The sequence below is a fragment of the Photobacterium sp. MCCC 1A19761 genome, assembly GCF_037389125.1.
Classification (GTDB): Bacteria; Pseudomonadota; Gammaproteobacteria; order Enterobacterales; family Vibrionaceae; genus Photobacterium.
In genome coordinates, this window is sequence record NZ_JAZGTF010000003.1 from 1 (window position 1) to 115,343 (window position 115,343).

A 115,343-nucleotide genomic window follows, 5' to 3' on the forward strand; every position below is an offset into this window, starting at 1 on the left:
TTGTACTCTTTCCAGTTATCTGTTCGGTAAGTGCTTTTTCCCATGAGGGTGGCCTGTCAGTAAACGTCACAAGATCAGATCACTGACTGCAAGAAAAGTTCACGCCGATTTGGTCAACAAAGCCTCGCGACGGTACAAATATCATCATATTGACCATGAAGTTCAATTGCATATAAAGCTGCATTTAAGTTCCCATGATTATGTAGATCATCTCGTTGCTGCAAAGCGACCCAAAAGGTACTTTCTTCTAGTTGTGCGTAGGCCATGAAATTCTCATTGTTAATTATGTGTGTTAGTCGAAAATATCACACACTTTGAGACTCCTGCAATTGATGATCATTGGTTTATCCGGAAAAAATATCGCAGTGAGAGTTCATACTGAAACTCAAATATGTCCTATCTCGCATGGACGAGATTCAGTACTTTGTCTCTTGATAGTTGTCGACTATGCAGGCAATTCTGATATAGGGTTTACCTAAACTCAGCTTATCCGAAGTAAAATCTTTAGATCCCAACTCCTAACACGAAATTGTCCATTTCCAAGTTACAGAGCCTACTTCCCAGTAGGCTATTTGTCAGATGTGGTCACATCGACTTAGTATATGACACAATCAAGCATGATAGCGGCATGTTAGGCCACCTATAGCACTTTCTTCGCCTGCTACGACATGGCCCCCCAAGCTAAACCACCTCACTTTGGGCATGCCCCTGTTCCTCATGAACAATTGCCTGCCCCTCAACCTCAGCTCCAACCGACACGGTTTGGCGCTCATCGATAAACAGCACCAACAGGCCTGTTGCCAGCAGACTCAGGAAGCCCGCGCAGAACATAGCGATACCGAATCCGGTTGCCATGGCGGCACGGTAGGCTGACAGTAGTCCTTCGTTACCGGAAGGCAGTTCAGAATGAACAATGGCGCGCCGGGCGAGCGCAACCGCATCCTGCAAATTCCCGGAGCTGGCCGCCTCTGCCATTAGCTGGATCGCGTAAAGGCTCATGAGGCTGCCTAACACGGCGATGCCCAGGGTCATGCCAATTTGGCGCAACGCATTCATGGTGGCTGATGCAATCCCGGCGCGCTCTGCCGGTGCCAGCCCCATGACCATCATCCCGGTTGCAGGAACAGAAAGCCCCATGCCCAGCCCCAACACAGCGAGGGCACTGCCGACCACAACATAAGGGGTATTCGCCGTAAACAGGGCCATCGCGCACAGGGAAATCCCAACCAAAGCGTAACCGCCGACCATCAGTGTTTTCAGCGAAAAGCGATGCGCCATCCGGCCGAACAGCAACGATGAAATCCCCATGACCGCAAATTGTGGCATCAGATGCCACCCGGCCATCGATGGGGTGTCCCCCTGCGCCTGCTGCAAGTACAGGGACAGGAAGAACAGGCTGGCATACGCCGAAAAGCCCAAAGCAAAGGAAGCCAGGTTGGCCACGGCCAGTGAACGATGACGAAAGAGATCGATCGGAAACAGCGGTCGCTTGACGCTTGATTCGACCCAGACAAAGGCGACAAAAGCCACCGCAGCGCCGAGAAGCGGCATCAGCACTTGCGTTGTTGATGCGCCATGCTCGCCAATTTCGATCAGGCCATAACTGAGCAGCCCAAGCCAGATCATACTCAAGACCTGTCCGGCAGGATCAAAGGCCGCCTGATCGGGATGTTGACGCTCCGCAATCCCCCAGGCGCCCAGCACAAGGGCAATCAGACCAATCGGGACGTTGACCAGAAAGATACTCGACCAACCACTGTGTTCCAGCAGTAACCCGCCGAGCAACGGACCGGAAATCAGCGCCAGCGCACTGCAGGCCGACCATCCACCAATCACCCGGGCTCGCTGACGGGGATCCGGAAAGGCGTGAGTCAGAATCGGCATGGCCCCCGGGATCAACAGCGCCCCCGCAATGCCCTGCACAGCGCGGCCCCATAACAACGTGGACAGCTCAGCCGCACTGGCGCAAATCACCGAACCAAAAACAAACAGGGCCACACTCCCCAACCATACCCGCTTATGACCATATTTATCTCCCAGCGGGCCGGCCGACAGCATCACTGCCGACAGGGCAATCGCGTAAATGTTCACAATCCACTGGAGCCCTGCCATCTCTGCATGAAGCGCGGCCTGCAACGTCGGCAGGGCAACGTTGACAATGCTGATGTCCAACGTCGCTAAAAATGTGCCGAGATAGGCCGCAATGACCAGTGCATGAAGTTGATAGCGTTGCATTTGATCTCCCCTCTCAAATGAGAATAGATATCAACAATAATCATTGACCGACCGTCGGTCAATCAATATTATTCAACTTATTGCATTCAAGGCATCACCGGATACAACAAGGCCAAAGCCCATGAGAGACAGAACGAACCGGCCGGAGCCGGAAGCCCCGAAAACCCGGCGTATCAAGCCCGCTGAAGTCCGTCTGGATGAGTTGATGTCCGCTGCTGAGCAGCTGTTTCTTGCCAAAGGGGTGGATTCAACGCCAATCAATGACATTGTGGCGCTGGCAGGGGTCGCCAAAGGCACCTTCTATCACTACTTTGCGTCCAAAAATGAGCTGCTGGCCGCGATGCGACTGCGCTATACCGCTCAGTTCCTGAGCCGGCTTGAAGCCAGCATGAGCCGCTGTGAAGCTGATGACTGGCTTGGCAAACTCGCTGCGTGGATTCAGGAATCGATTGAGGCCTATGCAGAGACATACCGCCTGCATGACATTGTGTATACCAACCATCATCACCACAACCGCAGCAACCCGGATAAGAACGCGATGCTCGATCAGCTACAGGCCATGCTTGAAGACGGGACCCGCTCAGGCGCATGGACTGTGGCGCAACCGCGAATTACCGCATTATTGATTTATGCGGGCGTTCACGGCGCAACCGACGACCTCATCGCCTCGCAGGAAGCGGACCATCAGGCCTTTATCCGTGGGGTGATTACCGATTGCTTACGCTTGGTCGGCGTTAAGGAAAATGCCGCTTAGGACAAGCTACTTAGAATTAACGGCTTAGAATATGACCGCTTCATAGCAAGCTGGGCTGATGGCTAAAGCGTGGTGTTATTTCGCTCCCCCACCCATACACCGACCGCCCAGCCGTTTTTATTCGCCGCTGTGAGGTCAGGGCCGTTGAGCAATCCCTGGCTCTCCAGCCAGCCCATCAAGGTGGACAAAAATGACTCCGCGAGCGCATCTTCCTGCAGCCATTCCATTTTCAGCCATTCCCACCAGCCAAAGGCTTGCAGTGGGAAAATTTCAGAATCGAACAGGCCATGATTGGCTTGCTTGAGCAGTGCGGTGGTGACATTCGGGTGTGACTGACGCTGCCAGCCTTGATACTCATGGCGGGCATCGACGTTCAGATCGTCTTCGCCCCATAACAGCAAAGTCGGGATCCGAATGGCACGGTAATCGGCCCCTGCGTCTGATCGAAAGTTATTCATCACAAAGGCGAAGCGCTCCGACGTCATTGCGCTTTCCCCTGCCCGGGCAGCATACTCGGCGTAAGTCGGCGCGGATTGGAAAAAGGCAATTTCCTCGTCATATTCACGCAACTTTGCGGCGATCTGCGACGGACTCAGCCCTTGTTGGGTGTATTTTTGCCGGGTGTAATAGCGCCCCTGATCTATCCAGTTGGCGGCAAATCCAACCCCGATTGCAAATCCGAACCGATCGTCGCGGGTCGCCAGCGCCGGGACCACCCAGCCCGCCTGACTAAAGCCGAGCAGCCCGATGCGCTGCGGCGCGATGCCATGGGTTTCCTGCACCCATTTCGCCACCGCCAGCACTTCCTGTTGCCGCTGGGCCATGGTCTGCGCCAGCCAGTTGCCCTCTGAGTCATCCACGCCCGGTTTCGCCCAGCTCACCACCGCGATCCCGTGTCGCCGCAGGGTTTGCCAAATGAGCGGATAATAACCATTGGCATCCGCAGGCATGGCGCCATCACCATGGACAAACAGCACCACGGCACTTGGCACCGCATCACCAAGTGGCGGTAAATACTGTCCCGACAGCTGCTTGCCGTCATGCGGTAATTGAAAAGGCGCAGCATGCGCGCTCGACAAAAACATCCCGAACCAACACAGCAGCAACATCACAGTTTTCATTTTCATTCTCCCTGATTGTTCTGACTCACTTCACAGGCCAAAAGCACTGAGCGCCCTGATAACGCGCCGCGCACTTAAAACGCAGTGCTCTTAAAACGCGGCGCTCTTAAAACGCGACGCTCTTAAAACGTATAGGTGGCTCCAACCATCATGCTGACGGTGTCCTGATCATAAAAAGCGATATTGGCATCGGTTTGCTGATACATCGCCATCGCCAGTAAGCTGACCCCTTGCCAGCCGGCAATGTCCTGATATTCATAGGTAAACACAGTACTAAAATGATCTTCATCCCGCGTTTTGCCAAACACCGGATGGACGGCGTCATATTCTGATCGGGCATACCGGCCGTCCAGCGCGAACTGATGGGGCCCCATAGAAAAGTGATAAGTCAGCTCAACCCCAAGGCGCTGATAGGCCATCGCTTTTCCTTCCGCGTTGTCGTCGCGATAGATCAATGCCGGCTCGAGATAAGAAGTGCTCCCCAACGGTAACCCCACCGCCACGCGGGCAAGATAACCGTCCCCGTCACGCACCAACGACTGACGTGGCACGTTCAGTTGCTGTCCCGACCGCTCACGATCCAGTTCCCTTTCATAGACAATCAGGTCCGCTGAGAAAATACTGACATCGTACTGCAAACGCAGCGCATTACCGGAAACGTCCGTTTCCTGCCGGGCAACATTGACAAGATAAGGATCGACCCAGGTTTTGCCGTCAACGACAGACGGCAAGAATGCCAGGGAGAGGTGACTCTCCGGAGCCAGGGTATACCGGTACCCCAGTTCCAACGCGAACACGCCCCGGACAATATCTTCATCGCTGGTCCCGGCAAACAGCTGATGATCGCCGAAGTCATAGCGCAACTGGCCGAATATTGTGGTGATCTCCTCCGTCTCTGACTTCCCTTCACTGTTTAAATCGCCGGTTTTCACTGCGTGATCGGTATTGAAATTACTCCGTACCTCGCTCTCCCCCAGCAAGAACCCGATCTCCCCGCTCAGCCCCTGAGACGCCTGTACATCGCAGACCATACCTGATGCCAGGAGTCCCATCATAATTCCGGATACCTTGTGTTTCACATTTCACCTCAAATAACACTGGTTTTAAACCCACGCGCCGATTTGATTACGTCGCCATGAGTCTTGGTGGGGTGATTATTCATCTGAGGCAAAAAGAAAAAGTGTCTCAACTTGCTGTTCTGATCCACAACACAAAGATTCCCTGCCGCTGGCCGCAGACGCTCCGCAGTCTGGGACACGTTTTTGCTTCCCGGTTGTCACATACTGCCCCCGTATTTCATGCAGGAGGCAACTGATGGCAAGTTCCGCAACAATCACAGTGCGATCGATTATCCGCGCTTACCCAACCCAAGTCGCCGTCACCTGGCTCATGGTGGCGGTTGAAAATATCCTGATGGTGCTGTTACCGCTATTGATCGGGTTTTCCATCGACGGCTTACTCAACCAGGAAACCCACGATTTTATGGTGCTGGCGACGGTGCTGCTGCTGCTGGTCGTGGTGTCTGTGGTGCGCCGCTTCTACGATACCCGTGCGTACGGGACGATGCGGGTTGACATCGGCAGGCAGGTGGCCCACAGCCACCAGCACTCTCCGATCACCCGTCGCAATGCCCGCCTGACCCTGTCCCGCGAGCTGGTCGACTTTCTGGAGCACGAATTGCCGCCACTCTTCACGGCCATCATTCAGCTGTGCGCCTCCATGGTGATCCTGGCCGGCTTTCATCCGGTGCTGGCCCTGCATGCCGGTGGGGCTGCCCTTGCCATGCTGTTGACCTATGCCTGCTTTCACAATCATTTCATCCGGTTAAACACCATGCTGAACAACCAGCTGGAGCGTCAGGTCAAGTTGCTGTCCCTGGCACCCGGCATCAGCATCCGCTCGCACCTGCAAAAACTCAGAAGGCGGGAGATCCACCTCTCTGATACCGAAGCGCTGACTTTCGGGCTGATCTTCCTGATCCTGTTTGGCTTTGTCCTCGCCAACCTGTGGCAGATCACCCACACCACCGGGCCAAGTGCCGGAGAACTGTTTACGATCGTCTCTTACTCGCTGGAGTTCGTCGAAGCGGCCATTCTCCTGCCCACCACGCTGCAAACCTTGTCCCGGCTCAGTGAGATCAGCCAGCGCTTAACCCCTCATCACATACCGGGAGTCGAATCATGAAACCAGGAAAACGCCTGCCCCTACTCTGGGCTGCCTTGCTCTTGCTTGCCGCCATTGGTGTGGTGACGTTGGTGCACCCGGACCCGATCCCTGCTGAGCCACCTCAGGCCACCCGCCAGCCGGTGACTTATATCAGCGCCACACCCACGGCGTTTCAGCCGGTGATGACGCTGATCGGCACCACCACACCGCGCTGGTTCAGCGAAGTTCGAGCGCCGCTCAGCGCCAAAGTAACCTCGATCAGCCCGCAGCTTGAGCCCGGCACGCTGGTCGCCCGTGACACGCCGCTGGTGCAACTGGAGACCACACAGCTTGAAAGCCAGCTGGCGCAGGCGACCCACCAGCTCAAAACTGCCGAGCTCGCGCTCGAGCAGGCGCGGCACGAACAAACGGTGGCGTTAAAGATGCTGGCCGGGAAACACAGTTCCGCCTACGCCCGCCGTGAGCCTCAGCTTGCCGCTGCCAACGCCGAGCTCACCCAGGCCCAGGCTGTTTACCGGGCGGCGCGCCAGCAACTTGAAGACGCGAGACTGGTCGCGCCCTTCGATGCCCTGATCCTCAGCCGCACCGTCAGCCCGGGACAGTTTGTCGAACAGGGCCAGGTCCTGTTTGAACTGGTCGCCAGCGACGCCATCGATATTCAGGTGCCGGTGTCCGAGCGCCAGTGGCAGGCTCTGTCTCAAACCTTGCCTCAAACCTTGCCTCAAACCCAGTCCCCGGCCCCGCCTGATGCTGAAGTGATGGTCCGGAACCGGCAGCAATACAGCTGGCCGGGCACTTTTCGCTACCTCGTGCCGCAGGCCGATGCCGCCTCACGCCAGCGACAGGTCGTGTTTTCTGTTTCGGATCCATACCATGCACAGCCGCGTTTGTTGCCCCGGCAACAGGTCAACGTCGACATTCGGTTAAACGAACATCCGGCCGCTTTTTTGCTCCCGTCCAGTGCGCTGACCCGGGATAACGAGGTGTGGTCAATCACCACAGACAATCAGCTGCGGCGTGAGCCAGTCACGCGATTGCAGGCAGGTTTTCAGAATCAGTTGCACGAAGAAAGCCAGGGCGTTTGGGTTGCGTTCGCGCAACGCCCGACCGAGCCCCGTCGTATCGTGGTCTACCCGCTGGACAGCATGCTCCCCGGACAAACCGTAAAGCCGGTTTTGTCAGGCAGGGCTGATTTGAAAAGCCCTGATGTAGATAGTCCTGATATAGGAAGCCCCGATGTAAAGAGTCCTGATTTGAAGAGCCGTTATTTGGAGAGCTCTGATTTGACGGAGACTGGTTTGAACAATGCTGATTTAGCGAATACGGATGTGGAGAGCCGACCATGAACGGACTGACCCGCTGGTTTATCGATCACCCCATTGCGGCTAACCTGCTGATGGTGGCAATTCTGGCCGCCGGATTACTGACCGCCGGACGGCTCAGGGTCGAGTCTTTTCCGCAGATGGCCCCGTCCAGCCTGGTGATTGAAGTGGCTTATCCGGGAGGCACCGCCCGACAGATTGATCAAAGCATTACCCAGCGCGTGGAAGAAGCCGTCAGTGGGCTGGCCGGGATCAAACAGATCACCAGCCAGTCATCGGCAGGCATGGCGACGATCCGGGTGCGCAAAACCGCAGCCACAGATTTGGATCGCCTGCTCGAAGATGTCCGCGATCGGATCAACAGTATCGAGAGCTGGCCGGCACTCGCCGAAAAACCGATCATCCGCCGCGATGCGTTCACCAACCTCGCCGCGTTCGTTGTGATCTCCGGAGATCGTCCGGACCGCGAGCTGCAACCCATCGCCCGGCAGGTTGAACTGGCATTAAAACAACACCCGGACATCGCCAACGTTTCGAACTGGGGGGCAAGAGCGCCACAACTCATCATTGAGCCGGATATCGACAAACTGCGTCACCACGGACTCAACCTGGAAAGCCTGGCCGGGATCCTTGAACAGATGTCGCTGGAAACCCGCAGCGGCGAACTCAAGCGCAGCAGCGGCCGATTGGTCCTGCGGGGAGACGGTTACGCCGATGATTTATCGCGTCTGAGCAACCTTGAAGTGCTTTCCACGGCTGCGGGCACGCTGACGCTGGGGGAACTGGCAACATTGCGCCGGGATTATGAAACCACCGGGGCAATTGTCCGCAACAACGGCGACAATGCGATCGCCCTGTTGATCAGTACCAGCCAGCAGGACAACCTACTGCAAATCAGTCAGGCCATTGAGGACACCTTAGCCCAACAGCGCCAGCGTTTGCCGGCCGATATCACTCTCTCCACTATGGCCGACATGGCGCCCTACATCGAAGATCAGCTCGACCGCCTGACCACCAACGCCTGGCAGGGGCTGTTGATTGTGCTGCTCCTGCTCGGGCTGTTTCTGGATCTCAAGCTGGCCTTCTGGGTCGCACTCGGGATCCCGGTCGCGCTGTGCGGCACCCTCGGCGCGATGAACGGGCTCGATTACAGTATCAATGACATTACCCTGTTCGGATTCATTCTGGTGCTCGGCATTCTGGTCGACGATGCGGTGGTGGTGGGCGAAAGTATCCATGCCCGGCAACACCCGCACCGCCCCCCGAAGGAAGCAGCCTGGCAAGGCGTCCACGCGGTTTCCGTCGCGACGGTATTCGGGGTACTGACAACGATCGTCGCCTTTTCGCCCATGTTGTGGCTGAACAACGATTTTGGCCGGCTGTTCGCGAGTTTTTCCGCCATCGTGATCATTGCCCTGCTGTTCTCCCTGATCGAAAGTAAGTGGATCTTACCGGCGCATCTGGCCGGGTCATCCGTACAGCTTCGCTTGCCGTCATTCGTCACCCGGACGCAACAGTCGGCACAGCAGCTGTTGGAGCGGTTCATTCAGGCGATCTACCGTCCGTTGCTGCAACGCGCCCTGCATCACAAGCTGGCGACATTGCTCAGCTTCAGCGCGGTCGTTGTGCTGGCCTACGGCCTGTGGGCCAACGGCACCATCCGCAGTGCCCTCTTTCCGGAAATCCCCGGCCGCTACATCACCGCCAAAGTCACGTTGCAACAGGGAGCGCCGATCCCGCTTCAGGAAAAGGCGCTGGCACAACTTGAACGCACGGCGCTGCAACTCAGCCAGCAACTGAAGCAAGAATTTTCACTGGCGAGCCCACCGCTCACCAACCTGCTGGCCTGGTCCGACGGCTATGGCGACATTGAGGTCACCGCAGAGCTGTCTGCCGAGGCGCTGCGCCAGTTGCCTGGTAATCAGCTCCTCCATGACTGGCGCACGTTCACCGGCCCAATCGAAGGCGCCGATTCCCTGCGCTTCTCCGCCGCAGATGCCCCGGCCGGTGGTACCCGACTGTCGGTCTCCGCACCAGACAGAGCGCTGGCACAGCAAGCCGCGGCAGCATTAGCAGCGCAACTCACCCGGCTTGCGGGCGTTGACGATGTGTATGACGATGGCAACGGCGGACAGGATCAACTGCGGATCCGGCTCAATGCGTTTGGTCGCCAGTTGGGGTTGACCCAGCAGCACATCGCCAAGCTGACCGGCGAAGCATTTGGCCAAAGAGAGCTGCACCGGATCCTGGATCACGGCCGGGAGACCAAGATCATTCTTCGTTATCCGAGCGAAAACAAACGCAGTCTGGCACAATTACGCCAGACGCCGGTGATACTGGACAACGGGCAGGCCGTCTTACTTGAGGATGTCGCGACCTTCACGGTCGAGCGCGAGCCGGAAGTGCTGTATCGGCGCAATCGGGAGCAGGTGATCAACCTGTACTGGCGGCAGGACCGAACCATCCAGTCACCGGAGCAGACCTTGCAACAACTCGACGCCGATATTCAGGCCATCGAGTCCCGCTTTCCCGGTGTTCGCATTCACGCCGCGGGTGAGTTCGAAGAAATCAGCGACATTCAGCAAGGGCTGACGTCGGCTTTCATCCTGACAATCTTGCTGATCTACATTTTACTGGCGATCCCGCTGCAATCTTACTGGCAGCCGCTGCTGATCATGGCGGTGATTCCTTTCGGTGTTGCCGGGGCAATTCTCGGACATGGCCTGATGGGGCTGCCGATCAGCCTGCTCTCCATGCTCGGCATGATGGCCATGACGGGGATCGTGGTGAATGACTCGCTGGTCCTGCTGACACAGTTCAATGCCAACGTTCGATCCGGCATGACGCTGCACGCGGCACTGTCTGAGGCATGCACCGGGCGGTTCAGGGCGATTTTCCTGACTACAATCACCACGGTCTGCGGCCTGCTGCCGTTATTGTCAGAAAGTGCAGAGCAGGCGCAGTACCTCAAACCGGCCGCCGTCTCGTTGGTGTTCGGCGAACTGCTGGCAACGGCGATCACCCTGATCCTCACGCCGGTGTTGCTGGCCTGCTTTAGCCGGTCGCAAGCGCCACAGAAAGCGCCACAGAAAGCGGCGCCATCCCCAATGGCCCGAGAGTCAACGCCGTATCCAATCGCTGAGGCTGAAGTTGCTGCACCAGAAACAGAAGCAGAAGCAAAAACACCAGAACCAACCGCTTCCCAGGCCCGAACACCAGATTCAAGTGTACGGAGTGAGCCCTCATGCTAAGCCCCCAAGTTGCGTTTATGTCCGACACCCGGCATAGTAAATCAACTCAACTAACTGTATTGCATATAATGTCGGATCAACCCAGTTCTCCATATAACCTGGTTCCGGAAGTCGCTTTACTCAGCTCACTGCCTGAGCACCTGCAACAGCGGTTTGCGCGGGCGCTGGAAATCATGCATCACGATTACAGTGAAGGGCTGACCTGGGAGGCCGTGGCCGAGCAAAGTGCGATCTCCCCCTTTCATTTCCACCGCCAGTTTTCCCAACTGTTTCACGAAACGCCGGGACAGTATCTCAGCCGGATCCGGCTGCAGGTTGCAGTATCCCTGTTGCTGGATGCCCCATCGAAAACGATCACCGACATTGCGCTCGAAGCCGGCTTTTCGTCATCACAAGCGCTGGCCAAGGCGCTGCGCCGACAGTTGGGGACCACCGCCAAAGTGGTTCGCCACCTCGCCCATGCCGGGACACCGGCCCAGACCACAGAGCTGCTGGCCCGGCTGGCCCATCCGAGCACCGAGCAAGCCATTGAATTTCAGCTCGCCGACAACCTCCCCTGCGAGCTAATCCGTTTCCCGGAGCGATATGTCAAACCCCGCCCGATCCCGGATTTTGAATGGGAGAGAATGTGCGAGAAGCTGGGCCATAAGGTGACCCGGTTGGTGTGTCTGGCCCCGGTGGCCGAGCTGGATCAGCCCTGGCATGCCATTCCCTATCATGTCGGGGAATGGGTCAGCCACGCGAGCAAGGGAAACTGCACGGTCAAAGCGGGCGACTATTTGTGCTGTGAAGTCTCGATCGCCTCGGATATCGGCTATCTCACCGCGCAGGCGGGACTGTTTGATTATGCCGAGAAACACAACCTGCCGATCGACCCCGAAGGCTATCACATTGAAATGATCCGCGAAGTCGAGCTCACCGCCACCGGCAGTGCCACGTTTGCGATGCAGATTCCGATCCTTCCAGAAGTGCCCCTTTCTCTCGAAGGTATAGAGACGAAAAAAAGCAGCTCCTGTTGAGCTGCTTTTGGCTTGGGTGATTCTGTCATGGAATGCGTGGCGCTTTAGCGCTGCCCTAGCTGTTCTGCCGTGGCCGACTGTTGCGGACTGTCGGCGGTGATCGCCTGCATGAAGGCTTTCAAAGCCTGCGCTTCCTGCTGGGTCAGATTCAGCGGCCGGATTTTTTCAGACAGCTTCGGATAGTTCGGATCGTACTTGCTCCAGCCAAACGGCGCATTACTGGCCATGCCTTCCGAGTACATGGAGATCACACCGTCCATGGTATGGACCAAGCCGTTATGGAACCACGGCCCGGTATTCATCACATCACGTAGTGACGGCGTTTTGAACTTCCCGACACTGTCACTGTTGCCATCAATGTTGAACTGGCCCAGATCTTCAAAGAACGCCTTGTAATACGTCAGACCGACATTTTCAAAGGCATGGTTGGTCAGTTCCGGTCCCATATGACAGTTCACACAGCGCCCGTTGCGGCGGTAAATATCCAGCCCCCACAATTCCTGATCGGTCAGCGCGCTGGTTTCTCCCGCCGGGGCTTGAGCCAGGAATCGGTCAAACCGGCTTTCCTGACTCACAATGGTACGCTGGAAGGTCGCCAGTGCCATGCCGAGCTGCTCGGCCGTGATCGGCCCCTGACGAAACACCGCTTCAAATGATGCCGGATACGTCGGGTGCGCATTCAACCGCTCGACCAAATGCGGCAGCGACTCGGCCATTTCCAGCGGATCCTGGATCGGCATCAGCGCTTGCTGCTCCAGATCCAGCGCACGGCCATCCCAGAACAGGACCGGCAAAAAGGCGCTGTTGACGATGGTCGGCGCATTCCGTTTGCCCCGCTGGCGATCATGACCGATAGAGACTTCACGCTGATCGGTCCATCCTTTTTGCGGATCATGGCAGCTGGCGCAAGACACATCCCCGGCCCGTGACAAAAACGTGTCGAAGAACAGTTGCCGACCCAGCTCGACTTTATCGGCCTGATACGGGTTAGCATACGGAAACTCAGGTTTGGGCATCAACCCCATGGTTTGATACTGCGCGATATCATCAACAAACGGTGCCGGCCAGTTCGCCGGGGACGTCGCATAGTCCTGACGCAGCCGGGTCATGTTCGGCTGACCATGGTTGTTGAGCGAACGCGGATCTTCGGTGGCCCGCGGCTCAAACTCCGTCGCAACCAGCAATACCCGTGCCTGCTGGCCCGGTTGTGCCGGTACCGGTGTCAAGTCGGAGACTGATGGCAATGCCAGTGTCCCGAACCCGGATGATGTCCGGACCCAGTAATCCCCAGCTTCAGGGTGATTCAGAGACGCCTGATAAAGCAGCGAATAATCACCACCGGCAACGTCTTGATGCAGCAACATCGACAGCTCTTCCGCGGTTGGCACCCGCCAGTCGGTACGGCCGCAGGTGTTGGCATCATTGAGTTGCTGTAACAATCCGTCCAGGGTACAGGTGTCCTGATCACACTGAGCAACGTCAGTATCCGCGACGAAGGTGTTGGCAGTGTGCGTCACGTCGTCAGGGTTCGGCGTCAGCCAGTAAACATATGAAAAACGGCCATCGCGCAGGAACAGGTTATCCCGCACCAGTCCGCGCATATCGTCCAGACAGCGCCACGGCGTCTGCACGTAGTTGTCCTGCTGCGCCTCCCGTGCCAGCGGCTGCCCGTGTGCATTGAGGCGGATAAAGCTCTCCGCTTCCGGCTGTGGCTCAACTTGCTGACTCGGCAGTGTCGGATCGCGGTACTCGCCGCTGACCAGCATTACCGAGGCCGGTTTGCGCTTATTCTGGGCCGCCACCGCGTGTCGGCTGGCCCCGAAACTTTGGCGATACGCCAGGTTATCGACTTGCTGCTCGCTGGCATCTTCTGCCAGCCAGTACGATTCAAAGCCAACCTGCGGGAAGAAAAACGGATCAATCGCGGCCTGGTTGCGATCCAGCGCATAGTCCTGCTCGCTCACCAGATTTTTCATTTCATAGCCAAACGGCAGCCGCCAGTCGTCCTTACCGCACCACTGTTGCGCGTTGGCATAGTCGATCAACGCCGCGGTATTACACGCGCTGTCACCCAAAAAACCACTGTCACCCAAAAAGCACTGCGCGGCTAAATTCGGCAGCGTCGCTACCCAATCCTGCCAGGCATAGGTTTCCTGCGATGGCGCTGTTGGCACTGCCCAGGTGATCCCCTGATGCGTCTCCGCGTCCGAGACGCACTGCCAGTGCGGCGCGGCTGCCGGGTCCTGCAGATCGATTTGGCTAAAGCGCGGCGGGTTCTGATCCACCCGCATCAACCAACGGATTTCCGTGACGCGATCGGCATCCACCAACTCAAGCCGAAACGCATCCGCCCCGGTGGCGGTTGAAGGCGCCTGATAGATGAGCGTATCACCCGCAAGGTTCACCTCGCCCAGCTTAGGCGGCTCAATCAACCGCAGGGATTGACCCGGCTTCAGCGCATATTGATAAGAAAACAGCGCCCCTTGTGTCACCTGCGCTTTCGGCGTTAAGGCGACCGTTTGGGTGCCTTCTGTCGTCGTCGACGTCCCACTCGTTTCACTGCCAACCGTCGGCGACGGCTGGCTCTCAGAGCCGTTACAGCCACTGAGCATCAGGGAAACGCCCAGCGCAACCGCACTGAATTTCAGATTCGAGCCATTCATTGCTGCTTCACCGAGGTTGAGATCAGACGCACCCGATACAGCGAGCTGTTCATTTCACCACTGCTTTCTGCCCATTCCGATTGGAACGCCACGGCCCAATGCTTGTTTTCCGGCTCGTATTCGTCAACGGTTTGCGTCCAGTAATAACTGTTCTCTTCGACCACGGTGTCGTTAAAAATAGAGTTCACATAGCCCGCACGGTAAGAGATCCCTTCCATGTCAAATGCAAAACTATCCATCAGAATCGATTTAAGCTCGGTTTCCGTCGGCAGACGCCAGTCATTGCGGCCACATAGAGTCGCGGCATTGATGGTGTCAACATAGCTGCGGGCCTGCTCAAACGTCATCCCCGGCAGGTCTTTGTCCACCCGCTGCCAGAGGATCTGGGTATTCGGTACTTCCGATGCAAAGTAGGTATCTGTGGTACACGCCCACGTTTGAGCCGACTGATCCACCAGCGGCTGACCGGATGCGCCGTTTTTAACGAAGCGGTTTTGCCACTTAGCATCTTCATCACCGGCAGCGTTGATTTCCGGCTTCAGGGTAGCCGTGACTTCTTCAATGCTGTTGTCAGCGTCATCGGCAATCACCGCGCCGCTCACCAGCATGGCCAGACGCGGCTCATTGGTCGATCGCGGCGGCATCCGGTCATCCGCGAAATCGCTGCTCATCCACATCACATGGGCATCGCCCACCGTCGCATTCGATCCCTGCCAATCGCCCGGTGTCGCATCGGCGTCATGGCCGTTCGCATACTGGGTGAAGGTGCCGGTCCAATACGCTTCATCATAATTGGCATCCACAAAAGGAAAATAGAAACTGTCGATCGGCGACAGTCGCTGGGCTTCATCAGTTAACTGCTGAAACAGGATGGTTTTCCACTCATTTCGGGTTGGCAGTCGCCAGTCAGATTTACCGCATAGCTGCTGCTGATTTGCCGCAGCGACCAGACTATCGGTATTGCATGTGCCGGTCAGGCCACACGACGCTTGGGCAAAATCCCGATGGTTCTGGCTGCGATCGCCCCAGTAAAAGCTGGAATCAAACGCAAACTCGCCACTGGCCTGCAATGTTTGCCAGGTCAGGCCGGTTTGCGCGTCCTGCACGCAGGACCAATCCGTTTTGGCCAGGGTCATCACCTGCTCGTCCGGGCTCAGCACCTGTCCTTCGGTATCGACCTTAAGATAACGCGGCACGAACGTCTGATCGGCTTGCTGATGCTGAGGCAACGCGTATCCGGACACCTGGTACGCCACGCCATCAACTTGATAACGGATTTCAAAATGATATTGCAGGGCGGAAGCCTGAAGGGAAACCGGATGGGTATCCGCCTGCTTGAGCGCGACCTGTGCTGCGTAGGGCTGAAACACAAACAGGCCCGTCGCCGGATCGACCGAGGACCGGCCAAAGTTGGTCTTGATCTGGCTGACTTGATCCGCGGTTTGAACGGAAACCCCCGGCGCTTCGAAAGTAAGCGTGGAGACATCAAGATGTTTGATCTGCTGGTGTGTCAGCGCAAGTGTGCGAGCTGTCTGGGCAGAAGACTCACCTTGCGTTTGACCTGGCTTTGATATTGGCGTCCCGGTGCTTTCACTGGTGGCGTGGCTATTGCAGCCGGCCAAAAATGCCGCAGTGAAAAATACTGATAACTGATTGTAATTCATTATTATATTGCATGTGATTATGAGTGGGCGCAGATATTACGATCGGGCATAATCAATTGCAAGTGAAAACAATTCGTATTAACAATACAATTTGACTAGCCGGTATATGGGTCGAGCCCCGGATGCCGCGGCCAATGCGCCACTCATGCACCACAAATGCGCCTGCCTGCCAGGACGCACATTTCACCGGACAGATGACCAAGAACCATTACACTTAATCGTACCTTGTCCGTTTAGAGGTCATTCAAACATGAGCACCCAAACTGCAACGTCGCTGAAACCGTTTTCTCTGGCTAGTGCACGCATATGCTGCGCGATGGCGATCGTCTCGGCACTCTCCGTCCCGGATTCCCTGGCCGCGCAAGACACACTCAAAATTGCCATTGCCAACGATATGCCACCCTATGTGATGGACAATGCAAGCAACGGATTAGAAGTCGACGTCGTCAAACAGGCACTGGCAGACTATGACATCCAGTTCGTCCAAGTGTCATACCGTGATTTGCAAAGCGCCGTGCAGCAACGAGGCGTTGATGCTGCGATTGGCGTGATGGCCGATGACAGCGGCGTGTTTTACTCCGACAACCTCATCACGTTCGCCAACTTTGCCATCAGTAAGAAGGCCGATCAGCTGACGATTCACACCATCGACGATCTGTAAAAACATCCGGTTCTGACCTGGCAAAACGCTTATACGGAGCTGGGCGGTGCATTCGAATCTCTGTTCTCCCCCGTTTCTGAATACCGTTCCAATTACCGTGAATTTTCCAACCAGGCCGATCAGGTTAGCCAATTCTGGAAAGAGAACGGACAGGTTGCGGTGATCGACCGAAACATCTTTGCCCACTTCACCAAAGCGCTTGGACATCCGCTGAATGAGGTGGCCTATCACACCTGTTCCCGGCCGTGACCCACTTCAGGGCCGGTTTCAAAGATGAAGCCGTAATGAAAGCCTTTAACGCGAAGCTCAGTGACATGTGCCAAAGCGGGGCGTATGCGAAGCTTCTGGAACAACATCACGTCACTTTGGCACGAACGGTATGCGATGATCAGTAATCCCCCGCCAGCACACACCGCCATCCCGGCGGGTGTGCTCCGCATTGCCCCTTTTGATGATTCAACGAACACATATTTTTCACGAAAAGCTATTTTCAATATCAATCCATTGTGCACCGTCTATTCAAATTACAGTCGTGTTCATTTGATTAACGTCTGAAGTTTCATTTTATTCCATCATTATTTTTCGAGCCGTTCGTGAGCACCATCACTTTTTATTTATTGGTTTATTTTTATTGACCTCACTGATGATTGACGCCAATCAAAAATAGACGCGATTGCTTGAAAGCAAATAATCAAAGCACTGTTCCACCGGATGACTGTCATAAAAATTTAACCATGATAACCCCTTGTTTGGTGTGGAATTATCCCTATAATCCGCTCCCGTCCCCATCATCATGAGGAAGTCCCCTCTACCCCTACACCCGGGCTGACAAAAACTATTACACATTCGAGAGTTCAGCCTTCGACAGGAGTCACACCCCATCATGACAATTAAAAATATTTTGCGCAGTATGGCTGCGGCGATTGTTATTTCACTGGCAATCTTGATGGCAAGCTCATCTTATTTTTTTTATAAAATCGAAACGGTAATGCAGGCCGCTCAATTCATTTCCGTCATTGAATCCGACATGCTGACGTTACGACGGCATGAAAAAGATTTTCTCGCGCGCAAAAACTTAACCTATAAAGATAAATTTGATGCCCGGTTTGGCGAACTAAACGAGCACCTGCAACAGTTAGACACCCATTTAGACGCAGCCGGGATTGCGTTTTCTCAACAGCAGGCGCTGCACGATACTTTTTCGGCTTACCAAACGCAGTTTCATCAGTTGGTGGCCATTCAACAAAAAATCGGGCTGCACGAGAAGGACGGGCTCTACGGCACGCTGCGAGATGCTGCCCATGCGCTGGAATCACTGATCAACCAACAAAACGATGCCCCGTTGCAGGTCCAGCTGTTGCAGCTACGCCGCGATGAAAAAGACTTTATGTTGCGTTTTGACGACAAGTATATCGACACCTTCAACCGCCGTGTCACCGAGATGGAACGCCGGCTCAACACATCCGACTTTGCCGCCATTTCAGCGCAGGCAATACCCCTGTTACACACTTACCAACAAGCCTTTCAGCAATTTGCTGAGGGCTCCCGGCAAAAAGGTCTCGACAGCACAGACGGTAAAATTGGTCAGCTGAGACACACCATCCAGCAAACCGAAACTTTGCTGGCCGAAGAAGCAGCGTTGCTCAAAACTCAGATCGCCGCGGTCCAGTCAGAGGCTAAAAACGTTCAGCTCCTGCTCGGCATGGGGATCACCCTGTTCATAGCGGTCGGCGTCCTGTTCTTCGCCGGTAAAATTTCACACCGCCTGGCACAGGTGACTCACCGGATGAATGAGATCTCCCATGGGGACGGCGATCTGCGGGCCCGGCTCGATACCCGGGGCCAGGATGAAATTGCGGAACTGAGCCAGGCCTTCAACACCTTTGTCAGTAAAATCCATCATACCGTTACCGGGGTCACCCACGCGGTCAACCAGCTGGCCGAAACCACCGGTCAAATGGCCGAGGTGATGGCACAGGCTAATGCCGACTCACTCAAAGAGCGCCAAGATATCAGCCAGATTGCGGCCGCCATGGAAGAGATGAACGTAACCGTTCAGGAAGTGATGCACAGCACCAATCAGACCAAAGATGCTGCCGAGCTGGTCCGCCAGCAAGCCCATACCGGGTGTGACGTCACGCAGCAGGGTCTGCTGGATGTTGAGCAACTGGCAGGGGAAGTCGGCAATGCCTCGGACACAATTCAGAAACTGGTCACACACAGCCATCATATCAGCGAGGTGTTGGGCGTGATCCAGGGGATCGCCGATCAAACCAATCTGCTGGCCCTCAATGCGGCAATTGAAGCCGCGCGGGCCGGTGAATCCGGCCGCGGCTTTGCAGTGGTTGCCGATGAGGTGCGGAGTCTGGCCTTCCGGACTCAGGATGCCACCCGGGAAATCCTGATCATTACCGGCGACATTCAAACCGATGCCGATGCCGCGACTCAGGCGATGGCGCACAACCTGGCCCAGGCGACCCGGACGATTGCCCAAACCCGTAAAGCTAATGATGCGCTGCTGGAGATCACCGATTCGGTGGATCATGTCGGCGAAATGAACCGCCAGATTGCGGTGGCCGCCGAGCAGCAAAGCCATACCAGCAATGAAATCAGCCAACACATGGCCGAGATCAGTACGCTGTTCGAAGAATCCGTCGCCGGGATGGCGCAGCTCTCTGCCGCCAACCAGCAGCTCGTGACCATGACCCGGGATCTCCAGACGCTGGTCGATCATTTCAGGCTCTGACGCCCTCCCCCCCCAAAAAAAAACGCAAAAAAAAACGGGCATCGTTTCGCACGATGCCCGTTTCCTGATCCGGTTTTGTTTCGGCCGGTGCTACAACGACACCTGGGCCGTCTTCACCTGTTTGCTTTCCCCCACCTGGGTCCACGACAGATACAGGTTCTCACCCGCGGCCGTCAGTGAAGGAAAGCCGGTCGAGCGGGCTGCTGGGGTCTCTGCAGCGACCACCTTATTCAGCAGCACACCTTGCGGGCTGTACTTCGCCACGTTAATTTGTGCCGTTGCCCCTTGCTGATCCATCCAGGCCACGGCAATGTCACCGGAATCCAGCGTAGTGATCGCAATCCGTCCCATGGTATTCCCTTTGCTGATCATCACCGGCGCAGCAAAAGTCGCCCCCGCATCGTTTGAAACCGCCAGTTTCACCTGCGCCACATTGCCGCTCATGGTAAACCAGGCCACAGCGACCTGCTCGTCTGCTGCGGTGATCGCCGGACCGTTGACCGGACAGCCTTCGATTCGCCAGTGATCTGCATAGACCGCGGTTGGCTGTGTCCATTGCTGATCGACATAGCGCACCACGGAAATGTCGCGGATCTCAGTTTCGGAGCGATCCCGGTAGGCCACAATCGGCCCTTTGCTGGTCATCGCCGCACTGGTCTGGCAGCAATCACACACCCGGTGATCCAGTTCCCATTCATCGACGGTGTTGCTTTGGCTGTCAAAGATCCCGGCGCGAAGCGTCATTGCACCACCGCCATGACCATGAGAATGACTGCCTTCGCCGTGTCCGCTTTTGGTATAGCGACCGTCAAGCCAGGTGACAAAAGTCTGCTGGCCAGACAGCGGCAACATGCTGACAAAACCATGTTCAGCACTGACACCGTCTTTGTGCGGCGTCATCGCCTCTCCCCACTGACGACCATGATCGCCGGAAAAAGTCACTTTGACATCGTAGTCATACTTGCCATCGGCCCGCTTTTGCAGCCAGTGCGCGGCAAGGCGATCACCGTCAGCAATCAGGGAGGGGAAGTCCGCCCAGTTCACAAACCAGTTATCCCCGGACGCAATCGTGGCCGGTTCGCGCCAGTGGCCATCCTCAAGCGTGGCGTAGCGCAAGCGGCTGATTTGCGTGTCCGCATTCTCTTCCACCCAGGACAGGTACACCTTGCCGTCACTGTTGGTAAACAGGCGAGACAAGCTGCTGTTCTCCCCAGCCGGGCTGACCAGTTGATTGACACTTGGTTGCCAGGGCTGTTCTTGTTGAGATTGGGCCTGTTGGGATTGGGAAGCACATGCGGTCAAAAATAGCAGTGGCATGCTCAAAGCGCAGATCATTCGCTTCATCGGAAGTCCTTCATCATCATGAATAAAGTAATTGGATACAAATTGAGGTGCAGCGGGCGCTGCTGGGGTCATGCGTTAAGTGGCGTTCTGTGCCGCCGCGAGCGCCTTCTCGATGTCTAGCCGGGATTGTTCACCCACCAGCATCTTCACAGGCTCGCCTTGTGGATTCACAATATAGGTGGTCGGCAAGACAACCGGTTGTGGCAGATTGGCCTTGATTTTCGACGGTTCATTCAGCACCGGAAACCGGATGTCCAGACGTTCCAGCGTTTCAATCAAATCCTGCCCGGCAAGGCTGTCAAAGTTCGCGCCAACCATCATGACTTGGCCGTCCAGCTCTGCCGACAACTGATTAAACGCCGGAATTTCCCGACGGCATGGTCCACACCACTCCGCCCAGTAGTTCACGACTTTCCATTGTCCCTGCCACGACAGTGCTTTACCGTAAGCATCCTCAAAGGCATGTACCAGCGATGTGTTTAACAGTCCACCCAGGAGTAAAGTCAGCAGCGTCATTTTTTTAATCATGTGGTTTATCCGGCAGTGAGAGTCCATGTGCAACGTCCTATGGCACGTTGTGAAACGCCATTAACATACATTATGAATGCAAGTTATTATTCCGAGACGCGCACATTTTCTTATTAACAAGATGATAACTGGCGAGTATTTGATTTGCATCAACTCTGCCCACAGATGTGAATGACTGGTTATTCTGACAACAATGATGCCCATTTACACCAACTGAACTGTTGCCGGAGACCGCACTTGCTGATTGGCGCCCAGTCAAACATCCCCATCCTGGCTAGCGCTTATCAGGTGTTGACGCGCCTGTGGGCTCACGGTCTGTTGTCTCAATGCTCTGGCATATTCCCGCATGATCCGGGCGTTATCCGCCTTGTTGGCATCCCCGCAAACTTTGCCCCGATAATAGATGTCCGGACTTGAGTAAACCGGCAATCTCAGGTCGTTATAACTCATCACCGTCCCTTCTCCTGAACAGCTATAACCGCGTGCGTAAGGCTTCAACAGATGTTGATTTTCATCCGAAGTCGTTCGGTTCAACCGAAGCGACAGATACGAAAACCAGGTCAGTTCCTGGTGCTGCGCCCAGGCTAAATGGCCCAGTTCATGTTCGATCGTATCATCATCGGCATCATGGGCAATCACAAACATGCGATCGTTCAGTTCGACCGCCGCTTCGCCGGAGAAGTCATCAAAATAGCGATCGCTTCGGCCCAGCATCACGCCGTAAAAATGGTTGGGCTGAGCGTGAAGGTGTTCCAGAGCGGGTTTCCCAACCTGACGAACCAATCCCTGATAGACATGCTCAATCATCCACATCGCTTGTTCTGAAAAATCAACGGTCTGGATCTCCCCCATCGCCCGGCGCATCGGGACACAGGAGTTGGCCAGGATCTCATTGCTTTTTTCAATGGCGTGATGAAGCCCGCCTTGCACTTCATCCATGCTCCGATCTTTGAGCACACCTTCCGACACGAAAAAATGGATCGGTGTGATAACCACAGGTTCATCCGCGCACGAAGGTAATTCCAGCCCACGCTGGTCAACCTCGATCGGATAGAGCACCGGCACAAACGTCAATGCAACACAGGTTGCGATGATGAGATAAGGGATTGCGCGTTTAAAATTCATGTATTGTCGTGACGTATCAAGGATCGCATCTTTTTCGACTCATCCTTGTCCTGTCCAGGTCCTTGTCATTCGGAGCGATAATCATAGGGAAGAGAGGCAAGTTCTGCTATAGTCCCGGCCTCCAATTTTCATGTCACGGTTCAATCATCTGTGCCGCCGCGGCGCGCCATTGAATACTCGTGCGGAAACCACAACCCAACCAGCGTCGGCAGATGAGAAACTGAGGAACGTATGATGATGACTGAAGAAGAAAGAATTGAGTTACAACAAAATAACCCCCTGCACGGTCTGAAGTTAGAAACACTACTGCAGGAGCTGGTCGATTTTTACGGTTGGGAAATTCTGGATACCGCCATGCGGTTTAACTGTTTTCATACCAATCCGTCCATTACCAGCAGTGTTAAATATTTGAAAAAAACCGAGTGGGCAAGAGAAAAACTGGAGAACTTTTACCTCTACCGGTTTAAACGTATGCCCCGTGCCTCCAGCGAAGAGTTTGAATTGCCGCCACGTGCGCGCACCTTCCCGCACGGCCTCAAGCCCAAAGAGCCCATGGAATTGACGGTGGATTCTATTTTGAAATCACAAGCCAAAGCGGCGTCTGCGCACAAAGAGCGCTCATCCCGTGGTCGCAACTTTCGCCGTTAATTGAGAGCCTCGTAACAGGTTAAATCGCAAAGAGCCAACCATCGCCACGATGGTTGGCTCTTTGTGTTTTGGGAGGCGACATACGAATTTTCGGTGAATCGCTCACGACGACGATTGCTGGCTTAACAGGAATTTACGTAGATCTCGCTCTTCACGCATGACATGCAAAATAAAGACTGTGTCGCCTTCTTGTTTATAGAAAACCCGGCACGGGCTTACCACAACTTCACGATAGCTTAAATGTTGCAATTCAGGCGGAATACGCCCTGATTCTGGAAAAAGTTCCAATCGCTCAACTTTTTCAAAAACGGATTGCACAAGTAACTTGGCAGCAACGAGATTATCGAGTGCGATGTATTCAGCAGTTTCATTTAAGTCTGATAAAGCTGGATCGGTCCAAATTACTTCAGCCATTTTGACATTTTTTCCTTGGCTTCAGAATGAGGGGTCACGTTGCCCTCTGCGATCGCTCGCTCACCACGGGCAATCCCCTCTAACATCGCGAGGCGATTTTGCATGAACTCATAGTCTTCAACATCCACTAAATATGCTGACGGTTTACCGTGCTCAGTGATAAGCACAGGTTCTTTACTGTCGTGAAGATCTGCCAAGATTTTTGTCGCTTGACGCTTTAGGGATGTAACCAGTTCAACTTTCATAACTGCGGCTCCAAAGAAAGACTCATACCAATCACAGTAAATAAGTGATCAGAAATAGCGCAGGAAAAATGCTTGAGAACAAGGCAGGATTTTTCGATAAGTAGTTATTCTACAATCAAAAATTCTAACGCAGTTATCGAGCATTTTAACAAACTAGGATGACCAATTATTTACTACGATTGGTATCATGGTGATACTATTCTATCACTTTCAGTCTAGCAAGCATCACGGCGGCTAACGAGTGAGGCGCTCCTCCCAGGCAACCAACGGCACCCAAGTTTCTGCCCAGGTGTGATGGGTACTTTCTTCCATGGCTTCTAACGCCGTGGTCATGAAGTCAATAAATACCCTGACCTTGGCCGGTAAAAATTCCCGCTTGGGATAAATGGCAAATACACCATTATCAGGTCGCGGCGGTCTGAAATATGGATACAGAGAAACCAAGGTGCCACTTTCCAAACCCTGTTTGGCAAGAAAATGTGGTAGTTGGGCAAACCCCAGCCCATCCATACACAGATACGCCATTGATTCACCGTCATCGGTGATATGCGTGCGTTCCAGCTCATAGGGCTGGTATTCCCCGTGTTCATCCGGCAAAAAGATCGGCTGGAGCTGTTGGGTCTCTTTGACCCGAAAACCAATCCAGTTGTGATTTTGAAAATCGTCGGCGCAACGCGGTGTGCCGTGCGCCGCCAGATATTGCGGCGAGGCGCAAACAAGAAAGTCCATCGGGCTAAGACGCCTTGCCACCAGACGACTGTCTTTCACGAAGCCCGTCCGCAGCGCGACATCAATGTTGCTCTCGATAATATCGACGTGTAAGTCATTGATCTCAAGTTCTAGCTTAATGGCCGGGTATTGCTGGCTAAATGCCTGCAACAGCGGACGCAGATAAAGGTGACCGTAGCAAACGGCGGAATTAATCCGCAACGTCCCGCTGGGCGTATCATTCGAATGCTTCAGCTCTTCTTCGCAACTCGTCAGGTCCTGAATCATCTTCCGCACGGTATCGGCATAGCGTTGCCCCGCCGGGGTGATACGCAACTGTCGGGTGGAGCGTTGAAACAACGTCAATCCGAGCTGCGCTTCCAGCCGACCAATGGCCTTACTGACCGTCGACGGATCCGTGTTACACATTCTTGCCGCGGCCGCGAAGCTCCCGCTATCACATGTGGCTAAAAAGATTTCCAAAGACCTGAATTTATCCATGTGCTATCTCGAATCCGTTCATCCATTCGTTTATCTATTGACTGACTATAACAGTAAAACTCATGAATAGTATTCACGACTCTTTGGGAATCCGGCCTATTTTTCCCGCGTATTCAGATGCATACACTGCAAACACCAACGACAAACAGTGTGACGGAATGAAGCGTTATGTTGAAATTCATGAGTGTAAGAAAATTATCTGACAATCATCCCCTGGCCTATTTTTTCCTGGCCTTCATCGCGATGGCCGGGCTTTCCTATATCAATTATTTACCCAGTGTCGTCAATGCTCTCGCGGGCGGCCTGGGTTTCAGTGATGCTCAGGCCGGACAGGTCGTCGCGCTCAATGGTTATGGCGGACTGCTGGGCAGTACGATCGCCATTTTCCTGGTGCGCCGGATCCACTGGCAGCCTGCCATGTATCTGTTTCTGGCCCTGCTGGCGGTGATTGATATCGGCACCCTGTGGGTGGATCACTATGGTGTGATGCTTGGCTGGCGGTTTCTGGCCGGAACGTTTGGCGGACTCTGTGTCGGGATCGGTTTTTCCGTACTGGCCCGGTTGAACAACCCGGATCGCGCCTTTGGTACCCTGCTCTTGATCCAGTTCAGTATCGGATCTTTGGTGATTTACGGACTGCCGGCGCTCGAGGCGCTGCTGAACGCCTATGCGGTCTTTGGAGTCATGGCTGGCTTTGTCGTGCTCAGCTTGGCCATGATGCCATTTCTGCCGTCTCTTCCCCGGGACGACAAGTCCGCCGAATCGTCGATGCCATTGCCCGAATGGTGTAGCAACTCGCTGCTGTTGATGCTGGCTATTACGGTCTATCAGATTGCCGCCAGTGCGGTTTGGGCGTATGTCGGACTCATTGGCCTCGGAGCCGGCATTGATGCTGACCATGTGAGTCTGTCTATCGCCGCAACCGGATTATTGGGATTGCTGGGTGCGATGTTGCCGGTTATCAGCGGCAAGCGTTTCGGCCGTTTGTATTGGGTGATTGCCGGTGGGGTGCTGTCGGTTATCTCTGCGCTATTGCTCAGCATGTCACCACTGACGCCACTGCTGTACGTGACTGCGATGGCCTTGCTGTTCTTCTCCTGGCCCGCAGTTCAATCCTATTTGTTAGCCGTCACGGCTGAAATGGACCGTAGCGGGCGACTTTCAACTATCGCCGCCGTTGTGTCTTCGGTCGGTCTGGCATCCGGGCCACTGCTCGCGTCCAGCTTGCTGGATCACGGGAACTTCACCGTGATGCTCTACGCCTGCGCCCTGACATTCCTGTCGAGCTGTTTCCTGGTGCTCAAGCCGGTATTGGCGCAGGAAAAAACGGGAATAGAAAAATTGACTTCTCAATATCAATAAGGAACCCAACATGATTCGATATACATTCAACAAAATGCTGCTGGCCCTCAAAAACCGGTACGACTACGACGTCCGGTATCAGCAGGATATCCTGGCAACCGATCTGGGCGCGTTTCTGAAGTTTATGGGATTTCAGACCATGGCATCCCATTCAGGAAATGTCCCCGCGGGGCCGCTGTATGCCGCCAGAATCCGCGCCATTTTGTCGGAAGATTGCGGGCCATGCACCCAGCTTGTCGTAGATATGGCATTGGAAGCCAAAGTCAGCCCCGACATCGTGCAGGCGATTATTGATCAAGACTTGGACAAACTGCCAAAAGAGATCGCCTTGGTGGTGCAATTTACTGAGCTGGTGTTGGCGCACAATCCCGAGGCAGATGACTTGCGGGAAGAAGTCCGCGATTTATGGGGCAATCAAGGACTGATCACACTTGGTTTTGCCATCAGCGCTTATCGGGTTTATCCGGCCCTGAAATATGCCCTGGGATACGGGAAAGCCTGCAGTCGCATTCTGGTCAGCGAATCCGCATTCGCGCCGAACCAGGATTCAGCGCCAGACCGGGAGGCTGAACATGGTTAACAAACTCAACATCGGCATCGCATTACTGCTTGGGTTGGCAGCGCTGGGAAATGGCGTCTTTATGATAATCGACCCCGAAACCTGGTACTGGCTGGTGCCGGGGGTGCCGGATCGAGGGCCGTTCAACCAGCATTTTCTACGCGATATCGGCATGATTTACATGCTGATCGGGGTGGCCTTCATTTGGGGGGCAATGTACACCCAACATCGCCGGGTGCTGTGGGGAATACCAACGGCCTGGTTGGCCAGCCACGCGATGTTCCACTTCTGGGAAGTATGGGTGGGGATCTGCGGGCCTGAGTTCCTGGTGATTGATTTTGGCGGCGTGACCTTACCGGCACTGTTAGGACTCTGGCTGGTTTATACCTGCGATAAAGGGCAAGCCCATGCGTAAATCCATGCTCACAGCCCTGCTGCTCTGCCTGGGAATGGCCATGGGGCTCACCTTGAATATCGCCGTGTCTGTGGTCCCCCCCGAACCCAGCAAGCAACAAACGATCGAATGGCTTGATAACCCTCGCCCGGTGGCGAACTTCAGCCTGGCATCTGAGGCGGGTACGTTTACCCGCCAGTCACTCACCGGGCATTGGACCATTGTTTTGTTTGGCTTTTTGCACTGCCCTGATATCTGTCCGACGAGTCTGGCGCAGCTAGCCAGACTCGTCGCCAGCCTGGCTGACACACCGACCAACCCGGACATAGCCTTTGTGTTTGTCTCGGTTGATCCCGGCCGGGATTCGGTAACTGACCTCAGCCAGTATGTGCGCTACTTTGATCCGTCCATCCTCGGCGTCACGGGCAGTGAAGCGCAACTGACAGCATTTGCCGACAGCCTCGGCATCCGGTTTGAAGTCTCACCGGATGATGAAGATTACAGCGTTGCGCATTCCATCAAATTTTCCATCATTGACCCGGAGGGCGTTTTTCGCGGCCGGTTCCCCCCGGGATTTGATGCGACCGCTTTAGCGCGGGAGCTTGCGTTTAGGGTTGAAGCGGATCGCTGATTATGTTTTGTTTGGAAGTTTCGATGCGTCACTGCTGCCTCCCCCTTTTGGGGAGGTTTACTACCAAGGTTAATTATCAATTGTTGAGATGGGAATGTTAACAATAACTGTTGATAATCCACCTCGAACGCGTTGTATGAAAAATTACCTCATTGAAACTTCACCTACATTTACTCTCTTAGAGCTTGCCTTCCAACCTAAAAACTCTTCCTTATCAATTTTTTCCATATCTACGCACTGATCACCTTCTGTTACGGAGGGTGATATCAAGAAATAAATTTCATTTGGTGTTTCATTATTTATTTCATAGTTTCTTATTTTCCATGAACTACTCCAACCACCATGACAAGCGACACCAAATGATCTTCCTTTCTTAGAGAGATAAAATTCAATGTAATCTCCAATTAATATCCCTGCAATTGCCTGCCTTCCATATACGGGCCAATAGTGAATACCAGCTGATAGGAAAGTATTATTTCTAACAATCCCCACCTTTATTTCACCAGTCGTTTCAGATACACCTTCCACGTATTCAACCTTAAGTTTTGGAACACTTTTGGATACTGGTAAACTCGAACAACCACTCATAATCAACATAGCCAATAACAATATTATCTTCATGATTCCTCTATTTATAACGAAGACATGGTTCTACCAATCATCAGAATTTGTCACACTTCATCATTTTTTGTGAAATGATGGCATCTACCTATGACATTTCTGGAGCACAGTATCTACAGTAGGAAACATCAGGACAAGGTGAAGAACCATAAAACAATATCGCGTTCAAAAAAATTATCAAATTTTGCCAGTATTCGATCCGCCAGAAAATTATCTCTTGGTAAACAGATTCATTTTACCTATTTACATCGAGTAGGCTCATATGCATTATATCAATAAATAATCACTGGGTTTGATAGTTCAACAGGTATGACTGGCCGGGATGCATACCTAACACCACTCAATTTATATCCATTGGGTGTGGAACCTGTCATGGTAAATAAGAAATATAGTGTATCATTTCCTTCGCTCTCTTGTTTACAATAGACTTCAATAATATCTGCACCATAAATCATACGAGTATGAGTTATTTCGTACACTTCGTTACTTTTATCCACGGATTCAGATAAAGCTAAAAATGCTGGATAAGATATAGCCTTTTTGAAATTATCATGAGTTTTTTCATAGGCCAGTTTGGGGTGATTTTCTATAAAAAGAGTCCTGATAAACGAAGCTGTTGCCTCTGTCGCTTTCTCCGAATCGTGTGCAAAGTAGACAGGCTTTACGCCAGCGCTGACCTGTAAAGTAGTAAGCAACAATAATAATTGAATCAATCTTGACAGCATTGAAAAACTTTCTCCTGAAATGATATTACTGCATCTAAAGCGTCAGTTGCATCCAGACGCATACTGCACACTAATTTTTCCACACACTATAGCCGCTAAATTGATGTGTTTTCAATTCGTTAGATCACTGAATCACAAAAGAAATCCTTACATCCCGAACCCAGTCATTCAAACGGTAGCTTCTACCACATACAAAACAGCCGAGTCGGCGATCACTCAGCGACTCGGCCATCTACGTTCTCACTCTAAATTGATATTGAGCGTACACCCGCCACCGGCGAAATCAGAGCACCTGCCGACTGTTGATCAGCGGCACCCGAACCGACAACGCGTTGAGGGCGATCTTGTGAACCATTTCATCGACGGTGGTACAGCAATCCTCAATCACTGCAACTTTATAGGATTCCGCAGCTTTAGATATTGCTGTATGAGTGACGCAGTTTTGGGTCATCATGCCGCAAATGAGTAGCTCCTCGACCTGATGCTTTGCCAGGATTTCTGCCAGCTGGGTTTGCTCGAAACTATCCGCAAATCTTTTCACCACCACGGTGCTATTCGGCAAACCCGCCTGAACCTCCGGATGAATTTCAACGCCATGACTATCTGCATTGAAAAAGGGCGCCCTGCCTTTCGCCGGATCGGCCACATGCTGGATCAAAATCACCGGCATTTTCACAGCGTGCGCTTTGGCAATCACAGCCTGGATATTGGTGAGGATTTGCGCGGTATTCCAGAGCGGATACTGGCCCTCCGGAAAGTAGTCATTTTGTAAATCAATCACCAACAGTGCTTTCTGAGACATCGTTTTTCTCCTTGTCGATCAGGGGTTGTTCTGTACTGGTGATGATTATTTCGCACTTGCGGTCTGCCCGGCAGTGTCTAAAATGACACAATACAGGCCAAAAGCGACAATCTTGGAGCTCCCATGGAAACGATTCGTATCGGCATTTGCCACTATGCCAATGCACTGAAATCTGCCGTCTACGGGTTAGAAGAGATGTTTGTACTGGCCAGCCGAATTTGCCGGGAGCAGCAGATCCCGGTTAAATTTGAACCTGTCATCTGTCGTGAACATGATGCAATCTCGGAGCCATTTGCAGTGATCATCCTGCCACCGAGCGTGCAGCAACAAGATTACCTCAACCCGCCACCACAGCTCACCGACTGGCTCAAAGCTCAATACGATCAGGGCACCCGACTCGCCTCAGCCTGTGCCGGTGCCTTTATTCTGGCCGCGACCACGGTAGTCGGCACCCGTGCCATGACCACCCATTGGGGACTGGCCGAACCATTCCACCAGCAGTTTCCGCAGATTGCGCTCAATACCAATGACATCCTGATCGATCATGGCGATATCATCACCGCCGGCGGATTGATGTCCTGGCTGGATCTCGGACTGGAGCTGGTCACGCAATACACCTCGTCCAGCGTGATGCACCAGCTCGGCAAGGTACTGGTTATCGATACCGCGCGGCGCGAACAACGGTTTTATCAGCGTTTCATCCCGGCTCTGCTGCACGGCGATCAGGCCATTGTGACGGTTCAGCAATGGATGAACCATGACTATGCCACCCCGCTTGCCATTTCCGATCTGGCAGCACAAGCCAACCTGACCGAACGTACCCTGCAACGGCGGTTCCACAAAGCAACCGGCTGTAACCCCAATCAATATTTACAGCGACTTCGGATCCAGAAAGCCTGTGAATTATTGGAAGGCTCGCAACATCCGTTCGAGTGGATTGCCCATCAGGTCGGTTATGAAGATCCCGGCGCCTGTCGTAAAGCATTTCTGAAGATCATGGGACTGACACCACGCGAGTTCAGGGCGCGATTTTCCCGCGAAGAATCCCCGAGCCATCGCCCGCACGGACATCCGCACCGACATCCGCACCGACATCCGCACCGCCGTTAAACGATGCTTCAAACACCACAAAGGCCAGCAACTGACTGACCTTTGTGACACTTCGGAAAGAATACCGATTAGTTTCGGTTAAGAGTAATGTCAGACACAAAACCGTGCTCGGTGGCGATCAGTGCCTGCTTGAGCATGTGCGCCGCTTCCTCGGCCGTCATAAAGCCCGAAGTATCGATGGCTTTGCCGCTGGTAGCCCAGAAATCCGTTGCCATGCCGCCCGGATAGACCGCAATCAGCTTCATCGGACTGCCTTTGAGCTCCAGACGCACCGACTCGACCAGCCCGCGCACCGCCCACTTGGCCGCACAATAGGTAGATTCCCCGGCTTTGGCGACTTGCGCAGCGGTCGACATGACGACCACCACTTTCACCGGATACTCACGATAGCGCTTCACCAGTTCCTGCAGCAGGTAGATCGTCGATTTGACGTTATTGTCGAGCAGATCGCTGATCGCTTGCGGATCTTGCTGTTCAATCGGGCCGAAATGGCCGCTGCCTGCGCAGTGGATCACCATCTCTGGGATCGGATCCAGATCGTCAAACATCGCCGACACCGCAGTTGGATCACCAAGATCGGCGACTTTCGCTTCGATATTTCCCGACAAATTCGCAGCAACCTGAGACAGACGCTGATGATTGCGCCCTGTCAGCAATAACCGTTTGCCCTCACAGCTGTAGCGCTGCGCCAGGGCAGCCCCCAAACCGCTGCTTGCACCTGTAATAACAATCATACCCCTGCCTTTGATCGAAAAAATGACTTGTTTATTTTACACCGCGGGTCCGGCATCGATTCAACTCAGGCCGCACATTCGCCATGCACGTCTTCCAGCGTCCGGACAAAGTGGGACAAGGCCGGACTCCAGGCCGGGGGTTTCGGTGTCACGAAGTGAGTTTCGACCAGACCCAAGCCTTGTGGGAGCGGATGATAATGAATGGGATAACGACTCTGGTATGCCTGAACGGTGGCTTCAGGCAACAAGGCGTAACCCATCCCGGCGACGACACAGCCCAGAATCGCCTCCAGCGTGCCGAATTCAACCACTCTCGCCGCGGCAATGTCATTTGCGGCCAGAAACAGCTCGATACGATGGCGGTAACTGCATCCCTGCCGGAACGCGACGAAGGTTGCACCAAGCAACTCGGTGTAACTCGGCAGCTCCTGAAGCGGTCGGGCCGACACCAGCACCAGATGCTCAGTAAACACCGGCGTTGATACAAACTCAGGATGGGTGATCCCTCCGGCGACAAACACGCAATCGAGCGCCCCCTCCAGCAGTTGCTGCGAGAGCTGAGCCGTGGGTCCGGTTTGGAGTTGTAAATCGATCTGTGGGTATTCGGCGTGGAACTGCGCCAAAACCGGCGGTAAACGCAGCGCCATGGTGGTTTCCATCGCGCCAATACGCAACACGCCGGTGTGAGGATGATCCTGCTGAAACATCTGGCAAGCCTCATCATGGAGCCGAAGCATCTGCTCAGCGTACCCCATCAGCTCCCGTCCGGCGGGTGTCAGTACAGCGCGACTTTTCTTGCGAAGCAGAAGCTGCACGCCGAGTTCATCTTCCAGCTTCTTCACATGCGCCGTCACGTTTGATTGCACGGTGTGCAACTGCTCAGCTGCGGCGACAAAACTGCCGCTCTTCGCCACAGTCACCAACATGTTCAATGATTTTAGCTGCATTTCGGGGCTCCCTGCACCAGACATATCGTTCAATATATCTCAAAAAGTGATTTTTATAATCATTACAAATCATTTTTTGATATCCAGTTACCATGCAAAGATGGGGGCAATTGCCCGGGAGTGCCCTTTCACACCACAAACCCGCGCTTGAGCAAAGGACGCGCTTATGAATCAAAGAATTGACAGCACAGCTGCCAGCGCGTTATGCGTCGGCCTGAATGCCACCATCCTCGGCATTGGCCTGTCGCGGTTTGCCTATACGCCCCTGATCCCGGCCCTGTCCGAGCAGGGCTGGTTCATACCAGCGCTGGCCAGCTATCTTGGCGCTGCCAATTTGATCGGCTACCTGATCGGGGCCTTCACTGCCCATCAATTGTCAGAATGGCTGGGAGCCAAGCGTACGATTCTCATCGCGATGGGACTGGTCGCAGCCAGCTTTCTGCTTTGTGCCAGCCCGGCAGCGTTTGGCTGGTTCGCCTTCTGGCGCTTTGTCGCCGGCATGGCCGGGGCCATTCTGATGGTGGTCGGCCCTTCGCTTGCATTGCAATATACCGACGCCCGCAACCGGCCGATCATCGCAACGATGATTTTCATGGGCATCGGTCTGGGGATTTTGCTCTCTGCCAGCCTGATGCCCTATCTGTTATCCCTTGGCCTGTCGATCACCTGGCTGGCCCTTGGCGGCCTGTCGCTATGCGCTGCCGCCCTCGGCGGACTGGGCCTGAACCGACTCCCGGCACACACCGTGCCACACACCACGGATACGGCTCCGTCACGATCTTCGCTGCCGTCAGCGGTCTGGCTGATTGTGATCGCCTACGGCTTTGATGCCGCGGGCTTTATTCCGCACACGATATTCTGGGTTGATTACCTGACCCGCGAGCTGACCATCGGCCGCGACGCAGCATTAATGCAATGGGCAATTCTGGGGAGCGGCGCGATGCTGGGTCCGGTGATCGCGGGCCGTTTGGTCAAATTCGGCGGCTGGCAACGGGCATTAATCAGCGCCTATCTGCTCAAAACTCTGGCGATTGTCATTCCCGTCGCCAGTCATTCCCTGCTGTGGCTCTCCCTGTCATCTTTTCTGGTCGGGGCCATGATCCCGGGGATCGTCTCGCTCACTTCCGGATACCTGGCCGAGATTGTCGGGATTCAGCGGCACAAACACGTGTGGGGGCTGGCGACCGCCGGGTTTGCCGTCGTTCAGGCGGTTTCCGGGATGGCAATGTCTGCTTTTTATGATCAAGCCGGCAGCTACGCGCCCCTGTTTCCGCTCGCGGCAGGATTCATGGCCATCGGTATGCTGGCGATCGGATTCAGCCGCCATGTTTCTACCGTACCCCATGACGCAACCAAGCCTGACCTTGCGAATCAGAACCCTGCGATTCAGAACCTTGAAAAGCAAGACCTTGCAAATCCCGGCAACGCCCAGCTGCAACCTACTCAACCATTCACCAAACGGCGATCCACCAAACGGCAGTCCACCAGACCAACCACCCCACAGACGATGGAAGACCAATGAAACTTTATCTCAATGCTACCTCGCCCTACGCCAGAGCGGTTCGTATCGCAGCCATTGAAAAGCAACTCGTTCAACAGCTTGAGCTGGTTTGGGTTGATCCCTGGCAATCCCCCGAAGCACTGCTCGCCGTTAACCCGGCAGCCAAGATTCCGGTGCTGGTGACCGATACCGGTGAGCCCATCACGGAAACGCTCAATATTCTGTTTTATCTGGATCAACAGGCACCGAACGGACCGCAGCTTTTGTCTCAGTTACCCTCTCATCCACAGTCCCTGACCTTACTCGGATACGGTCAGGCACTCATGGATGCCGCCTTTCAAACGGTGATTGCCCGCAAACATGGCGGCAACCGCGCCGATCAGCATGAACTCGGCAAGCGTCGCATACAGGCTATACACCGCCTGTTAGCAGCAATTGACCACCATTTCACGGCGCAACAGCATCACTTAGATAATGAACAGCGTCTCACCCGACCCGGCATCCCGATCTGTAATGTGGCGATTGGCGTGGCGCTGGCCTACCTCGACTTCCGCCTGAGCGAAATCCCCTGGCGCTCGGATTTCCCGGCTTTGGCAGATTGGATGGAAAGCGTCGAAGCTCGAGAGAGTTTTACGGCCACACGGTTTGAATAGGCACGTGGCTGCGTACAGGTGAAGCCACCTCAAACAAAAACGGCGACCCGAAGGCCGCCGTTTGTTTCAATGGATGAGATTCTATCGCGCGTTACGCCAGCTCGGCTGAGAAGTGTTTTCCGAGCAAAGCATGGTAGAAGTCGTTGTCCGACAGCACACCTTCGAGACGTTTCTGGGTACCCAGCAGGATCGGTTGGCCGGTGCGGTAGCGGATTTCCAGCGCGTCGCGCATCGAGATATCCGGCGTGGTCATCACCACCTGATTTGCCTCCAGCGCATCAAGGTTATCCCCTTCCTGCCACTGCTGCAGGCTCAGAGCTTCGTCCTGACGGGTCACCGCCAGCACTTCGCCTTCAGCCGAGGTGCTGACACAGGTCTTGTCGTTCCGGTTCAGCACCAACATGTCATCCAGTTTTTCCAGTGCCCCGGCGTCGGTCATCAGCGAGCGGCCACGCAGCACATTCAGTGGATTGGTATGAGCGACGAAATCCTGAACGTACTGGGTGTTTGGTTTCAGCACAATCTCTTCCGGCTTGCCGTGCTGGATCAGTTTGCCTGATTCCATGATGGCAATGTTGTTGCCGATTTTCAGTGCTTCATCCAGATCGTGGCTGACAAACACAATGGTCTTGTTCAGCTTGCGTTGCAGTACCAGCAGCTCATCCTGCAGCTGGCTGCGGATCAGCGGATCGAGCGCCGAGAACGGCTCATCCATCAGCAGGATGTCGCTGTCCATGGTAAAGGCGCGAGCCAGGCCGACACGCTGCTGCATCCCGCCGGACAATTCATGCGGATACTTGTCCTGCCACTCGGCCAGACCAACCATCTCCAGTTTCTCCATCGCGCGGCGTCGACGCTCGGCTTTGCCAATCCCCTGCATTTCCAGGCCGAAGGCGGCATTATCGAGCACGGTCAGCCAGGGCATCAGGGCGAATTTCTGGAACACCATGGAAATGCGTTCCGTGCGCAGATGACGCAACTGGGTCGCATCACAAGTCGCCAGATCGATCACCTGATCGCCGTCTTTGACTTCCAGCGCACCGCGGCTCACCTGGTTCAGACCGTTGATGGTCCGCAGCAGGCTTGACTTCCCGGAGCCGGACAGCCCCATCAGCACGCAAATCTCGCCTTCCTGGATCTCCATGCTGACATTATCCACCCCGACGACATCGCCGGTAGCCTCAATGATTTCCTGACGGCTTTTGCCCTCGTCGAGCAACGCCAGCGACTTGGCACTGTGCTGACCAAAAATCACATCCAGGTTTTGAATTCGAATGGCAGTCATGATTATCCCTCTTTACTCTGGCTCGGGGTTTTACACAGGCGGTCCAAAATAATCGCGACCAGAACAATCGCCAGGCCCGCTTCGAAGCCCTGCGAGATGTTGACGGTGTTCAGTGCGCGGATCACCGGTTTCCCCAGCCCGTCGGCACCGACCAGCGCCGAAATCACCACCATCGACAGCGAAAGCATGATGCACTGGGTGATCCCTGCCATAATGTTTGGCATTGCCGCCGGCAGCTCCACTTTGAACAGCAGCTTCCACCGGTTGGCCCCGAAGGCCTTACCCGCTTCGACCAGCTCTTCCGGAACACGACTGATCCCGAGATAGGTCAGGCGGATCGGTGCGGCAATGGCAAAAATAATGGTAGAGATGAGCCCCGGGACCACGCCCAGGCCGAACAGCACCAGGGTTGGGATCAGGTAAACAAAGGTCGGGATCGTCTGCATCAGATCCAGGATCGGTCGCATGATCGTGTAAAGCCACGGCTTGTGCGCCGCTGCAATGCCGACCGGAACCCCGACCAACACGGAGATCGTGGTGGCAGTCAGCACCAACACAAAGGTCTCCAGCATTTCCGGCCAGTAACCCAGGTTCATGATCAGCAGTAGTGCCGCCACCACGAAACCGACCAGCGGCAGGCTACGGTGCAGAAACCAGGCCAGTGCGGCGGTCATCGCGATTGGCACTGCCGGCGGAAACCATTTAAACAGGTCCACCAGCAGCATGATGATGGTTTCCAGGCTATATGAGAGAGAGTCAAAAAATCCAGCGGCGTTGTAGGTCAGCCAATCGACAAAGGTTGCCATCCAATCGCCTAACGGGATCTTATGCTCAGTGATAAAGTCCACGGTCACTCCTTATTCAGGGTCTGTTATTACTTTCTAGTCTTCGTTATTTTCATCGCCCTGCCCTTGCGGTCATACAGAGTTGCGCGGCCGCAATGTCAGGGCTGATTTCAGTGCTTAGCTTTTCAGGTAGCGCGTGACCGCAGCAGTGGCATCACCGCCATCACGGGTTTTGACCTTATCCAGCCATTTTTCCAGCGCTTGCGGGTTGGCTTTCAACCAGGCTTTCGCCGCCTTGTTCGGCTTGACGTTGTCATTGAGGATGTCACCCATCAGCTGGTTTTCCATTTCCAGAGTGAATTCAAGATTTTTCAACAACTGGCCGACATTCGGACACGTCTCCAGGTAGTCCTGACGCACGTTGGTATAAACGTTGGCACCGCCGTAGTTCGGACCGAAGTAGTCGTCACCGCCATCGAGATAGACCAGCTCAAAGTTGCTGTTCATCGGGTGCGGCGCCCAGCCCAGGAACGCGATCCACTGCTCGCGATTCACGGCACGCTTGACCTGCGACACCATGCCCGCTTCGCTCGATTCCACCAGGCGGAAATCTTCCAGGCCGAACGCGTTGTCATCGATCATTTTCTGGATCAGGCGGTTGCCGTCGTTGCCCGGTTCAATGCCGTAGATGCGGCCGCGGAACTTGTCTTCAAATTTCGCCAGATCAGCAAAGCTGTGCACCCCGGCGTCGTAAACGTATTTCGGCACCGCCAGGGTATATTTCGCCCCTTCCAGATTGGCACGCACGGTTTCGACTGTGCCGTTCGCACGATATTTGGCGATATCCGCTTCCATGGTCGGCATCCAGTTCCCCAGGAACACATCAATGTCTTGGTTCGCCATGGAGGAGTAGGTGACCGGTACAGACAGCAGCTGGGTGTTGGTTTGATAACCCAGACCTTTCAGCACTTCGCTGGCGACTGCGGTGGTGGCGGTAATATCGGTCCAGCCGACATCGGAAAATCGTACAGTCTCGCACTGGGCGGCAAACGCGCCAGAAGCGGAAAGGCTCAGAGCCAGAGCCGAACTACCCATGACCAGTGTTTTCAGGGTTGTATGTGTCTTCATGACTTTTCCTTTTCTCCGTTTTATCTTTTTAGGTTTTTCAGGCCGCAAAAGGCCCCAGGCGGCTCCCTGCCCGCTGTCATGGCGTCGCAGAAGATAAGCCTGTGTGATTCATTTCGGCGAATACTCGCCGTTCGTCTTACTTTCGCCGGGCTCCTGAGCTTCCTGACTTTAACCCATGCAGGTCGGTATGAAGCAGGGCCGCAGCGTACAACGCGATCAGCTCGTGACAGCTACCGGCTGTGTGCTGATCTCCAGCGGGCGCTTCGCCTGGCCGGAGCGCTGTTGGCTTTCCCAGTTCGGCGCGATCCAGATCGGTGCATCGGAAGAAGCCAGGGGGGCGTTCCCCAAAATGGCATCGGCCACTTTTTCCGCCACCATGATGGTCGGCGCATTGAGGTTGCCGTTCGGGATGGTCGGAAAAATGGAGGAGTCGACCACGCGCAAACCGTCAATCCCACGTACCTGGCAAGCTGAGTTCAGCACCGCCATCGGATCGGTGTCTGCGCCCATCTTGCAGGTACAGGAAGGGTGGTAGGCACTTTCGACATTCTGGCGCACCCAGGCATCGATTTCGGCATCGGTGTTGACCGCCGCGCCCGGTTGGATCTCGGTGCCGCGATAGTGATCCATCGCCGGCTGGGCGAGAATTTCACGGGTCAGGCGGATACAGTCGCGCCAGTCCTGGCGATCCTGCTCGGTACTGATGTAGTTAAACTCAATGTTCGGTTTCTGGTGCGGATCCGCAGAGCCAATCCTGACCCGGCCGCGACTCTCCGGTTTATTCGGACCGACGTGGACCTGGAAACCGTGGCCGTTAAAGGCCGCCTGACCGTCATAGCGCATCGCTGCCGGCAGGAAGTGATACTGGATGTTCGGCCATTTCAGCCCGGCGCGGGAGCGAATAAACGCACAGGATTCAAAATGGTTAGTCGCGCCCAGGCCGTCTTTGCGCAGGATCCAGCGGGTGCCGATCAAGCCCTTGCTGATCAGACCCAGCTTGCTGTTGAGGGTGATCGGCTGCTCGCACTCATACTGGAAGTACACTTCCAGGTGATCCTGCAGGTTTTCACCGACGCCCGGTAGATCATGGGTGACTTCAACGCCGGCCTGCTCCAGCACTGCTTTCGGGCCAATGCCGGACAGTTGCAGCAGCTGCGGTGAGCCGACTGAGCCTGCCGACAGCAGTACTTCGGTGTTGGCGTAGATCGATTCGATCTTGCCGCCCTTTTCAATCTCGACCCCAATCGCCTGCTTGTTTTTCAGCAGTACTTTACGGGTCACCACGCCGGTTTTCAGCGTCAGGTTACGACGCTTCATCGCCCGGCGCAGGTAAGCATTTGAAGTCGATGCCCGCACGCCGTGATTAACCGTCATATGCATCGGGCCAAAGCCTTCTTGCTGATAACCGTTGTAATCGTCGGTTTTCGGATAACCCGCTTCCAGACCGGCATCAATGAATGCCGCGTACAGCGGGTTGAGTTTCATGTCGTTGCCGTTACAGGTGGCCACTGGGCCATCGCCGCCACGGTAATCATCTTCGCCGCCAACCCAGGATTCGGCGCGACGGAAATACGGCAGACAGTCCTGATAGCGCCAGCCCTCAGCACCGTGTTCAGCCCATTCATCAAAGTCGCAGGCATGTCCGCGGACATAAACCATCCCGTTGATGGATGAGCTGCCACCCAGCACCTTGCCGCGCGGGCAATGCAGCTGGCGATCATCGAGCCCGGCTTCCGGCTGGGTTTCAAACTGCCAGGCATATCGGTCACTGTTCATCGGATACGACAGCGCGGTCGGCATCTGGATAAAGATACTGCGATCCGTACCGCCCGCTTCTAACAGCAGCACCTTATGCTCGCCCGAAGCGGTCAGTCGGTCGGCCAGCACACACCCGGCCGAACCGGCACCGACAATAATGTAATCATATGTTGTAGTCATTTGAGCTCTCCTGTCATTCTGTCTTCTGGCTGTGGAAAGCCCCGGCTGGCACCGGGGCCAGCGCGTTAGTCATACGGACATTCAAGATCGCCCAGTTCAATCAATACGCTCTTGTTCTGGGTGTAGTGGTTCAGGGTTTCGATCCCGTTCTCACGGCCAATCCCCGATTGCTTATAGCCACCGACCGGCATCTCCGCGGGTGAGCCACCCCAGGTATTCACCCAGCAAATCCCGGCTTCAATTTGAGCAATCACCCGGTGGGCGCGTGACAGGTTCTGGGTAAAGACCCCGGCAGCCAGGCCGTACTGGGTATCGTTGGCACGGCGGATCACTTCGGCTTCATCGCTGAAGCGCAGCACCGACATTACCGGGCCAAAGATTTCCGCTTTCACCTGCGGCATGTCGTCGGTGCAGTCGGCAAAAATGGTCGGCTGAACAAAGTTACCGTTCTCCAGACCGTTGCCGGTTTCCCGCGCACCGCCGCAGATCAGGCGTGCGCCGGATGCTTTCCCGGCTTCAATAAAGCCCAGCACTTTTTCCATGTGATCGCGGGAGATCAGCGCGCCGATCTGGGTTCGCATATCCGCCGGATCGCCAATCACCAACTTGGCCGTACGCACTGCCAGTTGTTCCAGGAACACATCGTAAATTGAGTCATGAACAAACACTCGGGTACCGTGTGTACACACTTCACCCTGGGTGTAGAAGTTGGCCATCATGGCCGCAGACACTGCGTTCTCCAGATTGGCATCATCGAATACCACCAACGGCGATTTACCGCCCAGCTCCATAGTGATGTCTTTCAGCGTACCCGCTGCATCGGCCATCACTTTCTTGCCGGTGCCGCATTCCCCGGTGAATGACACCTTGGCAATGTCCGGGTGGCGCGACAGCATCTGACCGACCCGGTAATCACCCTGCACCACGTTAAATACGCCATCCGGCACCCCGGCTTCGGTGAAAATTTCTGCCAGCTTCAATGCGGTCAGCGGGGTTTCTTCCGACGGCTTGAACACCATCGCGTTCCCGGCCGCCAGCGCCGGCGCAGATTTCCACATCGCGATCTGGATCGGATAGTTCCAGGCACCAATTCCGGCACACACGCCCAATGGCTCACGACGGGTGTAGAAGAACTGATTATGACCCAGATCCTGCTGCTGACCGTGAATGGTCGCAGCCAGCCCGGCGTAGTACTCAATCACGTCGGCGCCGGTCGCAATATCGACCGCAATCGCTTCCTGCAGCGGCTTGCCGGTATCTTTCACTTCCAGGGCAGCCAGCTCGTCGTTACGCTCACGCAGGATCGTGACGGCTCTCATTAGGATCCGGCCCCGCTCGGCACCACTCATCGCTGACCAGACTTTGAAACCTTCGTGCGCCGAAGCAATAGCGCGCTCAACATCGGCGCTTGAGGCCTGGCCGATTTCCGCCAGCGGCTCGCCGGTCGCCGGGTTGTAGGTCAAAAACGTTTCGCCAGAGGTTGTCTCAACCGCCTGACCATTGAGGTAAAGAGATTTCATTGTCATCAAACTGCCTTCAGAATTTTTACGTTAGTCATTGCCGTGATGCGACCGCCCGGCCGCACTTCAATCGTGCTCACTGGCCTGATACGTTCAGCGCCACCAGCTGCTTATCGAGATAATCCAGGATGATCCGCTGCGCCTGCTGCGGGCAAATCCCGTCCGGATTCAATGCCCCACGCAACCAGATCCCGTCGATTAACGCCGCAATGCCCTGAGCAACAAACGCCGCGTCCTGCGCCGGAAGCACCCGCTTGAGCTCACGCCGCAAATGGGAGAGCAGGCGTTTTTCATTCACTCGCTGCAATCGGTACAGCGCCGGGTCATGCATCGACTGAGCCCAAAAAGCCAGCCAGGTTTTTACCACCTTATTTTCAACCTGATAGCTGTCGAAGTTGGCCGCCACAATCGCCTTGATCCGTGCGCTCACATCCTGGGGGTCAACCGCGCTCAAATAGGAAATCGAGGTCGCGGACAACTGACGCAGGACCGAGCGCATGGTCTCTTCCAGCAAACCATGCTTCCCACCGAAATAATGATTGATGATCCCGGAGGAAACCCCGGCCTTCCGGCTGATCAGGGCCACACTGGCCCCGGACAATCCCACCTCATCAATCACCGCCATGGTCGCTTCGACCAGCTGCGGCCGACGTATTTCCGGCATCCCAACCTTCGGCATAAATGTTACCCAAATGTTTTTTGATTGAACGTTTAATTAAAAACAAATCTACACGATCCCCGTGCCAGATCAAGGAAATTGTTTCGTGCAGTAATCTTTAGCTACGCGAACGATTAACCAGAAACAACAATAAGCAACTGAATTTAAACAAGTAAAATTGAAAATGATTTATTTTCAAAAAAATTAATTGTTTCGATCAAAAACGACTTTATCGAGTCTGTTTTTCAGACAAGCCTGACACGCTGTTTCGGCGATTCAACATCGCTATCCGCCTTCAGGCCAGGTGAAAAAACCATCAAAAGTCACTCAATAACAGTTCAAAATCAGGCAGGGATCCGCTCCATTCCGGGATCATGTCAGGTCACAGCATGTGAAGCACCAAAATTAATTAGCACTCTAACCTTTAAGCAGGTAATTCACAGCAATGACGGCACAGTTCAGACCCACGCTCGGGCCATGACCAGATCAGACGATAAAGGCGAGACTCAGGGATAGTCCCGAGAACAGATCAAAAATTACTTTTTGTTAACTCACATTTCAGGGGATGACTCAGAGGAAGATCGGCGGGAGAATTTGCGACCCGGGTGCTTCAGTCATAAAATTAGGGGTATAAATTAGCGTACAAAAATAACTCACAAAAAGTAGGGGCGAGATACCAGACAGACTGCGCGATTTCCTCCAGCCGCGGCAAAGTCACTGTCTGACACACAGACTTCGCGTGGAGGAGAACAGCCATGAAGAAAACCCTCACGATCGCCACCCTTGTGATGTTCAGCTCTCTGTTCAGTACAGGCGTTGTCGCCGATCACTTTGCAACCATCAACCGCTATCAGCATCAAAACGGTTTTTATACCCTGCGCACCGACTTAGTTTCGAGCAAAGAAGCCGCCTACCAGCAAGGCCACCAGCTAATGTCAGCACTGGCCCAACAGAGCGCCTATGATCTGCACCGGACCCTGCACGTGCCGATCAACCGGCTCGATGTCCGTTCGGTGAAAATCGACGACAGCTATGTCACAGTCAGGGAGCTATCACGCAAGCCCGGTACCATCGAATATCAGGGACTGATAGAGGTGTTCTACCACTATCGCGTCCGTACCCGCCGCTGAACCCTATCAGCGGTTGTTTCATCGCAAGAACGGGGCCCTCTTCACCACCGGTTGCCAGCACAGCTTCTGAGAATTTCCGGGCACCAGTGGCAAAATCAGCCCTCCGTAGACCACACTGTCTGAGAGACCAACAGACCTCCGGAGGCTGAAATGATCTACCGTCACTTCCTTTTTCCCCTGGCGCCCAAACAGGTCCTGGGCGCTGCATTTCATCAGGCACTGCACGTTGCCAATGTGATCCAGGCCAAAGTCACACTCCTGACCATCATCGAAGAGTTAGCCGAGCTGGCCGACCTCAGCCGTTACTCGGTGTCAACCCTCAGCCTGCTCGAACATGCGACCCACGAGTGCCAACGGCAACTGGACCAGCACGTGCAGGATTTGCAAGCCCAATACCCGGACATTGAGTTTCACAGCCAGGTAGTCACCGGGGTACCTTATGTGGAGATCATCAAAGCAGCCTCGCAACTCCGGGTCGATATGATTGTCATCGACGCCCACCGCGAACACAAAGCAACAGCCTGCCAGTGGGGCACGTCCACCCGACACCTGATGCGTGAATCTGAAGTACCGATTTGGGCCCTGCACCAACAGCAAGAGCCCCCCAAGCTCGACCATATCGTGGTGTCGCTGGATGTCAGCCATCTCGACAATACAGCGCTGAACGAAAAGCTGCTGCGCCATGCCTATGAGTTTGCCATCATCAATGAATCCCGGCTGTCGCTCTGTCACGCCTGGGAGCTGGAAAGTGAGGGATATTTACGAGACTGGAGCCGGTGCAGTGATCTGGAAATTGCGGTCATCGCCCAGCAGCTCCGGGACGATCGGGAAGATCGGCTGGCCCAGTTGATGGCCGATTATCCGCACAGCCGAGTGCCGATGCAGATGATCATGCTCGAAGGTAACGCCAAAACCGTGCTGCCGGACTATATCAACAACCACGACGTTGATCTGGTGATCATGGGCAGCCTGTCGCGCACCGGCATCGCCGGTTTTGTGATGGGCAATACCGCCGAGTTTATGCTAGATAATATTCAGTGCTCGGTATTAACCCTCAAGCCGGATCAGTTCCATAGTCCGCTCTTGGGGGATGACGGCTGACGGCACGCCGTGCGCCGAAGCTTCAACGCAAGAAGCTTTAACGTAAGCAGCGTTGACGCCAAAAGCTTCGACACAAGCAGCTTTGACGCAACAAGCTTCGATGCCAATAGCCTTACCTCCCCCAAAGGTGACAACGTCACCAAAACAACCAACACCAGCACCAAAAAAGCCTCACGTACGGGACGTGAGGCTTTCAATCACAGGCAAAAACGTCTGCGGGTTGTCGCTTATGGCACCCCGTGGCCTTTGGAGGCCACCCAGACCCGGAACCACTGCTCACGGGTCAGCTCAATCTTCAGCGCATCCACAGCCGCCTGCACCCGATCTATTTTGCCGGAGCCGATAATCGGCAGCGGCTTGGACGGCAAACGACGCACCCAGGCATAAATCACCTGATCAATGCTTTGCGCGCCAACTTCTTCACGGATCGCTTCCAGTTCGTTGCGTACCCGAACGGCCTGCTCAGACTGACCGGAGAAAATTTCACCACCAGCCAGACATGACCAGGCCATCGGCTTGGTGCGCTTCATCTGCAGCTGATCCAGCGTACCGTCATGGGCCACTTCGAAGTTCAGCGGATTAATCTCCACCTGGTTGGTCACCAGCGGCGCATCCAGGCGCGATTGCAGCAGTTCAAACTGAGACGGCGTGAAATTCGACACCCCGAAGTGCTTCACTTTGCCCTGCTGTTTCAGCTCGGCAAACGCCTCAGCCACTTCATCGGCCGCCATCAGCACATCCGGGCGGTGGATCAGCAGGACATCAATCATTTCGACCTGAAGGCGGGCCAGAGAATTGTTGACCGAGTCAACAATGTGCGCCTTGCTGGTGTCATAATGATTGATCCGTTGCGCCGGATATTGGTCAGAGCACAGCTTGATATCGCACTTGGTCACAATCTCCAGCTGATCGCGTATGCTCGGCTCCAGCGCAAGCGCTTCACCAAACAGGGTTTCACAGCGATAACCACCATAGATGTCGGCATGGTCTACCGTGGTGATCCCCAACGCCAGGTGCTGCTTCAGAAAATCCAGGCGCTGCGCCGGGGTCATGCCCCAGTCTGCCAGACGCCAGTAGCCCTGGACCAACTCAGAAAATTGTGGTCCCTGCGGCGTTAACTCAACTTTTGCCACCATGTGGTTGGCTCCCTCTTGCGTCATCATTGCCGACCATCCTAGGCTTGTTTCCCCCCTGTCGCAATGTTATAACCCCCACCCTTCGAACCGGAGTACGAACTATGTCATTAGCATCACGTCTGAAATCACTGATTGGTGAAGAGAGTATCAGTGGCTTTGCCCGCCGGGTCGAACTCAGTGAAGCCCTGATCCGAAAATACTTAAACGGCAGCGAGCCGAGCCTGAGCAAAGCCAATCAAATCGCCATGAAAGCCAATTGCTCGCTGGAGTGGCTCGCCACCGGTTGTGGCTACCTGTATCGCCAGGCCGAAGTTGTGGACCGCGAGGCGTTGCATGCTGCCTATGCCCATGTTCACGGCCATGAACTCACCGCCGAAGATGCGGCCAAACTGCATCAACTGGTGACCGGTTATCAGTTTCTCCGGGCCCATAAGAAAGCCGACGGCTACCTCGACATCAGCGCCATGGCGACCTTCCTGGCAGTTGCCCAAAAAGATGAGCCCGCAGCGTCGGAAAAATTGCGTGGGTTGTAACCGTATGGGTTGCGACGACCTAATTGCTACGCTTGTATGCATGGCGGAATGAAAGCAAGCCAAGCCAAGCCAAGCCAAGCCAAGCGCAAATACTCAGTTTCCCCGTTTTTTCTATAAAATTTTAAATATTGGCTATCCGCTCATTTCCTCCATTAAATATCAACAACCCTCTCATTTACCCTATCTTCCCCTAAAAAATCGTCATCTAAAACGCTACTGATGATTTTGTGACAACCTTGCGTTACACGTTGATTCAAAAGGAATAACTTCGCATTCCAGCCAAAATGACCTACGTTTTGTTGATTTTATAAAAATCTCCAGGGAGGAGAATATGAGAAACACAACAACGCTTTTGGCTTTCCTCATTTCAACGGTTTGTACCCAGGCTTATGCCGAAGACAAAGTCTGGATCTCCATTGGTTCAGATGCCAGTGAAACCGTGAAATCCGTCATGCAGCACAACGCGCGCGCTTTATTGCCGGAGTCCTTGGCCAGCAGCGGGCCCGTGTGGGTTGGGCAGGTGGATTCCAGTCAATTGGCTGAGCTTTCGCATCACATGCACGAAGACCATCAGCGCTGCGGCGGTTATATGGTCCATTCATCTGCAGAAAGTGCCATTGCAGCCAGCAACATCCCGCAGTCTCTTGCTGCTTTTCCGATCCCGGTGATCAGCCAGCAAGACACCGTGAACGCCTGGTTGCCTCAGGTCAGTTCACAAGCAATTACCAGCACAATCAGTTCATTGACCAGCTTCATCAACCGTTTTTATACCACCACTTCCGGCGCGCAAGCATCCGACTGGCTGGCCAATGAATGGCGTTCGCTGAGCACCGCTCTGCCCAATGCCAGCGTTACCCAAGTGCCGCACTTTGGTTACAATCAGAAATCCGTCGTCTTGACGATCACGGGTTCAGAAAAACCGGATGAATGGATCGTCTTGGGGGGACACCTGGATTCCACCATCGGCTCACATACCAATGAGCAGAGTGTCGCGCCCGGCGCCGATGATGATGCTTCAGGGATTGCCAGCGTGACGGAAATTATTCGCGTGCTGTCGGAGAACAATTTCCAGCCGAAACGCAGTATTGCCTTCATGGCCTATGCCGCCGAAGAAGTGGGATTGCGCGGCTCCCAAGATCTGGCCAACCAATATAAAGCCGAAGGTAAAAAAGTCATTTCAGCCTTACAGCTGGACATGACCAACTACAAAGGATCGGTTGAAGATATTGTCTTTATCACGGATTACACGGACAGCAATCTGACCTCCTTCCTGAGCCAGTTGGTTGATGAGTATTTGCCGAGCTTAACCTACGGATTCGACACCTGTGGTTATGCCTGTTCAGATCACGCCTCATGGCATAAAGCCGGTTTTTCTGCGGCCATGCCTTTTGAATCGAAGTTCAATGACTACAACCCGATGATCCATACGACGAATGACACGCTGCAGAACTCAGATCCTACCGGTTCACATGCGATGAAGTTCACCCAACTGGGCCTCGCCTACGCCATCGAAATGGCGAGTGCTGTCGGCGGCACCCCGCCACCGCCAACAGACAATGTACTGATTGACGGTGTACCGGTGAACGGTTTGTCCGGAACAACGGGCAGTCAGGTGCGATATCGCTTTGAACTGCCAGCACAGAAAACCCTGAAGATCAGCACGTCCGGCGGATCGGGGGATGTTGACCTGTATGTTGCACATGGCTCAGAAGCCAGCAAACAGAACTGGGATTGTCGCCCGTACCGAAATGGAAATAACGAAGTGTGTACCTTTACCGGGGCGACACCGGGAACCTACTCGATATTACTCGATGGCTATCGCCAATTCTCGGGCGTCACCCTTCAGGCATCGACTCAATAGTTCAAGCTGAGTCTTTCGTGTGCAGGGACAGAATCCCTCATGATTCCTCTGTCTCTGCGTCTGCATCTGTATCACCCTCACCGGAAACCTTCGGGTTTCCGGTTTTTTGGTCCAAACAGCCTCCCCCCATGAATGCTCACGCATGTCATCCATCACCCGGCGCGACCACAGGTGCTGTATATCTGTGCCATATTGTTGGTTCAAGCCGTCCAACACCGGCATCACGGCCATGGACTCTCCTTTGGCGGATCGTCGCTATCGCCAGTGGCAGGAGTAGTAATTTCAGTTCCAGACGCTACAATCAGCGGCCAACTTTAGCGAAGAAGTATTGCTATGCCAAAACTCAACCTGCACCGCCGGGATTACCTGACCTCCGTGCTCAGCCATTTGTCTGCCGAGGAAATGCAGCAACGCCTGAGCCCGGATCACGCAACCCCAGTGCGTAGACTTCCCCGCTCCCCGTTCCTGACCCCGAGCAGTGTGGAAAAACGCTGGCAGGTTCTGGACAACGACGACGCCAAAGCCCAGCTACTCGATCCTGCGACGCAAGCGCAGATGTCCTGCTACCAGAAAAACATCGAGAACTTTATCGGCACGGTTAAACTGCCGGTCGGGATTGCCGGCCCGCTGCGGGTCAACGGCCTGTTTGCTCAGGGCGATTACACGGTGCCGTTGGCAACTTCAGAAGCAGCTCTGGTGGCTTCTTATCATCGTGGCGCGCAGCTAATCACCCAGGCGGGCGGTGCCACCGCGATGTTGCTCAATGAAGGGGTTACCCGCACGCCGTGTTTTGCCTTTGCCGATCTGGCCCATGCCGGACAGTTCGTCGCCTGGGCGGTCACGCAATATGACGCGTTCAAGCAGGTGGCAGAATCCACCACCCGCCACGGCAAATTGTCGGATATCAGCGTCAATATTGAAGGCAACCACGTCTACCTGGTGTTCGAATATCTGACCGGCGATGCATCGGGCCAGAACATGGTGACCATTTCGACCAACGCGGTGTTTGAATATATTCTTCACCACACACCGGTGAAACCGACGCAAGCCTACCTGGACGGCAACCTGTCCGGCGATAAGAAGGCCACCGCACAAACCCTGCGCAGTGTGCGCGGCAAGAAAGTCACGGCAGAAGTTCACATCCCCCCGGCGCTGATCAAACAGTATCTCCACACCACCCCGGCACAAATGGCGGACTTTACCCGGATGACCACGGTCGGCGGCACGCTGAGCGGCAGCATCGGGATCAACGCCCACTACGCCAATGCGCTGGCTGCGTTCTATATTGCCTGCGGCCAGGACGCCGCCTGCGTGGCTGAATCAGCGGTCGGGATCACACGGATTGAAGTGGCGGACAATGGCGATCTCTACGCTTCGGTGACGCTGCCAAACCTTATGCTGGGCACCATCGGCGGCGGTACTTCCCTGCCCAGTCAGCATGCCTGCCTGGATCTGCTCGGCCTGGTCGGCAGCGGTCAGTCACAAGCGCTGGCCGAGGTTTGTGCTTCCCTGTGTCTGGCGGGCGAGCTGTCGATTGTCGGCGCTTTTTGTGCCGGTCATTTCTCGCGGGCTCACCATAAACTCGCGCGCGGCTAATCCATCGCTGCGACCAGCACCTGATTATGACGCGGACATACCTGCGAACCCTCACAATCGATACGAATAAAAAAAGCGTCGGCACGGCTGCCGACGCTTTGTTATGAGAAAGTAAGGATCAGGCTTTCCCTGCCCCGCTAACTTGATTACGCCGCGAACCTTGACTCGCTAAAGCCGCAGCGCATTCAGCTTGACCTGTGCCTGGCCGAACACGGAATCGAGCGGATATCCCGCCTCTTCCGACCAGGTTCCGGCCGGTTTGCCGGTCAGGATCTCAATCGCTTCCGACACATGGCTGATCGCCCAGATATGGAACTCGCCTTTTTCCACCGCTTCCACGATGTCTTTACGCAGCATCAGGTTATGGGCGTTGGACTGCGGAATGATCACCCCTTGCGTCGACTGACGCCCCTTGATGACACAGACATCAAAGAAGCCTTCAATCTTCTCATTCACGCCGCCAATCGGCTGCGCCTGACCAAACTGGTTCATGGAACCGGTGATCGCCACATCCTGACGCAGCGGCGTCTGGGAAAACGCCGACACAATGGCGCACAGCTCTGCCATCGACGCACTGTCGCCGTCCACCCCGCCGTATGACTGCTCGAACGTCAGGTGGGTTTTGAGCGGAATCGTCTTGGTCCGGCCGAAAACTGACGCCAGATAAGCCGATAGGATCATCACTCCTTTGGAGTGGATCCGCCCGCCCAGTTTGACCTGTCGCTCGATGTCAAACACTTCCCCCTCACCAAACGCAGTGCTGGCGGTGATCCGGTTCGGCGCGCCGAACTGATAATCGGTGGTCGAAATCACCGACAACCCGTTGATTTGCCCGGTCACAGCCCCCTCGGTATCAATCAGCGTGGTGCCATTTTGAAACGTCTGCATCACCTGATCTTTGAGCCGGCTGACCCGCATCTCCTGGCTCAGCAACGCCTGCTCCACGTGGTTGGCACGGATCATCGTCGCTTTGGACGATTTCGCCACGTAGTTACTCTCACGCAACAGGTTGGCAATGTCGGCCGAGTGCAGTGACAGCTTGTTCTGATCACCCGCCTGACGGGAGCTGTAATCGATGATCCGGGCAATGGCCTTGCGATCACAGTGCAGCATCTCGCTTTCATTGACAATGCTGGAGATAAACCGGGCGTACTGCGCTTCCGAGGCATCGGTCCGCGCCATTTCATCTTCAAAATCGGCGGTCACCCGGAACAGTTCGCTGAAATCCGGATCGTACTGTTGCAGCAACTGGTAGGTCTGATAGTCCCCGAACAGAATAATTTTGACGTTCAGCGGAATGTCTTCCGGCTCCAGCGAAATAGTGCCGGACAGGGTCACTTCACGCTCCAGCGAATTCACATTGAGCTTGCGGGCCCGCAGCGCACGTTTCAAACCGTCCCACACATACGGGCGCTCCAGCACTTTGACCGCATCCATCAGCAGCACCCCACCATTGGCGCGATGCAAACTCCCGGAACGGATCAGCGAGAAATCAGTAAACACCGTGCCCTTATAGGTGGCATTTTCGACATAACCGAAAATCGAGTGGTAGCTTGGGCTGTCTTCCACCACGATCGGGAACTTGATGTCCGGGTCCTGGCTCACCAGCACATTGACCTGATAGCGGCGCGGCATTTTCTTATCCAGTGCCGCATAGGCCAGCGCCACCTGCTCTTCACTCTCTTCGAGAAAGATGTCCAGGTTATCCAGAATGTCTTTCTGCATCGCCGTCAGATAGGCTTTGACTTCCGGCAGCCCTTTATAGATTTTTTTCAACGGCTTGATGAAGTGCACGACGACATCCAGCGCCACCTCTTCGTTCAGCTTCTCAAATTTGTCAGAAAACTCTTCTTCCATCTCCGTCAGCTGGCGCACGATCCCCCGGAGTTTTTTCTCCAACTCACTGATCGTATCATCAAACTGTTGCTGCTCTTCTTCCGACAACTTGGCAAAAGTTTCTTCTGTGTGCGGCTCTTCGCCGTTCATCGCCACCAGTTGGTATTCTCCCTGCGGGGTCAATGACAAGCTGACACTTTTCTCTTTTGCCTCATTGGTCAGCGTGACCAGTGAGCTTTCCTGCTTCTGGGTCAGCTGGTTTTTCAGCGTCTCAGAGCGGCTGTAATACATTTCATTGTCAAAGGCCAACGGCAGTGCCTTGACCAGCCGCAGCATCAATTTTTCGATTTCTTTTTTGAACTGGTGACCGGTGCCCGGCGGAAGCTTGAGCACATTCGGGCTGCGGGTTTCTTCAAAGTTCGCCACATAGCACCAGTCATAGAGCGGCACACTACTGCCGTTCGGATCATGCCGGTTGAGGTAGCGCAGGATCATCGTCCGTTTCCCCAGCCCGTTGCGCCCGACGGCGTAAATGTTGTAGCCCTTTTCTTTAATCGACATGGCAAACTCCACCGCTTTTTGGGCCCGTTCCTGGCCGACAATTTCATCCAGCGGTGTTAAATGCTTGGTCGAGGTGCAGTCCGCCGCCAGCTCGTTCAGGGCTGACGCACGATACAGTTTGTCACTGCTCAGAGGTTTCACTGACATAAACATCCCTCTTTTATGACCTCAGATACCCTCAGTGTAGACAGCAATTGATTATATTTTAGTGACTTACCTTACGTTTAGCAGGCAAAATCATCCGCCACAGAGACAATCGCTCATTTAATACACAAATCTGGTTTTGTAACCCCGGCAATTCCGGGGGTTAACAGGCGCAACACAATACACAACCGACGTGTTACAAGGCGCCCCATTTGATAACAAATATCCTTTAAATTTATAAGGTTATGTCGTAGGAGTGTGATTGAGGTTCGGTTGTGTGGCCCGACAAACCGATATCATGATCCCCAGTATTAAACGTTGTCATCAAGGAGATTGGTGTGTTTATTGTTGAATTGTCCATTGTTCTGCTGTGTATCTTGATCGGGGCCCGCATCGGCGGGATTGGCCTCGGCGTCATGGGGGGGATCGGCCTGGCCGTTCTCAGCTTTATTTTTGGGATCGAGCCCACCAGCCCGCCGATCAATGTCATGCTGATGATCATGGCCGTGGTCGCGGCTGCCGCATCCATGCAGGCTGCCGGGGGCCTCGATTTATTAATCAAAATTGCAACCAGTATTCTGCGCCGTAATCCGAAGTACATCACCTTTATTGCCCCGCTGGTTACCTATATCTTCACCATGATGGCCGGGACCGGTCACGTGGCTTACTCCGTGCTACCAGTGATTGCCGAAGTCAGCCGCCGCAGCGGGATCCGTCCGGAACGTCCGATGGGGATGGCCGTGATCGCCTCTCAGTTCGCGATTGTTGCCAGCCCGATTGCCGCCGCCGTGGTGGCACTGGTGGCTTTCCTGGAGCCACAGGGCATCACGCTGGCTGATGTGCTGATGGTGACCATTCCCGGTACCAGCCTGGGCTTGACCGCCGCGTGCGTGATTGTCAACAAACTGGGCAAAGAGCTCAATGATGATCCGGAATTCCAGCGCCGCATGGCCGATCCGGCTTTCCGCGCCGAAATGGAGCAGGAGCAGGAAGTTGCGGAGCTTGAAGTCAAACCAGAAGCAAAAAAAGCCGTGTCTCTGTTCTTGCTCGGCGCAGTAACTGTTGTGATCATGGGGGCGTTTCCGTCGCTGCGGCCGCAGTTTGACGGCCATGCCATGGGGATGGCGCATACCATCGAGATCGTCATGCTCTCCGTTGCTGCCCTGATCATTTTGCTATGCAAGCCGGACGGCTATGCCATTACCCAGGGCTCAGTATTCCATGCCGGGATGCGGGCTATCGTTGCTATCTTCGGGATCGCCTGGCTGGGGGATACCTTCATCGGCGGCCATGACGAAATGGTGAAAGAAGCCGTTGCCGGTCTGGTCGAAGTTGCCCCGTGGACCTTCGCCTTTGCCCTGTTCGCGCTGTCAGTCATGGTCAACAGCCAGGGAGCGACCACCGCCGTACTGGTGCCGGTTGCCATCACCCTCGGCCTGCCACCGGCAGTAATTATCGCCACCTTCGTGGCGGTGAACGGCTACTTCTTTATTCCGAACTACGGCCCGATCATTGCCTCGATTGACTTTGACCGCACCGGCACCACCCGGATCGGTAAGTACATCTTCAACCACAGCTTTATGATCCCCGGCCTGCTGAGTATGGTGTTCAGTATCCTGTTCGGCTTCCTGTTTGCCGGGATTGTGCTCTGAGTACATCGCCAGCCCCGGCCACAACGACAAAGCCCTGCGTTCGCAGGGCTTTTAATTATCAAAGGGGCTCAATCGGTTCAGGCACCAAGCCCGGCCAGGATCAACCGGACCTGCTCCACATTGGCTTCATAACGCTTGATTGCCCGGAGCACCTGGCAGCAGGCCAAAGACAGCTTGAAGCGACTGGCCTTGCGACTGTCGGCATAAATCGCCTGAGGAAAGTCCTCCGGGATCCCGAGCGGTTCAATAAAGCCCCCACCCGGCGTCTGGTAGTCACGGTGATATTTCAGAGACGGCCAGCTAATGATCTCCACCGCTGCCCTGGCAATCCCGCCCCGCCAGGTTTCCTGGGCCTCTTCCGGGGTCAGCGCCAGGTAACGCTCGGCATCTACTTCGGTATCAAGCCAGCTCTGCACGGTCGCCAGATGGTGGCGATGATCATACTCTTCAATTAATCCCTCAATGGACGAACATTGGCCACCCAGGCTGACGTTAAGCCGGTACAGCTCCGACAACGACATCCTGTTCAACGCCTTCAGCGCTTGTTGGTAGGCCCGCTGATGAAGTTCAGATTCCACATCTTCCCGCAATTTTTCCTCCCGGCGCCGCTTATCTTTCAGCTGCTGGATCCGGTGTTTCCCGTCATCCATCAACTGCTGGGCTTGTTGCAGGATCTCAATCTCGGCCGGAGAATAAAGCTCGTTCAAATCCGGCAAAATCACATCTTTAATGATATTGGCAGCCGTGGTCACTTTTGCTTGTTTTGTTGTCAGGGCCTGGCTATTCGCAAAATTGAGCATGATTTCATTCCTTTTGTATCAATCGGTGAATGCCAACAATGGAAAAGAAAACAGAGACCCAGGGGTGGGATGAAATAAGATCGTTGTTCGAGTTGTACCGTTGAAAAACCTGAAGTATCCGACCTCATCACAAGCACAGGCAGATACCTCAAGTGTAGACAAATTACCAAGACTTAAGGGACGAACTTGGCGAAAACCTCGGCCTCGGTCATGTCTTCCGTCGGCTGACTGAAAGCGTAATAGTCGGGTTTTTTATCGATGAAAATCTGATGCGTCATCACCAGCTGATCCTGCTGATCCAGCAAACCCGCCGACACAATATACTGGTTATTGTCTTTCAACCGGTAAAACAAATGGGTACCGCACGCACTGCAAAAGCCACGCTCCGCCCACTCAGATGAAGCAAAACGGCTCACAAAGGCTTCACCGTCAATGGTCATCTGATCACCGGCTTCCACCGCCAAATAAGGACCGCCGCCCCACTTGCGGCACATCCTGCAATGGCAGGCGCCAACATGTAAATCCGCCTGTTCAGCTTTCAGGGTCACTTTTCCGCACAGGCAACTGCCTGACACCGCTTGGTGTTGTTCCATCATTTCCTCCTTGTTCAGACGTCGGGACAACTTCCATTTCTACTCAAGTGACCGGTAAATTACCGTGACCCGCTTTGACTTTCTGCGATACCCGCCAGAATAAAAAATGTGCCCACCCCCAGCAAACCTGCTGATGATGAACACATTTAGCAATCCAAGATGACAGTATGATGTAATCCTCATCGGATTCAATCAATCGTCTGGCATTTAACCGACGGGGAAACCCGTTAAGTCAGCAGTTGGCTTCCCAGCGCTTTCGCCTGGGCATCATCCACCACGACCTGAACCGAGATATCCATATCATTATTCCAGCGCAGTGCGTAAGCCATGATTTCCTCAATATTATCGGATTCACATACGGCAACCCCGGTGCCACTGACCAGATCATGCCAGCGACCAATCATCTTGACGTGCTCCCCCATCATCTCCTGATCCTGTGCTTCAGTCAGTTGGGAAAAATGGGCGAGAATGGGATGCAGCTTGCCCTGATGCAGCTGCCAGGTTACGAGAAAGGTCATCGTCAGTACCCTCGTGGAAGGACTGAGAATAAGTATAGAAGGTGCCCGGACAAGCGTATGAAAGGAACGCAGTTGACCCGACCGGCTTGATGGCGGAGCTTAACGCAATCGTTCGGCTTGCGGGCCCGAGTCCTGCATCGCCCGCATCAGATGTGCAATCTCTTCTGTCGGCATGGCCTTGTGGTAATAATAACCCTGGGCATAATCACAGCCCAGCTCATGCAGCAACGCCGCCTGCGCCGCCGTCTCGACACCTTCAGCCAGAACTCTGACATTCAGGACCTTGCTGAGCGCAATGATCTGATGCACAAATTCCCGGTCCAGCTCGGTCTTGCAGATATTCTCAATCAGGGATCGATCAAGTTTCACCACATCCAGCGAACGGCAGAACGTGCGGATCAGCTTCAGTGACGAATATCCAGTGCCGAAGTCATCCACGGCAATACTCAGCCCCAGCCGGCGCGCCTGTACGATATTCTCCCTGAGCTGAGACACATTATGCGCATTGGCGGTTTCGGTAATTTCCAGTTCAACCTGAGTCGTCGGGCACTGCGTCTGTTGCAGGATGTGCTCGAGCCGCGCAATAAAGGTCGACATCTCCAGGGTCTTAAAGGAGATATTGATAGCCACTTTAGGCACCGGCACCCGGGCTTCCTGCCACGCGACAATCTGCCGACACACTTGTTGCACCACCCAGAGGTCGAACTCAAAATGCAGACCAATTTCTTCCGCAATGCCGACAAACACATCCGGCGCAATATGACCCAGTTCGGCATGATGCCAGCGGGACAGGGCTTCCAGTCCGATTAAGCGGCCACTGCTTAGTGAATATTGAGGCTGGTAGTGGATTTGGATCTGACGCTGTTCAATCGCCTGCGGAAAAGCATCAATGATCAGTTTGTGATACACAATCCCGCTGCTGATCCGTTTCTCCGCAAAGACGAAATTCGACTGGCTGACTTTCTTGGCCTCTTGCAGCGCATCTTCCGCAGCAACTTCCATCGCATGATAATCCGGGTAACAGATCCCCTCGCCACTGACGCCCAGACTGAATGAACGATGGATGGCCAGATCAGCGCTCAGCTGGATGGGCGCATCTCCCATCTGGCACAGTTTTTTGCACAGCCGGAGCACCCGTTCGCTGAATACCGATGACGAGACGCCGTCATGCTCTTCAATCAAGAGACCGAACTTGGCATTGGAATAACGCACCACTAAGCCTTTTTCGCCAATAAGGGCCTGGAGTTTCTGGCCGACCACCGTCAGGAACAGATCGCCGATATCAAAGTCGTAGCGAAAGTTGATCGTCGAAAAGTTATCGACGCACAGTACGATCAATGCCAGGTTGATCGGCCGGCGGTTGGCCATTTCCAGCACATGATTGGCGCGGCAGCGAATCGCCCAGCCGTTACGTAACCCCGTGATCGGGTCGAGCGATTTATTTTCCAGAATTTGAAAACAAAGCCGGAATCGGCCTTCATCGCAGGTCCCGGAGCAATGTATTCTAACCGGCAGCGGATAGTGGAAGTTGTCGGTCAGCTGCGCACAGGCCAGCATCCCGTGCGGGGCGCGCTCGGTCTGAACCAGGAACTGTTTCAGGGTCAGGGGCTGATGCTGTTCACTCGACAGATGAGACAAGATAGAGGCCACTGGCTTCCCGATAATGGCTTGCGATTGATACCCGATTTGCTCCGTAAAGACGCTATTACACGCCGTCACAATCCCTTGTTCTACCTCAAGCAGCGGCAGCAGCATATGCAATACATCTTCCATCGGTTTACTCATCGACTTGTTATTATAAGTTCATGTCTGGCCCAAAGCTCTTAGGTCATAGGTCTTAGGTCTTAGGTCTTAGGTCTTAGGTCTTAGGTCTTAGGCCAGGCAACTTTGGAAAAGCAACATCCCCGTGATGAATTAATCAAGATACAGGGTGAATCAGTAAGCGCCAACTATATTTTGAGTGAATACTTGATACCTGGACACTCACTGTCATTCAGAAATATTCCTAAGCGACTGTCTTTTCAAAAAATATTTTTCCGGTTCATTGCACTGAGAGGTTAGCGGAGCCCACACAGCGCCCCGATTCAGACTGATGTTTTTTTCATCAATAATGACAAGGGGTTCGTGGGATCTGCCGGACAGAAGCGACATTCACTCCGGTCGTGGTTGTGCCAGGGAGGGAAACGGTGGAAGGGGCCAGATCAAAGCCGGCCCGAATCCAGTGAGAGGAGGCTGAGCGTTTTAATATTCCACTTGCGCCAATTGTGAAAAATCCAGCCATTCGTTGTCATCCTGCCACCAGTACGAGGTCTGCACCGGTTGACCGAGATTCAGTGACTGCCCCACCATCGGCGTAACCAGGACCTCACCGGACGTTTCCACCTCGGCGATTAAGTCCGTGACGGGCTCATCCCAACGATGCAGAAACAATTCGTAAGTCGACCAGTGGACCGGCATCAGCTTTTCAGCCCGGACATCCCGGTGAGCCAGCAGGGTATGGTTCGCCTGCATATGACCCCAGCCTTCCACCGGATAGCCTTTACCATTTTTGACATTGGCGGCCACTTCGATAAAGGACAAATCAAACGGCCCTAACCGCTCACCGATTTCCTTAAAATGCTCGCCATAGGCGGAATCGCCACTGTAGAACACGCTCCCGGCATTACCCTGGATCGCCCAGGACGACCACAGCGTGGTGTTACGGTCAAACAGACCACGGCCGGAGTGATGATTGGCCGGCGCGGCAGTAAACGTCACCCCGTTCAGTTGTTCGCTTTCCCACCAGTCAAATTCATGAATATTGCCGGGCTTCACTCCCCACTTTTCCAGGTGGCGGCCAACGCCCAGCGGCACATAAAACGCTACATTTTGCGTGGCATAGTAACGGACCGTACTCTCTTCCAGGTGATCATAATGATCATGGGAAATCAGGATCACATCCGGCCGCGGCAGATCTTCCCGGCTGACCGGCGCCGGAACATTTCGTTCAAACCAGGACGAGAACAGGCTGGGCGAGGCATATTTAAACACCGGATCGATCAGGATCCGGGACTGATCCAACTCGACAAACAAGGAGGAATGGCCCAACCAGGTCACCCGCAGTGAGCGGCTCCGCTGCGTCAGCAGCTCGGTATCGACCGGCTCAAACTCCAGGGGAGCATCCGGCTTGAACTGAGCGCGCTGGGTGAAAAAACGCCACATGGTTTTCAGCATCCCTTCTTTGGCTTCAACCTGCGGCAGTCGGGAGATCACCTTACCGTCCACAAACTGGGGAGAGCTGGCAATCCGCGCCTGTCGAACATCTTCACTCTGCACATAGTCGCCATTGGCTTGATCACTGCAACCCGCGCCTAAACCCAGCGCAACAATTGCTGCTGTTACAGATGCCTTGAGTGATGTCTTCATTTTTCGGCTAGCCCCAAAAGTAAACGGTGGTGTATACTTATAATCATATCGATAATCCGATCAAAGTAAACACGGTCGTTTACCTTTTTATTCATCATTGGTATTGAAATGGTTAAATTAGCTGAAATTAAACAAGAAAATATTCTTCGTGCAGCCGTTGAAATCTTCCAAGCCAAAGGACTGGAACAAGCCAGTATGGAAGCCATTTCGAAACAAGCCGAGGTCTCCAAGCGAACGCTGTACAAGTACTATCCCACCAAGGAAGACCTGTTCAGTGCGATCGTCGAGCGTCTGTTTGCCAATGTCATCAGTATTCACCAGATCGCCTTTGACCCGACGCAATCGGTGGCAGACCAACTGACCGACTTTGCCCGGCAGGAAGTGGCCCTGGTTTCCAGTGAGTGTTTTATCTCGCTGGCCCGCGTGGTGTGTTCTGAATCCATCCGCTCACAAAAGTACGCCTCGCTCATCCTGCAGGATGTTCAGCAACTGGAAAACTGTAAGGGGCTGGAGAAATGGATCCGGGGCGGGATTGAAGCCGGAAAGCTCAATGTCGATTGCCCGCACATTGCTTCGGAGCAGTTCCTATCTTCACTCAAGTGCATAACCTTCTACCCGCAACTCTTTGCCCACCAGCCGCCTGCCAGTGAGGCCGAAAGAGAAATCGCGATCACGATGGCCGTGAAACTGTTTGTGAATACTTACGAGAAAACAGACTAAGTCAGGCGCTAGATTGACGGCAGGAAGCGCTGCACGGTCCGGCGACATCGAAGCACAGCTCTTCATCGCAAGATCTTTTTGCCGCCGCGCGTGATCCGAAAACAACGCCGCACCGTATCCAATCATGCACCTGAAGTTGAGTCACCTTGCACTTGTTTACATCTGAAAGCCTGCCCGGCAAGGCCATCCGCTTTGCCGACGGTTCATTATTTATGGCCCCTCCAAAGTTGGAGGTTAGGGAGTACCAGCCAACACTCCCTTTTTTTGTCTTTTAAAGTCTGCTTTTTCAAACAGAGTTGTCGCCTGGGCCAGCAGCGGCGACGACATCCCAATCTAAAAAACCTGTGCCGGCAAACTCTGCCGGCACAGGTTTAGATTGAAAAAAATTGCTTCAGTGTCGCAGCATGAACTCAAGGCAACATGTTATCGACATGAAGTAACAAGCCCGTGAAATCATCCGTTGCAACCACGGAATACACGCTTCCGGCTTCAATCGTTACCATGGCTTCTACAGCCGGACTAAACGTCGCGTCGCCCTCTAAAATTACCGCCAGCGAGTAGGTTCCGGCAGGCACATTCAATGTGGCCGTATCCTTGAAATCGACATTATCCAGAACCACGGTAGCCTCACTGAACATCCCGTCGACAGTTGCATGAATGTCCACCAGCCCCAAATCGCCCGCTGTTGGGCTGGCATGGATCACGCGTACCTTGCCATACAAAGCAACAGGGCGCAGATCTTCATCGATCACCAACGGCTCGATCGACAGATCCGCCAGCTTACCGACCGCATAAATACTGGTTGCCGTTCCGGCATCAAACGATATATCGGGCGCAGCAAACAGGTCGACAGACTGGGTTGCAGTATCCACGACGTTCAAATCATAGCGATTCGGCGTCAGCGCCTGACTGCGGAACTCACCAAACCCAATGTTGGTCAGCCCCTCAACGGCGGCACCGGAAGCCAGCACATCCACAGGGGTATCCGCCGCGTCAGCAACGGCGTGGACCACTCTGACAACTGCCAGCTCGTCGACATGGCGTAACACCTGACTGGCTTCCCCATCTGCAACCAGTAAATTCACCGGTGAAACCGCGCCGGCATCGACATTCGGCACGGCGGTGATCATCAGATCGCTGCCGCCGCTCAGCGTCAGTTCTCCACTGTCAAACACAACATTCGGATCGCCACTCAACGTGACCCGGATCCGGTAGGTATCTGCAGGCAAAGTGACCGGCAAGGCATCGCTGTCTTGCTTAAAGTTCAACCCACGGATCGCCGGAGCGTCCCCCTCCAGGCTGTCAGCGGTGGTCAAGTAAATATCAACCGCACCGACATCAGGATGGCCATGAAGCACATCCAGGCGGATCTCTTCACTGCCAGGCGCAATCGCTTCCCGGCTCAGCACCACGGCTTCAATACTATCGGCATTGTTCAGGGCGACAATGTCATATTGCATCTCCGGTGCAAAATCTAAGTTGGCTTCGATCACCCGACTTTGTTCATCACCAGGGAGCAACGCATCGACGGCCACGCTGTAGGTGCCGGACTCCAGTTTGATCAACGGACTGCCGACTCGATAGTCAACTGAGACCAGCCCGTCGACCACGGCGTCATTGAGCGCCACTGCGACTTGCGGCGCATCGGCGCTGGCATGTGTCACCCGGATCTGTGACTCATCTTCCTCGAGCAGACAGCCCGACAACAAGGATGTACAACCGATCAGGACTGCAAATGAATTGAACTTCATATCAATATCCTCTATCTGAGTGTTGTTCGGGGGTAAATACGGTACAGACGCAGAATTCGATCTCAGCGCAAGCGGTAAATGCCACCAAATCGCCTTAATCGATTCATGTCCGAGAAGTTTTCTCTTGTAGTCATCGAACGGCCCTTGCGCTGCGTATAGAGAATAAGACCGCATTGAGGAGAACATTGTGTTGCCTGTCTATTCCCCCCAATACACCTTGCCTTATCTGGTGACCACAGAGCATTTGCTGCCCGGTCGAGAATGGTACTTGTCCGGCAACGGCATTATGTTTACCGAACGTCTGCGGGCTGCAACCCGGGCCGGCGGATTGTGGCTGGTCATGCAAGAGAGCGATGGTAAGGTTGCCGATCAACCGGGCCAGCTTGCCACCCATGCGGCGATCCGCCAGATTGACTGGCTGAGCGGCCCGCAGATCCGGGTTCAGCTCCGGCTGACGCAATGGGGCGTGATCCACCCATCTTCCCGACGTGCGGGCAGCCTGTACTTGTCCGCCACCGTTCGGCCGCTCTGGGCCGCTCATTTATCTTTGCCGGACAACCACCTGCTGCGGCAACGATTCTCCCAATGGCAACAGGAGTACGCCTCGCCTGAACTGTCGGCCACAGCCCATCTCGCCAGTGCTGCCTGGTTGTGCTGGCGCTGGCTGGAGCTACTGCCGTTATCGGTGGCAACCAAGCAACGCTTGCTGCGCCATCCCTCTCCAGCGGTCTGCCTGCGTTATTTGGAGAAAATCATGCGTCAGGGTGATCTTTGCAGCAACCTGTTGCGTTAACTGGGTATGGATCCCAAGCTTGCAGTAGAATAATGATTAGATTCTATCAAACCACGTCAGCAAATAAGGCCAAGGAGCCCATGCAAGACGAAGCAGTACCAGCCACAGAGGTTGCTGATCTGTTGTTCCAGATCGCGCATTTCCGGTGTAAGCAGAGCTATGAAACTCTCTTTAAGTTGATGGCCCCCAAACTGCTGAATTTTTCCCGCAAGCAACTTAGGGATGAGAGCCTGGCGATGGAGGTCGTCCAGGAAACCATGCTGAAACTCTGGCTCAAAGCCCATCTGTATGATGAGTCCAAAGGTGCGGCAATAACCTGGATCTACTCTGTCGCCCGGAATGTAAAGTTTGACCTGCTGCGAAAAATGAAACACCAAAATGACTGGGTGCAAGGGGATGACCTCTGGCCAGTCCTTGCCCAAGAACAAGACGCAACCCGCTTACCTCACGAATTTCATGCCATTGTCAGCCAGGAATTAGAAGACTTGGTGAACACACTCCCGCCGGCCCAGGCCGAAGTGGTCCGGCTGGTTTGCCTGCAAGGCACATCACACCAGGAGGTGGCCGATGCGCTGGGCGTGCCTCTGGGAACCATCAAAAGCCGGCTGCGACTGGCGCTGCAAAAAATGAAGGAGGCTCTGGATGACTGACATTCGTTTCCACCCAAATACCGACATCCTGGCCTGTTACGCGAACGGAACGCTGGACCCGGCAGCCAGTATTCTGATCAATGCGCATCTGGAGCTGTGTCCGCATTGTCGGCAACACGTGGCTCAGTTGGAAGATCACGAAGCGCAATCGCTGGCCCGGATGCCTGGCGAACCCATGACTGACGTGCTATCGGCCATGATGCAGCACATCCTGACTCAAACAGACCGCGACACCACACCGTTCGCCGCTCACCGCGAGCCGGTCTCGGCGTCGAACCCAACACTGACCGTAAACGGCAAGGTGTTTCCGCTGCCCCGGGCATTCAAAGCGCATGCCGATCAAATCGGTCCCTGGACCCGGCTGCCGGGCCATCTGAAACGGGCGCATGTAGCCACGGGCGGTGAGAGTCAGATGAATTTTATCTACATGGACTGTGACAGTGCTCTGCCGCAACACACCCACCAGGGGCAGGAAATCACCCTGGTCTTGGCCGGTGAGTTTGTCGATGAGAACAACACCTATCTGCCGGGTGATTTTATTGTCAGAACGCCGGCACATACCCATACGCCCAAAACCCGGCCGGGAATGGATTGCCTGTGCCTGACCTTGCTGGATGCGCCACTGCACTTTACTTCCGGTCTGGCGACACTGCTGAATCCGTTCAGTCAGCTCTTTTTCCGCTGAATAGGCTCCATACGCGCCCGCGAAACAACACCACCCAGCCCTTCAGCGTTATCATGCGGGTTGGGTGGTGTCCATTCACGACGTAGTTACTGGGGTAATGTCATGTTGTTTTGCCACAACGATCATGACCATCGCCTTTCTTGCCGCACCTTCATTACCTCGTATACATCGTCAGTGCATAAATTAGATTCTTTACTCTAACTCAGCACCCTATACTGGCACGGCATTCCTTCGGGATGTTCGTACCGTGTGTTTCACATTGCTAGCGTCCGCAACTCATTGGTACAGCTGGCCCCTTCCTCCATCACTCAGTAGCCAGGCATTGAAGGGGCCTTTTTCTCACCGCCTTCCCTCACAATTTTGCTCCGAGACCCGCTTCTTGTGATCCCTCCCACTTCTGGCATATGATGCTTCGTCCCGGATATGACTTGCAGGTACACTAACTGCTTGTCATCAAACAGTTTTCAGAGCACATCAGGATCCCCCATGCTTCGAATCGAGAGCCGCGAGCGTCCGCACTGGCGAGAGCAAGCCAAAGAGTTTGGTTTCGGGTTTCATACCATGTACGGCGAACCGTACTGGGACGAAACCGCCTATTACCAGTTCACCCTGGCGCAGATCGAACGCGATTTGGAAGATCCGACCGAAGAGTTGCACCAGATGTGTCTGGCGGTTGTCGAGACCGTGGTGGCAGATGACTACTGGCTGCGCAAATTCCAGATCCCGGAAGCTATGTGGCAGCCGGTGCTCGATTCCTGGAAAAGCCGCGAACCTTCCCTCTATTCCCGACTGGATTTTGCCTATGACGGGAACGGCCCGGCCAAACTCTATGAAAACAATGCCGATACCCCGACCAGTCTCTATGAGACCGGATTCTGGCAGTGGCTGTGGCTGGAAGATATGGTCAACAGCGGCGCTATTCGCCGGGATGCCGACCAGTTCAACCTGTTACAGGAACTGATGATGGCCCGCTTCCAGGCGCTCGCCCGCCAACAACCCGGGCAGACGCTGCACTTTGCCTGCTGCAAAGACACCGAGGAAGATCGCGGTACCGTGCAATACATGGAAGATTGCGCCCGAGAAGCCGGGCTCTCCACCGCTTTTGTCTATATGGAAGATATCGGTCTGAACGGCAAACATGAATTTACCGATCTGCGTGATCGTCCCATTCGCTGGATGTTCAAGCTTTATCCGTGGGAATTCATGTTCCGGGAAGAGTACGCCGATTCTCTGACCCGGGCCAAAGTCAACTGGCTGGAGCCGATGTGGAAATCAATCCTCAGCAACAAGGCGCTGCTCCCATTGCTCTGGCAACAATTCAAAGGCCACCCGAATCTGCTCCCGGCGTACTTCCCCGATGATCGCGGCTTAAGTGAACTGAAAGATTATGTGATCAAACCTATTTTCTCCCGGGAAGGTGCCAATATCAGCATTGTTGAGCGAGGACGACAAACCCTGCGGGTCGAAGGCCCGTATGGGGATGAAGGCATGATCTATCAGGCGTACCACCCGCTGCCGAAATTTAACGGCAGCTACACCCTGATTGGCAGTTGGCTGATCAATGATCAGGCCGGTGGGATCTCCATCCGGGAAGACAGCTCTCGCGTGACTCAGGATTTATCCCGGTATCTGCCGCATATTATTCTATAGCGCCTATTTATGCCTTAATCGCAGGAGAGCCACACCCAAATGCAGATCTGGATGCGGGCAGCACCCCATTCACCGCCGGAAGCGCGAATGGTAGACTACCGCTTTCAGCCCTTAGGATAATGACAATGAATCTGGATGATATGGCGCTGTTCGTACAGGTGGTACAACAAGGCAGCTTTACCAAAGCCGCTGAGTTCTGCGAACTGCCCAAATCAACCGTCAGCCGCCGGATCCGAAATCTGGAAGAAAGCCTCAAGACCCGGTTGCTGGAGCGGACCACCCGCAGTCTGATCCTGACTGAAGTCGGGGAAGCGTTTTATCATAAAGCAACACAGATCCTGGATGATGTGGCGGCCACGGAAAAGGATATTGCACATCGCCAGGGCGATTATACCGGGAAGCTCACCCTGTACGCGCCGGACTGTATTCTTGAGCTTTGTACTGACCATATCGCCGAATTTTGTCAGCAGTATCCCGACATTTCCCTGGTGATTCATTCCAACAGCCAGCCATTATCAGCCATGGCCGACCGGCGTTTTGACCTTCGGATCGACTTCGGTAGCCAGCCGGACTCTTCCTTCATTGCGATCCCGTTAGCCACCGTTCACTATGACTATTTTGCCAGTCCGGGCTACCTGGATACCCATAGGATCCCGCAAACACCGGCAGAGCTGGCGCAGCATCACACCCTGATCATGCACCAGTTCTCATCCCAGCAACTTTCCTGGGATCACCACAACATCGAACTCCCTGCGATGCCGAAATGTACCGCGGATTCTCCTTATGTCTTGCGGGCACTCACAGCCGCAGGGCAAGGCGTGGGCTGCCTGCCACTGTTCATGGCAGTCGACCCGGTCAACAAACAACAGCTGGTCCGCTTATTCGACGGCCAGTATTGCTTTCCGCTCAGTATCTACGGGATTTACCATTCTCGTCGCTTTGTCCCCAGCAAAGTTCGGGTACTGATCAAAGATATCCAGCAATTTCTGCAAGAAAAACTCAGTACGATAGAAGCCCAGTTACCAACGTAATCACGGAGCTCTATATTGTTCCATTTAGTGGCACAACCCTTCTCAGCCAGAGACATTTATCCGCTTTCATCGGGTGATTAAACTCTTCGTCATCCCCTTTGGTCACGAAGAGAATCTCCCATGAAAGATATGTTATCGCCCCATACCAAAAAGAAGGTTTTCTGGATATCGATGCTGATCGCCCAGATCAGTGCTGGTTTCCTGTTTAAAGATTTGGCTGATATCAGCCAGTGGATCATCCAGTCCCCCCGAGAAAGCACCATGTGGGTCTGGTATAACCGCTACCTCTTGGCAACTGTAGGCTTGGCTGCCGTGGTTATCGTGTTCGTCCTGAAATACCGCCAGCGTGATATCATCGGCAACAAGCCTTTCATTTTCCTTAGCTTATTGTTTTGTTTCCACTTTTATAGCGGCATGATCAACCCGCATATCATGATGCGCGCGCGAATGGATAATGGCGTCTTCTTAACCATTGAGCAGGCTGCTAAATATTACGAGCCTGACGAAAGTGTGATTGTGCTGGAGATCAATGGACAAGCGCGGGCGCACTCGGACAAGCAACTGCTGCGTCCCCACGTTGCCGGGAATGGAGAGCTGGGGGGTGAAAATGTCGTCATGACATACTGCGGCCTGACCAACCTCGGCATGGCGTACACACCGGAAATCAACGGGCAAGCACTTGATTTGGCACCGATGAACCAGTTAGAAAACAACCTGGTGATGTATGATAAAAACAGCGGTGAGCCCATCCAACAGCTGTGGGGTCAGAAAGAAGCCGATCGTAATTCCGGCTCGGATGCCAAAATGCGTGAATGGCCGACCTTCCGCATGCCTTTCGAAAAATTTGCTAAGGCTTACCCGGATGGTGAAGTCTTCGTGAATGACTATCTGGTGAGTGATATGAAAGCCAGCTTCTGGGAAAACCCATTCCTGGCGATTTACGACCCAATCATGGAGCTGATTTTCGACCACGCCATTGTGGACCAAGCAACCAACGTCGATCCAACTTTCCCGACGATCAAACATATCGATCCTCGCTTACCAAATAAAGAAATCATCTACGGCCTGAACGTCGGTGATGACTATGTGGCTTATACCGAGAAGTTTGTCAAAAAGCAGACACAACCGATGAACACCACCATCGGCGGACAGAATGTCGTTATCAGCTATGATCATGATTTTGAAAGCCTGGGCATTTTCTACAACCCCACAGGTCAGAAAATTACTGAGATCGACTTTTATGGTCAGACCCAATACGGCAAACTGCCTCGGGTCGAAACCGTAAAAGCCGGTGCCTACTGGATCATTTGGGCAAACTTCTTCCCGGAAACAGATATCAACCGGGTATAATCTGCTGTCAAAATCACAGTGGCCGCAATGGCCACTGTTTTTAATTCCACGCCCCTTAGGGCTTCACCACAAAACGGCCTCACAGCGACAATCCCCACGGCCACTTTCCCTTTCACTAAACTCGCTGTCATCTGCTTAACTTATCTTAGCGCTTTACCAAAAGGGATGATTATGCGCCTGTCGGCCCTGTTCTTTCTGGCTTTACTCACAGCCTGTACCGTATTACCGGAACCGATCCCGGAGACTATTCCGGCGCAACAGCAGATCTACACCCAATCCCAAACGGGATGCCTTACGCTGCTGAGCGACTTTAAACGCACCGTGCAGCAACAAGGCGTGCAGGATGCGCAACTGGTCTGGGACCCGAGGTTTCCCCATTTAACCTTCAACCGCTTCAGCTTATCTTGGTTGTCCGATTTAACCACCCGTGCGCAAAAGCAACAATGGCTTGGCTATGTCGTGCACCAGGCAGCCCTGCAGCGACAGGCCGAATATCAAAACCTGCCGAATAAACGCGGATATGAGGCGGAACAACTGGGGCGGTGTGCCACACAACTCGCGAGTCGAAATCTCTATAATCCGGCCTTCTGGTCCGCCCTGACAACGAACCCGCCCAAGTTTCCTTCCGGTTACTCGGACTGGCAGCGATTCTGGGGTATCTATCCGCTTAGCAAACATCTTGCCCTGCCATCGATGAACAAAGAAAAGCGGCGACTCATCAGCCAGTTTATCCAGCCCGACGAGGGCGATTCGATTCGTTATACAACCACGGATAAACCGGCCCTGACCCAACCAGCCATCCACGCATGGTTTCAACAAGCCAGGCAACAGTCCCCCCTTGCCTGGCCACAACTCACCCAGGCACAGCAGCAACAACTGCTGGCCTACTATATGCCCGTTTTTCAGGTGGCGCCCCGCTCTCGGGATGATATTCCCGGCCAGGCCGAATACCTCGTGCCGGATCGGCCAACCATCAACCCGACCAAGCCAACCGTTTATACCCACATCAGCTTTACTCGTTTCTACGGTCCAACTCTGATGCAACTCAACTACAGCCTGTGGTTTGCCAACCGCACCGCACGGTCATCGTTTGATCCTTACGCGGGCCCGTTTGATGGCGTCCTGATCCGGCTGACATTAGACCCGGACGGAAATCCTTATATCCTCGACAGCATTCATCATTGCGGGTGCTACCACATGGTGTTTTCCCTTTCGCCGGAGCTCCGGTTTGCCCCGCCGGATCATCAGAATGAGTGGCCCATCACCATGTCTGTTTATGCCGGGCAACACATCGATACGCTTGGGATCACTTTTTCTCATGGCGAGCACATGCTCAAAGATGTCCGGTGGCTCCAAACCATGCCCCACGTCCGTCCGCTGACAATGCTGCCCTACCACCGACTGCGCAGCCTGCCGACAACAGAGAACGCCCGGCAAAGTTTGTTTAATCCACAAGGCATGCTGCCGGCCAGTGTTCGAACCGAGCGCTTCTATCTCTGGCCACTGGGTGTGAAATCCCCCGGAACACAGCGTCAGCTCGGCCATCATGCCACGGCATTCATCGGCCAGCGCCACTTCGACGAGCCTTTCCTTTTTGAGACACTGTTCGAAAAGCCCTGATGCCTTTGTCCATGGCATGACACAACAGAGACCGGTGATTGTCTCGAAAACTGGAATCTCCCCTTTGGATCGAATCTCTATACTCAGAATAATCTATCGGCCAAGTAGGAAATTAAGGCCGTAATAACTACCCACTTGGTATTAGGGGCGGGTTTCATTCGCCGATGTTCCACTACGCCTGAACGGCCCGCACGGTACCGACATTCAATCCGTCATATTGAGTGCTTACGATGAAACAGTTCCCGATACTCTTGTTTACGCTCGCACTGGGGCTTGGCTTTAGTGCCATCACCAGCGCACATCGCTATCCCTCCACCCAGCCCCAGCATCACTCAATAATGATGCCGATCACTCCGGAAAAGGGGGCAGTCGTCTTTGAACAGGTGTCATTTGATCTTGAAATAGGCCTTATCGCCGACAGTGATTGGGGAAGATTCCGTGTTAAGCCTGCTCGCCTGCTGGACCGACGAGGAAAGCATCTGGGCTCCGGGTATATCAACGTCTTCCTCTACCCTGATTCCGGCTCGGGTGCACAGCTGCCGTCATGGTCAGTAGATAATCTCTTTGTTGCAGCCCCTGCTGAGACCAAAAATATCCAGGCTCATCACATCAACGCGGCACACCGAAAGTCTTTGAACAAGTACCAGGACCGGTACCCTTTCATGCCACGCCCAATGCCAGCGAATAGCCCAGCCGATGCCAGCATCTATTTCGATTTACGTCCCGGTGAAGATGGTGAAGGAAGTATCCGGCAAATACGGGCAGCGATTCTCTTTTCACCGCAACCTTTACCGACGATCACGGATATCGCGCAATTCGCCGCCCAGTTTCCTGCCCAGGTTTATCCCGTCCGCACAACCAGGATCAATGCGGAAGGTGCCGGGCATGTCGACGGCCGGGTCAGCCCGGTTTCATCCACTATTCCCAACACCCTGTCGCTCGGCAGGCCGCCACAACCTGTTACGCCAACACCCTCCCTGCCCGATGATCTCGACTTTCCGATTCAGGTCATCCAGGCTGATCAACCCAACCTGGATGCAGGCCGGAACCAATGTATTCCGATCGCTCACGCCAATGCCCTGCAATATCTGGAAGACCGATATGACAGCCTGCTACTGGCCTGGCGCGTACCTCAGTTACATATCCGCGGCATCGGCAAAATTAATTCCGCCGGAGATGTGCTGTTCTGGGAGCCTGAACCTGCCAACAGCCTGGTCGCGAACATCGACAGCTATGGTCGCCGGGACAATGTCCAGGATCTCGACACTGGTGGCTATACCAGCTTCTGTGGGTCAATCCGCGGTTTATTCGGTTACCTCGCCGACCCCGTATCCGGATCCCTGGACGCCGCTGCATTTCGCCACCAGGGCAGCAGCGCCTTGGTCCTGGGGGATAATGCCGGCTGTGACAACGGCACGGTAATCATGGATGGGATCACATCGCAACAGGAAGGGCAATTCCCCACCTGGGAATGGATATTTGATGAACTGGCTCAAGGTCGTGCTGTCACGATTCTGTTCAGTTGGTATGACATCGACGGCGAATGGAAAGGCGGCCATAGCGTCCGGGTTTATGGTGCTGCCAAGTGGAATAACAAACATTACATTCTGACCTTGGATGATGCGGTACAGGGGGATAACTTCAGTAACCTCACTTCACCGCAAACCTTGCAATGGGAAGTGGCAGATACCGGCCAACCCGGCATGGCTGGCGTGCCTGACGGGCGTTTGAACATGAACGGGATGAGCTGGGAGATCGACTTTGCGCTCTCTTACCAGGCTAAGCCGACCCTGCTCATTCCTTGAGCGATTTACTCTCGGGCCTAAAGCGGGAGCCCAAACTCCTGCTTTAGGCCCCACCTCGGTGCGGCAGCATTCTCAGAACTAAGCTCGGGTCGCAATACCAAGCAACCGGACCTGCACCTCCTTCACTACACTGAGAACAAGACCTGCGGCAGGCCATCCGAATCAGGCACTTATTTTGAGTGACTTATCGTTTGATTCAGACAGCGGTCAGGCAGCATCCATTATAAAGGGCCCCTCACAGAACGCTTGATGACTGACCCAAGTAAATAACGCAAACGGCAAAGTGATGAAAAAAAGCAGTATCACACTCTATTCGCTCTCCGGACTGGCTGCGGTTGGCTTCCCGGCAACAACACTGGCGGCACCCGTGTCATCCTACGCTGACTATGGTCCCCTGAAAACCTACGCCCAGTCCCCCATTCAGTTCAACAGCCTGACTCCACTCATGCGCAATGGTTTTAGCGATACCCCCGGTACGGTCGAGCTGTATACAACAGCCACCATGGCCAGCGTGTGGGCACATACTGAAGAGTACAATGCGGATTACTATCAAAATGCGTTGTCTATCGGCGGTCAGTGGCAAATCAATGAGAAATGGCTCGTGGCGCTGGATTACACCTGGCGCTTTACGGCCAACAACCACCTGGATAACGTCACCACTTCGTTTCATGATTTTTTCGGGCTGGGACAGAACGGCCGGGACGAGGTTGAAGATCACTCCTTTGATTTGTCCGTGCCGGAGTATGGGATTGAAATCCATGACTTTAACCGTGAAACACTAGGTAATGCCTTCACCCTGTATACCAGCTACCAGCTTCTGGAAACGGAGCGACACGGCCTATCGATAGGGGGCTCCATCTACTATAACTACGTTCCCAGCGGGCCCTTTGAGACCAGCAATTTTGAACAGGCTGTCCAGCTGAATTACGGCTATCGTCGAGACAAACATGCTTTCTACGCCATGCTTGGCCTCTCTTACCGCAACAACGACAACGTGTTGGTTGATATTCCCTACAACACCATCGCTTTGGCGGCAGGGGCAGGATATCAGTATCAACTGACACCCAAGCATCGCTTATTGGTGGAATACCACATCTATGAAGGAACTACCGATGCGGCTTCGGATTTGTCACAACCGTCCAATGAAATCTTGCTGGGTTACCGCTACCACTTCCAGCACAGCGCAATCGAGCTCTCGGTAGTTGAGAACATGTTTAACATGGACAACAGTACCGATATCGCCTTTACCCTGGGCTATCGCTATCGCTTTTGACACCTCGCACACAACAAAAAGCGGGGCCGAAGCCCCGCTCTGTGATGCCGCATTAATCGGCTTTGCCGAGCGCGTACAGCGTATACGCTTGCTTCATCCGCTGCTGTTGCGAGCGGATATAGACAGGCGAGAGGCGATCCCGGTTGAAATAACGTCGCTCGACACTATGTTGCAACTCCGGCTCCCAAATCGCTCCCGGGGTGATCCGGTTATCATTCCCGGAAATCTTGGTGTAGTAACCCCAGCGCCATTCGTCGATCCCGGTCACCTGAACATACTTCGGCTTCATCTCCTGGCGTGGTGTGATCGGGATTTTGAAGTACATGCCCGCATAGTCTTCACCTGCGGTATGGGCTTCAATGATCACCTGAACATCCCCAAACCAATGGTTCGATTTCACCGCCGTGCCGGTATCACCGCGCCAGTACTCGCCATTTTGTACTTCAAGCGCCCAGTCCCATTCCGGTAAATAGTACCGGTAAGACAACAGACGTGGCTCCGCTTCGACCTCGGTATCTTCCTGTTCGTAATAGCCCATTTTGAAAGAAAGTTTGTGTCGGCCACTGGCTGACTGCCAGCGTGACTCGTTCATCCCACCAATATAGTCGCCGTACATCCGACCATAACTAAACTGGGTAAACAAGCCCAGCGGCAATCCGAACGCCTGATGAACCAGAACCCGGTCGACTTCATTTTCATGTTCGCTGATCGGATGCCAGGACACCTGCTCGACATCATCACTCACCGCTAATGGCAACAAATGGCGTACATCCAGGCTCGCGCCCGGCCATAAATCCCAAACCAGGTTGGTCCCCAAGGCCAGCGAATAATCAAACACGCCGAATTCCGTTCCCAGGGTCGAACGCAGGTTCGGAGAGAAATTGATATTCGGGATCCAGGCTGAATTGGCTTGTGCCGGTTTCTTCCACGGAACGGCGTAGTAATCATAGGTGGATACCGTCGAGATATTCATCCCACTGACACTCGGCGCATCGCCCTGAAAATAGTCACGTACCCGCTGAGACTGTGCTCTGATCTTGGTCACCGGAATGCCGTTGTTCAGCAGGTATAAATCGAAACTGCCTGACCAGGCTTCACTGATCATCCCCATCGCGACACCAATCCCATCCACTTCATTGCGTCGATAGCGATTATTTTCCAGCGCAACGCTCAAGTGTTCGCCCTGAGTGGCCACTTTCAGGTGCTGGAAGCCATGCCTGGCCAATCGCGACATGACCACATCTGCAGAATCAGCCAATGCTTCCGCACTGACTTGCGGGGCAACAAGCTCCGGTGCCTGCGGCAACTCTTTCGGCGACTGTGACGAGGCCACAGATTCTGTTTCTGCCGCTAAGCCGGCATCTTCATGCTCCTGCCAGAAGGATTTGGTCCGCGGGACAATGTTTTTTTGCGAAGGCGACAGCGACAAAGGCACTAACAGCTGAACACCCGCATACGCGTTATCACGATTGTCAGTTTCGCTATCCGAGTAAAACTGCCAGATTGCACTCACACGCGAGCGCCACGGCAGCCAGCCATCCAGCGTTGATAACCGAACCCCGGCATTGATCCCGGTGCCGTCATAATCGGTGACTAATTGCATCCAGTCAAACGTCTGCCACTCCAGGCTGCCGAAGCCACCATCCAGGTAAGCGGCCCCCATTTGGTTCGTCTTGCTGCCGCGGCCATAACCAACGCTGATCCGCAGGCTCTTCCAGTCATAGCCGGCCACCAGATACTGGTTATCATGGTGGCTGGCGATGCCTCCTAAATCCTGGGCACCAATCGCGATCGAAAAGGGTGAATCCGGAAACCATGCCGCACTGGAGAGTTTGGCTGAAAACGAAAGATCACTCCCTGCAGTATTCCAACCAACATCACCATGAAATCGCTTGTAGGTATCTTGCGAAACAAACTCAAACCCGGGGAAAATCCCCAATCCCAGCATCACCGTATTATGAGCACCTTGCGAATAACCACGACTGGTATCAATATTGTCCTCAAAGTTCCACCCCAGAGAGATGTCACCAAAGGCCAGGGTTTGCGCATTCGGGGTACGCAGGGCACCAGTAAACCCGGTCTGAGAAAAGTGTGGGACAATTGTCGAATTAGCTTGCCCGCTCAACGGAAGGAGCGTTAACACACCCGCACCTAACCAACGAAACATCCTTTGCTTCGCATTTTGTTCTTTCATTAAACTGCTCACTACAACGTAATTTTATCTATACTCACCCGAAAAAAAGCAGGCTTTCGCCTGCCTTTCGAGGATGGACTGTGATTAAGCACCACTCCCGCCACTGGCACCGGTTGTCCCGGTCGTCCCCGTCGTCGTGGTGCCACATTTATCGATTGGGAACGTAAGAGTCGCATTGGTGTCGTTACTCACGACAACATTTTGCTCAACCTGTTGGTTACCAAATTTCTCGGTATAAACAGATCCCTTCAGGTTATAAGTCCCTCGAACCAGACGAATAGAGGCCGGACTATCAACTGTCGGGGTTACCGAACCAAAATAGCGGCGCATATTCTGAGAATATACTTCGACAACACCCGGCTGAATCTTGGTTTCACCAGTATCCAAACATTTACTTTCAAGCGAAACATTCAGTGTTTTGGTTTCAGGTGACTCAATGCGAATGGTCGCACCATTCAAGTCACAAAAGTTATGGACAAGACTACCATCATTTGCAACAGAAATCTCTGAGCCATCTCGATGAGACACGGATTTAATCAGCCCTTGACGGTAATTACTACGGGAAACGACTTGTAGCTTACCCGCCCCATTTTCCGGCATATTATTGAATGTGTGAGTCGTCATACCTGAGATATATTTGCTCTTGCTCCAGCCCCCTCCTGCGCGAGTGAAGATCACTCGGGGGTTATACGTATTCCCGTTCACTTCTTCAAATGTAATATTCGCCTTACAGCGTTTGCCCCAGAAATAATCCAGGTTGTAATAGGACAAGTGGGTAATGTCTTTGGCCAGGGTGAAGGTATTTGTTGCCGCGTTAGGCGCACCAACAGTGCCATCCCCTTCAGTTTTCCAACGCCCAGTTGTCTCATCATAGGACCAAACAGGGATGGTTTCCCCGGTTTTAATCTTCTCGTTTGTACCAGGGTTAATCGTATCTGCCGGCACATCAAATGTCAGGGTAATGTCCTGGTCAAACTTAGCAACCGTATCACCGTTTTCATTCTGCAACTGAATTGCTGTAAAGCCTGCAGAAATGAAGCCACCACCAGCCAGCGCAGGATCTTCTCTCCCGTCAGCCCCCAGAATAACATCCGGCTCCAAACCGCCAGGGAAAGCATCTAAGACAGATTCGTTACTTGCATTTCCATTTGGCTCGTTTGAAAAATGAACAATATTTGCGGTTACGGTCCCGGTTACAGGATCACCACTTGCATCCAGTAGCTGAGTCCCCAACGGGATCTTCATCTCAACCTTGGTGTTTGCCATTGCTTTGGCTTGATCAGAGTTAGGATCAGCAGGCGGTGGCGTGGTAATTATAACTTCGTGATTAACTGCGCCCCCAGCGTCAGAGCTAATTGTTTTTTGCGCAGCAGCAATAGGCGCTTCACTGTTTGTCGGTACCAGCGGCGTAAAGAACACATCGTAACTCGCCCCTTCTTGACCTGCGACACCTGCGCTCTGTGCCGGCATATGAATGTTTTTCCCGGTCGCAAAGAATCCAGGAGAGGTTGCGTGTAGCTCTAGCACAATTTCGTTAACAGAGGCACCGTCTGCCCTGCTAACCAAAACTGTCCCTGAATTTGCGATATAGGTTTTACTGCCCGCTTTCGCTTTTTCTTGAACTTCTTCGGCACCTTGAATAAACAGATAAGGCACTTGGTCACTTCTCAGAGTAAACGTAATCTTCTTATCCGATAGCACCCCGGTGTCAATACTTTGAAAGATTAATGCAACCGGGTTCACAATCGTTTTCGCTTCTGGCGGAGCTGCCGGCGTCGTCTTCGTGATGCCATCAGAGTCCGAACATCCAGCCAGAACGCCACTCGCCAACATGACGGCCAGCGCAAGCTTTTGATACGCAAATTTAGAGGGGCCCATAATTCATCCTTTGAATAAAAGTTACAATTGTCATCGTGAGAAAATATGTATAGTAAGGTATACAGCAGGGTTTACAAAAATATTACAAAACAAGATGCATATTGATTCAGGTTTTGTGAGGTTGTTCACCTTGCCTGCGCCCATTTTTCTCACTTATGAGACATTTTATCCAGACCCGCCATGTACTGTTTCCATCAGCAAAGATATCAAGTCAACACATGCCCACGCCCCTATCAATGTAGGCTCCATCATACATCCCTGATTCGAACGAGCCCTTTGTGCTTTGCCCGTTGCTTTATCTATGTTAGAACTACCTGGTCAGACCAGAACTTGATCGTCCAACAACTCATCGCAACAGGGAATGAAAATGCGTAAGAATCTTAAAACGTATCAACGACTCACGAAGCTACCATTCGGCCGACAGATATTCAGCTGGATTGTCTGCCGAGTCGCCCCCTATTTTTCATCAATCAAACCTCAAATCCACGAATTAAGACCGGGTTTTGCCGAAGTGACCATGAAAAAACGTCGTCGGGTCACGAACCATCTCAACACGGTGCATGCCATCGCAATGTGTAATATGGCCGAGTTAGCGGCAGGGATGATGACCGATGTTTCCGTTCCGGTGCACAGTCGCTGGATCCCCGTCGGCATGACCGTAGCGTACTTAAACAAAGCAACCACTGACTTGTCGGCGACAGCAATTGGGCATGAGATTAACTGGGAGACGGCAGGAGAGAAGAAGGTGCCGGTTGAAGTCAGAGATACGAAGGGTACCCTGGTCTTTCAAGCCGAAATTACCATGAATGTACGTTTAAGCTAAGTCTAAAAAAACAATACCGCCGCTTCCAAAATGGAGCGGCGGTATGAAAAACAAGTATCAGCTATTCAGTGAATGCTTAATTAAGCACCTGAACCGCCGGCGCTACCTGCGCTACCTGTGGTCCCGGTTGGAACTTCTGGTTTTGGCACTGGCTTAGCAATGTCAGTACCTTTATCAACATTCTCTTTCACAACTGGTGGAATATCATCAATTGTTGTTTTCGGATCCGTCATAGTTGCCAGATCTGCAGGATTTGCTTTCACCGCCTCAACAGTCGCTTTCACATCAACCGTAACCTTTGCACCTGTACCGGTTGCACCACCTGCCGGGTAGTAAGGATTCGCTTCAGTTACTGTGGTTGTCAGGTTCTTCGCCAGAACTGCAGTTTCAGTGGTTGTCAGCGCACCTTGCTGAACAATCACATCCGTCAGAACGTGTGTTGTTGCTGTCAGCTTACCACCCAGTTTTTTGGTATCTGCATCCGCGCTGTCTTCAAGCTTCTTGATTACTTTAGGCAAATCTGCCACAAGATCATTAACTGATACGCCGGAGTTCAGTAACTCGCCCAAGCCCAGGTTTGTCAGAACGGTAGTTGCAGTCGACTCGTCGTAGTTTGCATCACCCAGTTCTTGTGTAATCAGCGTTGTCAACGGCGTTGCAATCACAGGAGAACCCGTTGTCGCAAGACCACGTGGAATGCTGAGTGAAACTTTATCCATCGCTTTACCGTTAGATACATCCACCGCACCAGCAGTTGGGGCAAACGTAAACTTACAGGTTGATGGATTGGTGATGATCAAAGCCGCCGCAGTCGCAGAGACAGTTGAAAAACCGCTCCAAGCTGTTTTCGGCAATACGCCTGTTTCAGTCTCACCATCATTAGTACAGGTGAAAGAGCCTGCGATATTCTGGATTGCACCATCAAACGCCTGAACTTGGTAAGTAGAACCCGTGCGAGCTTCATTACTATTATTACAGCCAGCCAGCAGGGCAGCAGCCAAACACGCTGTCAGAAATTTAGTTTTCAAAATTGTTTCCTTTATAGTTTTAATCCATAAACAGTGCGTATCTTATCTGTTCAATTTTGTTGTGTAAATAATCACTCTCTCTAAATAAAAAATTTCAAAAAATTTCAATAAAAGCGGTCATCCGTGCCGTTATCACGATTGAATTATATTCAATAAGCCTCCATTCAACCGAAATGCCATTGACCGTTAAATTTCAATATGTTACGTGCCATGTTACGACAGCCCGACCCCAATAGCAGCCAATAGACCTAAAACAAGTCGTCAATTCTCAAAGAGAGAAAGCCAAATTATTGACAATAAGATTGTCCAGTAACACCACAAAAAACGCATATGTACTGAAGCGAAAGAAGGAATAAACAGATTTCTTGGGAAGTGCAGACACCACCGTGTTCAATCGAACCACAGCGGCATCAACAATATATCTATCAAGCGTGATGTTCGGGTAGGAAGAACATAGTTTTTGCCAGTCTGGCCAGATTATAGGCATCAACATAACCGGAGTGATGCCGCCCTTCCCATGTCAAACCGGCCATATCCATCGCGGCCCGCAACCCACACCGCTTATTGGTCACATGGCGTTGCAGACGAAACAGTGTCGCCAGGTTCAGGTATTCGTTAAACGGGACTTTCAAATCTTTGGCTTTGCATTCGGCCCGCAAAATCGCATCATCCCGCCCCCAAGCGGCATAAATTTTATGCCGGCCGCCAAACTTCTGCTCGACAGATTTCAGGATCGTTGCCAGCGGTTTGCCGTTTTTTTCGATCACTTCAGGCTTGATTCCCGTCAATTCCGTACAGAATGGTGATACTTCATCGTATTCCGGTTTCACGAAATACTGCGCCCGTCGAACAATTTGGCCCGTGATTAAATCCAACTCCGCAACACCAATTTCGATAATTTCGCCGGTCCTGGATTCCCGCCCGTCATTCCAGCAGCACATTTCGAGGTCAAAGCAAACGATGCGATTAAAATTCATTTTGTTTCCGGCACTACACTAACAAGGGCACGCAGGATACCATTTCAAAGACAGCATGGGCAAAGGCGATGAGGAGCGGCTCTCTCTTCATTGAGTCACAAAAACCCCATCATGTGCAACAAGGGTAGTATGATGCCGTCCTCACTCAATACAACGCGTTTTAAAAATCCGCATATATGCGGATTTTACTGCAGCCCTACTTGGCGTCCCCATTCTGGCTTCTGTCATTGATACCCTGGCGATCTTGCTCTATGCCCGATCACTCCAAAGCGGCAACCTGTCCCAGAGCGCCCCACCAAGCGTGTTGTGATCACTACGCTCGGCCTGTTGCTCAGCGCGCTGCTGATCATTTTTCGTGTAGAACAATCTGAAAAACAACCGATGAGGCTGACTCAGGAGACACGGTTTGAACTGACGCGAAAAACATTCACCACATGATGATGTTTTCTGGTACCTACAAACGCTATCGACCACACTCATCAAAAGAAACAACTTAGACGGAGCGAAGCACCTTGAAGCGAAGGATTGTTCAATGGACCGCAGCCCTTCTCATTCTCCTGGTGGGGGGAATGGGCTATTTTCACACCGAACTGCGCCAGCTCTATCATACCGTGCGCCTGTTCGAGCCGGAGTTAATTGTCCGGAATTTTTCAAACATGGCGCAGATTTTTCCCTCTATAACCATCCCTCGCATCGGCCCGATTGATCAATTCAAACACCGGCCCCAGACGCTTCCCAGCACTTTTTCATATCAAGACACGGAGTACTCCATCCAGAAATGGCTGTCTGCCTCTGGCACCACGGCCCTGGTGGTGCTGAAAGGCGATACCATTACGTTTGAAAGCTATTATCAGGGTACCCATGAAGATGATGCCCGAATTTCCTGGTCAATGGCGAAGTCGTTTCTCAGCGCGCTATTTGGCGTCGCGGTTGAGGAAGGGGTAATTACAGACTTGAACACAACCGTCACGGATTATGTGCCCAGCCTGAAAGGCTCCGGTTATGACGGCGTTTCGATTAAAGATGTGCTGCAAATGTCCAGCGGGGTGTACTTCAACGAGGATTACGGCGACTTTAACAGTGACATCAACCGCATGGGACGACTGATGGCGCTCGGTGGCAGTTTTGATGAATTTGCCGCCACGTTACAGCGGTGGCGAGCACCAGGCACTTACATGGCTTATGTCAGTATCGACACCCATGTCCTGGGCATGGTTTTACGTGCGGCCACCGGCCAACGTATCGCCGACTACTTTAAAGCCAAGCTCTGGTCCAAACTTCAGCCAGAAGGTGATGCCATCTACCTGACCGACAGCACCGGAGAGCCCATGGTATTGGGCGGCCTGAATATCTTAAGCCGGGATTATCTGCGATTTGGCAAACTGTATCGGGACTTCGGACGATTGAATGGCGAGCAGATTATTCCGGCGCAATGGATTAAGGACAGCATCACCCCGGATGCACCGCACTTAATACCGGGGAAAAGAGCCAACGCTAACACCCATTGGGGATACGGTTATCAATGGTGGATCCCGGAACACGCCAATCAAGAGTTTGTTGCCATCGGCATCTATGGTCAGTATATCTACATCAATCGCCAGGCTGATGTGGTGATCGTCAAAAACAGCACCAATACCCATTTCATGGCCAACCATTACGAGAGTATGGATATCGCCCTGGCTGCATTCAGAGCGATTGCGCATTCTTTGGCTGTTTCGCCGCACCTCAAAGCTGCCACCGATCTATAGTTATTAATCATCAACATAAAACAAACGATCAGGCGGTGATGATGACAACCGGACTCTATCTGTTCTCCAATGATCTGCGACGCCATGACAATCCAGCGCTCCAACGAGCAGCTGATGAGGTCGACACATTGCTGTGTGTTTACTGCCTGCCACTGAGTAAAATCAACCGGCTGCCCTATCACACCAACCCGCTCGGCCCCTGGCGCCAGCAGTTTCTCCTGCAGTCACTGGCCGATCTGGCGCTGCAACTGACCCGGCTCGGACAACAACTCCTGATTGTACTGGAACATCCGCTGAACACGCTTCCGGCACTCATCACCCAATACAATGTCACCCGCCTCTATCGCAGCCAGCATGCCGGTTATTATGAAAACCAAAGCTGGCAAACATTGACCGAACGCTATCCTTACCTGACATTCACCACCACACCGAGCCACACGCTCTTCACCCCGGAAGCGCTACCATTCGACATTGAGCAACTCCCGCCTACTTTCTCGCAGTTTCGCAAACAGGTTGATAATCTGCCGATTCGGCAGCCGCTCCCGGCCCTGACCCATTTACCACCGCCCCCGAACAAGTTACTGCATTTTGATGTGCTGAGCCCGCTGCTCACCCACCAGCCCTGCTTGTTTCAAGGCGGTGAACAGGCGGCTCTCAGGCAACTCCAAACCTACTTTTCCAGCCGGGCCCCCAGTGACTACAAACAAACCCGAAATGCCCTCGACGGCTGGGAGAACTCGACCAAGTTCTCACCCTGGCTGGCGCAGGGCTGTCTCTCCGCCCGATCCCTCATCGAGCAACTCACCCAGTACGAGACTCAGGTTGAGCGCAACACCTCGACCGGCTGGATCAAGTTTGAACTCTTGTGGCGCGAATATTTTCAATGGTATGCCCACCGTTACCCGACCAGGCTGTTTGCCTTTCGCGGCATCAAGCGTCACGGGCCCAACACCAGCTACTATGCCGAGCGCTATCGGCGCTGGTGCAACGGCAATACGCCCTATCCCATCGTTAACGCCTGCATGCATCAACTCAATCAGACCGGATACATCTCAAACCGGGGCCGGCAACTGGTTGCCAGCTGTCTGGTCCATGAGCTGAGTCTGGACTGGCGTTACGGTGCCGCCTACTTTGAACAGCAACTGCTTGATTACGACGTAGCATCAAACTGGGGCAACTGGCAGTACATCGCCGGAGTCGGTGCCGATCCCAAAGAACACCGCCATTTTCATCTGGAAAAACAAACCCAACGCTATGATCCGGATGGCACCTTTATTCGTAAATGGAAAGGCGATCAACACGACGGGAATCTGGATGCGATGGATGCTGCAGACTGGCCACGGCTCTGAAGCAAGTCACGACGCTGAAGCCATTCAACGACTGCAAAACCATTCGGCCACGGGCACCACGTCACAGCCACCATTATTATTGAGCCATGATGAGCAAGACAAACTATCGAACACTGCGGCTGATCCTTGGCGATCAGCTCAATCCTTCCCACAGCTGGTATCGGGAGAACCAGCCGGACACCCTGTACCTGATTGCCGAGCTTCACCAGGAAACCGGCTACACCAAACACCACGTCCAGAAAGTCTGCGCGTTTTTTGCCGCCATGCAACAATTCGCCCAAGGACTGCGCCAGGCAGGACATCAGGTCTTGCATCTGACCTTAGATGACACAGCTGATTTTGAGTCACTGCCGATGTTGCTCAACCATCTCATCGAGCAATACCAAATCACCCATCTCGATTTCCAGCGCCCCGATGAGTACCGGCTTTACGAGCAATTACATCGTCTGACACTGCCTGAAGGCGTTTCGCTGCGGGAATGGGATAGCGAGCACTTCCTGCTGCCGTTTGCCGAACTCGCCGAGCAGTTTCCCCAAGGGAAATCCGTGCTCATGGAGCACTTTTATCGCCGGATGCGTCAACGCTTTGATGTTTTAATGGCAGGCGGCAAACCGGAAGGCGGCCGATGGAATTTCGACAAACACAACCGCCAAACTTTCAAATCGGCAGACATCGAGGCAGTTCCGGCACCGCTGCTGTTTGCCAATGATGTCAGCGATATTCTGGAGCGGCTCGAGCGCCATCAGGTCACCACCATTGGCAAAGCCAGTGAGCCATTGCTGTGGCCGGTCAACCGCCAGCAGGCAAAGCAGCTGCTGGCCTTTTTCTGCAACCAATGTCTGCCGAATTTCGGCCGCTTTCAGGATGCAATGACGAAACACTCGCCTCATGGCTGGAGCTTGTATCACTCCCGGCTCTCATTTGCCCTCAACAGCAAAATGCTGCACCCGATGCAGGTGATCCAGGCAGTATTGGATGCCTACCGAGCACAACCGGACCGGATCGACATCGCTCAGGTGGAAGGATTTATCCGCCAGATCCTCGGCTGGCGAGAATACATCCGCGGGGTTTACTGGGGAAACATGCCGCATTATCGCAGCCACAACGCACTGGATGCCCACCGCAGCCTGCCCGGCTTCTTCTGGGACGCCAACACCAAGATGGCCTGCATGAAAGCGGCCATCGGTCAGTCCTTGAGTCATGCCTATGCTCATCATATTCAACGCCTGATGGTGACCGGAAACTTCTGCCTGCTAGCCGGGATCCATCCCGATGAAGTTGATGCCTGGTATCTGGGGATCTATGTTGATGCCATTGAGTGGGTCGAGCTCCCCAACACCCGGGGCATGAGCCAGTTTGCCGACCACGGTGTAGTCGCCACCAAGCCTTATGCCGCCAGCGGCAACTATATCAACAAGATGAGTGACTACTGCCGGGACTGCCATTACAACGTCAAGGAAAAGATCGGTGAGCAAGCCTGCCCGTTCAACAGCCTTTACTGGCATTTTCTCCATCGCCATGACAGACAACTGAGCCGAAACCCACGGATTGGGATGATTTACCGCAGCTGGGATCAACTCAGCCCGGACCAACAACAAGCCGTGCTGGACCGGGCTGAATACTGTTTAGCTCATTTATCGGAGCTGTAGCAGGAACTATAGCAGTCCTGTTTGGTTTTACTCCTCAGCGATGATTGCTGCGATGGTTTGCTGCGCCGATTCCCTGGCTGGCGTAAAAACCGGTGCTGTTTCTACCTCTTTGAGCCGGGCAGTAAAATGGCGCAGCACTGCCGGCTCGTAGGTAAAGGTCAGCCCTTTCACGTTCATCGCATTGGCTTTTACTTTCTCGAACGCCTCAATGATGAAATCCATATGGGTTTGGGTATAAGTTGCCCGCGGAATCGTCAGGCGCAGCAATTCTGCCGGACAAGGCATCTGCTCACCCGTCGCCGGATCGCGCCCCTGCAGCAAGGAGCCGATTTCCACTGCGCGGATCCCGGCGACTTTATATAGCTCACACGCCAGCGCATGGGCCGGAAACTGATCGGACGGAATATGCGGCAACAGCTTCCCGGCATCGACAAACGCCGCATGGCCACCGGCCTGCTGACACACAATGCCGACCGCTTCCAGCCCATCGACCAGATATTTGACCTGACCGATCCGGTACGCCAGCCAGTCCTGACGCATTCCTTCATACAGGCCAACGGCCAGACGCTCCATCGCGCCCCCTTCCAGCCCGCCATAGGTCGGAAAGCCTTCCTGCACCACACACAGCGTGCGGCACTCGGTGTAAACATCAAACAGCGTCTCGTCTTTAAAACAAAGCAGCCCGCCCATCTGCACCATGGCATCTTTCTTGGCCGACATCGCCAACCCGTCGGCATATTTATAAGACTCTCGGGTTATCTCCTGAATCGACCAGTCCTGATATCCCGGCTCGCGCTGTTGAATGAAATATGCATTTTCCGCAAAACGGGCCGAATCCATGATCACCGGAATATCGTATTTCCGGGCAATTTCATACACGGCTTTTAAATTGGAAATGGAAACCGGCTGCCCCCCGGAAGAATTACAGGTAATGGTGCTGACGATATAAGGCACATTGGCCGGACCGGCTTCTAAAATTGCCTGTTCTAATTTATCCAGATCAAAGTTACCTTTAAAATCCGCCTCGACGGATGTGTCGAACGCTTCTTCGGTATAGACATTTTTTGCCACACAGCAATTAATTTGAGTATGGCCCTGGGTCGTATCAAAGAAATAATTCGACAGCGCCACCATTTTACGGCGATCAAGCCCTTTTTCTTTCTCACGCTTTTTAATCAGCACCGGAATATAGATTTGCTCCGCCCCCCGGCCCTGGTGCGTCGGGATCGTATACGCGTAGTTAAAAATGTCTTTCACCGCATTCGCCAGGGCATGATAACTGCGGCTGCCGCTGTAGGCTTCATCGCCGCGCAGCATGGCTGCCTGCATCTCCTGGGTGATCGCACCGGTGCCGCTATCGGTCAGCAAGTCAATGAACACGTCTTCACTGTCGAGTAGAAATGGATTCATTCCGGCGTCCAGAATGGCTTGCTCGCGATATTCCCGGGTTGTCCTTTTCACCGGCTCGATGACACGAATACGAAATGGCTCAGGTAAATGTTTAAAGTTTTCCATCTTCAAATCCTTGGTTCTGTTTTCACGTCGCTCGAACGGGTCTCAATCAAACAAAAGGACCGAACAATAAAATGACAGTTCAATAAAAGAACGACGAAAATTTATTGATTCTTGGCAATAGCAATCCACACGCCATTGATATACTCAAAGGCGTGACCGCTATCAGAAAGTTATTGAAGTGATGCTCTGAAAAACAAATGAGACGGCAACGAGATCAATCCGAGCCCATCAACAACAGAGACCATCATTCAGTGCACAGAGCATGTGCAGACAGGATTAGTTCGAAGGGAAAAAGAAAGCAATTTTATAGTCGAGGGTAAACCAATCGCTGAGCATGATTAATGTATTCATCACAACACCTATTTGAAAACCACGGTCATTTGAACACGACAGTCATTTAAAAACTATGCTTATTTGAAAACTAGGGTTACTTGAAAACTATAGTGATTTAAAAACTAAGCTTCCAAATGTCCTACGTATCATTATCTATAAATCAGCGTAGGCGTCTTTCATCAAAATATCAAAACGAGATCTCCACAACAAAAATTTAACATCGGCCCACATTTAACCATGATGCTTCCCGAATAAGGTGCCCACCCATGCATCCGACAGGCGACTCGAGGCCGCCTGTCGTTTCACCTTGGACTCAATTACCTTGAGCTCAATCAACTAGGCTAGTTCACCGACTACGGCTTATTCTTCCAGCACCGACAAGAGTACTTTCAGCCCCTCATCCAACTGTGCCTGCTGCTGGGTATCTAAAGCCGCCAGCCGGGATTCGATATTATCGACATGGGCTGTCACCGCCTTTTCAATCAAATCCAGCCCTTTGTCCGTCAGCTGAACCAGCAAACTGCGGGCATCTGTCGGGTTGGGCAGGCGCTCAATCAGCCCGTTACTTTCCAGCCGTTTCATCCGGTGCGTCATGGTCCCGGAGGTGATCATCAACGTCGAGAACAACGCCGTCGGCGCCAGTCGGTACGGTGCACCGGAGCGACGCAGGGTCGCCAGCACATCAAATTCCCAGGCACTAAGGCCGTACTCCGCAAACGTCTGCTCCAGCATGGGCTGAACCAGGGCAGCGCAACGCTTCAGCCGACCGAATGTCGCCATCGCCTCCAGCCGTAGATCGGGCCGTTCGTTTTGCCACTGGCTGATAATGGCATCGACGGCATCTCCCGGTGGGTTGGTCGGTGCAGTCCCATTGTCCGGCTTGGGGTCTGATTTGCTCATCTCTGTAATTCCTGACTGTCCTTTGATGGGATTCAATGTGTCATAATTTTATCTTGACATCAAGATAAACCAGGTCCAAAGTAAATTTATCTTGAAATGAAGATAAAATGACAAGGAAGGACATCATGACAGGTTTCACGGCAAACAAAGTTGTTTTCAATACCCTGCTCACTGCGCTGACGCCGGTGATCTGGGGCTCGACCTACCTAGTGACCACCGAATGGCTGCCGCCGGATCGCCCGTTTACTGCCGCACTGATCCGATGCCTGCCGGCCGGATTGCTGCTGATCTTTTGGAGCCGGGCGGCGCTGCCAGCACGGATCTGGCCCAAACTGATCACCCTGTCGCTGCTCAATATCGGGATCTTCCAGGCACTGCTGTTTGTTGCGGCCTACCGTCTGCCGGGCGGCATTGCCGCCGTGGTCGGGGCCATTCAGCCCCTGCTAGTGATGCTGCTGGCCTGGTCTATCGATCACAACCGGCCCGCACTGGTCACACTAGGCGCTGCGCTTGCCAGTGTGCTGGGGATGTCGCTGCTGTTTGTCTCTCCCGACAGTCAGTGGGATCCCATCGGCTTGGCAGCGGCGGCGGCCGGGACCGGCGCGATGGCCTTGGGCACTTTCCTGTCCCGTCGCTGGCAGACCGGCATTCCCCTGCTGGCCTTTAGTGGATGGCAGCTGTTTATCGGCGGCTTGTTCCTGGCCCCGGTCGCCATGCTGGTCGATCCGCCGCTGCCGCAACTGACCCCAGAAAACCTGATGGGCTACGGCTACCTGACCATTTTCGGCGCCCTGATTGCCTACACCCTGTGGTTCCGAGGCATCAAGCTGCTGACACCCACCTCTGTTTCGGCGCTGGGGCTGCTGAGTCCGCTCACCGCGCTGATACTTGGCTGGGTTGTGCTGGATCAGTTCCTGAATCTGCGCCAGATGGGTGGTATCCTGACCGTGCTGATTGCCATTTCCGTACTCCAGTGGCAACCTGCACCAAAAAAGCTGCAACCTCAAAAAGCCTGAGCTGAACACAACACGAACCGATTGGACGAATCATCTACAAATCACAAGGAAAAAATCATGAACCCGACACAAATCGCGACTGAACAAAACACCGTTGCCACCCTGCTGGAATCCCGTTCGACAACCGGCCACTATGATCCGGAGAAAACCCTGGCACCGGAAACCATTCGCGAGCTGGTCCGCCTGGCAAGCTTTTCACCGTCAGCATTTAACATGCAAAACTGGTACTTTATTGCCGTCCAATCGCCGGAGAGCAAAGAAAAACTGTCGGCATTGGCCTACAGCCAGCCACAGATCAAAGCGGCCGCGGTCACATATATCGTCTGTGGTCAGATGGAAGGATACCAGGAGCTGGCCAAGACATTGCAGCTGTCTGTCGACAAGCAGATCATCTCTCCCGCGATTCAGCAATCCTGGGTGGAGACGGCCACATCGATGCACGAAAATAATCGCCAGTTACAGCGTGATGAAGCCATCCGCTCCGCCTCGTTATCAGCCATGAGCCTGATCATTGCGGCCGAAGGCATGGGTCTAGCGTCCGGTACTGTCGGCGGCTTTGACGCGGACGGTATTGTCGCGGAATTTGGCTTAAGTGCGCAGGATATTCCGGTCTTGCTGGTCACGGTTGGGTATGCGAGCGAAGGCAACTGGCCGCAGAAAGTTCGCAAACCGGTCGAGGCCATTCTGGACATCTGCTAGCCCTTTCGGGAAGTGGTCACCTGACCACTTCCCGCCAGCCTCTCGTCACGTGATTCCTTGGCTTTCGCCCCTGAACCACCCCGCCTAAAATGCACCCACGCACATAAAACCGACGTCAGCCGATGATTCTGCCGCGCCGTTTGTTTAAAATAGCGACGAAAAATAACAGCCATCATATTACGCAAGGAAGTGAACGTGAGTCAGTCAGCCACCCCGCAAGCCGCCGTGCTTTCGCAAATCAACGTCTTTCCGGTCAAATCGATTCGCGGCCTGAGCCTGTCGCAGGCCTGGGTCGAAAAACAAGGCCTCAGCTTTGATCGCCGCTTTATGGTCGCCAAACCCGACGGTAGTATGGTCACCGCCCGCAAGCACCCGGACCTGGTCAAAGTGACCGCCACGCTCCAGCCGCAGGGCCTGACCCTGAGCTACCCGGAGATGTCGCCGCTGGTGCTGAAATACGAACAATTCGCCCTGAACGAAACTGATACCCAGGTGTGGAAAGACAATTTCAGCGCCTATACCACCACGTCGAGAGCCGATGCCTGGTTCAGCCATCTCCTCGGCGAGCCGGTCAAACTGCTCTTTACCGGCGAGCAATCCAACCGGGTACGGCCGAAAATCCAACAAAACGTCAGCTTTGCCGATGGCTATCCGCTGCTGGTGATCAGTGAGAGCTCGCTGCAAGCGCTGAACGATCGCAGCACCCAGCGCCACTCCATGGATCAGTTTCGCACCAACCTGGTGGTTTCCGGCACCGAGCCGTTTGCCGAAGACAGCTGGAAACGCATTCGGATCGGAGAAGTGGAATTTGAAGCGGTGAAACCCTGTGCGCGCTGTATTATGACCACGGTCGACCCGAAAACAGGCCAATTCAACGAACTCAAAGAGCCGCTTGCCACCCTGCTGAAATTTCGCGCCGATCAGAGCGGTGATGTCTTCTTCGGTCAGAATCTCGTCGCCCGTAACGAAGGCGTGATCAGAGCCGGCGATCCTGTTGAGGTGCTGGAAACCAAACCCAAAGAAGTTTATCCCGACAACAGCACCCTGAATCTGACGCTCACCTGCGTCGAGCGTGAAACCATTGCCCGGGATTTCTGTACCTTCTGGCTCGAACCGGTCAAACAGCAGACCCTGCCCGCCTACCAGCCGGGCCAGCACCTGCCGATCCAACTGGAAATCAATGGCGAGTTTATCTCCCGCCGCTACACCCTCTCTTCCAGTCCGTCGCGCCCCGGCCGGTATGCCATTTCCGTCAAACGTGTCGATGAAGGACGGGTGTCTAACTGGCTCCATGATCACTTCCAGGTCGGTGACAGCCTGGTGGCCGAGCAGCCGAACGGTAGCTTCCATCTTGGGGTTCATACCGACAAGCTGCTCCTGCTCTCGGCGGGCAGCGGGATCACCCCGATGCTCTCCATGCTGCGCTATCTGGCCGACCACCAGCAGATCAAGGATGTGGTGTTTTATCATCAGTGTCGTACCCGGCAGGACATTCCGTGCCAACAAGAATTGGATGAGCTGGCTTCACAGTTCCCACACCTGACCGTGCAGGTCGCCCTCAGCCGCCCGGATACATCATGGCAAGGACTCACAGGTCGCCTGGACGAGGCACACCTGAGCCAGATCCCGGCCCTGAATGAGCGTCAGGTCTTTGTCTGCGGTCCGGGGGAATTTATGACTGAGGCCAAACGCCTGTTGCTGGCCCACGGCCTGGATGAGTCCCACTATCATCAGGAAGCCTTCGGCCCGATCCGGGGCAACACCGCGCCGGTCAAAACCGTCACCATAAGCGTCAATGGCAACCTGTTTGAAGGGGATAACCAGAAAACCCTACTGGATCAGGCCGAAGATGCCGGACTGGGCCTGGCTTACAGCTGCCGTGCCGGATTCTGCGGTAGTTGTAAGGTGACGCTGGAATCGGGGCAAGTTGAGCAACCGGATGTACCGGCCCTGCTGCCAGGCGATCGGGAAGCGGGTCGGGTGCTGGCCTGTTGCTGTATTCCGAAAACGGATATCGAAGTGGTTGCTTGAGCCTCGCTTTTCCGGCGAAAGCTTTCGCACGGCAATCAAACTATCCTCAGAGAAAAACAAAAACGCCCGGCATGTGCCGGGCGTTGTATTTATTGCGTCACGTATTACTGCTTGCTCAAAATGTACTTCTCGGCAAGATCGCCAGTGATCCGCTGGCCTTGCTGATCCAGGCGGAACAACTGATTTTCAGCTACAAAATACTGGGCAAATGCGCCGTCTTCCGTTGGAACCGAAATCGTATTTCCGGCCGCATTCCAGTTAAAGTTCCCGTTTGAAGAGAACGCACCGTTTTCTTTCCCCAGATAATTTTCGATCAGCGAATACGTGCCATCCATATTCAGGGTCAGCGTCACTTCAATCCCGTCACAATCTGCGCAAGGCAGGGTGCCTTGATAGGTCCCGTTCCAGTCCAGGGCATTTTGCGCATTGTGGTCGGTATCGACATAGTCCGCCTGTGCGGTTATCGCATCGGTACCGGTTTGCGCGGCATTCGCCTGCTCGGTGCCTGTTGACGCAACCTGCTGTTCTTGGGTTGCTGCGGCATCAGCCTGCGCCTGAGTCGAGGATTGCTGATCACAGCCAGCCAGAGCCAACCCTGCAATCGCCAGTACCAGTAGTGTCTTTTTCATGATGACTCCTTCAATTCTAAAGCATCGAACACAGTGCAATTATAGTGATGCTTCTGTGCGCGCAGCGTCATCGCCAGGTCAGGCCTTGGTCAAAAATCGCGGTTATATCATGGCGTTGTCAAAAACAACACATGGACCCAGCCCCAAGGCTTCCTAGAGTGTAGCGAAAATTACGGCGTCCAGGCCGGATGATTGAAAGCTTGCCCCCGCACCGCGCGAGCAACCTACCAGTGCGTTTTTGCCATCTGTTTGAGAAAGCCGAGCTCGACCAGCGTCGACATATAGCTCTGCGGCTTTTGGCGGACCTCCTGCTCAATCAAGGCGATTATCCCCGGCTTAAAGCCTTCCTCCGGGAACCGGGCCAGCACTTCCTCAATCGTTCGCCGGTTCAAATCATGTCCCCAAAGTCCGGCCACATCGGCACCGGCACCAAAATGCAGCAGCGCAATTTCCGGATCGCAGCGGTGCGCCACCCCCACCGAGTTGTGCAATGCCACCATTTCATGCACCAAATCCGCTTTCTGGGGAGCCAGATCATGGCGCAGGCAAAATTCGCGGGCGGCCCGTGCACCTTCAATTTCAAACGTCTCCGCGCCCGAATAAGCCTCGGTGAGACCAAGATCATGCATCACGGAGCCGACAAAAAAGACTTCTTGATCAATCGGCTGCTTCACCTTATGGGCCATTGCCAGCCCGAAGGCATAGCTGCGCAGAGAGTGATTCAGCAGAAACGTCGGACTGCACTCAGTCACCAGTGCCAGGGCTTTCCGGCTCAACGTACTGTCCGGGATCGCGTACGCTTGCGACGGCAGATAAGGCGGCTGGCGACGGCTTATCCGGTACCGGGCCTTGCTGAGCGATGATGTCACGGCACCAGATGCCAGGTGGCACAGCGTACAGACTTTGCCCGGTTTGGGCTTGGTGGTGGTTAACGCACTCATGTCTCATTCTCCTTGTTCACACGCGCCATTGCGCCTGATTCGGTTGAAAACTGTACCGGATCTGCCACAATCCCCAAGTGGCCGATATGACAACGAGCGCAACAAATCAGACAATGCAATTTTTACGCAAGCAATCAGTACCCAAGCAATCATCTCCCCAGCACCGCCGGTCCCCACAGCATCAGATCGCCGTGGCGCTCTATGACGGCGTGGTCCCGACCGATGCTTTCCTGCCCTGCGATACCTTTTCGCGTGTCATGTTAAGCAACGGGGAACACCCGTATCAGGTGAAACTGTGCGCCGATTCGCCAGAGATCCGGCACCCGTTCGGCACCCTCGCAGCACCACACACCTTTGCAGATCTGCTCGCGGCCGATACGGTGATCCTGCCCGGCCTTCATGATCCGCTCGCCCCCGTACCGGATGCGTTAATCGCCGCCGTGCAACAGGCGGCCCAACGCGGCGCCCGAATCGCCTCCATCTGTACCGGCGCATTTGTACTGGCGGCCACGGGGCTATTGAATGGCCGCCGGGCGACCACCCACTGGCACTATGCCGGATTACTCCAGGACAAGTACCCGACCATCGATGTCGACCCGGATGTGCTGTACATCGACCACGGCCAGCTGCTGACTTCTGCCGGTGCCCTGGCCGGGGTCGATCTCTGCCTGCACCTGATCCGCAGCGATTACGGCGCCCAGGTCGCAGCCCACTGCGCCCGGATGTCAGTGATGCCGCTGGAGCGCAGCGGCGGGCAGAAACAATTCATCCCCTCCCCGCCGGTGGCCGACAGTACACACTCGCTTCAGCCGCTGCTGCAATGGGCCGAAGCCCGTTTGGCCGAGGCGATCACCGTGACCGAACTGGCCCGGCGAAGCGCCATGAGCCCACGCACTTTACATCGTCGGTTTCTCGAGCAACTGGGGATCCCGCCCACGACCTGGCTACTCCAGCGCCGGATCCACCTCGCCCGACAATTGTTGGAATCGACCCACCGCTCCATCGAGCAGGTTGCCGGGGAAAGCGGTATGGGCTCTGCTGCCAATCTGCGCAAGCAATTCCTGCAGGTGGTCGGCACCAGCCCGAGTGCCTATCGCAAAGCGTTTCGCAGCCCGACCCCGGAAGTCCAAGCACGGGAGCAGGAACAGGAACAAGCTGAGTCCTGAATCGATGTCGGGAACAAGGCTTGCATTTACGGCAAATTTCCTGACAATTTCGCCCCATCCCCTCAGTCTGTGATGGAAAAGAATATGTTCAATTGGGAAGGTGTCAGTGAGTTTGTCGCCGTGGCGGAAGCGGAGAGTTTTACCGCCGCCGCCAAGCGACTCAGCATTTCAACCGCTCAGGTCAGCCGCCAGATCAGCGCACTGGAAACCCGGCTGGGCACTAAGCTGTTTTACCGTACCACCCGCAAGGTCTCGACCACCGAAGTTGGCCGCGTCTATTACCAGCACTGCCGCCAGGTGCTGGACGGCCTGGAAGAAGCGGAGCGAGCCATCACGCACCTGCAGAGCACGCCCCGGGGAACCCTGCGGATCACCGCCCCGGTGACCTATGGTGAAGGCACGATTGCCCCGCTACTCAATGATTTCGCCTGCCAGTATCCGGAGCTGACGATTGATTTGCACCTGACGAACAATAAGGTCGATCTGATAGAGGAAGGGTTTGATTTGGCGATCCGCCTCGGCAAGTTGGAAGACTCCAGCATGATGGCCAAGCGGCTCGGTGCCCGGATCATTTACGTATGCGCTTCACCGGACTACCTGTCCCGCTTCGGGCGCCCGGACTCCCTGTCTGAGCTTGATGCCCATAACTGCCTCAAAGGCACGCTGGATTACTGGCGATTTCAGGAAGGCGGCAAGTCCCGTAATATCCGGGTGAAAGGTTCGCTGCGCTGCAACAGCGGCCATGCGCTGACCGATGCGGCGCTCAAAGGGCTGGGCATTGTCCAGCTCCCGGACTACTACGTCCAGCCTTATCTCGACAGCGGCCAGCTCATCCCCTTGCTGACCCAGTTCACCGAAAATGACGACGGGATCTACGCCCTGTATCCACACAATCGCCACCTGTCACCGAAAGTCCGGCTGCTGGTCGATTTCCTCAACGAGCAGCTACAGGATAAGCCTGCTTAAGTTGAACTGATCCCGAGTTTCCGCAGTTGACGATACAGCGTGTTGCGGCTGATCCCCAGCATCCGGGCCGTCTTGCTGATATTGCCCTTGTTGGCGCGATAGGTCTCGATCAAGGTATCAGACAGCGTCGTTCGCAGATCTTTGCCGATTCCCGACACCTGAGCCGTCCGGGGCCGGGGGTGCTGTACCAACGGCGTCGCAATATGCTGCGGCAGGTGCGCCAACGTCAGCTGCGCGGCATGATCAGACAGTAAAGTCGCCACCCGTAACACGTTGTCCAGCTCTCGAATATTACCCGGCCAGGCGTAACCGGTCAGCAACTGCATCAGATGCGGACAGATCGCCTGCGCCTGCCGCCGGTGCTGACGGTGAATGGCCTCAATCAAAGCGGTGCGATCCTGACGCTCGCGCAGAGCCGGTAGGGTCAGGATCAGGCCATTGAGCCGGTAGTAGAGATCCTGACGGAACTGGCCCTCAGCCACCAGTTGTTCCAGATTTTTGTGCGTTGCGGCGATAATCTGAATATCGACCTGCTGCGCCTGGTTCGAGCCAATCGGCACCACTTCTTTTTCCTGCAGCACATGCAGCAGGCGGCACTGGGCGGCCAGCGGCATATCGGCAATTTCATCAAGAAACAGAATCCCGCCGTCAGCCTGGCGCACTTTGCCGTGATAGCCCTGTTTGCTGGCCCCGGTAAACGCCCCCGGCGCATAGCCGAACAACTCCGATTCAATCAACTCCTGCGGCAGTGCGCCGCAATTGACCGCGACCAGTGGCCCGGCATGGCGCAGGCTGTGGCGGTGGAGCTGTTTGACGAATTCCCCCTTGCCGACCCCAGTTTCCCCGAGGATCAGCAAGCTGATGTCTTTGTTGATCAGTTTGCATGCCTGTTGCCAGGCCTGTTCAATCTGATCATCGCCATAATGAAGCGGACAAGACGGAGAATAGACCCGGGCACGGGGGAGCGACTCATGGGCCGGCGTTTCAAGCGGCTGACAATTAAGCACCAGCTCGCCGGCCGGAAGTCGCATGGCACTGGCCCCGGTTTGAGGACGCGCCAGCAGCGATTCCAACTGCTCCCCGGCACGCTGGGTCTGGGCCAGTAACCGAGTCGCCACCGCATTTTTTGCCAGGATCCGGCCATCGGCATCGGCTATCACAATGCCCTGCCAGCCACTGTCGAGCAGCGCGGAATCGCAGGCGATATCCACCCGGAACTTGCCGTTCGGGATCTGACACAGCAACGCATTCTCGATTTGCTGCACCATGGTCTGGATCAGCATCCGGATTTGCTCCGAGTGCACCTGCTGCTCACTGGTGATATCTAACACTCCCAGCAGCTCCCCGGTCGGCCCGAACACCGGCCCGGCCGAACAGCTGATAAACCGGTGCTGGCGGATAAAATGCTGATCCCCGATCACCGAAACCACCCGCTGATCGGCCAGCGCAGTGCCAATCGCATTGGTGCCTTTAAGGCTCTCCTGCCAGCATACGCCGGACTCCAGCGCAATACTGGTCAGCCGCTGTTCAAAACGTGACTGCCCCCAGGCGCCGATAATCACCCCCTCCTGATCGGTCAAGAGCAACCGGCTGTTGGAGCCAGCCAGCATCTGATTAAACAAGGGCATGGCCCATTGCTCGACCACCCGGATCAATTCCTGGGCATGGAACTGCCGCTCTGACAACTGCTGCTGATCCAACCGGATATGCTCCGGTGCCTGTTGTTGCGCCAACCCGGCCTGCTCACTGCGGCGCCAGGACTGTTCCAGCCAATTTTCACGCCAGGGAGATAGATCGGTCTCGAGAAATGGGTGCATAAGCCAACTGTTCCAGGTTGTCACAGAGCAACTGTTCCATTTTGTAACACTTGAACAGTTTCAAGCGGTTACCGCTGCTCTGGGTGAATTTAACGAGGGGTTAACAAATTTTTATTAATCATAGCGTTACAAAACATTAACAACAAGTCTGCAATTCTGGCCCGTGCTTTGCGTTAGTAAGTGGGACGGAACACATCAGAACACCATAAAAATCAACGTGCTGGAACGGGCCTTGCGAGGCATCGCGACCCGGCCGAAAACATAACGTGAACAGGCCGTGACCTGAGATAGATAGATCGGAATCACCCATCATCACGAATCGGGGACACGGCTCACCCATAGCAAAGAAGGAAGGATCTATGATTTACGCACGACCTGGCACCGAAAACGCTGTGATCACTTTCAAGTCGCACTATGACAATTTCATCGGCGGGGAGTGGGTCAAACCCGTCGGCGGCGAGTACTTTGACAATATCTCGCCGGTCAATGGCGAGGCATACACCAAAGTCGCCCGCTCCGGGGAAGCAGACATCAACCTGGCGCTGGATGCAGCGCATAACGCCCGCGCAAGCTGGGCTGCCACCAGCGTAACCGAACGTGCCAACATCCTGCTGAAAATTGCCGACCGGATTGAACAGAACATTGAAAAACTGGCCGTGGCGGAAACCTGGGAAAACGGCAAGCCGGTGCGTGAAACCCTGGCCGCCGACCTGCCGCTGGTGGTTGATCACTTCCGCTATTTTGCCGGCTGTATCCGGGCTCAGGAAGGCTCTGCCGCCGAGCTTGATGCCAATACCGCCAGCTACCACTTCCCCGAGCCCATCGGTGTGGTCGGGCAAATCATTCCGTGGAACTTCCCGATGCTGATGGCAGCGTGGAAACTGGCCCCGGCTATGGCCGCTGGCTGCTGCGTGGTCCTCAAACCCGCCGAGCAAACCCCGACTTCTATTCTGGTGCTGATGGAAACCATCGGCGATCTGATCCCACCGGGTGTCCTCAACGTGGTCAACGGCTACGGCCAAGAAGCCGGTCAAGCGCTGGCCACCAGCAACCGCATTGCCAAGCTGGCCTTCACCGGCTCAACCGAGGTCGGCAATCACATTCTCAAGTGCGCCGCAGAGAACCTGATCCCATCGACGGTTGAGCTGGGCGGCAAGTCACCGAATATCTACTTTGCCGACATTTTCGATCATGAAGATGCCTACCTGGACAAATGTGTCGAAGGGCTGCTGCTGGCCTTCTTCAACCAGGGCGAAGTCTGCACCTGCCCGTCTCGGGTGCTGATCCAGGAATCGGTTTACGACAAGTTCATCGCCAAAGTCATCGAGCGCGCGAAAACCATCAAGCAGGGCAACCCGCTTGATACCGACAGTCAGGTCGGTGCTCAGGCGTCGAAAGAGCAATTCGACAAGATCCTCAGCTATCTCGATATCGGTCGCAACGAGGGCGCGGAAGTGCTGATCGGCGGGCATGCCATCAAACAAGGTAACGGGCTGGAACAGGGTTACTACATCACCCCGACCATGCTCAAGGGGCACAACAAAATGCGGGTATTCCAGGAAGAAATCTTTGGCCCGGTCATTGCCGTGACCACCTTCAAAGATGAAGCCGAAGCCCTGGCAATTGCCAATGATACCGAGTACGGCCTGGGTGCTGGCGTCTGGACCCGCGATACCAACCTTGCCTATCGCATGGGCCGTAAGATCGAAGCCGGACGTGTCTGGATCAACTGCTACCACGCTTACCCGGCGCATGCTGCCTTTGGCGGCTACAAGAAATCCGGGATCGGCCGAGAAACCCATAAAATGATGCTGGATCATTACCAGAACACCAAGAACCTGCTGGTGAGCTACGACGTCAATCCACTGGGCTTCTTCTAAGCCACGTACCTTTTCCGCAACTGACCCTGACATGGGCCGCCTTTGGCCCATGTCATGTTTCAATTACTGAAAATTATCAACACAATAAAAAATTTTTTTCAAAAAATTCCCTTGAACTTTTTTTTCCCCACCCTATATCAACCGGCGAGAGCGCAGGTAAGCGCCTCTGGTCACTTTCCTTCGACCAATGATAACTATGTCTTTTATTTTGAATACTGATTAAGTAGGAGGCACTCCCAATGAAGATTCGTCCTTTAAATGACAAACTGATTGTCGAGAGACATGAAACTGACAATACATCAGAGGGCGGAATTGTTCTTACATCCCAATCGGTTAAAAAATCTAACCGGGGTAAAGTACTGGCTGTTGGACAAGGCAGGCGCCTGGAGAGCGGCGAACGGGCAGTCTTGGATGTCAAAGTCGGTGATACCGTCATCTTCAACGAAAGCTATGGTGCTAAAACGGAGAATATCGACGGTAAAGAATACCTCATCCTTTCGGAGTCAGATGTATTGGCTGTTGCTGAGTAATTCATTCGTTGTGATTAATACGTTGTAATTCATTAAGGAGCTAATTCAATGGCAGCGAAAGATGTCTTATTTGCGAATGATGCGAGACAAAAAATGCTATCCGGCGTCAACTTACTGGCAGATGCAGTCAAGGTGACACTGGGCCCGAAAGGCCGAAACGTGGTACTCGACAAGTCCTTTGGCGCCCCGACCATCACCAAAGATGGGGTTTCAGTGGCCAAAGAGATCGAACTGGAAGATAAGTTCGAAAACATGGGGGCTCAGATGCTCAAGCAAGTGGCCTCCAAGGCCAATGACGAAGCCGGTGATGGTACCACCACCGCCACCGTTCTGGCCCAATCTTTGATCAACGAAGGACTGAAAGCGGTTGCCTCCGGCATGAACCCGATGGATCTGAAGCGGGGTATCGATAAAGCCGTGCATGCTGCGGTGGAGCAACTTCGGGAGATGGCCCAGCCTTGTAACGACAAGCAATCTATCGAGCAAGTCGGCAGCATTTCGGCCAACAGCGATAACGCGATCGGGACGATTATTGCGGACGCAATGGAGCGGGTCGGCCGGGACGGCGTGATCACCGTTGAAGAAGGTCAGGGGATGGCGAATGAGCTATCCGTGGTCGAAGGCATGCAATTTGATCGCGGCTATTTGTCTCCTTATTTCATCACCAACCAGGAAGCCGGGGCGGTCGAGTTGGACAACCCTTATATCCTGATGGTCGACAAGAAAGTCAGCAATATCCGAGAGCTGCTCCCGATTCTGGAAGCTGTGACTAAAGCCTCTCACTCCTTGCTGATTATTGCGGAAGATATTGAAGGGGAAGCACTGGCGACCCTGGTCGTGAACAGCATGCGCGGCATCGTGAAAGCCGCGGCAGTGAAAGCACCTGGCTTTGGTGATCAACGTAAGGCCATGCTGGAAGATATTGCGGCCCTGACCGCGGGAACCGTCATCACGGAAGATCTCGGTCTGGAGCTTGAGAAAGTCACCCTGGAACAGTTGGGTCATGCGAAGAAAGTGACGATCACCAAAGACAACACCACGATTGTCGATGGCGCTGCGAGTGAACAAGCGATTCAGGATCGAGTCGCCCTGATCCGCAACCAACTGGAAAACACCACGTCTCAATACGACAAAGAGAAGCTGCAGCAACGCATCGCCAAACTGTCCGGCGGGGTTGCCGTGATTAAAATTGGTGCGGCCACCGAAGTGGAAATGAAGGAGAAGAAAGACCGTGTCGATGACGCGCTGCACGCAACCCGTGCAGCCGTCGAGGAGGGGATTGTTGCCGGTGGTGGTGTGACCCTGACTAAAATTGCCCATGCCCTATCCGGCCTCAAAGGGGACAATGATGATCAGAACGTCGGCATTCGTGTTGCCCTTCGCGCCATGGAAGAGCCGCTGCGCCAGATTGCCGTCAATGCGGGCGATGAAGGCTCTGTCGTCGCCAATGCCGTAAAAGCAGGCGATAAACACTACGGTTATAACGCCGCAACCGGCAAATATGGTGACATGTTCGAGATGGGGATTCTGGATCCGGCAAAAGTCACGCGCTCTGCACTGCAGTTCGCCGCTTCCGTTGCCGGGCTGATGATCACCACTGAAGCCATGGTCACTGAACATCAATCCCAAGAGGGGAAAGCTTAAATCCACTCGGCGGGCCGGACTTCGGCCCGCCACTCAATGTCGAGGTGTTTATGAATCGCTATCCATCGTGGCATTTTTCAATCGCAGAAAGCTATTCTGGCCCCGGTCAGGCCACCTGGCCTGCTGCACTCAACTTTCCGATCATGCCGGCAGGCCGGTTGTTTTCCATCGACAACTATTTACCTAAGCCCCCTAAAGTGATCATCTTCACCCTGGCTCTGTCGTCAATTCAGAACGCAGAGAAGATGAGAGTCCATTAAGCTCCCGGCCTGAGTGATTTATTTTTCCTTGCTCATTATCAGCCATTTTTAGCCTGAGACTCAGGCTGTCCATCTGTCACCCCACAAGCCGTATATACTTACCGTATTGGCAGGCCGTAACCCCACCGAATTACAAGGAAAAAACATGGAGAACAATACGCCCCTGTTGAACCTTCGCAATATCGAACCCGGCGATTACGATGAGCTGGCGGCCCTGATGGATTTGGTGTTTTACGATGTGGGCGGCGCCTGGCCACGAATGACCATTATGGATTTAATCCACCAGTTTCCCGAAGGCCAGATTTGTATTGAAGACAGCGGTAAAATTGTTGGCGCCGCGTTGACGATTAAAGTCGACTACAACCGGCTCTCCCTCAGCCACACCTACGCCGATATCGTTAATGAGCAAAATGTCATCCAGAACCAGGCCAGCGGAGATGCCATGTACGGCCTCGATGTGTTTGTCCATCCCGACTATCGCGGCCTGCGCCTCGGGCGTCGGCTCTACGAAGCCCGCAAAGAGGTCTGCCGCAATCAAAACTTCAAGGCCATTCTGGCCGGTGGCCGGATCCCCGGTTATCACGCCGTCGCCAACAAGTTGTCCGTGCTGGAATATATCGAGAAAGTCAAACGCAGAGAGATCCATGATCCCATCCTCTCGTTCCAGCTCTCGAACGGTTTTGACGTCAAACGGATCATGAAAAACTATCTGCCGGAAGATGATAAATCCTGTGGCTACGCGACCCTGTTGGAATGGGATAACGTGTTTTATGAAGAAGAGGTCCCGTTGCTGGAATCGGAGAAAAGCTTAGTCCGGCTGGGGATCGTCCAATGGCAGATGCGTCCGATGCTTTCCCTGGAAGATTTAATGGATCAGGCCGAATTCTTCGTCACCTCACTGTCCAATTATCAGGCCGATTTCGTGTTGTTTCCTGAGTTCTTCAACGCGCCCCTCATGGGTTTGAAAACCGGGTTAAATTCGGTTGAAGCCATTCGGTTTCTGAGTGAGTTTACCGAAGATATCAAACAGCGCTTTTCGCAGATGGCCGTCACCCATAACACCAATATTATTGCCGGCAGTCTGCCGATCCTGGAAAACGACCGATTGTACAATGTCTCCTACCTGCTGCACCGAGACGGCTGTATCGATGAGCAGTATAAAATCCATATCACCCCTCATGAACAGCGCGACTGGGTAATTGACGGCGGCGAGAAAATCAAGGTATTCAACACCGATGCCGGGCGGATCGGCATTTTGATTTGCTATGACGTCGAGTTCCCGGAACTCGGACGCATGATGGCCGAGCAAGGCATGCAGATCCTGTTTGTCCCCTTCTGGACCGATACCAAAAATGGTTACCTGCGCGTCCGGCTGTGTGCCCAGGCGCGGGCGATTGAAAATGAGTGCTATGTGGCGATTGGCGGCAGTGTCGGTAACCTGCCGCGGGTGGATAACGTCGATATTCAGTATGCCCAATCTGCGGTGTTCTCACCTTCCGACATCTATTTCCCCCATGATGCCACCATCACGGAAGCCAGCCCGAATACGGAAATGATCATTTTTGCCGATGTCGACTTGGATAAACTCAAATATCTCAATAAAGCAGGCTCGGTCACCAACCTGCGTCATCGCCGGATGGATCTTTACGGCCCGTTGAATCGCAGCAAGTAGTTGAATTGCAAAAATTAGTCGAATTACAAAAAGTAACCGATTAATAAAAAGGAAAGACGTCTTCAATCTCAGCTATCAGGAGTATTTTATGGAACAACCCGTCACGAACCTCATGACCCGGCTCGCCTACTTAGGGTTACTGCCTTTCATCATCAGCCTGATTTGCCTCTGGACCGACACCCGGTTATTCGATATCCCGCCGCAGCAACTGTTCATTGCCTATAGTGCGGTGATTTTAAGTTTTCTTGCCGGGATACTATGGGGCAATGCCATTGACCATATCCGGCATCAACTCAGCCGCAATGCCCTGATCCTGAGTATTCTGTTCTCGCTGATCGCCTGGGGGGTACTGCTGCGCGCACCCGAACACTTTGCGCTGTCGGTCTTGTTGCTTTTGTTCGGTTTTGTTGCAGTGTGGTTTGCCGAAATGAAGATTCGCCAAATCGAAAAGGAAGGCCAACCTGCCGATTACCAACCCATGCGAAACCGGCTGACCGGGATTGTCGCCCTGATCCATCTCATTGCCCTGGCAAGTTAACGCACTGGCGCAAGATCAGGGCTCAGGGGACAGAGCTTAGCCGGAGACCGGCTTGAAGTGGAGCACTTCCATGGTCTGCGGGTGGATCACCTGATATTCGCTGTCCGAGTAGTCTTTCACAATGATGTGGCCGCTTTTCGGTATCACCTGCTTGGCCGAACCGACCACATGGTGGGCTTTAAATGCCTGACCGGTGATTTTCAGGATCCCGGTGATCGCCCCTTCTGAATGATCGTTGGCATTGGGGTTAATCGACATCACAAAGCCGCCTTTCTCATTCACCTTCAACAGGAAATGACGTCCCGGCCCCGCAAATGCCTCCCAGCTCCCGACCGGCATCGGAATGTCCTGCAAACTGGCATGGTGAAGATACAGATTCCGATGCTCTTCCGATTCCGGGCGGTATTTCGAAGCCAGGAATTGATACTTCGGCTCATTCTCGTGGGGATCCGGCGCCCCCTGCAAGATGAAAAAGCCAACGCCACCCAGGATCGACAAGGCGACGAGTAATTGAATAAAACGGATCACATTGAGTCCTTCTTTCGCACAGGTGGGCCCCTGCGCTTCACTTCCACACGATTTATAATTATCTGCCCGGCGGCACATCTTTGTGCCAGATAGCTGGTCCGCAACAGCGGCGAACCAAGGCTGTAGGTTGCCATATCCGGGGCATCCCCGACCATATGCAACATCAAAAAATCATCCACTCCGATCCGGCTTTTGTCGGGTCAGTCAACCCTTGCGTCACGAACCGGCAAGATGAGCGTACAGTTTGTCCCCAATCTCCCCCGACCCTGCTGCCCGACTCGCTCGCCGAACCGATGATTTATGGAGTATAGAACAGGAAATTCAAATACATGCAACAATGCTCCAGGATCGCCATTTCAGCTGAAAATAATCTTTCCGGCGATATTTACTTCCTGCCAAACATCATGGAGAATTTTCAGCCTTTATGTCGAGAATGACACCAGAACTGCTTAGCTGCTGTCCCTGTCTCACCTGCGCTGGCTAAGCGCGAACAAATCCGAAAGAAACTGAACATGAATGTGGAATATTTTAATTTAATCGCCGACTACCTGCTGCAGCACAAACTGCTGTTCAGCGCCCTGCTATTCAGCATCATGCTGCTGCTGAGACGCTTGACGATCTCGCAGATCCGGGGAGACGATAATTTCCTCAGCGATGATCAGCGTAAATGGATTTCGCGCACCAAAAACGGCACGTTTACGGTGTTGCTACTGTTGATGTTCATCCTCTGGCAATCGGAGATCAGCAAGTTTGCCCTGTCGCTGACGGCCATTGCCGTGGCGGTGGTGGTCGCATCGAAAGAGATTATTCTTTGCTTTACCGGCTCTATCCAGCGCGCCAGCTCGCGCTCGTTCCAGATTGGCGACTGGATTGAAGTCGGCTCGCTGTGCGGCGAAGTGATTGAGCACAACCTGATGGCCACCGTGATCCAGGAAGTCGATATCCATCACGGCAACTATCACTATACCGGGAAGACCGTCACCCTGCCGAACAGCATGTTTTTCAGCATCCCGGTGAAGAACCTGAACTTTATGAAGCGCTATGTGTATCATCATTTTTCAATCACGATCCGCGAAACGGTGAATCTGTTTCCTCTGGTGCCGATCATGCTGGCGAAAATCGACGAGCATTGCGAAGATTTTGCCGAAGTGGCCAAGCGGTACAACCATGTGATTGAACGGCACGCCGGGGTCGACTTACCGGGTGCAGAGGCGCACATTCATATCACCAACACCGATACCGGCGAACAACTGGTGCATTTTATGCTGTTTTGTCCGACCAACCGCGCCGCGGAAATTGAACAGCTGATCCGGGAAGATTTCATGGGCCTGTACTGCCATCACTTCCAGAACAAAGAAAAAATGGTGATGCAGCCTCAGCAGGTCGTTTAAGCCGACGAGCCCCTAATACAACGCATCCTCAAGCCAGCACATCCCCAACAGCCGCCTTCCCGAAGGCGGTTTTTTTATCCGCGCGCGAATTCCAGACCCACAACCGATCCCCCGACCATATCGCCCAAGCGATTATCTACCGATCTCTCAGTTTGAGCCGAGATATGTAACCAGTTGTAACTAAATTGATCTCAATCATATCCGACCATAAAGTTGTAAATAGAATACAACTTAAAAATCATCAGGGCCGATCTTGGTCAGGGAGTGAATGGTGTCCAGGTTCAATCGAGTCAGCGCAACCGCAATACAGCTCATCCTTGCAGCTTTTCTTTGGATTGGCGGGATCTCTCCGGCCAGCGCCCTGTTTGTCAGCCCGCCGAAGGATCCGCTGCCGTTGATCAAAGCGACCTTTCCACAAGCAACCCGGATCACTGACAAAACCGGTGAGCCGCTGATCCGCGAGATTTATCAAGCGCAAACGATCCTTGGCTATGCCTTTGAGACCAACGATATCACCCCGATCCCAGCCTACTCCGGCGAGCCGGTCAACATGCTGGTTGTCATCGACCCACAAGGGCAATACCTGAACGCCCAGGTGCTGGAACACCATGAGCCGATTATTCTGGCCGGGATCCCGGAGCACAAACTGACCACCTTTGCCGAGCAGTATTTGGGTTTATCCGTGTCTGACCGGATCAAAGTGGGCGGCAACACAGAGCCCGGCTACGTCGCTATCGATGGGCTGTCCGGCGCGACCGTGACGGTCAAAGTGATGAATGCCGCGCTGACCAAGGCTGCCACCAAAGCCGCGCAATCACTGGGGATCATTGAAACCGAACAAGGCATTATCCAACCGCCCTCAACCGTGATTCAGGAGCAGTTTGAGCCGGCAACCTGGCAGCAGCTCACCGGGGACGGCTCGATCCGCAAACTCTTTCTGACCCGAGAAACTGTGGATCAGGCCTTTATCGGCACCGAAGCCGAGCAAGTCGACACGGCACCGGCCGGAGAAGAGCAGACAATGTTTGCCGAGTTGTATTACGCACTGGCCGATGTCCCGACCATTGGTCGCAACCTGTTTGGCGATGCGGATTACCAGTGGCTGATGTCGACCCTCAAATCGGGGGAGCACCTGGTGGTCGTGCTAGGCAATGGTTATTCGTTCAAAGGCTCCGGCTATGTGCGCGGCGGCATTTTCGACCGGATCCAGGTCCACCAGCACGAGGGGGAAATCGATTTTCGCGATCTCGACCATCACCGCATCACCGACCTCTATATTCCGGGCGCACCTGCGTTTCAGGAGATGTCTGTCTTTCGCATTCAGGCCCATCATGATTTTGATCCCGGTGCCGACTGGCAGTTGGAGCTGCTGGTACGCCGCCAGACCGGGCCGATCGACAGTATTTTTTCCAGCTTCCGCGCTAATTACGACATCCCGGATCACTACGTTGATACCCCACCAGCGATTGTTCCCGAGCCGGAATTGTCGCTCACCGAGCAGGTGTGGCAAGAGCGCCAACTGGAAGTCATCATCCTGGCGACCCTGCTGCTGACACTGCTGCTGATCCTCTTTTTCCAGGATCTGCTGGTGCGCCACCCCAAATTCATGCACAACCTGCGTCATGTATTTTTAGTGATCACCGTGGTCTTCATCGGCTGGTCGTGGGGCGGACAGCTCTCCGTCGTCAACGTCTTTACCTTTTTGCATGCCCTGATGTCAGAGTTCTCCTGGGATCTGTTCCTACTCGACCCGATCATTTTCACCCTCTGGAGTGCCGCCGCGGTGATCCTGCTGCTGTGGGGACGCGCCGTCTATTGCGGCTGGCTCTGCCCGTTCGGCGCCCTGCAAGAACTGATCAATGTCGCCGCGCGCTACGTGAAAATCCCGCAATATGAGCTGCCGTTCGCAGTCCATGAGCGTCTGTGGGCGATCAAGTACCTCATTCTGCTGGGCTTGTTCGGCCTCTCGCTGGACTCCCTGGCCCTGGCCGAGCAGTTCGCTGAAGTCGAACCTTTTAAAACCACCTTTTTACTCAAATTCGATCGGGAATGGCCGTTTATCGCCTGGGCGGGATTCCTGCTGATCCTCAATCTGTTTCAGCGCAAAACCTTCTGCCGCTATCTCTGCCCGCTGGGCGCAGCACTATCGGTATCGAGCGGTGCCCGGCTGTTCAGCTGGCTCAAACGCCGTCCCGAATGCGGCCAGCCCTGTAAAACCTGCGCCAAAGAGTGCGAGATCCAGGCCATTCACCCGGATGGCACCATCAATATGCGCGAGTGCCATTACTGCCTGGATTGCCAGATCACCTACTACAACGAAACCAAATGCCCGCCACTGAAAAAGCTGGCGCGCAAGAAACGCCGGGATACATCACAAGACATCCCGATCAGCGTCACCGAATAACAACACAGCGCGATATTGCGCAGCCCCAATAACAACGATTCCAGAACACAATTGTGTCGATGTGAACGGTATGGAGAACCACCCATGAGTGACAACAAAAGCAATGATCTGACCTCGACCCCAGACGCCCCACAAAACGAATCACGGCGTAAATTCTTCGGCAAAACGGCGGCGATCGGCCTGGGGGCCGCCGTTGCCCCGATGTCCGCAGCCATGTTTGCGTCCATGGCGCAGGCCAAAGCCAAAGAAGCCAGCAATACCCCGTTTGTTCACCCGGGGGATATGGATGAGTACTACGGTTTCTGGAGTGGCGGTCACTCCGGCGAAGTCCGGATCCTCGGCCTGCCTTCCATGCGGGAGCTGATGCGCATCCCGGTGTTCAACACCGACAGTGCCACCGGCTGGGGGCTCACCAATGAAAGTAAGCGGATTAAAGGCGACAGCGCCAACATTCTGGTCGGCGATTCGCACCACCCGCATATGAGCATGACGGACGGCCGCTATAACGGCAAATACGTGTTCATCAACGACAAAGCCAACAGCCGGGTGGCCCGGATCCGCTGTAATGTCATGAAAACAGACAAAATGCTGACCATACCGAATGTGCAGGCGATCCACGGGCTGCGGGTACAGAAGGTGCCGGAAACCAAGTACGTCGTCTGTAACGGCGAGTTCGAGATCCCGATGAACAACGATGGCAAAGCCAGCCTGGAAGATGTCAGCACCTACCGCTCGCTGTTCAACGTCATTGATGCCGAGAAAATGGAAGTCGCATTCCAGGTAATGGTCGACGGCAACCTCGACAATACGGATGCCGACTACGACGGCAAATACTTCGCCTCCACCTGTTATAACTCTGAGATGGGGATGAACCTGGGCGAGATGATCACCGCCGAGCGCGACCACGTGGTGGTGTTTAACCTGCCGCGCTGTGAAGCCGCCCTCAAAGCAGGCAAGTATAAAACCTACAACGGCAACGATATCCCGGTGCTGGACGGCCGCAAGGGCTCCGACCTCACCCGCTATATCCCGGTTCCGAAATCGCCCCACGGCCTGAACACTTCTCCGGGCGGGAAATACTTCGTCGCCAACGGCAAGTTGTCCCCGACGGTTTCAGTGATCGGCATCGACAAACTCGACGACCTGTTCAACGACAAGATCCAGCCACGCGATGCCATTGTCGCCGAGCCGGAGCTCGGACTGGGGCCGCTGCACACCGCCTTTGATAACCGCGGCAATGCCTACACCACCCTGTTCCTCGACAGCCAGATTGCGAAATGGAATGTCGAAGATGCAATCAAAGCCTACAACGGCGAGAAGGTGAATTACCTGCGCCAGAAGCTGGATGTCCACTACCAGCCCGGCCACAACCACACCTCCCAGGGTGAAACCCGTGATGCCGACGGCAAATGGCTGGTCTCACTGTGTAAGTTCTCCAAAGACCGCTTCCTGCCGGTCGGCCCGCTACGCCCGGAGAACGATCAGTTGATCGATATTTCCGGCGATGAAATGAAGCTGGTCCATGACGGCCCGACGTTCGCCGAACCCCACGACTGCATGATTGTCCACCGCAGTGTCGTTAAACCGCAAAAGCTGTGGACCCGGGACGATCCGATGTTCGCCGAAACCCTGGCGATGGCGAAAAAAGACGGCGTGGACGTGATGACCCAGAACAAGGTGATCCGCGATGGCAACAAGGTACGAGTCTACATGACCTCCGTTGCGCCTAACTTCGGCCTGACCGAATTCAAGGTCAAGCTCGGGGATGAAGTCACCATGGTGGTCACCAACCTGGACATGGTCGAAGACGTTACCCACGGCTTCTGTATGACCAACCACGGGGTCCAGATGGAGATCGGGCCGCAGGCCACCGCATCGATCACCTTCATCGCCGATAAGCCGGGCGTGCAATGGTACTACTGCAACTGGTTCTGCCATGCCCTGCACATGGAGATGCGCGGCCGGATGCTGGTTGAGGCCTAGGCCCCGTCACCAAGCGCCCACAACAAGGCGCTCGCAGCCAAGCGCCATCACTCAGTGATGGCGCTTCATCGGCCTAATAAACGATATCTTGCGGACCCAAATCACGACCAAAGAGACAGTGATGATCAAAACGATAACAGCTTTGCTGATGCTGCTGTGTCTCCAGCCGATTGCGCTGGCCGAGACGATTCGGGTCTCGGTGACCGATAACCTGCAGCAGATCCTCGACACCGCAGCCGATGGCGATGTGATCACCCTGGCTGCCGGTGAATATCCCGGTAACTTTGTCATCCGCCACGCCGTGACCCTGCAAGGCACGCCGGGCGCGGCAATCAATGCTGGCGGACAAGGGCACGCCTTGCAGCTGCAAAGCGAGCATATTCAAATTGAAGATCTGACCATCACCAACTGGGGGGGCGATCTGACTGCGCAGCATGCCGGCATTTATGCTGACCAAGCGGCCAGCCATCTGGTGATCCGCAACAATACCCTCAAGGGAGACGGCTTCGGGATCTGGCTCCAGGGCGGCCAGCACCTCCAGGTCGAAGGCAATACCGTCACCGGCAACCCGCAGCTGCGCTCAGCCGATCGCGGCAACGGGATCCAATTGTCCCAAGTGCAGCACGCCGAAGTGAGCAACAATATTGTCAGCCATACCCGTGATGGCCTCTACATCATTGCCAGCCAGAACAATGTATTGAAAAACAATACGATGCATGACCTTCGCTACGGCATTCACTACATGTACTCCCACAGTAACCGGGTTGAGAACAATCTGGCTTACCGCACCCGGGCCGGGTATGCCCTGATGAGCTCCCGCCAGCTGACCGTGGTCGGCAACGAAACCCGTGACAGCGAGGATTACGGTTTTCTGATGAATTTCATTACCTACTCGACGATCAGCCACAACCGGATTCAAAACGTCTGGACCAAGCCGGAGCACAAGGTCAACGGCCGGGAAGGCAAAGGGTTGTTCGTGTACAACTCGGGCTACAACACCTTCAGTTACAACACCATCGACACCGCAGAGATCGGCATCCACCTCACCGCCGGTTCGGAAAATGTCAAAGTGTTTGGTAACACCTTTCTCAACAACCCGGTTCAGGTGAAATATGTCTCTAACAGGAAGCAGGAGTGGAGCCAGGACGGCATCGGCAATTTCTGGAGCAACTATCTCGGCTGGGATCTCAACCATGATGGTCGCGGAGACACACCGTTCGAGCCCAATGACGGCATCGACAAGCTGGTCTGGCAGTATCCGGAAGCCAAGGTGCTGCTCGACAGTCCGGCCATCCTGATGCTGCGTTGGATCCAGAAACAGTTCCCGGTACTCAAGCCTGCCGGAGTCAAAGACAGCTTTCCGCTGATGCGCCCTTTCACCCAAACACAGCCAGCATCGGCCCATACACAGCGACAACCGGCGACGCAGCCGACATCGGGGTAATCCTATGACCGCAACCACACCGATTATTTCACTCAGCCAGACGGGCAAACGCTATCAACAGTTTGACGCGCTGCAAGCCGTTGACCTTGAGCTGCAAGCCGGAGAAGTCCTGGGCCTGTTCGGCCATAACGGGGCCGGTAAAACCACCCTCATGAAAATCGTGCTGGGCGTGATCCCGGCCAGCAGCGGGACCGTGCGTATTTTCGGCGTCGACCCGCAATCGCGACAGGCCTGGCAAAGCCGCCGACAAATCGGCTACCTGCCGGAGAATGTCAGTTTCTATGATCAGTTGACCGGCCTGGAAGTGCTCACTTACTTTGCCCGGCTCAAGCAAGTGGGCAAAAAAGATGTCCTGGCTCTGCTGGCGCAGGTCGGTCTCACCCATGCCCTGAAGCGGCAAGTCAAGCACTACTCCAAAGGCATGCGTCAGCGGCTCGGGCTGGCACAGGCTTTTCTCGGCGATCCGAAACTGCTGTTGCTTGATGAGCCGACCGTCGGGCTGGATCCCATCGCTACCCAGGACTTTTACCAGCGGGTCGATCAGCTCAAGTCCAACGGGACCAGCGTGATTCTCTGCTCCCATGTCCTGCCCGGCGTTGAGCAGCATATCGATCGGGCGATGATCCTGGCCGGCGGACGACAAAAAGCCATCGGTACCCTGGCTCAATTGCGTGAGGCTGCGAACCTCCCGGCGACTCTGCGTGTCCCCGCTCTGGCTGCAATCCTCACCAACGCCCCCGAACTTGCCCAATGGCAAACGGGCCCAGAGCAGTTACAGATCCCTGAAGCACAAAAAATCACCGTGCTCCGCCAGCTGCTGGGCGATCCGCAACTGCAGGATCTCCACTTAGAGCCCCCCAGCCTGGAGCAGCTCTATCAGTATTACCTCAACCAGAACGACACGCCGCTTCAACATGCCGTCGCGTCTTCAGCCCCGCAGCCAGACACTGCTGGCCGTCCGCTGACCCCACCGGAGGTTGCCTCATGAACGCCCTATTTGCCGTTGCCCTCAAAGAATTTCAGGATGGTTTGCGCAACCGCTGGCTGCTCTCGATCACCTTCATCTTTGCCGTCCTGTCGCTCGGACTCAGCTACTACGGCTCCGCCGCGTCCGGTCAGCTTGGCGTTGCCTCGCTCTCGTCCACCATCGCCAGCTTATCCAGCCTGGCGGTATTTCTGATCCCGCTGATTGCCCTGCTGCTGAGCTACGACAGCTTCGTCGGCGAGCAGGAGTCCGGCACCCTGCTGCTTCTGATGACCTATCCCCTCAGTCACCGGCAACTCCTGCTCGGCAAGTTCCTCGGCCAGGGCACCATAATCGGACTGGCAACCAGCCTGGGTTTTGGCAGTGCCGCCATCCTGATGACTCTTCAGACCGGTGCCAGCGAGGTGTTGCCGGCGTTTGGCTTGTTTATCCTCTCCGCGATATTGCTGGGCCTGTGTTTCATCGCCATCGCGTATGTGATCAGCCTGTCGGTGTCTGAAAAATCGAAAGCGGCGGGGATCGCCCTGCTGCTGTGGTTCTTCTTTGTGTTGGTGTTTGACCTGGCGCTACTGGCACTACTCATCGGCATTGAAGAAGGTCTCAGCCAATCGTTCCTGACGCAACTGATGTGGTTCAACCCGGCTGACCTGTTCCGGCTGATCAATCTGAGCGCGCTGGATACCGGAGATGTCAACGGCGTGCTGGCTGTCGCCCTCGATCAAAGCCAGTCCCTGACCCAGCTCCTTCTCATCATGCTTGGCTGGATCCTGGCGCCGCTGGCGCTGGCGGCGCTGATCTTCCATCACAAAAAACTCTAAATGCTGACTGGCCTGGTTAGGCCAACGACTAAGGATGACTTATGCGTACTTTGTTTTCTCTCCAATCTCTGTTTTCTCTCCAGTCCCTCGCCATGGCGCTTCTCCTGAGCCTGGGCGTTGCTTGCAGTGATCAGAACACCGAACAACAAGCCATGGTGCGTCAGGCCGCGGCCATCGAGCAGGCCGATGAATGCCACCTGTGCGGGATGATCATCAGCCGCTTTCCCGGTCCGAAAGGCGAAAACTACAGTAAATCCGCCACATCGGTGAATAAGTTCTGCTCCACCCGGGACTTGTTCAGCTATATTTTGCAACCGGATAACCAGCGCCAGGTGCAAGAAATCTATGTCCATGACATGAGCAAAACCCCGTGGCAAAAACCACAGGACGAATATTTCATGAATGCCCGTGAGGCCTGGTATGTCATCGGATCAGAGCAAAAAGGCGCGATGGGTAAAACCCTGGCCAGCTTCAGCCGTGAAGCCGATGCCAACAGCTTTAGGGACGAGTTTGGCGGCAAGGTCTATCGCTTCGATGAGATCAGCATCGAGATGCTTTAAAACACAGGAAGAGCAGTAAAACGACAAGAGGTGGCATCAGGCCACCTCTTGGAACGAATGTTTGTCGGCTTGTCTGGCTCGCCCCTAGATCAGCAGCAAGGTTCCCAGACCAAGGAAGGCCACAAAGCCGATAATATCAGTCACCGTAGTCAGGATCACCGAGCCGGACAGCGCCGGGTCAATTTTCAGCTTATCCAGCAGCACCGGCACGAACACCCCGGCCAGCGCGGCAGAGATAATATTGGCAATAATTGCCATGCCAATTACCCCGCCGAGCATCAGGCTGTCAAACCAGAATCCTGCCACCAGACCAATGATAATCGCCCACAGCACCCCGTTCAGCGCGCCGACCTTCATCTCTTTACTCAGCAGCGGCTTGAGGTTAGCCCGTGAAATCTGCCCGAGGGCCAGACCGCGCACAATCAGCGTCAGGGTCTGGCTGCCTGCAATCCCGCCCATTGAGGCAACAATCGGCATCAGGACGGCCAGCGCCACCACCTGTTGCAGCGTGGCTTCAAACAAACCGATAAACCAGGATGCCAGGAAAGCCGTCAGCAGGTTGATCCCCAGCCAGATAGCCCGGTTCTTGGCACTCCTGCGCACGCTGGAGAACAGATCTTCATCCTCATCCAGACCCGCGGTGGCCATGATTTGCGACTCGGCCCGTTCGGCCTGCAATTCATAGGCGCTGCCGATATCCAGGCGACCAATCAGCATCCCCCCGTCACTGATCACCGGCAGGGCCGACTCCGCACTACTGGCCACCTTATTTGCCGCGACATACACATCCTCTTTAGCATTCAGGGTCGGAAACTCAGGCTCTGCCAGCTCTGAGACCCGCAACAGGGGATCAGCGCCAATCAACTTGTTGAACCGCACCGCACCTTCCCAGTTCCCGCGCTGATCCACCAGGAAAATCGCATTACTGTGCGCCGGCATCATGCGCCGGACCAGCCGCTGGACCACTTTAATCTTGGTTTTCGCCGGCACCACCAGCGGTTGGTGATCACACCAGTGACCCACTTCGTCATCCGAGAATTGCTGCGCGGTGGAGAAGCGTTGCTGTTGTTCCTCGTCCATCCGCTTGATCACTTCTTCCATCAGGTGATCCGGCAGATTGTCCTGCAACTCCAGCAAGGTATCGGCATCAATGCCGGTAAAGAGCGCTAACAGGCTCGGCTCGTCTAACGAATCGATGATCGTCTTGCTGGCATCAAGGCGCATTTCCACCAGCACCGTCGCTTTCATCGCATCGGAAATCTGTTTCCAGGTTTCCAGACGATCTTCCTGCGGCAAGGACTCCAGCAACAAAGCAAGCTCAGTGGGCGACTTTTCCTGTTCAAATTGTTCTATCACCGCTTGCTGGGTGGTCGGGTCGAGATCGCTGGCCAGCAGCTCACTCACGGCACTCTGGAGTTCATTCTCTTGCATGGAAAGTCCTTCAAGTCAGATATTGATGCTACCAATCAAGCATATAGGCTCAATGCAACCCAGACAATTGCCTTCGTGCCACAGGCTTGGCAATTGTGCAAGCCACCGAGCCTGCGGGCCTGGGATCGCGCGAATTTTACACAGCTCCCGCCTGTGCCCATACTGAAATAGCTGATATTGGCGCAAGATTGTCCCGGCACTTTCACCGGCGATCAGCCGTACCGATTCAAGCCAGGAGGAACGCCCCATGTGTGGACGATTCAGTATTTCCGGCGATACCTTCAATCAAATGGTCCGTGACGACATTGGCTGTGCCTTCAGTGCCCAAGCCAGCCCGGATATTCGCCCCAGCCAGCAAATCGCCACCATTATTTATCAGCAGGGCCAACTGGCACAGCAAGAGGCGAGCTGGGGGATCAAACCGGACTGGGCGAAAAAACAGATCATCAATGCCCGGGCCGAAACCGTGAATGAGAAGAAACTGTTTCACCATGCGATGCAAAACCATCGCTGCCTAATCCCGTGCAGCGGCTGGTATGAATGGCATGAAGAAGGCGGCCCGCGCAAACAGAAATACCTGTTCGGCCATGCCGAGAACCGTCCGTTTTATATGGCAGGGATCTGGTTTCCCGGCGATACGCCGGAGCTGGTCACGTTGACGACCTCTCCGGATGAGACCTGTCGCCCATACCACGACCGAATGCCGGCGCTGATTCATCCCAAAGATGCCTGGCAATGGCTGGAAGGCAATATCACGTCGGCGATGCCGCTCCTGACCCCCGACAAATCTTTCCCGATCACGGTCACTGCCGTTTAGGCACCGATAAGCCAACTCAGCTAACGCACACAGGCGGGCAAACCATCGCGTTATCACCGTGCCCCCCAGTTACGCCGGGTACCGGGCATGGACCTGATCGATCATCAGGGAGCGCAGCCAGCGGTGGCTCGGGTCCA

At 54.3% G+C, this 115,343-nt stretch carries 98 protein-coding genes (1 of these 98 running past the window's edge); 54 read left to right on the plus strand and 44 right to left on the minus strand.

The features are described from left to right. Positions 1-681 precede the first annotated feature (681 nt). A complete protein-coding gene (locus tag VV869_RS05090; protein ID WP_337733898.1) occupies positions 682-2,235 on the minus strand; it encodes an MFS transporter in 1,554 nt (517 codons plus the stop codon). 121 nt (positions 2,236-2,356) lie between these two features. Here VV869_RS05090 and VV869_RS05095 point away from each other — a divergent pair, with 121 nt between their 5' ends. Next, a complete protein-coding gene (locus VV869_RS05095; protein WP_337733899.1) occupies positions 2,357-2,989 on the plus strand; it encodes a TetR/AcrR family transcriptional regulator in 633 nt (210 codons plus the stop codon). 62 nt (positions 2,990-3,051) lie between these two features. Here VV869_RS05095 and VV869_RS05100 read toward each other — a convergent pair whose 3' ends face one another. Then, positions 3,052-4,110 carry an alpha/beta hydrolase family protein gene (locus VV869_RS05100; RefSeq protein ID WP_337733900.1) on the minus strand — a complete coding sequence of 353 codons (1,059 nt, stop codon included), beginning with the start codon at positions 4,108-4,110 and terminating at the stop codon, positions 3,052-3,054. 122 nt (positions 4,111-4,232) lie between these two features. After that, positions 4,233-5,165 carry a DUF2860 family protein gene (locus VV869_RS05105; RefSeq protein WP_337733901.1) on the minus strand — a complete coding sequence of 311 codons (933 nt, stop codon included), beginning with the start codon at positions 5,163-5,165 and terminating at the stop codon, positions 4,233-4,235. Between the two features lie 259 nt (positions 5,166-5,424). Here VV869_RS05105 and VV869_RS05110 point away from each other — a divergent pair, with 259 nt between their 5' ends. The 4 genes from VV869_RS05110 to VV869_RS05125 all read left to right on the plus strand — a co-directional run bounded on the left by VV869_RS05110 (position 5,425) and on the right by VV869_RS05125 (position 11,868). Further along, complete coding sequence (locus VV869_RS05110) at positions 5,425-6,294, plus strand: ABC transporter six-transmembrane domain-containing protein (protein WP_337733902.1); 870 nt, start codon at positions 5,425-5,427, stop codon at positions 6,292-6,294. Further along, positions 6,291-7,622: an efflux RND transporter periplasmic adaptor subunit gene (locus VV869_RS05115; RefSeq protein ID WP_337733903.1), complete on the plus strand. Its 1,332-nt coding sequence runs from the start codon at positions 6,291-6,293 to the stop codon at positions 7,620-7,622. The genes VV869_RS05110 and VV869_RS05115 overlap by 4 nt, the downstream gene beginning before the upstream one ends. Further along, the gene (locus VV869_RS05120; protein WP_337733904.1) at positions 7,619-10,849 is read left to right on the plus strand and encodes an efflux RND transporter permease subunit; all 3,231 of its coding nucleotides are present in this window, start codon (positions 7,619-7,621) and stop codon (positions 10,847-10,849) included. Before VV869_RS05115 ends, VV869_RS05120 begins: the two co-directional genes overlap by 4 nt. A 68-nt stretch (positions 10,850-10,917) precedes the next feature. Beyond that, positions 10,918-11,868: a helix-turn-helix transcriptional regulator gene (locus VV869_RS05125; RefSeq protein WP_337733905.1), complete on the plus strand. Its 951-nt coding sequence runs from the start codon at positions 10,918-10,920 to the stop codon at positions 11,866-11,868. A 44-nt stretch (positions 11,869-11,912) separates the two neighbouring features. Here the strand turns inward: VV869_RS05125 and VV869_RS05130 are convergent, their stop codons facing one another. Continuing rightward, positions 11,913-14,531 (minus strand): cytochrome c peroxidase, encoded by a 2,619-nt coding sequence (locus tag VV869_RS05130; RefSeq protein ID WP_337733906.1) that lies wholly within the window; start codon positions 14,529-14,531, stop codon positions 11,913-11,915. Continuing rightward, positions 14,528-16,195: an Lcl C-terminal domain-containing protein gene (locus tag VV869_RS05135; protein WP_337733907.1), complete on the minus strand. Its 1,668-nt coding sequence runs from the start codon at positions 16,193-16,195 to the stop codon at positions 14,528-14,530. The genes VV869_RS05130 and VV869_RS05135 overlap by 4 nt, the downstream gene beginning before the upstream one ends. Positions 16,196-16,445: 250 nt before the next feature. Here VV869_RS05135 and VV869_RS05140 point away from each other — a divergent pair, with 250 nt between their 5' ends. Then, positions 16,446-16,856, plus strand: coding sequence for a hypothetical protein (locus tag VV869_RS05140; protein WP_337733908.1), 411 nt, complete (start codon positions 16,446-16,448; stop codon positions 16,854-16,856). 227 nt (positions 16,857-17,083) lie between these two features. Here the strand turns inward: VV869_RS05140 and VV869_RS05145 are convergent, their stop codons facing one another. Next, positions 17,084-17,350, minus strand: a complete 267-nt coding sequence (locus VV869_RS05145) for a hypothetical protein (RefSeq protein WP_337733909.1) — start codon at positions 17,348-17,350, stop codon at positions 17,084-17,086. Positions 17,351-17,739: 389 nt separating this feature from the next. Here VV869_RS05145 and VV869_RS05150 point away from each other — a divergent pair, with 389 nt between their 5' ends. Next, positions 17,740-19,602, plus strand: coding sequence for a methyl-accepting chemotaxis protein (locus VV869_RS05150; protein ID WP_337733910.1), 1,863 nt, complete (start codon positions 17,740-17,742; stop codon positions 19,600-19,602). Positions 19,603-19,692: 90 nt separating this feature from the next. Here the strand turns inward: VV869_RS05150 and VV869_RS05155 are convergent, their stop codons facing one another. From VV869_RS05155 to VV869_RS05165, 3 genes are all read right to left on the minus strand, one after another. Continuing rightward, positions 19,693-20,946, minus strand: coding sequence for a sialidase family protein (locus VV869_RS05155; protein ID WP_337733911.1), 1,254 nt, complete (start codon positions 20,944-20,946; stop codon positions 19,693-19,695). 75 nt (positions 20,947-21,021) lie between these two features. Then, a complete protein-coding gene (locus VV869_RS05160; protein ID WP_337733912.1) occupies positions 21,022-21,474 on the minus strand; it encodes a TlpA family protein disulfide reductase in 453 nt (150 codons plus the stop codon). A gap of 255 nt (positions 21,475-21,729) precedes the next feature. After that, positions 21,730-22,599 (minus strand): hypothetical protein, encoded by an 870-nt coding sequence (locus VV869_RS05165; RefSeq protein ID WP_337733913.1) that lies wholly within the window; start codon positions 22,597-22,599, stop codon positions 21,730-21,732. A gap of 237 nt (positions 22,600-22,836) precedes the next feature. Between VV869_RS05165 and VV869_RS05170 the strand changes: the two genes are divergently transcribed. Further along, on the plus strand, positions 22,837-23,247 hold the full coding sequence (locus VV869_RS05170) for a VF530 family DNA-binding protein (protein ID WP_337734188.1): 411 nt from the start codon (positions 22,837-22,839) through the stop codon (positions 23,245-23,247). 102 nt (positions 23,248-23,349) lie between these two features. On the opposite strand, the gene VV869_RS05175 is transcribed toward VV869_RS05170, so the two are convergent. The 3 genes from VV869_RS05175 to VV869_RS05185 form a co-directional block, all read right to left on the minus strand. Beyond that, positions 23,350-23,661, minus strand: a complete 312-nt coding sequence (locus VV869_RS05175; protein ID WP_337733914.1) for a type II toxin-antitoxin system RelE/ParE family toxin — start codon at positions 23,659-23,661, stop codon at positions 23,350-23,352. Further along, on the minus strand, positions 23,649-23,906 hold the full coding sequence (locus VV869_RS05180) for a type II toxin-antitoxin system Phd/YefM family antitoxin (RefSeq protein WP_261603561.1): 258 nt from the start codon (positions 23,904-23,906) through the stop codon (positions 23,649-23,651). The genes VV869_RS05175 and VV869_RS05180 overlap by 13 nt, the downstream gene beginning before the upstream one ends. Positions 23,907-24,140: 234 nt before the next feature. Further along, entirely contained in the window at positions 24,141-25,115 is a 975-nt protein-coding gene (locus VV869_RS05185; RefSeq protein WP_337733915.1) for a LysR family transcriptional regulator, read from the minus strand. Between the two features lie 180 nt (positions 25,116-25,295). On the opposite strand from VV869_RS05185, the gene VV869_RS05190 reads away from it, so the two are divergent. From VV869_RS05190 to VV869_RS05205, 4 genes are read left to right on the plus strand one after another with little or no spacing between them, the layout of a single operon-like run. Next, complete coding sequence (locus VV869_RS05190) at positions 25,296-26,477, plus strand: MFS transporter (RefSeq protein WP_337733916.1); 1,182 nt, start codon at positions 25,296-25,298, stop codon at positions 26,475-26,477. A gap of 10 nt (positions 26,478-26,487) precedes the next feature. Next, positions 26,488-27,057: a hypothetical protein gene (locus tag VV869_RS05195; RefSeq protein ID WP_337733917.1), complete on the plus strand. Its 570-nt coding sequence runs from the start codon at positions 26,488-26,490 to the stop codon at positions 27,055-27,057. Further along, positions 27,050-27,451, plus strand: a complete 402-nt coding sequence (locus VV869_RS05200) for a hypothetical protein (protein ID WP_337733918.1) — start codon at positions 27,050-27,052, stop codon at positions 27,449-27,451. Before VV869_RS05195 ends, VV869_RS05200 begins: the two co-directional genes overlap by 8 nt. Further along, positions 27,444-28,061: an SCO family protein gene (locus VV869_RS05205; protein WP_337733919.1), complete on the plus strand. Its 618-nt coding sequence runs from the start codon at positions 27,444-27,446 to the stop codon at positions 28,059-28,061. Before VV869_RS05200 ends, VV869_RS05205 begins: the two co-directional genes overlap by 8 nt. Positions 28,062-28,205: 144 nt before the next feature. On the opposite strand, the gene VV869_RS05210 is transcribed toward VV869_RS05205, so the two are convergent. From VV869_RS05210 to VV869_RS05220, 3 genes are all read right to left on the minus strand, one after another. Then, on the minus strand, positions 28,206-28,682 hold the full coding sequence (locus VV869_RS05210; protein ID WP_337733920.1) for a hypothetical protein: 477 nt from the start codon (positions 28,680-28,682) through the stop codon (positions 28,206-28,208). 272 nt (positions 28,683-28,954) lie between these two features. After that, on the minus strand, positions 28,955-29,407 hold the full coding sequence (locus VV869_RS05215; RefSeq protein WP_337733921.1) for a hypothetical protein: 453 nt from the start codon (positions 29,405-29,407) through the stop codon (positions 28,955-28,957). Positions 29,408-29,690: 283 nt separating this feature from the next. Then, complete coding sequence (locus VV869_RS05220; protein ID WP_337733922.1) at positions 29,691-30,209, minus strand: cysteine hydrolase family protein; 519 nt, start codon at positions 30,207-30,209, stop codon at positions 29,691-29,693. 123 nt (positions 30,210-30,332) lie between these two features. On the opposite strand from VV869_RS05220, the gene VV869_RS05225 reads away from it, so the two are divergent. Further along, positions 30,333-31,319 (plus strand): GlxA family transcriptional regulator, encoded by a 987-nt coding sequence (locus VV869_RS05225; protein WP_337733923.1) that lies wholly within the window; start codon positions 30,333-30,335, stop codon positions 31,317-31,319. A 68-nt stretch (positions 31,320-31,387) separates the two neighbouring features. On the opposite strand, the gene VV869_RS05230 is transcribed toward VV869_RS05225, so the two are convergent. Both VV869_RS05230 and VV869_RS05235 read right to left on the minus strand, forming a co-directional pair. Next, positions 31,388-32,053 (minus strand): SDR family NAD(P)-dependent oxidoreductase, encoded by a 666-nt coding sequence (locus VV869_RS05230; protein ID WP_337733924.1) that lies wholly within the window; start codon positions 32,051-32,053, stop codon positions 31,388-31,390. A gap of 65 nt (positions 32,054-32,118) precedes the next feature. Further along, complete coding sequence (locus VV869_RS05235; RefSeq protein WP_337733925.1) at positions 32,119-33,000, minus strand: LysR family transcriptional regulator; 882 nt, start codon at positions 32,998-33,000, stop codon at positions 32,119-32,121. A 166-nt stretch (positions 33,001-33,166) separates the two neighbouring features. On the opposite strand from VV869_RS05235, the gene VV869_RS05240 reads away from it, so the two are divergent. Continuing rightward, positions 33,167-34,522 (plus strand): YbfB/YjiJ family MFS transporter, encoded by a 1,356-nt coding sequence (locus VV869_RS05240; RefSeq protein WP_337733926.1) that lies wholly within the window; start codon positions 33,167-33,169, stop codon positions 34,520-34,522. Continuing rightward, positions 34,519-35,154, plus strand: coding sequence for a glutathione S-transferase family protein (locus tag VV869_RS05245; RefSeq protein WP_337733927.1), 636 nt, complete (start codon positions 34,519-34,521; stop codon positions 35,152-35,154). The genes VV869_RS05240 and VV869_RS05245 overlap by 4 nt, the downstream gene beginning before the upstream one ends. Positions 35,155-35,245: 91 nt before the next feature. Here VV869_RS05245 and choV read toward each other — a convergent pair whose 3' ends face one another. The 6 genes from choV to betI form a co-directional block, all read right to left on the minus strand. Beyond that, on the minus strand, positions 35,246-36,439 hold the full coding sequence (choV, locus tag VV869_RS05250) for a choline ABC transporter ATP-binding protein (RefSeq protein WP_337733928.1): 1,194 nt from the start codon (positions 36,437-36,439) through the stop codon (positions 35,246-35,248). Between the two features lie 2 nt (positions 36,440-36,441). Continuing rightward, on the minus strand, positions 36,442-37,287 hold the full coding sequence (gene choW, locus VV869_RS05255; RefSeq protein WP_261603548.1) for a choline ABC transporter permease subunit: 846 nt from the start codon (positions 37,285-37,287) through the stop codon (positions 36,442-36,444). A 114-nt stretch (positions 37,288-37,401) separates the two neighbouring features. After that, complete coding sequence (locus VV869_RS05260; protein ID WP_337733929.1) at positions 37,402-38,352, minus strand: choline ABC transporter substrate-binding protein; 951 nt, start codon at positions 38,350-38,352, stop codon at positions 37,402-37,404. A gap of 216 nt (positions 38,353-38,568) precedes the next feature. After that, positions 38,569-40,290 (minus strand): choline dehydrogenase, encoded by a 1,722-nt coding sequence (gene betA / locus VV869_RS05265; protein WP_337733930.1) that lies wholly within the window; start codon positions 40,288-40,290, stop codon positions 38,569-38,571. Positions 40,291-40,355: 65 nt separating this feature from the next. After that, positions 40,356-41,816, minus strand: a complete 1,461-nt coding sequence (gene betB, locus VV869_RS05270; protein ID WP_337733931.1) for a betaine-aldehyde dehydrogenase — start codon at positions 41,814-41,816, stop codon at positions 40,356-40,358. A gap of 70 nt (positions 41,817-41,886) precedes the next feature. After that, positions 41,887-42,489, minus strand: coding sequence for a transcriptional regulator BetI (betI, locus tag VV869_RS05275; protein ID WP_337733932.1), 603 nt, complete (start codon positions 42,487-42,489; stop codon positions 41,887-41,889). Between the two features lie 734 nt (positions 42,490-43,223). Here betI and VV869_RS05280 point away from each other — a divergent pair. Both VV869_RS05280 and VV869_RS05285 read left to right on the plus strand, forming a co-directional pair. Continuing rightward, positions 43,224-43,598 (plus strand): DUF3316 domain-containing protein, encoded by a 375-nt coding sequence (locus VV869_RS05280; RefSeq protein WP_337733933.1) that lies wholly within the window; start codon positions 43,224-43,226, stop codon positions 43,596-43,598. A gap of 150 nt (positions 43,599-43,748) precedes the next feature. Further along, positions 43,749-44,699, plus strand: a complete 951-nt coding sequence (locus VV869_RS05285; RefSeq protein ID WP_337733934.1) for a universal stress protein — start codon at positions 43,749-43,751, stop codon at positions 44,697-44,699. A 227-nt stretch (positions 44,700-44,926) separates the two neighbouring features. On the opposite strand, the gene VV869_RS05290 is transcribed toward VV869_RS05285, so the two are convergent. Then, a complete protein-coding gene (locus VV869_RS05290; protein ID WP_337734189.1) occupies positions 44,927-45,835 on the minus strand; it encodes an aldo/keto reductase in 909 nt (302 codons plus the stop codon). Between the two features lie 101 nt (positions 45,836-45,936). Here VV869_RS05290 and VV869_RS05295 point away from each other — a divergent pair, with 101 nt between their 5' ends. The 3 genes from VV869_RS05295 to VV869_RS05305 all read left to right on the plus strand — a co-directional run bounded on the left by VV869_RS05295 (position 45,937) and on the right by VV869_RS05305 (position 49,825). Beyond that, complete coding sequence (locus VV869_RS05295) at positions 45,937-46,368, plus strand: XRE family transcriptional regulator (RefSeq protein WP_337733935.1); 432 nt, start codon at positions 45,937-45,939, stop codon at positions 46,366-46,368. Between the two features lie 331 nt (positions 46,369-46,699). Further along, a complete protein-coding gene (locus VV869_RS05300; RefSeq protein ID WP_337733936.1) occupies positions 46,700-48,229 on the plus strand; it encodes a M28 family metallopeptidase in 1,530 nt (509 codons plus the stop codon). A gap of 333 nt (positions 48,230-48,562) precedes the next feature. After that, entirely contained in the window at positions 48,563-49,825 is a 1,263-nt protein-coding gene (locus tag VV869_RS05305) for a hydroxymethylglutaryl-CoA reductase (protein ID WP_337733937.1), read from the plus strand. 168 nt (positions 49,826-49,993) lie between these two features. On the opposite strand, the gene VV869_RS05310 is transcribed toward VV869_RS05305, so the two are convergent. Further along, complete coding sequence (locus VV869_RS05310) at positions 49,994-52,369, minus strand: Lon protease family protein (protein ID WP_337733938.1); 2,376 nt, start codon at positions 52,367-52,369, stop codon at positions 49,994-49,996. 335 nt (positions 52,370-52,704) lie between these two features. Here VV869_RS05310 and VV869_RS05315 point away from each other — a divergent pair, with 335 nt between their 5' ends. After that, positions 52,705-54,018 carry an anaerobic C4-dicarboxylate transporter family protein gene (locus VV869_RS05315; protein WP_261603537.1) on the plus strand — a complete coding sequence of 438 codons (1,314 nt, stop codon included), beginning with the start codon at positions 52,705-52,707 and terminating at the stop codon, positions 54,016-54,018. 77 nt (positions 54,019-54,095) lie between these two features. Here VV869_RS05315 and VV869_RS05320 read toward each other — a convergent pair whose 3' ends face one another. The 5 genes from VV869_RS05320 to VV869_RS05340 form a co-directional block, all read right to left on the minus strand. Beyond that, complete coding sequence (locus VV869_RS05320; protein WP_337733939.1) at positions 54,096-54,818, minus strand: hypothetical protein; 723 nt, start codon at positions 54,816-54,818, stop codon at positions 54,096-54,098. A gap of 173 nt (positions 54,819-54,991) precedes the next feature. Next, positions 54,992-55,414: a GFA family protein gene (locus VV869_RS05325; protein WP_337733940.1), complete on the minus strand. Its 423-nt coding sequence runs from the start codon at positions 55,412-55,414 to the stop codon at positions 54,992-54,994. Between the two features lie 224 nt (positions 55,415-55,638). Then, positions 55,639-55,929 (minus strand): DUF3303 domain-containing protein, encoded by a 291-nt coding sequence (locus VV869_RS05330; protein WP_337733941.1) that lies wholly within the window; start codon positions 55,927-55,929, stop codon positions 55,639-55,641. A 99-nt stretch (positions 55,930-56,028) separates the two neighbouring features. Then, on the minus strand, positions 56,029-57,702 hold the full coding sequence (locus tag VV869_RS05335; RefSeq protein ID WP_337733942.1) for a putative bifunctional diguanylate cyclase/phosphodiesterase: 1,674 nt from the start codon (positions 57,700-57,702) through the stop codon (positions 56,029-56,031). Between the two features lie 468 nt (positions 57,703-58,170). After that, the gene (locus VV869_RS05340) at positions 58,171-59,334 is read right to left on the minus strand and encodes an MBL fold metallo-hydrolase (RefSeq protein WP_337733943.1); all 1,164 of its coding nucleotides are present in this window, start codon (positions 59,332-59,334) and stop codon (positions 58,171-58,173) included. A 108-nt stretch (positions 59,335-59,442) separates the two neighbouring features. On the opposite strand from VV869_RS05340, the gene VV869_RS05345 reads away from it, so the two are divergent. Continuing rightward, positions 59,443-60,054 carry a TetR/AcrR family transcriptional regulator gene (locus VV869_RS05345; protein WP_337733944.1) on the plus strand — a complete coding sequence of 204 codons (612 nt, stop codon included), beginning with the start codon at positions 59,443-59,445 and terminating at the stop codon, positions 60,052-60,054. Positions 60,055-60,464: 410 nt separating this feature from the next. Here the strand turns inward: VV869_RS05345 and VV869_RS05350 are convergent, their stop codons facing one another. Continuing rightward, positions 60,465-61,805 carry a DUF4397 domain-containing protein gene (locus VV869_RS05350; protein WP_337733945.1) on the minus strand — a complete coding sequence of 447 codons (1,341 nt, stop codon included), beginning with the start codon at positions 61,803-61,805 and terminating at the stop codon, positions 60,465-60,467. A 187-nt stretch (positions 61,806-61,992) separates the two neighbouring features. Between VV869_RS05350 and VV869_RS05355 the strand changes: the two genes are divergently transcribed. The 9 genes from VV869_RS05355 (at position 61,993) to VV869_RS05395 (ending at position 72,662) form a co-directional block, all read left to right on the plus strand. Beyond that, positions 61,993-62,598, plus strand: coding sequence for a hypothetical protein (locus VV869_RS05355; RefSeq protein ID WP_337733946.1), 606 nt, complete (start codon positions 61,993-61,995; stop codon positions 62,596-62,598). A gap of 80 nt (positions 62,599-62,678) precedes the next feature. Then, positions 62,679-63,248, plus strand: a complete 570-nt coding sequence (locus VV869_RS05360; RefSeq protein ID WP_337733947.1) for a sigma-70 family RNA polymerase sigma factor — start codon at positions 62,679-62,681, stop codon at positions 63,246-63,248. After that, entirely contained in the window at positions 63,241-63,933 is a 693-nt protein-coding gene (locus tag VV869_RS05365) for a ChrR family anti-sigma-E factor (protein WP_337733948.1), read from the plus strand. The genes VV869_RS05360 and VV869_RS05365 overlap by 8 nt, the downstream gene beginning before the upstream one ends. Before the next feature lie 486 nt (positions 63,934-64,419). Beyond that, positions 64,420-65,583 (plus strand): glutathionylspermidine synthase family protein, encoded by a 1,164-nt coding sequence (locus VV869_RS05370; protein WP_337733949.1) that lies wholly within the window; start codon positions 64,420-64,422, stop codon positions 65,581-65,583. Between the two features lie 125 nt (positions 65,584-65,708). Next, positions 65,709-66,614 (plus strand): LysR family transcriptional regulator, encoded by a 906-nt coding sequence (locus VV869_RS05375; RefSeq protein ID WP_337733950.1) that lies wholly within the window; start codon positions 65,709-65,711, stop codon positions 66,612-66,614. 120 nt (positions 66,615-66,734) lie between these two features. Then, entirely contained in the window at positions 66,735-67,964 is a 1,230-nt protein-coding gene (locus VV869_RS05380) for a DUF3179 domain-containing protein (RefSeq protein ID WP_337733951.1), read from the plus strand. Between the two features lie 171 nt (positions 67,965-68,135). Then, the gene (locus VV869_RS05385; protein WP_337733952.1) at positions 68,136-69,584 is read left to right on the plus strand and encodes a hypothetical protein; all 1,449 of its coding nucleotides are present in this window, start codon (positions 68,136-68,138) and stop codon (positions 69,582-69,584) included. 230 nt (positions 69,585-69,814) lie between these two features. Continuing rightward, positions 69,815-71,389 carry a hypothetical protein gene (locus tag VV869_RS05390; protein ID WP_337733953.1) on the plus strand — a complete coding sequence of 525 codons (1,575 nt, stop codon included), beginning with the start codon at positions 69,815-69,817 and terminating at the stop codon, positions 71,387-71,389. Between the two features lie 286 nt (positions 71,390-71,675). Next, complete coding sequence (locus tag VV869_RS05395) at positions 71,676-72,662, plus strand: DUF3187 family protein (protein WP_337733954.1); 987 nt, start codon at positions 71,676-71,678, stop codon at positions 72,660-72,662. A gap of 52 nt (positions 72,663-72,714) precedes the next feature. Here VV869_RS05395 and VV869_RS05400 read toward each other — a convergent pair whose 3' ends face one another. After that, positions 72,715-74,829, minus strand: a complete 2,115-nt coding sequence (locus tag VV869_RS05400) for a YjbH domain-containing protein (protein WP_337733955.1) — start codon at positions 74,827-74,829, stop codon at positions 72,715-72,717. Positions 74,830-74,940: 111 nt separating this feature from the next. Beyond that, positions 74,941-76,734: a hypothetical protein gene (locus VV869_RS05405; RefSeq protein ID WP_337733956.1), complete on the minus strand. Its 1,794-nt coding sequence runs from the start codon at positions 76,732-76,734 to the stop codon at positions 74,941-74,943. Between the two features lie 367 nt (positions 76,735-77,101). On the opposite strand from VV869_RS05405, the gene VV869_RS05410 reads away from it, so the two are divergent. Next, positions 77,102-77,557 (plus strand): hotdog fold domain-containing protein, encoded by a 456-nt coding sequence (locus VV869_RS05410; protein WP_337733957.1) that lies wholly within the window; start codon positions 77,102-77,104, stop codon positions 77,555-77,557. 80 nt (positions 77,558-77,637) lie between these two features. Here the strand turns inward: VV869_RS05410 and VV869_RS05415 are convergent, their stop codons facing one another. Further along, positions 77,638-78,585: a hypothetical protein gene (locus VV869_RS05415; RefSeq protein WP_337733958.1), complete on the minus strand. Its 948-nt coding sequence runs from the start codon at positions 78,583-78,585 to the stop codon at positions 77,638-77,640. 425 nt (positions 78,586-79,010) lie between these two features. Further along, complete coding sequence (locus VV869_RS05420) at positions 79,011-79,562, minus strand: 3'-5' exonuclease (protein WP_337733959.1); 552 nt, start codon at positions 79,560-79,562, stop codon at positions 79,011-79,013. A gap of 512 nt (positions 79,563-80,074) precedes the next feature. Between VV869_RS05420 and VV869_RS05425 the strand changes: the two genes are divergently transcribed. From VV869_RS05425 to VV869_RS05435, 3 genes are all read left to right on the plus strand, one after another. After that, positions 80,075-81,310 carry a serine hydrolase domain-containing protein gene (locus VV869_RS05425; protein ID WP_337733960.1) on the plus strand — a complete coding sequence of 412 codons (1,236 nt, stop codon included), beginning with the start codon at positions 80,075-80,077 and terminating at the stop codon, positions 81,308-81,310. 41 nt (positions 81,311-81,351) lie between these two features. After that, positions 81,352-82,659 carry a DASH family cryptochrome gene (locus VV869_RS05430; protein ID WP_443147294.1) on the plus strand — a complete coding sequence of 436 codons (1,308 nt, stop codon included), beginning with the start codon at positions 81,352-81,354 and terminating at the stop codon, positions 82,657-82,659. Between the two features lie 86 nt (positions 82,660-82,745). Next, positions 82,746-84,308, plus strand: coding sequence for a cryptochrome/photolyase family protein (locus tag VV869_RS05435; RefSeq protein WP_443147291.1), 1,563 nt, complete (start codon positions 82,746-82,748; stop codon positions 84,306-84,308). Between the two features lie 27 nt (positions 84,309-84,335). Here VV869_RS05435 and tnaA read toward each other — a convergent pair whose 3' ends face one another. The 3 genes from tnaA to VV869_RS05445 all read right to left on the minus strand — a co-directional run bounded on the left by tnaA (position 84,336) and on the right by VV869_RS05445 (position 87,056). After that, positions 84,336-85,823, minus strand: a complete 1,488-nt coding sequence (gene tnaA, locus VV869_RS05440; protein WP_337733963.1) for a tryptophanase — start codon at positions 85,821-85,823, stop codon at positions 84,336-84,338. 276 nt (positions 85,824-86,099) lie between these two features. Then, positions 86,100-86,174: a tryptophanase leader peptide gene (gene tnaC / locus VV869_RS24425; RefSeq protein WP_443147295.1), complete on the minus strand. Its 75-nt coding sequence runs from the start codon at positions 86,172-86,174 to the stop codon at positions 86,100-86,102. A 342-nt stretch (positions 86,175-86,516) separates the two neighbouring features. Continuing rightward, positions 86,517-87,056: a MarR family winged helix-turn-helix transcriptional regulator gene (locus tag VV869_RS05445; RefSeq protein ID WP_337733964.1), complete on the minus strand. Its 540-nt coding sequence runs from the start codon at positions 87,054-87,056 to the stop codon at positions 86,517-86,519. A gap of 125 nt (positions 87,057-87,181) precedes the next feature. On the opposite strand from VV869_RS05445, the gene VV869_RS05450 reads away from it, so the two are divergent. The 3 genes from VV869_RS05450 to VV869_RS05460 all read left to right on the plus strand — a co-directional run bounded on the left by VV869_RS05450 (position 87,182) and on the right by VV869_RS05460 (position 90,802). Then, the gene (locus VV869_RS05450) at positions 87,182-88,072 is read left to right on the plus strand and encodes an EamA family transporter (protein ID WP_337733965.1); all 891 of its coding nucleotides are present in this window, start codon (positions 87,182-87,184) and stop codon (positions 88,070-88,072) included. Between the two features lie 57 nt (positions 88,073-88,129). Beyond that, entirely contained in the window at positions 88,130-88,771 is a 642-nt protein-coding gene (locus VV869_RS05455; RefSeq protein ID WP_337733966.1) for a nitroreductase family protein, read from the plus strand. Between the two features lie 195 nt (positions 88,772-88,966). Then, positions 88,967-90,802, plus strand: a complete 1,836-nt coding sequence (locus tag VV869_RS05460) for a hybrid-cluster NAD(P)-dependent oxidoreductase (protein ID WP_337733967.1) — start codon at positions 88,967-88,969, stop codon at positions 90,800-90,802. Positions 90,803-90,906: 104 nt separating this feature from the next. Here VV869_RS05460 and VV869_RS05465 read toward each other — a convergent pair whose 3' ends face one another. After that, positions 90,907-91,431, minus strand: a complete 525-nt coding sequence (locus VV869_RS05465; RefSeq protein ID WP_337733968.1) for a copper resistance protein NlpE — start codon at positions 91,429-91,431, stop codon at positions 90,907-90,909. Positions 91,432-91,655: 224 nt separating this feature from the next. Then, a complete protein-coding gene (locus tag VV869_RS05470) occupies positions 91,656-92,372 on the minus strand; it encodes a hypothetical protein (protein ID WP_337733969.1) in 717 nt (238 codons plus the stop codon). Between the two features lie 113 nt (positions 92,373-92,485). Here VV869_RS05470 and VV869_RS05475 point away from each other — a divergent pair, with 113 nt between their 5' ends. Together VV869_RS05475 and VV869_RS05480 are read left to right on the plus strand one after the other, a co-directional pair. Beyond that, entirely contained in the window at positions 92,486-93,538 is a 1,053-nt protein-coding gene (locus tag VV869_RS05475; protein WP_337733970.1) for a GlxA family transcriptional regulator, read from the plus strand. Positions 93,539-93,622: 84 nt separating this feature from the next. Beyond that, the gene (locus tag VV869_RS05480) at positions 93,623-94,504 is read left to right on the plus strand and encodes a LysR substrate-binding domain-containing protein (RefSeq protein WP_337733971.1); all 882 of its coding nucleotides are present in this window, start codon (positions 93,623-93,625) and stop codon (positions 94,502-94,504) included. On the opposite strand, the gene VV869_RS05485 is transcribed toward VV869_RS05480, so the two are convergent. After that, on the minus strand, positions 94,501-96,321 hold the full coding sequence (locus VV869_RS05485) for a sigma-54-dependent Fis family transcriptional regulator (RefSeq protein WP_337733972.1): 1,821 nt from the start codon (positions 96,319-96,321) through the stop codon (positions 94,501-94,503). The two genes, VV869_RS05480 and VV869_RS05485, sit on opposite strands and share 4 nt — an antisense overlap. Positions 96,322-96,680: 359 nt before the next feature. Here VV869_RS05485 and exaC point away from each other — a divergent pair, with 359 nt between their 5' ends. The 6 genes from exaC (at position 96,681) to VV869_RS05515 (ending at position 102,845) form a co-directional block, all read left to right on the plus strand. After that, positions 96,681-98,201 carry an acetaldehyde dehydrogenase ExaC gene (gene exaC / locus VV869_RS05490; RefSeq protein WP_337733973.1) on the plus strand — a complete coding sequence of 507 codons (1,521 nt, stop codon included), beginning with the start codon at positions 96,681-96,683 and terminating at the stop codon, positions 98,199-98,201. 239 nt (positions 98,202-98,440) lie between these two features. Then, entirely contained in the window at positions 98,441-98,731 is a 291-nt protein-coding gene (locus VV869_RS05495) for a co-chaperone GroES (RefSeq protein WP_337733974.1), read from the plus strand. Between the two features lie 48 nt (positions 98,732-98,779). Next, a complete protein-coding gene (gene groL, locus VV869_RS05500) occupies positions 98,780-100,375 on the plus strand; it encodes a chaperonin GroEL (RefSeq protein ID WP_337733975.1) in 1,596 nt (531 codons plus the stop codon). A gap of 50 nt (positions 100,376-100,425) precedes the next feature. After that, complete coding sequence (locus VV869_RS05505) at positions 100,426-100,635, plus strand: hypothetical protein (protein ID WP_337733976.1); 210 nt, start codon at positions 100,426-100,428, stop codon at positions 100,633-100,635. 145 nt (positions 100,636-100,780) lie between these two features. Next, the gene (locus VV869_RS05510) at positions 100,781-102,307 is read left to right on the plus strand and encodes a bifunctional GNAT family N-acetyltransferase/carbon-nitrogen hydrolase family protein (protein WP_337733977.1); all 1,527 of its coding nucleotides are present in this window, start codon (positions 100,781-100,783) and stop codon (positions 102,305-102,307) included. Between the two features lie 88 nt (positions 102,308-102,395). After that, positions 102,396-102,845, plus strand: a complete 450-nt coding sequence (locus tag VV869_RS05515) for a DUF3429 domain-containing protein (protein WP_337733978.1) — start codon at positions 102,396-102,398, stop codon at positions 102,843-102,845. Positions 102,846-102,881: 36 nt separating this feature from the next. On the opposite strand, the gene VV869_RS05520 is transcribed toward VV869_RS05515, so the two are convergent. Continuing rightward, positions 102,882-103,373 carry a hypothetical protein gene (locus tag VV869_RS05520; protein WP_337733979.1) on the minus strand — a complete coding sequence of 164 codons (492 nt, stop codon included), beginning with the start codon at positions 103,371-103,373 and terminating at the stop codon, positions 102,882-102,884. A 518-nt stretch (positions 103,374-103,891) separates the two neighbouring features. Between VV869_RS05520 and VV869_RS05525 the strand changes: the two genes are divergently transcribed. From VV869_RS05525 to VV869_RS05555, 7 genes are all read left to right on the plus strand, one after another. Next, a complete protein-coding gene (locus VV869_RS05525; protein ID WP_443147296.1) occupies positions 103,892-104,764 on the plus strand; it encodes a mechanosensitive ion channel family protein in 873 nt (290 codons plus the stop codon). 268 nt (positions 104,765-105,032) lie between these two features. Continuing rightward, the gene (gene nosR / locus VV869_RS05530) at positions 105,033-107,168 is read left to right on the plus strand and encodes a transcriptional regulator NosR (RefSeq protein ID WP_337733981.1); all 2,136 of its coding nucleotides are present in this window, start codon (positions 105,033-105,035) and stop codon (positions 107,166-107,168) included. Positions 107,169-107,252: 84 nt separating this feature from the next. Further along, positions 107,253-109,151 carry a TAT-dependent nitrous-oxide reductase gene (nosZ, locus tag VV869_RS05535; RefSeq protein WP_337733982.1) on the plus strand — a complete coding sequence of 633 codons (1,899 nt, stop codon included), beginning with the start codon at positions 107,253-107,255 and terminating at the stop codon, positions 109,149-109,151. A 121-nt stretch (positions 109,152-109,272) separates the two neighbouring features. Next, positions 109,273-110,595 (plus strand): nitrous oxide reductase family maturation protein NosD, encoded by a 1,323-nt coding sequence (locus VV869_RS05540; protein WP_337733983.1) that lies wholly within the window; start codon positions 109,273-109,275, stop codon positions 110,593-110,595. Between the two features lie 4 nt (positions 110,596-110,599). Then, on the plus strand, positions 110,600-111,583 hold the full coding sequence (locus VV869_RS05545) for an ABC transporter ATP-binding protein (RefSeq protein ID WP_337733984.1): 984 nt from the start codon (positions 110,600-110,602) through the stop codon (positions 111,581-111,583). Next, complete coding sequence (locus VV869_RS05550; RefSeq protein ID WP_337733985.1) at positions 111,580-112,398, plus strand: ABC transporter permease; 819 nt, start codon at positions 111,580-111,582, stop codon at positions 112,396-112,398. Before VV869_RS05545 ends, VV869_RS05550 begins: the two co-directional genes overlap by 4 nt. Before the next feature lie 41 nt (positions 112,399-112,439). Continuing rightward, positions 112,440-112,958 carry a nitrous oxide reductase accessory protein NosL gene (locus VV869_RS05555; protein WP_337733986.1) on the plus strand — a complete coding sequence of 173 codons (519 nt, stop codon included), beginning with the start codon at positions 112,440-112,442 and terminating at the stop codon, positions 112,956-112,958. Between the two features lie 84 nt (positions 112,959-113,042). Here VV869_RS05555 and VV869_RS05560 read toward each other — a convergent pair whose 3' ends face one another. Further along, positions 113,043-114,389, minus strand: coding sequence for a magnesium transporter (locus VV869_RS05560; RefSeq protein ID WP_337733987.1), 1,347 nt, complete (start codon positions 114,387-114,389; stop codon positions 113,043-113,045). A gap of 247 nt (positions 114,390-114,636) precedes the next feature. Here VV869_RS05560 and VV869_RS05565 point away from each other — a divergent pair, with 247 nt between their 5' ends. Further along, complete coding sequence (locus VV869_RS05565; RefSeq protein ID WP_337733988.1) at positions 114,637-115,206, plus strand: SOS response-associated peptidase; 570 nt, start codon at positions 114,637-114,639, stop codon at positions 115,204-115,206. A 69-nt stretch (positions 115,207-115,275) separates the two neighbouring features. Here VV869_RS05565 and VV869_RS05570 read toward each other — a convergent pair whose 3' ends face one another. Beyond that, on the minus strand, positions 115,276-115,343 hold the final stretch of the coding sequence (locus VV869_RS05570) for a LysR family transcriptional regulator (RefSeq protein ID WP_337733989.1). The gene runs 865 nt beyond the window's last position; the window shows 68 of its 933 coding nt (coding positions 866-933); its start codon lies beyond the right edge, outside the window — the gene reads right to left on this strand; its stop codon occupies positions 115,276-115,278.

Bases quoted from the DNA above. Each gene is read 5' to 3' on its own strand.
- betI (WP_337733932.1), bottom strand. From the start codon at position 42,489: ATGCCGAAGGTTGGGATGCCGGAAATACGTCGGCCGCAGCTGGTCGAA.
- VV869_RS05215 (WP_337733921.1), bottom strand. From the start codon at position 29,407: ATGCTGTCAAGATTGATTCAATTATTATTGTTGCTTACTACTTTACAG.
- VV869_RS05565 (WP_337733988.1), top strand. From the start codon at position 114,637: ATGTGTGGACGATTCAGTATTTCCGGCGATACCTTCAATCAAATGGTC.
- nosR (WP_337733981.1), top strand. From the start codon at position 105,033: ATGGTGTCCAGGTTCAATCGAGTCAGCGCAACCGCAATACAGCTCATC.
- VV869_RS05200 (WP_337733918.1), top strand. From the start codon at position 27,050: ATGGTTAACAAACTCAACATCGGCATCGCATTACTGCTTGGGTTGGCA.
- VV869_RS05245 (WP_337733927.1), top strand. From the start codon at position 34,519: ATGAAACTTTATCTCAATGCTACCTCGCCCTACGCCAGAGCGGTTCGT.
- VV869_RS05105 (WP_337733901.1), bottom strand. From the start codon at position 5,165: ATGATGGGACTCCTGGCATCAGGTATGGTCTGCGATGTACAGGCGTCT.
- VV869_RS05435 (WP_443147291.1), top strand. From the start codon at position 82,746: ATGATGAGCAAGACAAACTATCGAACACTGCGGCTGATCCTTGGCGAT.
- VV869_RS05395 (WP_337733954.1), top strand. From the start codon at position 71,676: ATGAAAAAAAGCAGTATCACACTCTATTCGCTCTCCGGACTGGCTGCG.
- VV869_RS05495 (WP_337733974.1), top strand. From the start codon at position 98,441: ATGAAGATTCGTCCTTTAAATGACAAACTGATTGTCGAGAGACATGAA.
- VV869_RS05260 (WP_337733929.1), bottom strand. From the start codon at position 38,352: ATGAAGACACATACAACCCTGAAAACACTGGTCATGGGTAGTTCGGCT.
- betA (WP_337733930.1), bottom strand. From the start codon at position 40,290: ATGACTACAACATATGATTACATTATTGTCGGTGCCGGTTCGGCCGGG.
- VV869_RS05470 (WP_337733969.1), bottom strand. From the start codon at position 92,372: ATGAGTGCGTTAACCACCACCAAGCCCAAACCGGGCAAAGTCTGTACG.
- VV869_RS05370 (WP_337733949.1), top strand. From the start codon at position 64,420: ATGCTTCGAATCGAGAGCCGCGAGCGTCCGCACTGGCGAGAGCAAGCC.
- VV869_RS05225 (WP_337733923.1), top strand. From the start codon at position 30,333: ATGGAAACGATTCGTATCGGCATTTGCCACTATGCCAATGCACTGAAA.
- VV869_RS05285 (WP_337733934.1), top strand. From the start codon at position 43,749: ATGATCTACCGTCACTTCCTTTTTCCCCTGGCGCCCAAACAGGTCCTG.
- VV869_RS05515 (WP_337733978.1), top strand. From the start codon at position 102,396: ATGGAACAACCCGTCACGAACCTCATGACCCGGCTCGCCTACTTAGGG.
- VV869_RS05320 (WP_337733939.1), bottom strand. From the start codon at position 54,818: ATGCTCAATTTTGCGAATAGCCAGGCCCTGACAACAAAACAAGCAAAA.
- VV869_RS05550 (WP_337733985.1), top strand. From the start codon at position 111,580: ATGAACGCCCTATTTGCCGTTGCCCTCAAAGAATTTCAGGATGGTTTG.
- VV869_RS05385 (WP_337733952.1), top strand. From the start codon at position 68,136: ATGCGCCTGTCGGCCCTGTTCTTTCTGGCTTTACTCACAGCCTGTACC.
- nosZ (WP_337733982.1), top strand. From the start codon at position 107,253: ATGAGTGACAACAAAAGCAATGATCTGACCTCGACCCCAGACGCCCCA.
- VV869_RS05360 (WP_337733947.1), top strand. From the start codon at position 62,679: ATGCAAGACGAAGCAGTACCAGCCACAGAGGTTGCTGATCTGTTGTTC.
- VV869_RS05130 (WP_337733906.1), bottom strand. From the start codon at position 14,531: ATGAATGGCTCGAATCTGAAATTCAGTGCGGTTGCGCTGGGCGTTTCC.
- VV869_RS05455 (WP_337733966.1), top strand. From the start codon at position 88,130: ATGAACCCGACACAAATCGCGACTGAACAAAACACCGTTGCCACCCTG.
- VV869_RS05485 (WP_337733972.1), bottom strand. From the start codon at position 96,321: ATGCACCCATTTCTCGAGACCGATCTATCTCCCTGGCGTGAAAATTGG.
- VV869_RS05345 (WP_337733944.1), top strand. From the start codon at position 59,443: ATGGTTAAATTAGCTGAAATTAAACAAGAAAATATTCTTCGTGCAGCC.
- VV869_RS05410 (WP_337733957.1), top strand. From the start codon at position 77,102: ATGCGTAAGAATCTTAAAACGTATCAACGACTCACGAAGCTACCATTC.
- VV869_RS05190 (WP_337733916.1), top strand. From the start codon at position 25,296: ATGAGTGTAAGAAAATTATCTGACAATCATCCCCTGGCCTATTTTTTC.
- VV869_RS05140 (WP_337733908.1), top strand. From the start codon at position 16,446: ATGAGCACCCAAACTGCAACGTCGCTGAAACCGTTTTCTCTGGCTAGT.
- VV869_RS05340 (WP_337733943.1), bottom strand. From the start codon at position 59,334: ATGAAGACATCACTCAAGGCATCTGTAACAGCAGCAATTGTTGCGCTG.
- VV869_RS05165 (WP_337733913.1), bottom strand. From the start codon at position 22,599: ATGAATTTTAAACGCGCAATCCCTTATCTCATCATCGCAACCTGTGTT.
- VV869_RS05365 (WP_337733948.1), top strand. From the start codon at position 63,241: ATGACTGACATTCGTTTCCACCCAAATACCGACATCCTGGCCTGTTAC.
- VV869_RS05280 (WP_337733933.1), top strand. From the start codon at position 43,224: ATGAAGAAAACCCTCACGATCGCCACCCTTGTGATGTTCAGCTCTCTG.
- VV869_RS05405 (WP_337733956.1), bottom strand. From the start codon at position 76,734: ATGGGCCCCTCTAAATTTGCGTATCAAAAGCTTGCGCTGGCCGTCATG.
- VV869_RS05135 (WP_337733907.1), bottom strand. From the start codon at position 16,195: ATGAATTACAATCAGTTATCAGTATTTTTCACTGCGGCATTTTTGGCC.
- VV869_RS05120 (WP_337733904.1), top strand. From the start codon at position 7,619: ATGAACGGACTGACCCGCTGGTTTATCGATCACCCCATTGCGGCTAAC.
- VV869_RS05100 (WP_337733900.1), bottom strand. From the start codon at position 4,110: ATGAAAACTGTGATGTTGCTGCTGTGTTGGTTCGGGATGTTTTTGTCG.
- VV869_RS05350 (WP_337733945.1), bottom strand. From the start codon at position 61,805: ATGAAGTTCAATTCATTTGCAGTCCTGATCGGTTGTACATCCTTGTTG.
- VV869_RS05445 (WP_337733964.1), bottom strand. From the start codon at position 87,056: ATGAGCAAATCAGACCCCAAGCCGGACAATGGGACTGCACCGACCAAC.
- VV869_RS05195 (WP_337733917.1), top strand. From the start codon at position 26,488: ATGATTCGATATACATTCAACAAAATGCTGCTGGCCCTCAAAAACCGG.
- VV869_RS05125 (WP_337733905.1), top strand. From the start codon at position 10,918: ATGTCGGATCAACCCAGTTCTCCATATAACCTGGTTCCGGAAGTCGCT.
- VV869_RS05210 (WP_337733920.1), bottom strand. From the start codon at position 28,682: ATGAAGATAATATTGTTATTGGCTATGTTGATTATGAGTGGTTGTTCG.
- VV869_RS05475 (WP_337733970.1), top strand. From the start codon at position 92,486: ATGCAATTTTTACGCAAGCAATCAGTACCCAAGCAATCATCTCCCCAG.
- VV869_RS05380 (WP_337733951.1), top strand. From the start codon at position 66,735: ATGAAAGATATGTTATCGCCCCATACCAAAAAGAAGGTTTTCTGGATA.
- VV869_RS05205 (WP_337733919.1), top strand. From the start codon at position 27,444: ATGCGTAAATCCATGCTCACAGCCCTGCTGCTCTGCCTGGGAATGGCC.
- VV869_RS05305 (WP_337733937.1), top strand. From the start codon at position 48,563: ATGCCAAAACTCAACCTGCACCGCCGGGATTACCTGACCTCCGTGCTC.
- VV869_RS05555 (WP_337733986.1), top strand. From the start codon at position 112,440: ATGCGTACTTTGTTTTCTCTCCAATCTCTGTTTTCTCTCCAGTCCCTC.
- VV869_RS05160 (WP_337733912.1), bottom strand. From the start codon at position 21,474: ATGATTAAAAAAATGACGCTGCTGACTTTACTCCTGGGTGGACTGTTA.
- VV869_RS05310 (WP_337733938.1), bottom strand. From the start codon at position 52,369: ATGTCAGTGAAACCTCTGAGCAGTGACAAACTGTATCGTGCGTCAGCC.
- VV869_RS05330 (WP_337733941.1), bottom strand. From the start codon at position 55,929: ATGACCTTTCTCGTAACCTGGCAGCTGCATCAGGGCAAGCTGCATCCC.
- VV869_RS05400 (WP_337733955.1), bottom strand. From the start codon at position 74,829: ATGTTTCGTTGGTTAGGTGCGGGTGTGTTAACGCTCCTTCCGTTGAGC.
- VV869_RS05175 (WP_337733914.1), bottom strand. From the start codon at position 23,661: ATGGCTGAAGTAATTTGGACCGATCCAGCTTTATCAGACTTAAATGAA.
- VV869_RS05505 (WP_337733976.1), top strand. From the start codon at position 100,426: ATGAATCGCTATCCATCGTGGCATTTTTCAATCGCAGAAAGCTATTCT.
- VV869_RS05480 (WP_337733971.1), top strand. From the start codon at position 93,623: ATGTTCAATTGGGAAGGTGTCAGTGAGTTTGTCGCCGTGGCGGAAGCG.
- VV869_RS05545 (WP_337733984.1), top strand. From the start codon at position 110,600: ATGACCGCAACCACACCGATTATTTCACTCAGCCAGACGGGCAAACGC.
- VV869_RS05295 (WP_337733935.1), top strand. From the start codon at position 45,937: ATGTCATTAGCATCACGTCTGAAATCACTGATTGGTGAAGAGAGTATC.
- VV869_RS05420 (WP_337733959.1), bottom strand. From the start codon at position 79,562: ATGAATTTTAATCGCATCGTTTGCTTTGACCTCGAAATGTGCTGCTGG.
- VV869_RS05290 (WP_337734189.1), bottom strand. From the start codon at position 45,835: ATGGTGGCAAAAGTTGAGTTAACGCCGCAGGGACCACAATTTTCTGAG.
- VV869_RS05155 (WP_337733911.1), bottom strand. From the start codon at position 20,946: ATGAAGCGAATGATCTGCGCTTTGAGCATGCCACTGCTATTTTTGACC.
- VV869_RS05115 (WP_337733903.1), top strand. From the start codon at position 6,291: ATGAAACCAGGAAAACGCCTGCCCCTACTCTGGGCTGCCTTGCTCTTG.
- VV869_RS05170 (WP_337734188.1), top strand. From the start codon at position 22,837: ATGACTGAAGAAGAAAGAATTGAGTTACAACAAAATAACCCCCTGCAC.
- betB (WP_337733931.1), bottom strand. From the start codon at position 41,816: ATGACAATGAAATCTCTTTACCTCAATGGTCAGGCGGTTGAGACAACC.
- exaC (WP_337733973.1), top strand. From the start codon at position 96,681: ATGATTTACGCACGACCTGGCACCGAAAACGCTGTGATCACTTTCAAG.
- VV869_RS05510 (WP_337733977.1), top strand. From the start codon at position 100,781: ATGGAGAACAATACGCCCCTGTTGAACCTTCGCAATATCGAACCCGGC.
- VV869_RS05375 (WP_337733950.1), top strand. From the start codon at position 65,709: ATGAATCTGGATGATATGGCGCTGTTCGTACAGGTGGTACAACAAGGC.
- tnaA (WP_337733963.1), bottom strand. From the start codon at position 85,823: ATGGAAAACTTTAAACATTTACCTGAGCCATTTCGTATTCGTGTCATC.
- VV869_RS05220 (WP_337733922.1), bottom strand. From the start codon at position 30,209: ATGTCTCAGAAAGCACTGTTGGTGATTGATTTACAAAATGACTACTTT.
- choV (WP_337733928.1), bottom strand. From the start codon at position 36,439: ATGACTGCCATTCGAATTCAAAACCTGGATGTGATTTTTGGTCAGCAC.
- VV869_RS05240 (WP_337733926.1), top strand. From the start codon at position 33,167: ATGAATCAAAGAATTGACAGCACAGCTGCCAGCGCGTTATGCGTCGGC.
- VV869_RS05090 (WP_337733898.1), bottom strand. From the start codon at position 2,235: ATGCAACGCTATCAACTTCATGCACTGGTCATTGCGGCCTATCTCGGC.
- VV869_RS05325 (WP_337733940.1), bottom strand. From the start codon at position 55,414: ATGATGGAACAACACCAAGCGGTGTCAGGCAGTTGCCTGTGCGGAAAA.
- VV869_RS05390 (WP_337733953.1), top strand. From the start codon at position 69,815: ATGAAACAGTTCCCGATACTCTTGTTTACGCTCGCACTGGGGCTTGGC.
- VV869_RS05235 (WP_337733925.1), bottom strand. From the start codon at position 33,000: ATGCAGCTAAAATCATTGAACATGTTGGTGACTGTGGCGAAGAGCGGC.
- VV869_RS05110 (WP_337733902.1), top strand. From the start codon at position 5,425: ATGGCAAGTTCCGCAACAATCACAGTGCGATCGATTATCCGCGCTTAC.
- VV869_RS05560 (WP_337733987.1), bottom strand. From the start codon at position 114,389: ATGCAAGAGAATGAACTCCAGAGTGCCGTGAGTGAGCTGCTGGCCAGC.
- VV869_RS05230 (WP_337733924.1), bottom strand. From the start codon at position 32,053: ATGATTGTTATTACAGGTGCAAGCAGCGGTTTGGGGGCTGCCCTGGCG.
- groL (WP_337733975.1), top strand. From the start codon at position 98,780: ATGGCAGCGAAAGATGTCTTATTTGCGAATGATGCGAGACAAAAAATG.
- VV869_RS05300 (WP_337733936.1), top strand. From the start codon at position 46,700: ATGAGAAACACAACAACGCTTTTGGCTTTCCTCATTTCAACGGTTTGT.
- VV869_RS05465 (WP_337733968.1), bottom strand. From the start codon at position 91,431: ATGAAAAAGACACTACTGGTACTGGCGATTGCAGGGTTGGCTCTGGCT.
- VV869_RS05335 (WP_337733942.1), bottom strand. From the start codon at position 57,702: ATGGAAGATGTATTGCATATGCTGCTGCCGCTGCTTGAGGTAGAACAA.
- VV869_RS05450 (WP_337733965.1), top strand. From the start codon at position 87,182: ATGACAGGTTTCACGGCAAACAAAGTTGTTTTCAATACCCTGCTCACT.
- VV869_RS05180 (WP_261603561.1), bottom strand. From the start codon at position 23,906: ATGAAAGTTGAACTGGTTACATCCCTAAAGCGTCAAGCGACAAAAATC.
- VV869_RS05540 (WP_337733983.1), top strand. From the start codon at position 109,273: ATGATCAAAACGATAACAGCTTTGCTGATGCTGCTGTGTCTCCAGCCG.
- VV869_RS05430 (WP_443147294.1), top strand. From the start codon at position 81,352: ATGACAACCGGACTCTATCTGTTCTCCAATGATCTGCGACGCCATGAC.
- VV869_RS05095 (WP_337733899.1), top strand. From the start codon at position 2,357: ATGAGAGACAGAACGAACCGGCCGGAGCCGGAAGCCCCGAAAACCCGG.
- VV869_RS05150 (WP_337733910.1), top strand. From the start codon at position 17,740: ATGACAATTAAAAATATTTTGCGCAGTATGGCTGCGGCGATTGTTATT.
- VV869_RS05185 (WP_337733915.1), bottom strand. From the start codon at position 25,115: ATGGATAAATTCAGGTCTTTGGAAATCTTTTTAGCCACATGTGATAGC.